100 protein-coding genes, 3 tRNA genes and 1 pseudogene (2 of these 104 cut by a window edge) are annotated in these 113672 nt (G+C 68.1%); 45 read left to right on the top strand and 59 right to left on the bottom strand.

Annotated elements, in window-relative coordinates:
* On the top strand, positions 1–7 hold the 3' end of the coding sequence (locus QZ749_RS06010; RefSeq protein ID WP_296944449.1) for an EF-hand domain-containing protein. The gene continues 632 nt to the left of window position 1, outside the view; 7 of the gene's 639 nt are visible here — the last part of the coding sequence; its start codon lies beyond the left edge, outside the window; it ends in the stop codon at positions 5–7.
* 29 nt (positions 8–36) lie between these two features.
* Here QZ749_RS06010 and QZ749_RS06005 read toward each other — a convergent pair whose 3' ends face one another.
* Together QZ749_RS06005 and QZ749_RS06000 are read right to left on the bottom strand one after the other, a co-directional pair.
* On the bottom strand, positions 37–654 hold the full coding sequence (locus QZ749_RS06005) for an LON peptidase substrate-binding domain-containing protein (RefSeq protein WP_296944446.1): 618 nt from the start codon (positions 652–654) through the stop codon (positions 37–39).
* An 88-nt stretch (positions 655–742) separates the two neighbouring features.
* A complete protein-coding gene (locus QZ749_RS06000) occupies positions 743–1255 on the bottom strand; it encodes a hypothetical protein (protein ID WP_296944444.1) in 513 nt (170 codons plus the stop codon).
* Between the two features lie 195 nt (positions 1256–1450).
* Between QZ749_RS06000 and QZ749_RS05995 the strand changes: the two genes are divergently transcribed.
* A complete protein-coding gene (locus QZ749_RS05995; RefSeq protein WP_296944441.1) occupies positions 1451–3745 on the top strand; it encodes a CHASE domain-containing protein in 2295 nt (764 codons plus the stop codon).
* A 115-nt stretch (positions 3746–3860) separates the two neighbouring features.
* Positions 3861–5186, top strand: coding sequence for a cytochrome P450 (locus tag QZ749_RS05990; RefSeq protein ID WP_296944439.1), 1326 nt, complete (start codon positions 3861–3863; stop codon positions 5184–5186).
* A gap of 23 nt (positions 5187–5209) precedes the next feature.
* Here QZ749_RS05990 and QZ749_RS05985 read toward each other — a convergent pair whose 3' ends face one another.
* On the bottom strand, positions 5210–5662 hold the full coding sequence (locus tag QZ749_RS05985) for a glycine zipper 2TM domain-containing protein (RefSeq protein ID WP_296944436.1): 453 nt from the start codon (positions 5660–5662) through the stop codon (positions 5210–5212).
* 190 nt (positions 5663–5852) lie between these two features.
* Between QZ749_RS05985 and QZ749_RS05980 the strand changes: the two genes are divergently transcribed.
* Positions 5853–6455, top strand: coding sequence for a DUF2325 domain-containing protein (locus tag QZ749_RS05980; protein ID WP_296944434.1), 603 nt, complete (start codon positions 5853–5855; stop codon positions 6453–6455).
* On the opposite strand, the gene QZ749_RS05975 is transcribed toward QZ749_RS05980, so the two are convergent.
* Positions 6427–6870, bottom strand: coding sequence for a hypothetical protein (locus tag QZ749_RS05975; protein WP_373896787.1), 444 nt, complete (start codon positions 6868–6870; stop codon positions 6427–6429). The genes QZ749_RS05980 and QZ749_RS05975 overlap by 29 nt on opposite strands.
* Before the next feature lie 138 nt (positions 6871–7008).
* Here QZ749_RS05975 and QZ749_RS05970 point away from each other — a divergent pair, with 138 nt between their 5' ends.
* Positions 7009–7590 carry a DJ-1/PfpI family protein gene (locus QZ749_RS05970; RefSeq protein WP_296944432.1) on the top strand — a complete coding sequence of 194 codons (582 nt, stop codon included), beginning with the start codon at positions 7009–7011 and terminating at the stop codon, positions 7588–7590.
* A 7-nt stretch (positions 7591–7597) separates the two neighbouring features.
* Here QZ749_RS05970 and QZ749_RS05965 read toward each other — a convergent pair whose 3' ends face one another.
* Positions 7598–9529, bottom strand: coding sequence for a S9 family peptidase (locus QZ749_RS05965; RefSeq protein WP_296944430.1), 1932 nt, complete (start codon positions 9527–9529; stop codon positions 7598–7600).
* 765 nt (positions 9530–10294) lie between these two features.
* On the opposite strand from QZ749_RS05965, the pseudogene QZ749_RS05960 reads away from it, so the two are divergent.
* The 3 genes and pseudogenes from QZ749_RS05960 (at position 10295) to QZ749_RS05950 (ending at position 11705) form a co-directional block, all read left to right on the top strand.
* A pseudogene (locus QZ749_RS05960) lies at positions 10295–10786 on the top strand (Hcp family type VI secretion system effector).
* 73 nt (positions 10787–10859) lie between these two features.
* Positions 10860–11297, top strand: a complete 438-nt coding sequence (locus QZ749_RS05955; protein WP_296944427.1) for a penicillin-insensitive murein endopeptidase — start codon at positions 10860–10862, stop codon at positions 11295–11297.
* A 3-nt stretch (positions 11298–11300) separates the two neighbouring features.
* Positions 11301–11705: a hypothetical protein gene (locus QZ749_RS05950; protein WP_296944425.1), complete on the top strand. Its 405-nt coding sequence runs from the start codon at positions 11301–11303 to the stop codon at positions 11703–11705.
* Positions 11706–11933: 228 nt separating this feature from the next.
* On the opposite strand, the gene QZ749_RS05945 is transcribed toward QZ749_RS05950, so the two are convergent.
* From QZ749_RS05945 to ybiB, 7 genes are all read right to left on the bottom strand, one after another.
* Positions 11934–12012 (bottom strand) — tRNA-Ile (locus QZ749_RS05945).
* Between the two features lie 112 nt (positions 12013–12124).
* Positions 12125–14386 carry an RNA polymerase sigma factor RpoD gene (gene rpoD / locus QZ749_RS05940; protein WP_373896786.1) on the bottom strand — a complete coding sequence of 754 codons (2262 nt, stop codon included), beginning with the start codon at positions 14384–14386 and terminating at the stop codon, positions 12125–12127.
* Positions 14387–14608: 222 nt separating this feature from the next.
* Positions 14609–16411, bottom strand: a complete 1803-nt coding sequence (gene dnaG, locus QZ749_RS05935) for a DNA primase (RefSeq protein ID WP_296944421.1) — start codon at positions 16409–16411, stop codon at positions 14609–14611.
* Positions 16412–16564: 153 nt separating this feature from the next.
* Positions 16565–17014 carry a GatB/YqeY domain-containing protein gene (locus QZ749_RS05930; protein ID WP_296944419.1) on the bottom strand — a complete coding sequence of 150 codons (450 nt, stop codon included), beginning with the start codon at positions 17012–17014 and terminating at the stop codon, positions 16565–16567.
* A 128-nt stretch (positions 17015–17142) separates the two neighbouring features.
* Entirely contained in the window at positions 17143–17355 is a 213-nt protein-coding gene (gene rpsU, locus QZ749_RS05925; protein ID WP_005665410.1) for a 30S ribosomal protein S21, read from the bottom strand.
* Between the two features lie 123 nt (positions 17356–17478).
* Positions 17479–18690 carry an NAD(P)/FAD-dependent oxidoreductase gene (locus QZ749_RS05920; RefSeq protein ID WP_296944402.1) on the bottom strand — a complete coding sequence of 404 codons (1212 nt, stop codon included), beginning with the start codon at positions 18688–18690 and terminating at the stop codon, positions 17479–17481.
* Positions 18691–18939: 249 nt separating this feature from the next.
* A complete protein-coding gene (gene ybiB, locus QZ749_RS05915; protein WP_296944400.1) occupies positions 18940–19944 on the bottom strand; it encodes a DNA-binding protein YbiB in 1005 nt (334 codons plus the stop codon).
* A gap of 115 nt (positions 19945–20059) precedes the next feature.
* Between ybiB and QZ749_RS05910 the strand changes: the two genes are divergently transcribed.
* From QZ749_RS05910 to QZ749_RS05890, 5 genes are all read left to right on the top strand, one after another.
* Positions 20060–21121, top strand: a complete 1062-nt coding sequence (locus QZ749_RS05910; RefSeq protein ID WP_296944398.1) for a 3-deoxy-7-phosphoheptulonate synthase — start codon at positions 20060–20062, stop codon at positions 21119–21121.
* 201 nt (positions 21122–21322) lie between these two features.
* Positions 21323–22360, top strand: a complete 1038-nt coding sequence (tsaD, locus tag QZ749_RS05905; RefSeq protein ID WP_296944395.1) for a tRNA (adenosine(37)-N6)-threonylcarbamoyltransferase complex transferase subunit TsaD — start codon at positions 21323–21325, stop codon at positions 22358–22360.
* Between the two features lie 136 nt (positions 22361–22496).
* Positions 22497–24593, top strand: a complete 2097-nt coding sequence (locus tag QZ749_RS05900) for a bifunctional 2',3'-cyclic-nucleotide 2'-phosphodiesterase/3'-nucleotidase (protein ID WP_296944392.1) — start codon at positions 22497–22499, stop codon at positions 24591–24593.
* A gap of 51 nt (positions 24594–24644) precedes the next feature.
* The gene (locus QZ749_RS05895) at positions 24645–25340 is read left to right on the top strand and encodes a tetratricopeptide repeat protein (protein ID WP_296944389.1); all 696 of its coding nucleotides are present in this window, start codon (positions 24645–24647) and stop codon (positions 25338–25340) included.
* 393 nt (positions 25341–25733) lie between these two features.
* Positions 25734–26579, top strand: a complete 846-nt coding sequence (locus QZ749_RS05890; RefSeq protein ID WP_296944387.1) for an endonuclease/exonuclease/phosphatase family protein — start codon at positions 25734–25736, stop codon at positions 26577–26579.
* A 19-nt stretch (positions 26580–26598) separates the two neighbouring features.
* Here the strand turns inward: QZ749_RS05890 and QZ749_RS05885 are convergent, their stop codons facing one another.
* From QZ749_RS05885 to ybaK, 3 genes are all read right to left on the bottom strand, one after another.
* Positions 26599–27267, bottom strand: coding sequence for a DsbA family oxidoreductase (locus QZ749_RS05885; RefSeq protein ID WP_373896785.1), 669 nt, complete (start codon positions 27265–27267; stop codon positions 26599–26601).
* A gap of 222 nt (positions 27268–27489) precedes the next feature.
* Positions 27490–28125, bottom strand: coding sequence for a glycerol-3-phosphate 1-O-acyltransferase PlsY (plsY, locus tag QZ749_RS05880; RefSeq protein ID WP_296944383.1), 636 nt, complete (start codon positions 28123–28125; stop codon positions 27490–27492).
* Between the two features lie 94 nt (positions 28126–28219).
* On the bottom strand, positions 28220–28711 hold the full coding sequence (ybaK, locus tag QZ749_RS05875) for a Cys-tRNA(Pro) deacylase (RefSeq protein ID WP_296944380.1): 492 nt from the start codon (positions 28709–28711) through the stop codon (positions 28220–28222).
* A gap of 38 nt (positions 28712–28749) precedes the next feature.
* Here ybaK and QZ749_RS05870 point away from each other — a divergent pair, with 38 nt between their 5' ends.
* From QZ749_RS05870 to QZ749_RS05860, 3 genes are all read left to right on the top strand, one after another.
* A complete protein-coding gene (locus QZ749_RS05870) occupies positions 28750–29733 on the top strand; it encodes an endonuclease/exonuclease/phosphatase family protein (RefSeq protein ID WP_296944377.1) in 984 nt (327 codons plus the stop codon).
* A gap of 259 nt (positions 29734–29992) precedes the next feature.
* Positions 29993–31192 (top strand): efflux RND transporter periplasmic adaptor subunit, encoded by a 1200-nt coding sequence (locus QZ749_RS05865; RefSeq protein WP_296944374.1) that lies wholly within the window; start codon positions 29993–29995, stop codon positions 31190–31192.
* Between the two features lie 4 nt (positions 31193–31196).
* Complete coding sequence (locus tag QZ749_RS05860; RefSeq protein WP_296944372.1) at positions 31197–34322, top strand: efflux RND transporter permease subunit; 3126 nt, start codon at positions 31197–31199, stop codon at positions 34320–34322.
* 64 nt (positions 34323–34386) lie between these two features.
* On the opposite strand, the gene QZ749_RS05855 is transcribed toward QZ749_RS05860, so the two are convergent.
* From QZ749_RS05855 to QZ749_RS05830, 6 genes are all read right to left on the bottom strand, one after another.
* A complete protein-coding gene (locus QZ749_RS05855) occupies positions 34387–34590 on the bottom strand; it encodes a hypothetical protein (protein ID WP_296944369.1) in 204 nt (67 codons plus the stop codon).
* 73 nt (positions 34591–34663) lie between these two features.
* The gene (gene xerD, locus QZ749_RS05850) at positions 34664–35569 is read right to left on the bottom strand and encodes a site-specific tyrosine recombinase XerD (protein ID WP_296944366.1); all 906 of its coding nucleotides are present in this window, start codon (positions 35567–35569) and stop codon (positions 34664–34666) included.
* Positions 35542–36072, bottom strand: a complete 531-nt coding sequence (locus tag QZ749_RS05845) for a methylated-DNA--[protein]-cysteine S-methyltransferase (RefSeq protein ID WP_296944363.1) — start codon at positions 36070–36072, stop codon at positions 35542–35544. Before QZ749_RS05845 ends, xerD begins: the two co-directional genes overlap by 28 nt.
* A 319-nt stretch (positions 36073–36391) precedes the next feature.
* Positions 36392–37672 carry a TRAP transporter large permease gene (locus QZ749_RS05840; protein ID WP_296944361.1) on the bottom strand — a complete coding sequence of 427 codons (1281 nt, stop codon included), beginning with the start codon at positions 37670–37672 and terminating at the stop codon, positions 36392–36394.
* Positions 37669–38235, bottom strand: coding sequence for a TRAP transporter small permease (locus QZ749_RS05835; RefSeq protein ID WP_296944358.1), 567 nt, complete (start codon positions 38233–38235; stop codon positions 37669–37671). The genes QZ749_RS05840 and QZ749_RS05835 overlap by 4 nt, the downstream gene beginning before the upstream one ends.
* A 72-nt stretch (positions 38236–38307) precedes the next feature.
* On the bottom strand, positions 38308–39312 hold the full coding sequence (locus QZ749_RS05830) for a TRAP transporter substrate-binding protein (RefSeq protein ID WP_296944355.1): 1005 nt from the start codon (positions 39310–39312) through the stop codon (positions 38308–38310).
* A gap of 122 nt (positions 39313–39434) precedes the next feature.
* Here QZ749_RS05830 and QZ749_RS05825 point away from each other — a divergent pair, with 122 nt between their 5' ends.
* The 3 genes from QZ749_RS05825 (at position 39435) to QZ749_RS05815 (ending at position 42710) form a co-directional block, all read left to right on the top strand.
* Positions 39435–41441, top strand: a complete 2007-nt coding sequence (locus QZ749_RS05825; protein WP_296944352.1) for an ATP-binding protein — start codon at positions 39435–39437, stop codon at positions 41439–41441.
* 73 nt (positions 41442–41514) lie between these two features.
* Positions 41515–42117, top strand: coding sequence for a response regulator transcription factor (locus QZ749_RS05820; protein WP_296944349.1), 603 nt, complete (start codon positions 41515–41517; stop codon positions 42115–42117).
* Positions 42118–42356: 239 nt separating this feature from the next.
* Positions 42357–42710 (top strand): DUF3052 family protein, encoded by a 354-nt coding sequence (locus tag QZ749_RS05815; RefSeq protein WP_296944346.1) that lies wholly within the window; start codon positions 42357–42359, stop codon positions 42708–42710.
* Positions 42711–42714: 4 nt separating this feature from the next.
* Here the strand turns inward: QZ749_RS05815 and queG are convergent, their stop codons facing one another.
* Positions 42715–43824, bottom strand: a complete 1110-nt coding sequence (queG, locus tag QZ749_RS05810) for a tRNA epoxyqueuosine(34) reductase QueG (RefSeq protein ID WP_373896784.1) — start codon at positions 43822–43824, stop codon at positions 42715–42717.
* 90 nt (positions 43825–43914) lie between these two features.
* Between queG and tsaE the strand changes: the two genes are divergently transcribed.
* The 3 genes from tsaE to QZ749_RS05795 all read left to right on the top strand — a co-directional run bounded on the left by tsaE (position 43915) and on the right by QZ749_RS05795 (position 46663).
* Entirely contained in the window at positions 43915–44400 is a 486-nt protein-coding gene (gene tsaE, locus QZ749_RS05805) for a tRNA (adenosine(37)-N6)-threonylcarbamoyltransferase complex ATPase subunit type 1 TsaE (protein WP_296944342.1), read from the top strand.
* Entirely contained in the window at positions 44364–45776 is a 1413-nt protein-coding gene (locus tag QZ749_RS05800) for an N-acetylmuramoyl-L-alanine amidase (protein WP_296944340.1), read from the top strand. Before tsaE ends, QZ749_RS05800 begins: the two co-directional genes overlap by 37 nt.
* Before the next feature lie 65 nt (positions 45777–45841).
* On the top strand, positions 45842–46663 hold the full coding sequence (locus tag QZ749_RS05795) for a D-hexose-6-phosphate mutarotase (RefSeq protein WP_296944338.1): 822 nt from the start codon (positions 45842–45844) through the stop codon (positions 46661–46663).
* Between the two features lie 133 nt (positions 46664–46796).
* Here the strand turns inward: QZ749_RS05795 and QZ749_RS05790 are convergent, their stop codons facing one another.
* The gene (locus QZ749_RS05790; protein ID WP_296944336.1) at positions 46797–47906 is read right to left on the bottom strand and encodes a carbonic anhydrase; all 1110 of its coding nucleotides are present in this window, start codon (positions 47904–47906) and stop codon (positions 46797–46799) included.
* Positions 47907–48071: 165 nt separating this feature from the next.
* Positions 48072–48716 (bottom strand): VTT domain-containing protein, encoded by a 645-nt coding sequence (locus QZ749_RS05785; protein ID WP_296944333.1) that lies wholly within the window; start codon positions 48714–48716, stop codon positions 48072–48074.
* Positions 48717–48874: 158 nt separating this feature from the next.
* Here QZ749_RS05785 and QZ749_RS05780 point away from each other — a divergent pair, with 158 nt between their 5' ends.
* The 5 genes from QZ749_RS05780 to QZ749_RS05760 all read left to right on the top strand — a co-directional run bounded on the left by QZ749_RS05780 (position 48875) and on the right by QZ749_RS05760 (position 53169).
* On the top strand, positions 48875–49801 hold the full coding sequence (locus tag QZ749_RS05780) for a peptidylprolyl isomerase (RefSeq protein ID WP_296944331.1): 927 nt from the start codon (positions 48875–48877) through the stop codon (positions 49799–49801).
* Positions 49802–49911: 110 nt separating this feature from the next.
* Positions 49912–51897 (top strand): DNA mismatch repair endonuclease MutL, encoded by a 1986-nt coding sequence (mutL, locus tag QZ749_RS05775; protein WP_296944329.1) that lies wholly within the window; start codon positions 49912–49914, stop codon positions 51895–51897.
* Between the two features lie 2 nt (positions 51898–51899).
* Positions 51900–52862, top strand: coding sequence for a tRNA (adenosine(37)-N6)-dimethylallyltransferase MiaA (miaA, locus tag QZ749_RS05770; protein ID WP_296944326.1), 963 nt, complete (start codon positions 51900–51902; stop codon positions 52860–52862).
* A gap of 66 nt (positions 52863–52928) precedes the next feature.
* Positions 52929–53005, top strand: a tRNA-Met gene (locus tag QZ749_RS05765).
* Positions 53006–53092: 87 nt separating this feature from the next.
* Positions 53093–53169 (top strand) — tRNA-Met (locus QZ749_RS05760).
* A gap of 47 nt (positions 53170–53216) precedes the next feature.
* On the opposite strand, the gene QZ749_RS05755 is transcribed toward QZ749_RS05760, so the two are convergent.
* The 3 genes from QZ749_RS05755 to QZ749_RS05745 all read right to left on the bottom strand — a co-directional run bounded on the left by QZ749_RS05755 (position 53217) and on the right by QZ749_RS05745 (position 55337).
* A complete protein-coding gene (locus tag QZ749_RS05755; RefSeq protein ID WP_296944323.1) occupies positions 53217–53654 on the bottom strand; it encodes a hypothetical protein in 438 nt (145 codons plus the stop codon).
* A 70-nt stretch (positions 53655–53724) separates the two neighbouring features.
* Entirely contained in the window at positions 53725–54042 is a 318-nt protein-coding gene (locus tag QZ749_RS05750; RefSeq protein WP_296944321.1) for a hypothetical protein, read from the bottom strand.
* Between the two features lie 11 nt (positions 54043–54053).
* Positions 54054–55337 carry a DUF445 domain-containing protein gene (locus tag QZ749_RS05745; protein ID WP_296944319.1) on the bottom strand — a complete coding sequence of 428 codons (1284 nt, stop codon included), beginning with the start codon at positions 55335–55337 and terminating at the stop codon, positions 54054–54056.
* A gap of 238 nt (positions 55338–55575) precedes the next feature.
* On the opposite strand from QZ749_RS05745, the gene ybaL reads away from it, so the two are divergent.
* Positions 55576–57279 carry a YbaL family putative K(+) efflux transporter gene (ybaL, locus tag QZ749_RS05740; RefSeq protein WP_296944317.1) on the top strand — a complete coding sequence of 568 codons (1704 nt, stop codon included), beginning with the start codon at positions 55576–55578 and terminating at the stop codon, positions 57277–57279.
* 197 nt (positions 57280–57476) lie between these two features.
* Here the strand turns inward: ybaL and QZ749_RS05735 are convergent, their stop codons facing one another.
* On the bottom strand, positions 57477–59438 hold the full coding sequence (locus QZ749_RS05735) for an AAA family ATPase (protein WP_296944315.1): 1962 nt from the start codon (positions 59436–59438) through the stop codon (positions 57477–57479).
* Positions 59439–60035: 597 nt separating this feature from the next.
* Here QZ749_RS05735 and QZ749_RS05730 point away from each other — a divergent pair.
* Positions 60036–60278 carry a hypothetical protein gene (locus QZ749_RS05730; RefSeq protein WP_296944312.1) on the top strand — a complete coding sequence of 81 codons (243 nt, stop codon included), beginning with the start codon at positions 60036–60038 and terminating at the stop codon, positions 60276–60278.
* A gap of 134 nt (positions 60279–60412) precedes the next feature.
* Here QZ749_RS05730 and QZ749_RS05725 read toward each other — a convergent pair whose 3' ends face one another.
* Entirely contained in the window at positions 60413–60979 is a 567-nt protein-coding gene (locus tag QZ749_RS05725; RefSeq protein WP_296944310.1) for a DUF1697 domain-containing protein, read from the bottom strand.
* A 190-nt stretch (positions 60980–61169) separates the two neighbouring features.
* Between QZ749_RS05725 and QZ749_RS05720 the strand changes: the two genes are divergently transcribed.
* Complete coding sequence (locus tag QZ749_RS05720; RefSeq protein ID WP_296944308.1) at positions 61170–61508, top strand: hypothetical protein; 339 nt, start codon at positions 61170–61172, stop codon at positions 61506–61508.
* Positions 61505–62347 carry an HDOD domain-containing protein gene (locus QZ749_RS05715; protein WP_296944306.1) on the top strand — a complete coding sequence of 281 codons (843 nt, stop codon included), beginning with the start codon at positions 61505–61507 and terminating at the stop codon, positions 62345–62347. The genes QZ749_RS05720 and QZ749_RS05715 overlap by 4 nt, the downstream gene beginning before the upstream one ends.
* Positions 62348–62461: 114 nt before the next feature.
* Here the strand turns inward: QZ749_RS05715 and QZ749_RS05710 are convergent, their stop codons facing one another.
* Positions 62462–62854, bottom strand: a complete 393-nt coding sequence (locus QZ749_RS05710) for a hypothetical protein (protein WP_296944303.1) — start codon at positions 62852–62854, stop codon at positions 62462–62464.
* Between the two features lie 696 nt (positions 62855–63550).
* Between QZ749_RS05710 and miaB the strand changes: the two genes are divergently transcribed.
* Genes miaB through ybeY form a run of 3 tightly spaced genes read left to right on the top strand, consistent with a single transcriptional unit; the run spans position 63551 to position 66481 of the window.
* On the top strand, positions 63551–64933 hold the full coding sequence (miaB, locus tag QZ749_RS05705; RefSeq protein WP_296944300.1) for a tRNA (N6-isopentenyl adenosine(37)-C2)-methylthiotransferase MiaB: 1383 nt from the start codon (positions 63551–63553) through the stop codon (positions 64931–64933).
* Positions 64930–66027: a PhoH family protein gene (locus QZ749_RS05700; protein WP_296944298.1), complete on the top strand. Its 1098-nt coding sequence runs from the start codon at positions 64930–64932 to the stop codon at positions 66025–66027. Before miaB ends, QZ749_RS05700 begins: the two co-directional genes overlap by 4 nt.
* Positions 66008–66481, top strand: a complete 474-nt coding sequence (ybeY, locus tag QZ749_RS05695) for an rRNA maturation RNase YbeY (RefSeq protein WP_296944295.1) — start codon at positions 66008–66010, stop codon at positions 66479–66481. The genes QZ749_RS05700 and ybeY overlap by 20 nt, the downstream gene beginning before the upstream one ends.
* A 51-nt stretch (positions 66482–66532) precedes the next feature.
* On the opposite strand, the gene QZ749_RS05690 is transcribed toward ybeY, so the two are convergent.
* Both QZ749_RS05690 and QZ749_RS05685 read right to left on the bottom strand, forming a co-directional pair.
* Positions 66533–68785 (bottom strand): xanthine dehydrogenase family protein molybdopterin-binding subunit, encoded by a 2253-nt coding sequence (locus tag QZ749_RS05690; RefSeq protein WP_296944292.1) that lies wholly within the window; start codon positions 68783–68785, stop codon positions 66533–66535.
* A gap of 11 nt (positions 68786–68796) precedes the next feature.
* Entirely contained in the window at positions 68797–69249 is a 453-nt protein-coding gene (locus QZ749_RS05685; protein WP_296944290.1) for a (2Fe-2S)-binding protein, read from the bottom strand.
* Between the two features lie 173 nt (positions 69250–69422).
* Here QZ749_RS05685 and QZ749_RS05680 point away from each other — a divergent pair, with 173 nt between their 5' ends.
* From QZ749_RS05680 to QZ749_RS05650, 7 genes are all read left to right on the top strand, one after another.
* Positions 69423–70304: an HlyC/CorC family transporter gene (locus QZ749_RS05680; RefSeq protein WP_296944567.1), complete on the top strand. Its 882-nt coding sequence runs from the start codon at positions 69423–69425 to the stop codon at positions 70302–70304.
* 52 nt (positions 70305–70356) lie between these two features.
* The gene (gene lnt, locus QZ749_RS05675) at positions 70357–71940 is read left to right on the top strand and encodes an apolipoprotein N-acyltransferase (RefSeq protein ID WP_307726652.1); all 1584 of its coding nucleotides are present in this window, start codon (positions 70357–70359) and stop codon (positions 71938–71940) included.
* 161 nt (positions 71941–72101) lie between these two features.
* Positions 72102–73040 (top strand): glycine--tRNA ligase subunit alpha, encoded by a 939-nt coding sequence (gene glyQ / locus QZ749_RS05670; RefSeq protein WP_296944288.1) that lies wholly within the window; start codon positions 72102–72104, stop codon positions 73038–73040.
* A 24-nt stretch (positions 73041–73064) separates the two neighbouring features.
* Positions 73065–75161 (top strand): glycine--tRNA ligase subunit beta, encoded by a 2097-nt coding sequence (gene glyS / locus QZ749_RS05665; protein ID WP_296944285.1) that lies wholly within the window; start codon positions 73065–73067, stop codon positions 75159–75161.
* 2 nt (positions 75162–75163) lie between these two features.
* Entirely contained in the window at positions 75164–75733 is a 570-nt protein-coding gene (gene gmhB / locus QZ749_RS05660) for a D-glycero-beta-D-manno-heptose 1,7-bisphosphate 7-phosphatase (protein WP_296944283.1), read from the top strand.
* Positions 75730–76512, top strand: coding sequence for a lysophospholipid acyltransferase family protein (locus tag QZ749_RS05655; protein WP_373896783.1), 783 nt, complete (start codon positions 75730–75732; stop codon positions 76510–76512). Before gmhB ends, QZ749_RS05655 begins: the two co-directional genes overlap by 4 nt.
* A gap of 44 nt (positions 76513–76556) precedes the next feature.
* Positions 76557–77471: a M48 family metallopeptidase gene (locus QZ749_RS05650; protein WP_296944281.1), complete on the top strand. Its 915-nt coding sequence runs from the start codon at positions 76557–76559 to the stop codon at positions 77469–77471.
* Positions 77472–77542: 71 nt separating this feature from the next.
* Here the strand turns inward: QZ749_RS05650 and QZ749_RS05645 are convergent, their stop codons facing one another.
* The 6 genes from QZ749_RS05645 to QZ749_RS05620 all read right to left on the bottom strand — a co-directional run bounded on the left by QZ749_RS05645 (position 77543) and on the right by QZ749_RS05620 (position 83568).
* On the bottom strand, positions 77543–78091 hold the full coding sequence (locus QZ749_RS05645) for a YcxB family protein (protein WP_296944279.1): 549 nt from the start codon (positions 78089–78091) through the stop codon (positions 77543–77545).
* Between the two features lie 48 nt (positions 78092–78139).
* Positions 78140–79402 (bottom strand): lipid IV(A) 3-deoxy-D-manno-octulosonic acid transferase, encoded by a 1263-nt coding sequence (gene waaA, locus QZ749_RS05640; RefSeq protein ID WP_296944556.1) that lies wholly within the window; start codon positions 79400–79402, stop codon positions 78140–78142.
* 13 nt (positions 79403–79415) lie between these two features.
* Positions 79416–80408, bottom strand: coding sequence for a lipopolysaccharide heptosyltransferase I (gene waaC / locus QZ749_RS05635; RefSeq protein WP_296944277.1), 993 nt, complete (start codon positions 80406–80408; stop codon positions 79416–79418).
* Between the two features lie 10 nt (positions 80409–80418).
* Positions 80419–81801, bottom strand: coding sequence for a phosphomannomutase/phosphoglucomutase (locus tag QZ749_RS05630; protein WP_296944275.1), 1383 nt, complete (start codon positions 81799–81801; stop codon positions 80419–80421).
* 265 nt (positions 81802–82066) lie between these two features.
* On the bottom strand, positions 82067–82390 hold the full coding sequence (locus tag QZ749_RS05625) for an H-NS histone family protein (protein WP_296944272.1): 324 nt from the start codon (positions 82388–82390) through the stop codon (positions 82067–82069).
* Positions 82391–82473: 83 nt separating this feature from the next.
* The gene (locus tag QZ749_RS05620; protein WP_296944553.1) at positions 82474–83568 is read right to left on the bottom strand and encodes a glycosyltransferase family 4 protein; all 1095 of its coding nucleotides are present in this window, start codon (positions 83566–83568) and stop codon (positions 82474–82476) included.
* 450 nt (positions 83569–84018) lie between these two features.
* On the opposite strand from QZ749_RS05620, the gene QZ749_RS05615 reads away from it, so the two are divergent.
* Complete coding sequence (locus QZ749_RS05615) at positions 84019–84864, top strand: symmetrical bis(5'-nucleosyl)-tetraphosphatase (RefSeq protein ID WP_296944269.1); 846 nt, start codon at positions 84019–84021, stop codon at positions 84862–84864.
* A 22-nt stretch (positions 84865–84886) separates the two neighbouring features.
* Here QZ749_RS05615 and QZ749_RS05610 read toward each other — a convergent pair whose 3' ends face one another.
* From QZ749_RS05610 to QZ749_RS05585, 6 genes are all read right to left on the bottom strand, one after another.
* Positions 84887–85621, bottom strand: coding sequence for a 1-acyl-sn-glycerol-3-phosphate acyltransferase (locus tag QZ749_RS05610; RefSeq protein ID WP_296944266.1), 735 nt, complete (start codon positions 85619–85621; stop codon positions 84887–84889).
* A 46-nt stretch (positions 85622–85667) separates the two neighbouring features.
* Positions 85668–86945, bottom strand: a complete 1278-nt coding sequence (locus QZ749_RS05605) for a dihydroorotase (protein ID WP_296944263.1) — start codon at positions 86943–86945, stop codon at positions 85668–85670.
* A 24-nt stretch (positions 86946–86969) separates the two neighbouring features.
* Entirely contained in the window at positions 86970–87935 is a 966-nt protein-coding gene (locus tag QZ749_RS05600) for an aspartate carbamoyltransferase catalytic subunit (RefSeq protein ID WP_296944261.1), read from the bottom strand.
* Entirely contained in the window at positions 87928–88449 is a 522-nt protein-coding gene (gene pyrR, locus QZ749_RS05595; protein WP_296944259.1) for a bifunctional pyr operon transcriptional regulator/uracil phosphoribosyltransferase PyrR, read from the bottom strand. The genes QZ749_RS05600 and pyrR overlap by 8 nt, the downstream gene beginning before the upstream one ends.
* Complete coding sequence (gene ruvX / locus QZ749_RS05590) at positions 88433–88828, bottom strand: Holliday junction resolvase RuvX (protein ID WP_296944257.1); 396 nt, start codon at positions 88826–88828, stop codon at positions 88433–88435. Before ruvX ends, pyrR begins: the two co-directional genes overlap by 17 nt.
* 132 nt (positions 88829–88960) lie before the next feature.
* Positions 88961–89614, bottom strand: coding sequence for a YqgE/AlgH family protein (locus QZ749_RS05585; protein ID WP_373896782.1), 654 nt, complete (start codon positions 89612–89614; stop codon positions 88961–88963).
* Between the two features lie 188 nt (positions 89615–89802).
* Here QZ749_RS05585 and QZ749_RS05580 point away from each other — a divergent pair, with 188 nt between their 5' ends.
* The gene (locus QZ749_RS05580) at positions 89803–91251 is read left to right on the top strand and encodes a deoxyribodipyrimidine photo-lyase (protein ID WP_296944254.1); all 1449 of its coding nucleotides are present in this window, start codon (positions 89803–89805) and stop codon (positions 91249–91251) included.
* 16 nt (positions 91252–91267) lie between these two features.
* On the opposite strand, the gene QZ749_RS05575 is transcribed toward QZ749_RS05580, so the two are convergent.
* The 6 genes from QZ749_RS05575 to QZ749_RS05550 all read right to left on the bottom strand — a co-directional run bounded on the left by QZ749_RS05575 (position 91268) and on the right by QZ749_RS05550 (position 100766).
* Positions 91268–96640, bottom strand: coding sequence for an Hpt domain-containing protein (locus QZ749_RS05575; protein ID WP_296944251.1), 5373 nt, complete (start codon positions 96638–96640; stop codon positions 91268–91270).
* Positions 96641–96692: 52 nt separating this feature from the next.
* Entirely contained in the window at positions 96693–99065 is a 2373-nt protein-coding gene (locus tag QZ749_RS05570) for a methyl-accepting chemotaxis protein (RefSeq protein ID WP_296944249.1), read from the bottom strand.
* Positions 99066–99093: 28 nt separating this feature from the next.
* Positions 99094–99672 (bottom strand): chemotaxis protein CheW, encoded by a 579-nt coding sequence (locus tag QZ749_RS05565; RefSeq protein ID WP_296944248.1) that lies wholly within the window; start codon positions 99670–99672, stop codon positions 99094–99096.
* A gap of 1 nt (position 99673) precedes the next feature.
* Entirely contained in the window at positions 99674–100042 is a 369-nt protein-coding gene (locus tag QZ749_RS05560; RefSeq protein ID WP_296944246.1) for a PleD family two-component system response regulator, read from the bottom strand.
* Between the two features lie 23 nt (positions 100043–100065).
* Positions 100066–100455 (bottom strand): PleD family two-component system response regulator, encoded by a 390-nt coding sequence (locus tag QZ749_RS05555; RefSeq protein WP_296944244.1) that lies wholly within the window; start codon positions 100453–100455, stop codon positions 100066–100068.
* 158 nt (positions 100456–100613) lie between these two features.
* A complete protein-coding gene (locus QZ749_RS05550) occupies positions 100614–100766 on the bottom strand; it encodes a rubredoxin (protein ID WP_029755924.1) in 153 nt (50 codons plus the stop codon).
* A gap of 148 nt (positions 100767–100914) precedes the next feature.
* On the opposite strand from QZ749_RS05550, the gene QZ749_RS05545 reads away from it, so the two are divergent.
* Both QZ749_RS05545 and hemL read left to right on the top strand, forming a co-directional pair.
* Positions 100915–101736 carry a bifunctional hydroxymethylpyrimidine kinase/phosphomethylpyrimidine kinase gene (locus QZ749_RS05545; protein WP_296944241.1) on the top strand — a complete coding sequence of 274 codons (822 nt, stop codon included), beginning with the start codon at positions 100915–100917 and terminating at the stop codon, positions 101734–101736.
* Positions 101737–101756: 20 nt separating this feature from the next.
* Positions 101757–103049, top strand: coding sequence for a glutamate-1-semialdehyde 2,1-aminomutase (hemL, locus tag QZ749_RS05540; protein ID WP_296944238.1), 1293 nt, complete (start codon positions 101757–101759; stop codon positions 103047–103049).
* Between the two features lie 79 nt (positions 103050–103128).
* Here the strand turns inward: hemL and QZ749_RS05535 are convergent, their stop codons facing one another.
* From QZ749_RS05535 to QZ749_RS05495, 9 genes are all read right to left on the bottom strand, one after another.
* Positions 103129–104385 (bottom strand): PepSY domain-containing protein, encoded by a 1257-nt coding sequence (locus tag QZ749_RS05535; protein ID WP_296944236.1) that lies wholly within the window; start codon positions 104383–104385, stop codon positions 103129–103131.
* A gap of 55 nt (positions 104386–104440) precedes the next feature.
* Positions 104441–106642 carry a TonB-dependent siderophore receptor gene (locus QZ749_RS05530; RefSeq protein ID WP_296944233.1) on the bottom strand — a complete coding sequence of 734 codons (2202 nt, stop codon included), beginning with the start codon at positions 106640–106642 and terminating at the stop codon, positions 104441–104443.
* A gap of 192 nt (positions 106643–106834) precedes the next feature.
* On the bottom strand, positions 106835–107800 hold the full coding sequence (gene corA, locus QZ749_RS05525; RefSeq protein WP_296944230.1) for a magnesium/cobalt transporter CorA: 966 nt from the start codon (positions 107798–107800) through the stop codon (positions 106835–106837).
* A 112-nt stretch (positions 107801–107912) separates the two neighbouring features.
* The gene (locus QZ749_RS05520; RefSeq protein WP_296944227.1) at positions 107913–108569 is read right to left on the bottom strand and encodes a hypothetical protein; all 657 of its coding nucleotides are present in this window, start codon (positions 108567–108569) and stop codon (positions 107913–107915) included.
* A 249-nt stretch (positions 108570–108818) separates the two neighbouring features.
* Positions 108819–109571, bottom strand: coding sequence for a monofunctional biosynthetic peptidoglycan transglycosylase (mtgA, locus tag QZ749_RS05515; protein WP_296944224.1), 753 nt, complete (start codon positions 109569–109571; stop codon positions 108819–108821).
* Between the two features lie 18 nt (positions 109572–109589).
* The gene (gene aroE / locus QZ749_RS05510; protein WP_296944222.1) at positions 109590–110420 is read right to left on the bottom strand and encodes a shikimate dehydrogenase; all 831 of its coding nucleotides are present in this window, start codon (positions 110418–110420) and stop codon (positions 109590–109592) included.
* Between the two features lie 66 nt (positions 110421–110486).
* Entirely contained in the window at positions 110487–111341 is an 855-nt protein-coding gene (locus QZ749_RS05505; protein WP_296944546.1) for a TonB family protein, read from the bottom strand.
* A gap of 241 nt (positions 111342–111582) precedes the next feature.
* Positions 111583–113661: a ribonuclease catalytic domain-containing protein gene (locus QZ749_RS05500; protein ID WP_296944219.1), complete on the bottom strand. Its 2079-nt coding sequence runs from the start codon at positions 113659–113661 to the stop codon at positions 111583–111585.
* Positions 113662–113665: 4 nt separating this feature from the next.
* A protein-coding gene (locus QZ749_RS05495; protein WP_296944216.1) for a chorismate lyase crosses the window boundary here: on the bottom strand, positions 113666–113672 show its 3' end. 587 nt of this gene lie beyond the right edge of the window; 7 of the gene's 594 nt are visible here — the last part of the coding sequence; the start codon falls outside the window, past its right edge; it ends in the stop codon at positions 113666–113668.

Genomic DNA, 113672 nt, shown 5'->3' with positions numbered 1-113672 from the left:
GGCGTAGGGTGCGCACCCCGTGCGCACCACACCACGTCACGAGGTAATCAAGCCGTGCTCGTCGAGCACGTCGTGCAGCAGTTCCAGCCGGATCATCGGATTGTCCAGCATGAGCATGTGCTGCTTCTGCTGGTTGGGCAGGGGCAGCAGTTCGCACCAGCGGTTCGACACCCAGCCGCAATCGTCCAGGCGGAACGGCGGCTGCACCGGCCAGCGGCCCTGCGGCACGTCGTGCAGCGAGGCCAGCACGCGGTCGAGCGCGTCGGCCGCGCCCTGCAGGTCGGACGGGATCCGGACCGCGTGGTCGTCCTCGACCAGCTTGGCCTCGGCCATCCACAGGCCGTCGGTGCGGCGCTCGCTGTCCATGACCCGGAAACGGGTGCCGCCGCGGCACACCACCTGCAGCAGGCCGGGCGTGGACGCGGTGGTGTCCGCCACCGTCGCCAGCGTGCCCGCGCCGGCGAACTGTTCCATTCCCTCCGGCGTGCGTACTTCCTGGCCATGGGTCAGCATCACCACGCCGAAAGGCTCGTCTTCCGTCAGGCAACGGCTGATCATGTCGAGGTAGCGGACCTCGAAGATCTGCAGCGGCAACACGCCGTCCGGGAACAGTACCGTGCTGAGCGGAAACAGGGGAATGGAGATGGTGGCCATGCGCGCATCATGACAGATTCGGCGCGCGGCGCGGAGCACGATTGCTGCTGCCGCATGCCGCAATGGCACGGCCCGTCGGGCGCCTGCGTCAGTCGTCCGGGCCGTGCACGGGCAGTTCGCGCAGCGCGTCGGCCAGCGCGTGCAGGCGCCAGCGCAGCCGGTCCCAGCCCGGATCGGGATGCGGCAGCACGCTGACCCGCACCGCATGGCCCGGCGCGATGTCGCAGGCAAACGCGAAGTCCCCGGCCTGCTCGAATGGCAGGCGCAGCGTGCGTCCCGGCAGCACCAGCACCTGGCCGAACACGTGCGCGGACAGGTCGCGGTTGCGCAGCAGGAGCACGTCGCGCACGCCCAGCGCCAGGCGCACGCGCGCCGGCACCGGCACCGCCACGCCGCGCGCCTTGAGGATGCCGGCGCCGCGCGGGAAGTCGAACACGCGCTCGCGGGTCGGATAGCGCAGCGGCCACAGCGCCGCCCACAGCAGCAGCGCCAGCAGGCCGGCGGCGAGCGTCCAGCGCACGCGGCGCAGCAGGCCGGCGGCGCCGGGCGCGGGGGCCGGGCGCGAGCGTGCATCGGCATCGGGAGCGGTGGATCGTGTCATCGGGAAGGTCGGCAAGGTCCGGCCGGGGGCCGGCGCGGGCGTGCGCCATTGTAGCGGGGACGGGCGGCCGCGTCGCGTGCCGGCTGGCGTGCGCCCATCCATTGCGCGCGCGGGTATGCTGTGCCGGACGGCGCACCGCCTTCCCTTCCACTTCGACGGCAACGGTCCCGGCCATGCCCTTGCCGCAACGAGCACATGCCCCGTTCCCACGACGCTCCCGACACCTCTCCCCTCTCCCGCTGGCGCGACTCGGCGTCGCTGCCGCTGCTGCTGGCCGCGCTCGTGTTCCTGGCCGCGCTGGCGGCGACCTATGCCTTCGCCACCAGCGTCGAGCGCACGGCGCGCGCCGAGATGCAGTCCACCTTCAACTACCGGGCGCGCGACCTGGCCGCCGCCGTCGGCCAGCGCATGGCCGTGTACGAGGAAATGCTGCAGGCCACGCGCGGCTACCTGCGCGGCGCGGTGACGGTCTCGCGCGCCGACTTCGCCGACTACTACGGCGTGCTGCGCCTGGACCAGCGCTTCCCCGGCATCGAGGCGCTCGGCATCGCCACCATCCTGGCGCCGGGCGCGCTGGATGCCCACGTCGCCGCCGTGCGCGCCGAAGGCTATCCGCAGTACGCGCTGCGGCCCGGCGGCGCGCGCCCCACGGTGACCGCGATCACCCACATCCAGCCCTTCGGTGGGCGCAACCTGCGCGCCTTCGGCTACGACATGTTCAGCGAGCCGGTGCGGCGCAAGGCCATGGAAGCGGCGCGCGACGGCGGACGCGCGGCCGCCACCGGCAAGGTCACGCTGGTGCAGGAAGGCGGCAGCCGGGCGCAGTCGGGCTTCCTGATCTACGTGCCGGTGTACCGCGCCGGCCTGCCGCGCGCGACCCTGCAGGAACGGCGCGCCGCGATCCTGGGCTGGGTGTTCGCGCCCTTCCGCATGGATGACCTGATGCGTGGCGTCGGCGGCGAGCACGCGGGCGACCTCGAGGTCGACATCTACGACGGGCTGGCGCCGGACGAGGACGCCCTGCTGTACCGTTCGCCGCGCCTGGACCGGGCCGGGCGCGAGCCGCTGTTCGCCATGCAGTCCGCGATCGACACCGCGGGCCGGCCGTGGACGCTGCGCATCCGTTCGGCGCCCGCGTTCGAGGACACGCTGGAGCGGCGCCCGGCGCTGGCGGTCGCCGCCACCGGCATCGGCCTGGGCCTGCTGCTGGCGCTGGTGGTGTGGCTGCTGGCCACCGAGCGCCGCCGCGCCCTGCAGCTGGCCGGCCGCATGACGCTGGCGCTGCGCGCATCGCACGACCGCACCGAGGCCGAACGCCAGCGCATCCGCCTGATCCTGCAGACCGCCTACGACGCCTTCGTCGGCATCGGTCCGGACGGCCGCATCACCGACTGGAACGCGCAGGCCTGCAAGCTGTTCGGCTGGCACGAGGAAGAAGCGCTCGGCCACGACGCCTGCGCCCTGCTGGCGCTGCCCGACCAGCAGGAGGAACGGCGCGCCTGCATCGCGCACTTCGCGCGCAGCGGCGCCTGCGCGATGCTGTCCGGCCCCACCGAGATCGACCTGCTGACGCGCCAGGGCCAGGCGATTCCGGTGGAGATCGCGATCACGCCGCTGCCCACCGAACACGGCTACGGCATCACGGCCTTCCTGCGCGACATCCGCCCGCGCCGCGAGACCGAGCAGCGCGAACGCCGGCGCCAGCAGCGCCTGGACGAGGCGCGCAGCGCGCTGGCGCGCTCGCAGAAACTGGAAGCGGTGGGCAAGCTCACCGGCGGCGTGGCGCACGACTTCAACAACATCCTGCACATCATCAGCGCCAATGCGCAGCTGATGCTGCGCGCCGACAGCGGCGACCGTGGCGCCCGCAAGCGCCTGCTGGGGATCATGGACGCCGTCGAGCGCGGCAAGAAACTGGCGGCGCAACTGCTAGCCTTCGCGCGGCGCCAGCCGCTGCACCCGAGCGTCGTCAACCTGGCCCAGCTCATCGAGCGCATGGACAGCCTGCTGCACCGCGCCGCCGGCGACGGCGTGCAGATCCGCTTCGACATGCCGCCGGACCTGTGGAACACGCTGGTCGACCCGAACCAGCTCGAGAACGTGCTGCTGAACCTCGTCATCAACGCGCGCGACGCCATGGAGGGCCAGGGCAGCGTCGCCATCGCGCTGGCCAACGTCGACGTCGGTCCGGACAGCGCGCTGGCGGATACCGGCGTGCAGCCCGGCGCCTACGTCAGCGTGGCCGTGAGCGACACCGGCAGCGGCATGCCGCCGGACGTGATGGAGCGCGCCTTCGAGCCCTTCTTCACCACCAAGCCCGAGGGCAAGGGCACCGGCCTGGGCCTGTCGATGGCGCACGGCTTCGTCAAGCAGAGCGGCGGCCATATCCGCCTGGCCAGCACCCAGGGAGAAGGCACCACGGTGACGATCTACCTGCCGCGCGCGCTGCAGGACACGCCGGATCCGGCTTTCACGCCCGTGCCTCATTGATGCCTCATCGAGGTCTCGTCGGGTACTTCGCCGCCCGCCCGTCCGGGCCGAAGCGTGCGCCGGCCACGCGCCGGGGCGGCGATGATAAGCGCCGACTGCATCGAGGAGGACGAATTTGCCGAGCACCGACGATCCCCACCGCCACGCCAACGCGCGCGCCACCCTGCCGCGCGCACGCGGCTTCGACAACACGCTGTCCCTGCTGGCCGAAGGCTACGGCTTCATGACGCGGCGCCACGCCGCCCTCGGTAGCGACGCCTTCTTCACGCGCCTGCTGCTGCGCCGCGCGCTGTGCGTGCGCGGGGAGGATGCGGCGCGCATGTTCTGGCAGCCGGGCCGCTTCACGCGCCGCCGCGCGCTGCCGCCGACCACGCTGAAGCTGCTGCAGGATGTCGGCAGCGTGGCCACGCTCGACGGCGACATGCACCGCCAGCGCAAGGCCATGTTCATGGGCCTGTTCGGGCCGCTGGAACGCCAGCGCCTGGTGGCGCTGGCCGAGGCGCAGTGGCGCGCGCGCTTTACGCACTGGCCGGACCGGATGAGCGTCAACGTGCACCGCGAGGCCGAGGAAGTGCTGTGCCGCGCCGTCTGCGAATGGATCGGCATCCCGCCGCTGGCCGACGCCGAGGCGAGCCGGCGCACGCGCGAACTGGCGGCCATGATCGCCGCCGCCGGCTCGGCCGGTCCGCGCGCCTGGCGCGCGCTGCTGGTGCGCAACCGCACCGAGCACTGGGCGCGCGCGCTGGTCGACGCCGTCCGGGCCGGTCGCATCCGGCCGCCCGCGCACAGCCCGCTGTGCGTGATCGCGGGACACCGCGATGCCGACGGCATGCTCCTCAACCGCCGCCATGCGGCCGTCGAGCTGCTCAACCTGCTGCGCCCGACGGTGGCGGTGGCGCGCTACATCGCCTTCGCCGTGCTGGCGCTGCACGCGCACCCGCAGGCACGCGCACGGATCGCCGCCGGCGACGACGCCTACACGGCCATGTTCACGCAGGAAGTGCGGCGCTACTACCCGTTCTTCCCCGCCGTCGCGGGACGCGCGCTGCACGACTTCGACTGGCGCGGCATGCGCATCGACAAGGGAACCTGGGTGCTGATGGACATCCACGGCACCAACCACGATCCGGCGCTGTGGGGCGATCCGCAGGTGTTCCGCCCGGAGCGCTTCGAACGGCGCGAGGGCAGCGGCTTCGACCTGGTGGCCCAGGGCGGCGGCGATCATTACGCGGGACATCGCTGTCCGGGAGAATCCGCCACCGTCGACCTGGTGGCGTCGACGCTGAAGCTGTTCGCGGGAGAGATCGCCTACGAGGTGCCGCCGCAGGACCTGTCGGTCAGCCTGCGGCGGATGCCGACCTTGCCGGCGAGCGGGATGGTGATCGAACGGGTGCGGGTGCGGCAGGGGTCAGCGCCAAGCGTTGCCTTCCGAGGACGCTGACCCCACTGCTCAGACGCGATGCATCAACCCTGATGGACCAGTCGCCCATCCATCACGCGCACGCGATCGCCGTTGCGGAAACGCGGGTTGCCGCGCTCGGTGAAGGTGCGGTAGCCGCCCTTGCTCATCCTGACGCGCACGTCGGTCACCACTTCGCCCTTCATATTGCGCTCGATGCGGTTGCCGCCGTAGGCGCCGCCGATGGCGCCGGCCGCGGTGGCCAGCGTGCGGCCGCTACCGCTGCCGATCTGGTTGCCCAGCAGGCCGCCGACCACGGCGCCGCCGACGGCACCGAGGCCGCTGCCGCGCTGCGCTTCGCGTTTATACGTGTTGGTCGAGACCACGGTGCCGCAGCTCTGGCATTGCGCATGGTGGCCCTGCGGCGCGGCCTGGCTGGCCAGCGGCAGCGCGCCGGTCATGGCGAAAGCGGCGACGAGGGCGGCGCGGGCGGCGATCCTGGTGGTGAAGTTCTTCATGATGTTCCCCTTCTTGTCTTGTGGTTCGTATGGCTCTAGAGTAAGCCGCGCACGATTGCCTGCAAAGGGCGAAAAGGTATCAGATGCAAGCGCTTGTAACGGGACGCGTCCGGCTCGCCACCCAGCCGATTGAAATGATAATCATTCTCATTTAAAATGACAGGCCTGCCACTGACCAGGAGGACGCGCCATGTTGGCCAACGCCCGGGATTTCGACCGACTGCTGCACGAGCATTGCGCCATGCTGCGCGAGCACGCGCGGGTACAGGCGCGCTGCACGGCGCTGCTGCAGGAACAGGCGCGCCGCATCGCCGCGCTGGATGCGCAAGTCGTGCGGCTGCGCGCCGCCGTGGTCGCGCGCGACAGCGCGCTGGCCTGGGAGCGCGAGGACCGCGCCGCGCTCGAACGGGACCTGCCCGGCCTGGCCCGGCGCGTGGACCTGGGCCGCCGCGTGGCGGCGCTGCAGGAGCGCGTGGCCGAACTCCAGCGCGAACGCCTGCGCGAACCCCTGCTCGAACCCCGGCGCGAGCGGCCGCCGCCTCCGGCCCCCGCGCCTGTCCCGGCGCAGCGCGACGACGCCCTCGAAGCGAGCCTGGGCGCCGCCGACCTGGTGATCTGCCAGACAGGGTGCCTCAGCCACGGCGACTACTGGCGCGTGCAAGACCATTGCAAGCGCACCGGCAAGGCCTGCGTGCTGGTGGCGCAGCCGCAAGCCGTGCGCATCGTGCGCATCCACGCCGCTGACGATGGCGCCGGCCGGGTCATCAGTCCGGCGCCGGCATGTCCACGATGAGCGCGGCGTCGAGGGCGCGCAGGCGCGGCTCGACGTAGTAGCCGCCCGCCTCCACGTAGGTCAGGGCGGCGCGGCCGCACACCGTGCACTGCTGCACGGCGCAGCGGTTGTAGGGAAAGTGGCGCAGCGCGATCGGCGCCTCCGGCGACCAGTAGTTCGTGCCGTGCGGGTGGTATTCGGCATAGGTCGGCTCCGCGTAGGGATCGGCCATCAGCGTGCCCACGGTGCGCATCTGCGCCTGCGGGAAGTCGGGCGGGATGCGCGCCCAGCCACGGTAGCCGTCGAGCGCGCAGGCGCAGGCCTGGCGCACGGCGCCCGATGCCGCGGCCAGGGTCTTCAGTTCGTCGAGGGAAATCAGGTGATCGGGCGCCATGTGCTTGCCGTGGGTAATGGAGATGTCCGATTCTGCAGGCACGGCGGCCGCCTGGCAACCGCTATCCAAGCGCGCACGCCGGTGCTATCTTGTCCGGGTCTTGCCGGCCTTGGCGGCGTCGCGCCGGGGCCGCGTTTCATCCGTGCTTTTCATGTCAGGGATCACCTCAAGGAGAACGAGATGGCAGCGAGGAAAATCCTGTTTTTGACGGGCGATTTTGCGGAAGACTACGAAACCATGGTGCCGTTCCAGGCACTGCAGATGGTGGGCCACACGGTGCACGCCGTCTGCCCCGGCAAAAAGAAAGGCGACAAGGTCAAGACGGCGATCCACGATTTCGAGGGCGACCAGACCTATACCGAAAAGCCCGGCCACCTGTTCGCCCTGAACGCCGACTTTGCCGAAGCGCGCGCGGACGACTACGACGCCCTGATGATCGCCGGCGGCCGTGCCCCGGAATACCTGCGGCTGGACAAGCAGGTGATCGACCTGGTGCGCGCCTTCGCCCGCGCGGACAAGCCGATCGCCGCCGTCTGCCATGGCGCCCAGGTGCTGGCGGCGGCGGACGTCATCCGCGGCAAGCGCGTGTCCGCCTACCCGGCCTGCGCGCCCGAGGTGCGCCTGGCCGGCGGGGACTATGCGGACATCGAGGTCGACCAGGCCGTCACGGACGGCAACCTGGTGACGGCGCCGGCCTGGCCGGCGCATCCGCAGTGGCTGGCGCAGTTCCTCGAGCGGCTGGGGACGCGGATCACCCTTTGATGCCCGGTCAGCGCGCCAGGTTCTTGTCGAGGAAGGCCTCCACCCGCGTCCAGAAATCGATGTGGGTGGCGTCGTTGCGCCAGCCGTGGCCCTCGTCCGGATAGATCACGTACTCGACGTCGGGGTTGTGCTCCCGCACCGCGTTGCCGAACCTGGTGGCATGCACCATCGGCACGCGCACGTCGAAGGCGCCGTGCGCCATCAGCAAGGGCCGCTTGATGCGCGCCGCCTGCGCCAGCGGCGACACTTCCTGGAAGCGGGCCGACTGGGTGTCGGGGTCGCCGATCATCTCCTTCATGGAGTAGCGGCGCGCGTCTTCCGAGGCGTCGCTCTGCACGGTGTCGAACAGCAGGCCGATGTCGGTGACGCCGGCCCACTCGATCCCGGCACGGAAGGTGTCCGGATTGCGCACGAGGCCCATCAGCGTGGCGTAGCCGCCGTAGCTGGCGCCCATGATGCCGATGCGCGCCGGATCGGCCAGGCCCTGCTTCACGGCCCAGTCGGCGGCATCGGTCAGGTCGTCCTGCATCGTCCTGCCCCACTGCTGCCAGCCGGCGCGGAAATGCGTCGTGCCGAACCCGGTGCTGCCGCGGAATTCCGGCTGCAGCACGACATACCCGCGCGACGCCAGGAACTGCGCCTCCCGGTCCCACTCCCACGACGCGCCGCGCACGTACGGACCGCCATGCACCAGCACCACGGCCGGCCGCGGCCCGGCGGCCTTCCCGGCCGGCACCGTCACGTACATCGGGATCTGCAAGCCGTCGCGCGCGGCGTAGCGGACGAAGTCGCGCTGTCCCATCCGCTTCGGATCGATGGCGGGATAGCTGCTGCCCAGGCCGATCAGCTTGCCGTTGGCCGGCGTGTACACGAAATACGCCGGCGGGCTGCGGTCGGACTGCGCCACCACCGTCACCGCCGGCGGATTGCGGCAATCGCGGCCGCACTGCACGCGGTTCACCGTGCCCGGCAACTGCGCGTCGACCTGTTCCTGGATGCCCTTCATGACCGGATCCAGCCAGACGGTGGACGAGGCATCGGACGTGAAATACACGCCCAGGATCTTCCTTGCGGCGTAATCCTGTTTCAGGCTGCCCGCGAAATCGAAACCGTCGATGTCGACGAAGGGTTCCGCGCCCAGCTTTTTCGCCTTCAGGTCATAGGCGAACAGGGCCATCCGATCCTTGTAGCCGGCGCGCACGTACAGCCTGTCCTGGCCATCGAACGCCATGGGCTGGAAATTGCCGTCCTTGTAGCAATCGCGGTTCGACATCTCTTCCCACGGCGCCCCCGGTCCGCTGCGGTAATGGACGATGCAGCGGCCCTTGCCGCCGCTGATGGCGATGCGCGCCTGGTCGGACGCATCGAATATCCAACCGTGCACGTTTTCCGGCGCGCCCTGCATCATGTCGGCCAGTTCGCGCGTGCGCGTATTCAGGCGGAACGGATGCACCGACTGCGGCGTCTTGTCGATGTTATTCCAGGTCATCTTGCCGACGATGATGTCGTCGGACCCGTCGTGCGTCACGTCCAGGAAGATGTAGTCCGCCGTCAGGGTCCGGTCCTTGATGTTCGAGCCGGTGCTCTGCTGCTTGTGGCCCCAGCTGCCCGCGATCAGGCGCACCAGGTTGGCGCCATCGCGGTCGACCGCGAACTGGTCGAAGTTGCCGATGAAATCGAGCTTGGGATTCTTCAGCGTGAAGGCAAGGCGCTCGTCGTTGATCCAGGAGACGTCGACGAGGCGCGCGGCCTCGTAGCGGGCGGCGATCGTCACCTTCTTCAGGTCGGCCGTATCGCGCACGGCCAGGACCTGCTGGCCATCGTCGGTGCGATTGAGGATCACGACGTAGCGCCCGCTGGGCGAAATCCGGACGAAACCGACGTCGGGGCTACGGAAGAAATCGCCGACCGCAGGCCGGTCGGCCGCAGCCGCGGTCACGCACGTCGCGAGACAGGAACAGGCAACCAGGACGCGGGACAGGTAATGCGAGAGGCTGGCCATGAGCATTATTGCTAGTCAATTTGGTAACTACATAGTTGCGTTAAATAAATTTTTTGTCAATGAATGATTGGGGCTCATGCCGTGATGCGGTCTTGTGTGGTGTGCAACGGACAAGCGATCCGGCAGGACTCAGCTCGCCTTGAGATTAATCAAGCTGGGCAAGATCAGCACAATGGAGCGAACATCAATCGTCGTTCTGCTACCCATCAAGACAAAAGCAGAGTCCGGTTCTTGCTCTTGGTGAAGGTCATCCTAGAAGTGTTGGTTACCTTAGCCGGTGGAAAATTTAATACCTGATTGGAAACGCTGCCGGCGAAAAGCGTATCGCAGGCTTTCAATGAACGCTCGTCCACCTACCGATTTGATCAAGAGGTCCACTTCGTCAACGCGAATATGAAACCAGAGAAGAACATCGCTTACGACTCGTGCGCGGCGACGGAGCGGTCATCGACGGGAAAACCGCAGCCAGCGACAGTCAGTCGCAGTCTTGCTGAAAGTGAAAGTCCTAGAAAAAACGGATCCGCGCGATGCCTTACCGTTCATCGTTCGGGACCATTTTTCAACCAAACCTTATACATTGAAGCCGCACAGGAGCGGTATCCCAACACTGTCCACACTGCACTTTAGCTTGCGCCTAGCCAACTTCAAGAGTGCCCTGTTGACGAAGAATGATGCCTTTCTATCGTTCATGAGGCGCAAGCTATGGCAATCGACGTATACCTGCAAATCGAGGGCATTAAAGGCGAGTCGCTCGATTCCGCGCATCAGGGCTGGATCGAGCTGACATCGGCACACTGGGGTGTGACGCAGCCGAAAAGTGCCACGGCGTCTACTGCTGGCGGACACACCGCAGAACGCTGTGAACACCGTTCCCTATCGCTGTCGAAGCTCACCGATCTGGCATCGCCGATCTTGATGCAATACTGCTCGATGGGGAAAACCATCCCGAAGGCCAAGTTGGACTTCATGCGGGCGGACGGCGACGGCAAACCAGTGAAGTATTACGAAGTCGAACTTGAAAACGTCATCATCGCCAACATCGAGTAGATGGTAAGCCAAGGCAGCATCTTGCACGACAATATCGGCCTGCGCTACTCGAAGGTGAAGTGGAAGTACACCCAGCAGAAGATCGGCGGCGGAATGGGTGGCAATACGATGGGCGGTTGGGATCTGGCTACCAATCGGGTCGCCTAAACGGGGGCGCAAGATGGCACACCAAACCGACGACGAGCGCCTTCGCCCTACTCAAGATTCCCGAGGATTCTTCATGCTCCCGCAGGGGCCGATGGATTCTGGATACTACGTGTATGGCCTACTGTACAAGAAGCCGGCGCACGGGGCATACCAGTACGCGCACCCCATCATGATGACTGCGGTTTTGCGTGTGGCGCTGGAGTGGCAGGCCATCGACAGACGCCGCATCGGCATCGGTGACATCAGCCTTGCCGGGGGCGTTCAGACTCCCGATCACGACTCGCACAAGAACGGCTTGCAGGTTGATGTCCGCCCGCTTCGCAAGGATGGACTTGAGGAGCCGGTGTGTTGGTGGGATCGGGAGTACGACAGAGAGGGCACCGCGAAGTTGATCGAGGTGTTCCGCACCTTCGCACCTGTAACCGGCGTGCTGTTCAACGACTCTGATATCCCGTTCGTGAAGAAAGCGAAGGGACACGACAACCATTTCCACGTGGAGCTGAGAGGGTAACCAATGCGCACACGAACTTTGCTGGTCTCGTTATCGACGGCAGCCGCAGTCACGCTACCTTTCGCTCATGCGGCTGATCCTTCTTCGGACCCGTCCGGGCTTTGGAAGTCGTTTCCAGCAATCTACAAAATCCATTCCGGCAGCATCGCGGATCGCACGCCTCCTACAGCCACGGACCGGGTGCTGACTGTCCTCATCGACGGTAAAGCGGCAAAAGACGTATTCGATTCGATAGGTCCGGATGTGCCTAAGATGTGCAGCGCGGAAGGAGGTGATCGGACGAGGGCAAAGAAGGGCGTCTACTGCACCTACGACGCGAAGTTGAACGACCCGAAGGACAGCCACTACCGCTGCTGGATCGGTGTCAATCTTCGCACCGGCGATACTGAGCAGACTGTGTCGTGCTAAAGCGCTCGGCGGCTACGTCCGGCACAAGTGCTGGCGCTGGCCGCCCACGCGCCCAAGAAATGCATTCCTACTGCTTACGCGTGCTCGCCCTGGCAGTTCCATGTCGGCTGCCCAACTGATCAACGAATCTCAACAGTAGCGCAGGAAAAGGCGTTACATTAGCCGTTACATCGACCCCTGGTACAACAAAGCCCAACCAAACTGGTTGGGCCAAGTCGTTGATTTTATTGGTAGGCCTCCCCGGAGTCGAACCGGGCACCAACGGATTATGAGTCCGCTGCTCTAACCAGGCATGAGCTAGAGGCCCGAAACTGGCACGTACTGCTGATGGGGGAAAAACAGGCGCCGACCGCTCGCCACCCAGGTCGAACGACCCGAAGTGGCGAGAGGATATTGGGTTAGCGCGAACCCGTCAAGCCTCAGCCGCCGCTTCCCTCCAGGAAGCTCTTCAGCTTGTCCGAACGCGACGGGTGGCGCAGCTTGCGCAGCGCCTTCGCTTCGATCTGGCGGATGCGCTCGCGGGTGACGTCGAACTGCTTGCCGACCTCTTCCAGCGTGTGGTCGGTCGACATCTCGATGCCGAAGCGCATGCGCAGGACCTTCGCTTCGCGCGGGGTCAGCGAGTCCAGCACATCCTTCACGACACCGCGCATCGAGGCGTGCAGCGCGGCGTCCGACGGGGCCAGCGTGTTGTTGTCCTCGATGAAGTCGCCCAGATGGGAATCGTCGTCGTCGCCGATCGGCGTTTCCATCGAGATCGGCTCTTTCGCGATCTTCATGATCTTCCGGATTTTGTCTTCCGGCATTTCCATCTTGATCGCGAGCGTCGCCGGATCCGGCTCGGCGCCCGTCTCCTGCAGGATCTGGCGCGAGATCCGGTTCATCTTGTTGATCGTTTCGATCATGTGGACCGGAATACGGATCGTGCGCGCCTGGTCCGCGATCGAACGGGTGATGGCCTGGCGGATCCACCACGTCGCATAGGTCGAGAACTTGTAGCCGCGGCGGTATTCGAACTTGTCCACCGCCTTCATCAGGCCGATATTGCCTTCCTGGATCAGGTCGAGGAATTGCAGGCCGCGATTCGTGTACTTCTTCGCGATCGAGATGACCAGACGCAAGTTTGCTTCCGTCATTTCGCGCTTGGCCTTGCGCGCCTTCATTTCACCGGCCGCCATCTGGCGGTTGATGTTGCGCAGGTCCGGCAGCGGCAGCACGACGCGCGCTTGCAGGTCGATCAGGCGTTGCTGCAGTTCCTTGATCGTCGGAATGTTGCGGCCGAGGATGGCGCTGTAGGCGTGGCCGGCGTTCACTTCGCCGTCGACCCAGCCGAGGTTCGTCTCGTTGCCCGGGAAGACCTTGATGAAGTGGGCGCGCGGCATGCCGCAGCGGTTCACGGCCACGTCCAGGATCTGCTTCTCGATGTGGCGCACTTCGTCGACCTGGCCGCGCAGCGTGTCGCACAGCTTTTCGACGACCTTCGCGGTGAAGCGGATGCCCAGCAGTTCGTTCGAGATGGCTTCCTGGGCCTTGATGTAGCCCTCGGAATTGTAGCCCTGCTTCTCGTAGGCCTTGCGCATCTTGTCGAACTGCTGTTCGATCGTGCGGAACTTGTCGAGGGCCGACTGCTTGAGCTGTTCGAGCTGCTCGGCGGAATAGCCGGCCGCGCCGGAACCCGCGCTCGCCTCTTCTTCCTCTTCCTCTTCTTCCTCTTCCCCGTCGTCTTCCTCGTCGTCGTCGCCGTCGGACGATGCCGCCGGGGCGACCGCGCTCGGCGACGTCGCTTCGTCCTCGTTCGGATCGACCATGCCGTCGACGATCTCGTCGATCTTGATCTCGTCCTTCTCGATGCGGCGGGCGGCGTCGATGATTTCGTCGATCGTCACCGGGCAGGCCGAGATCGCCTGGATCATGTCGCGCAGGCCGTCCTCGATGCGCTTGGCGATTTCGATCTCGCCTTCGCGGGTCAGCAGCTCGACCGAACCCATCTCGCGCATGTACATGCGCACCGGGTCGGTGGTGCGGCCGAAGTCGGAGTCGACGGTCGACAGCGCCGCCTCGGCCGCGGCCTCGGCTTCGTCGTCGCTCGTAACGTTCGGGACGTTATCGGACAGCAGCAGCGTTTCGGCATCGGGCGCATGCTCGTAGACGGCGATGCCCATGTCGTTGAACGTGCCGATGATGCCTTCGATCGCTTCCGGATCGACGATATTGTCCGGCAGATGGTCGTTGATCTCGGAATACGTCAGGAAGCCGCGCTCCTTGCCCGACTTGATCAGGGCCTTGAGCTTCTGGCGGCGGATCTCGAGCTCTTCTTCGCTCGCTTCCGTATCCGACGAGAATGCGTCTTTCAGCAGCGCTTTTTCCTTGGCTTTACGGTCCTTGGCCTTGGCTTTGTCGACCGCCTTCAGTTCGGCGCGCTCGACCGCGTTCAGTGCGGCGACTTCATCGTTTTCGGGGGTGAATTCCTTGGGCTTGCGGCCACGCCGCCCCGGTACCTTGACGGCCGGCAGCACGTAGCCCGACGTATCGATCGCGGCAAGGGCTTGCGCATCGGTCGTCTGGCTGACAGGCGCAACACCCGCAACGCGAGCTTCCGCCTTGTCTTGCGATTTGTCCGCCTTGGCGGACGTCCTGGTGGTTTTGGTAGCCACGTTGGTTTCGGGTATCTTGGTTGGCACAGGCGCTTTCGAAGTCACAACGACCACTTTACGATGGTTAAAGATAAAGTTTTGTTACCTTACATCACGCTGCAGGCACACTCTGTTGCCTCGCTAACTGAAAATCCCCACGGCCGATTTGAGACGAAAAACCGTTTCAAAGCTTGCAATAGTTAGCGTTTTATTATAGCACGCGCCCCTTGACTTTCCAGTTACAAACACCCATGGCGCGGCCGGGGCCACTCAGGTGAATTTTGCGGGGGATTCGTTGGCCGCCTCCCTCGCCAGAAGGTCTTGCTGGGCTTGGATTTCACGATAGCGGGCACTTACCTGATCTGAGGGCAGTCCGGAAGAAAACAACTGGTTTAGCTCCTGTTTTAACAAATCCATCTTGACTTGCCTCACAGCGCTTGCTAGCCAAACGCGATCCGAATCGATATCCGATTCGGGTTCCGAGGCGATTTCGGAGATGAGCCTGTCGTATTCCGTACTCGCTTCCTTCAACTGCTGGGACAACGCGGCGAACGTGCCGTTCGCTCCCAGGGCCTGGGCCGATGCGATCAGCTGGCGCAGGCGGTCGGCCTGTTCGGGACCGAAGTAATCGAAGGCGCGCAGGCCCGTCTCGTCGATGCCGGACGCCAGCGAAGGATGCGCGACGAGGATGCGCGACATCTGCAATTCCAGGCCTACCGGCTCCGGCCGGCCCTTGCGCGGCGGCGCCTTGCGGGCCACCGCGACCGGCTTTGACAATTCGAACAACGCTTCGATCTCGGCCGGCGTTGACTCGGTCAGGTTGGCCAGCCCGCGCACGATCTGCAGGCGCAGGCCGGACGGCGCCATCGCCTGCAGCAGCGGCTTGGCGTCGAACTGCACGTGGGCGCGGCCTTCCGGCGTGTCCAGGTCGTGCTCGCCCGTTACCGAGCGCAGCAGGAATTGCGACAGCGGCATCGCGTCGTTGATTTCCTGGGCGAACGCGTCGGCGCCGAATTCGCGCACATAGCTGTCCGGATCGTGCTCTTGCGGCAGGAACAGGAACTTGATGACCTTGTCGTCCGACATCTGCGGCAGGCAGGCGTCCAGCGCGCGGCGGGCGGCGCGGCGGCCGGCCTTGTCGCCGTCGAAGCTGAAGATCACGGTGTCGGTCTGGCGCAGCAGTTTTTGCACGTGGGTCGGCGTGCAGGCGGTGCCGAGCGTCGCCACCGCCTGCGGGAAGCCGAGCTGGGCCAGCGCGACGACGTCCATGTAGCCTTCCGTCACCAGCACGTAGCCGGCGTCGCGGATCGCCTGCCGCGCCTCGAACAGGCCATACAGCTCATTGCCCTTTTGAAACAGCGGCGTTTCCGGCGAGTTCAGGTATTTCGGTTCGCCGCCATCCATCACGCGGCCGCCGAAGCCGATCACCTGCCCTTTGGTGTTCCGGATCGGGAACATGATGCGCTCGCGGAAGCGGTCGTAGCGTTTCTTGTTGCCACCGTCCTCGTCGACCTTGTCGATCACCAGGCCGGACTCGACCAGCGCCAGCGCATCGTAGTCGCGGAACACCGAGCGCAGGTTGTCCCAGCCGCCGGGCGCATAGCCCAGGCCGAAACGGGCGGCCACTTCGCCGGTCAGGCCGCGTCCCTTCAGGTAGGCGATGGCGGCCGGGGCCTGGCGCAGCTGGCCGCGGTAGAAATCGCAGGCCTGGTTGAGCGCGTCGGTCATCGCCAGCGATTGCGCCTGCTGGGCGGCGCGCTGGGCCGGCGGGATCTTGTCGTCTTCGTTGGGCACGATCATGCCCACGCTTTGCGACAGGTCCTTGACCGCATCGACGAAGCCCATGCCCGAGTATTCGATCAGGAAGCCGATCGCGGTGCCATGGGCGCCGCAGCCAAAGCAGTGGTAGAACTGCTTGGTCGGGCTGACCGTGAAGCTGGGCGACTTTTCGTTGTGGAAGGGGCACAGCCCCATGTAGTTGGCGCCACCCTTCTTCAGCTGCACATAGCGGCCGACCACGTCGACGATGTCCACGCGGTTGAGCAGGTCGGTAATGAATGATTGCGGAATCACTTGGGATAACAGTGTTTTGTCTAGGGTCAGACTATACCGCAGGGCTCGTCACAAATTGATTTGCAACAAAGCAACAAGGCGCGACAGCCCCGATGCATGAAAAGCGGCGGCGGCCGTGGCAATGCTGCCGCGACCGCATGCCGCCGGCATGGCTCAGGCGCCGGTCAGCGCCTTCTTGACCAGGCCGGACACCGCGGTCATGTCGGCGCGGCCGGCCAGCTTGGCCTTCACGATGGCCATCACCTTGCCCATGTCCTGCGGACCGGTGGCGCCGGCCTCGGCCACGGCGGCCTTCACTGCGGCGGCGACTTCCTCGTCCGACAGGGCCGCCGGCATGTACACCGACAGCACGGCCAGCTCGGCCTTTTCGTTGTCGGCCAGGTCCTGGCGACCGCCCGCCTCGAACTGCGTGATCGAATCCTTGCGCTGCTTGATCATTTTTTCGACGATGGCGATGATGTGCGCGTCTTCCAGCGCGATGCGCTCGTTGACTTCCTTGTTCTTCATCTCGGACTGCAGCATGCGGATGGTGCCCAGGCGTTGCGTGTCCTTGGCGCGCATGGCGGTTTTCATATCGTCGGTGATGCGATCTTTGAGGCTCATGGATTCTCCATTGTTATTCGATGGGGCAAAAGGCAAAACCCGCTGCGGCAAACGACCGGAGCGGGCTTCGTCACATTCAGGGCCTTGCGCACCGGGATGTCGTCACCGGAGCAGGCGGCTGAATCAAATCAGTACAGTTTCTTCGGCAGCTGCTGGCTGCGGATGCGCTTGTAGTGACGCTTGACGGCGGCGGCCAGCTTGCGCTTGCGCTCTGCGGTCGGCTTCTCGTAGAACTCGCGAGCGCGCAGTTCGGTCAGCAGGCCGGTTTTTTCGATAGTGCGCTTGAAGCGACGCATAGCGACTTCGAACGGCTCGTTTTCTTTAAGGCGGATAGTGGTCATGTAAAAATGAAACCGTTGGATTTAGGGAAGAACGAAATTCTAACAGCTTTTCAAGAGCTGTGCGAGGTTTTTGTCAATGTGCCTGAATTACCACAAGGGCCTTACCACAAGGGCCGATCGCGCTCATTCGATCGCATTGCCGGCGGCCACGCCGGACGCCCAGGCCCACTGGAAATTGTAGCCGCCGAGCCAGCCGGTGACGTCCACCGTCTCCCCGATGAAGTACAGCCCGGGCACCTTGTTCGCCATCATGCTCTGCTGCGACAACTCCCTGGTATCGACGCCGCCCAGCGTGACTTCGGCCTTTTTATAGCCTTCGGAACCGGTCGGGACGATGGCCCAGCGGTTGATCGCGTCGCCCAGCCTGCGCAGCTTCGCGTCGGCCATGTCCGGCAGGCGCGCATCGGGCGCGAGGCCGTTCGCCGTCAACAACCCGTCGGCCAGGCGCGCCGGCAGCCACTGCGACAGGAGATTGCCCAGTTGCTTTTTCACGCTGGTCTTGGACGAGATCAATTCCTCGGCAACATCGATTTCGGGCAACAGGTTCAGCACGATGGGCGTGCCCGGCTGCCAGTAGCTGGAAATCTGCAGGATCGCCGGGCCGGACAGGCCGCGGTGCGTGAACAGCAAGTCTTCGCGGAAATAGCCGCGCCTGGCGTTGCGGCCCTTGCCGGAACCGGTCTCCACGTCGACCTCGAGCGCGATGCCGGCCAGCGGCACGAACGGCTGCCAGCTGGGGCCGTCGAAGGTCAGCGGCACCAGGCCCGGACGCGTCTCGATGGTCTTCAGGCCGAAGTGCTTCGCGATGCGGTAGCCGAGGTCGGTCGCGCCGATCTTCGGAATCGACAGGCCGCCGGTGGCGACCACGACGTTGGCGGCCAGGATGGGGTCGTGGTCGGTGTCGATGCGAAAGCCCTCGGCGCCCTTCTCCACGGCCGTCACCCTGCACGGCATGCGCCAGTGGACGCCGCCGGCATCGCACTCGTCCTTCAGCATGCGGATGATCTGCTCGGCCGAATCGTCGCAGAACAGCTGGCCGCGGTGCTTTTCGTGGTAGCCGATGCGGTGCTTCTTGACCAGCGCGAGGAAATCCTGGGCCGTGTAGCGCGACAGCGCGCTGCGGCAGAAGTGCGGATTCTCGGACAGGTAATGTTGCGGACCGGCATTGATGTTGGTGAAATTGCAGCGGCCGCCGCCGGAGATGCGGATCTTCTCGGCCAGCTTCGTCGCATGGTCGGCGAGCACGACCCGCTTGCCGCGGCGGGCCGCCACCGCGGCGCACATCATGCCGGCGGCGCCGGCGCCGATCACCGCGACATCATATTGTTTTGCCATTTCCGGGCCCACCTTCATCACGCACAAAAGGGGCGATTGTACGCGGGCGCCAGCGTTGGCGGTAGGGTGGGCGGCTCGGCCGTTACGGGTGGATGGTTCGCACCGTACATGCCGCCCACGCGGTGCTGGGCGGCGGATGGGTGGCCCAATCCGCGGGCGGCGCCATGGAAAGTCGAAGGCGCCGCCGCGTTACGGAACGACGGGCCGGATGGCGTATCGCCCCGTGGGCGGCGCACGGGATGCGCGCGTTCAGCCGGCGGCGGTCGAGCCGCCCACCCGCCGCAGGGCGCGCGCGACCTCGACGCAGCGGGCGACTTGCGCCGCGATCGGCGCCGGCACCGGCTGCTCGTCCCTCAAGGCCCGCGCGATCCACTCCGCCGTGGCGGCCGCATCGCGGCCCTCGGGCGCCGGCGCCAGTGCGTCCGTCGGCGCGTCGCGTTCCACCAATACCGTCTGCGTGCCCGCATGGAACCAGTCGATCTGCTGGGCGCGGTTGGCGTTGGCCACCGTCTCGCCCTCGGTGCCGCGCATCAGGAAGGCGTCGCCGCGCGCGTGCGGGGCCGCCGTGCCGAAGTAGGCGGTCAGCATCGACAGGTATTCCGGGTGCGTGTACGACACCAGCCGCAGGGCCGCGCATTCGAACGGCTGCAGCATCTTGACCAGCGTGTGCGTCGAGTTGCGCACGCCCAGGATGCGGCGCAGCGACAGCTGGTGCGCCAGCTCCGGCGCCAGCAGCTCGATCGGCATGAAGCAGGGCCTGCGCGCCGCGAAGGCGTCGAGCATGTCGGCCGTCGAGCCGGTGGCGCCGATGCCCAGCTCGGCGAAGATCTCGGCCGTCGTCACCCGGCCCGGGTCCTGGCGCACGCCGTGCACCAGCACGGGCACGCCTTCGCGCGCCAGCAGCAGGGCCAGCAGCGGCGTCAGGTTGGCCAGCTTGCGCGCGCCGTTGTAGCTGGGGATCAGGACCGGGGCGAATCCGCCCGGCGGCGCCGGCAGCGGCGCGAACGCCGTCTCGGCGGCGTCCATGAAGCCGGCGATCTCGTCGACCGACTCGCCCTTGATGCGCATGGCCAGCAGGATGCCGCCCAGCTCGAGGTCGGAGACGCGGCCGTCGAGCATGGCCTTGTACAGGTCGCGGGCGTCGTCGCGCGACATGCTGCGCGCGCCCTTCACGCCGCGCCCGATTTCCTTGATGAAGCGGGCGGCGGCAAACGGTTCGGTGGCGGGAGAGGTGGGAGCGGGCGTGGTATCCATGGCAACAGCATACCATCGGCGCGGCGCGCCCGGCATGCGGCATTTTTGGCCGCGGGGCTGCAATTGCGGCGAATTCCGGCTAGACTGGCCGATCCCTCGCAATGAATAGCATGCCATGTTGAACACGCCCGATATCGAAAATACCAACGTCACCTCGTTCGCCACCATGCCGTCGCCGGTCGCGCTGCACCAGAAGCTGCCGCTGACGGACCAGGCCTTCGCCACCGTGATGAAAGGCCGCGAGACGCTGCGCAACATCCTCGACCGCAAGGACAAGCGCCTGTTCGTCGTCGTCGGTCCCTGCTCCATCCACGACCCGGTCGCGGGCCTGGACTATGCGCGCCGCCTGAAGGCGCTGCAGGCCGAGGTGCTCGATACCATGGTGCTGGTGATGCGCGTGTATTTCGAGAAGCCGCGCACGACGACCGGCTGGAAGGGCTATATCAACGATCCGTTCATGGACGACTCGTTCCGCGTCGACGTCGGCATGGAGCGCGCGCGCCAGTTCCTGCTCGACGTGTGCGAGCTGGGCCTGCCGACCGCCACCGAAGCGCTCGACCCGATCTCGCCGCAGTACCTGGGCGACCTGATCGCCTGGACCGCGATCGGCGCGCGCACCACCGAATCGCAGACGCACCGCGAGATGTCCTCGGGCCTGTCGACGCCGGTCGGCTTCAAGAACGGCACCGACGGCGACGTCGCGATCGCCATCAACGCCGTGCTCTCGTCCTCCAGCCCGCACTCCTTCCTGGGCATCAACGGCGAAGGCTCGGTCTCGATCGTGCGCACCAGCGGCAACGCCTACGGCCACGTGGTGCTGCGCGGCGGCGGCGGCCGTCCGAACTACGATTCGGTGTCGGTGGCGATCGCCGAGCAGGCACTCAAGAAGGCCAAGCTGCCGGCCAACCTGGTGGTCGACTGCTCGCACGCCAACAGCTATAAAAAGCCGGAACTGCAACCGCTCGTGATGTCCGACGTGATCCAGCAGATCAAGCACGGCACCCAGTCGCTGGTGGGCGTGATGATCGAATCGAACATCGTCGGCGGCAACCAGTCGATTCCGGCCGACCTGTCGCAGCTGACCTACGGCTGCTCGGTGACGGACGGCTGCATCGGCTGGGAAGACACCGAGGCGATGCTGCGCAGCGCGCACCAGGAGCTGCTGCAGCGTCCTTGACGCCATCCACGTCGCCCCGGCGCGCGGCCGGGGTCCCATGTCGCGCGCATCCCGCCTGCGCCACCGACCCGGGTCCCGGCCAGCGCCGGGACGACGGTGTCACGGCCGGCGCGCCGGCGCTTTTTTGCCCGCCCTGCGTTAAAATGGCGGATTGCGCGCGCCATGCGCGCACCGTCCCATTGTCTTCTTCACATACTTCCCATGATTGTCCTCGGCGTCGAATCCTCCTGCGATGAAACCGGCCTGGCCCTCTACGACACCGAGCGCGGCCTGCTCTCCCATGCGCTGCACTCGCAGGTCGCGATGCACGAGGAATACGGCGGCGTGGTGCCGGAACTCGCCTCGCGCGACCACATCCGCCGCGCCCTCCCCCTGCTGGAACAGGTGCTGGCCAGGGCCGACCTGCCGATGGAGCGCATCGACGCCATCGCCTATACCCAGGGGCCGGGGCTGGCCGGCGCGCTGCTGGTCGGCTCGTCGGTCGCGTGCAGCCTGGCGCTGGCGCTCGACAAGCCCGTGCTGGGCGTGCACCACCTCGAAGGCCACCTGCTGTCGCCCCTGCTGGCCAGCGAGCGCCCGGAATTCCCGTTCATCGCCCTGCTGGTCTCGGGCGGGCACACGCAGCTGATGCGCGTGGACGGCGTGGGCCGCTACACGCTGCTGGGCGAAACGCTCGACGACGCCGCCGGCGAAGCCTTCGACAAGTCGGCCAAGCTGCTGGGCCTGGGCTATCCGGGCGGCCCGGCGATCTCGCGCCTGGCGGAATTCGGCGACCCGGAAGCCTACAAGCTGCCGCGCCCGATGCTGCACTCGAAGGACTTCAACTTCAGCTTCTCGGGCCTGAAGACGGCCGTGCTGACGGTGGCGAAGAACCAGGGCGGGGGCGACATCGCCAATGTCTGCGAGCAGGACAAGGCCAATATCGCGCGCGGCTTCGTCGATGCGATCGTCGACGTGCTGACGGCCAAGTGCGTGGCGGCCCTCAGGCACACGGGTCTGAAGCGCCTGGTGATCGCGGGCGGCGTGGGCGCCAACCGCCAGCTGCGCGCAGCGCTGGACGCGGCGGCGGCGAAAAAGAAGTTCAAGGTCTACTATCCGGAGCTGGAATTCTGCACCGACAACGGCGCGATGATCGCGTTCGCGGGCGCGCTGCGGCTGGAACGCAATCCGGACCTGGCGCAGCGCGACTACGCGTTCAACGTGCGGCCGCGCTGGCCGCTGGACGAGCTCGAGGCATAGGGGTCAGAGCCCGGTGTTGGTGTTCAGGGGCTCTGACCCCGGTTTTCGTGCGCGGCCCCAACCCTGTTCCTGTCATATCGTTGTCACGCCATCAAGATAAAGTCTGGCCCGTTTTCTTTCCGAACACGGGACCATCTTGAAACGCAATCACCTACTGCTCGCGGCCCTGGCCGCCGCCGGCCTGGCCGGCTGTGGCGATCCGTCGACGCCGGAAGGCTACATCCCCGAAGGCACCACCGTTACCCTCGCCCTGCTCGAGACCACCGACATCCACTCGAACGTCGTCGGCTACAACTACTACTCGCTGAGCGAGGACGCAACGCTCGGCCTGGACCGCGCCTCGACCCTGGTGCAGGGCGCGCGCGCCGAGAACCCGAACAACCTGCTGCTCGACGACGGCGACGTCATCCAGGGCACGCTGCTGGGCGACCTGCAGGCCGCGACCAATCCGGTCAAGTGCTCGGAAACGCTGGCCGTGCACAAGGCCATGAACGCGATGAAGTACGACGCGGGCGGCCTGGGCAACCACGAATTCAACTATGGCCTGCCGTTCCTGAGCCAGGTCACCAATACCGACTTCGGCATCCCGGGCGTGAGCAAGCCGGGCGGCACCTGCGGCGCTCCGGCGTTCCCGCTGGTGCTGTCGAACGTGACCGCCGTCGCCACCGGCAAGACACTGTACGAGCCGTACAAGATCCTGGCGCGCGACTTCACGGCAACCAAGCCGGACGGCGGATCGATGACGGTCAAGGTCAACATCGGCGTCATGAGCTTCGTGCCGCCGCAGATCCTCGACTGGGACCAGAAGAACCTGGCCGGCAAGGTCGCCGTCGGCGGCGCGGTCGAAGCGGCCAGGCAGTACGTGCCCGAGATGCGCACCAGGGGCGCGGACCTGGTGGTGGCGCTGTCGCACGGCGGCCTGGACGCGGGCACCTACAGCCCGAAGATGGAAAACCAGAGCTACCACCTGAGCACCACCGGCATCGACGCCCTGCTCGTCGGCCACTCGCACCTGATCTTCCCGAAGGGCAGGGAGACCGGCGCCGCCGCCCTGGATCCGTCCTTCGCCGCGCTCCCCGCCTCGGCCAAGGTCGACGCGATCAACGGTTTCGTGAACGGCGTGCCGACCGTGATGGCGCAGAGCTGGGGCCGGCGCCTGGGCATCATCAAGATGACCATGGCCTACACCAACGGCAAATGGGTCGTGCAGCCGGCCAGGACCACGGTCGAGTCGCGCGGCTACAAGTACAAGGACGGCAGCACCAGCGTGGCCGCCGACCCGGCCATCGCCGCCGCCGTGCAGGCCGAGCACCAGGCCACCATCGCCTACGCCAAGCAGCCGCTGGGCGTGTCGACCGACTTCGAGATGTCGTCCTACTTCTCGCTGGTGGGCGACGTCACGGCGATCCAGCTGGTCAACCAGGCCCAGCTCGACTACGTGAAGACCATGATCGCGACCAGCACCGACGCGACCCTGGCCAGTTACAAGAGCATCCCGGTGATCTCGTGCAGCGCGCCGTTCAAGGCCGGGCGCAACGGTCCGTCCGACTTTACCTACGTGGCACCAGGCGCGACACCGGCCTCGCCGGTCGGCCTGCAGGTGCGTAACCCGGGCGACATCTACCTGTACAGCAACAATAACCTGCAGGCGGTGAAGATCAAGGGTTCGGACCTGAAGGCCTGGCTCGAGACGGCCGCCAACCAGTTCGCCCGGATCGACCCCGCGAAGACGACCGAGCAGGACCTGGTCCCGTCCTACGGCACGATCTACAACTACGACGTGTTCTACGCCGAAAACAACGCCCTGCAGTACCAGATCGACGTGACCAAGCCGGTGGGCAGCCGCATCGTCAACCTCACGTACCAGGGCAAGCCGGTGGCCGCGACCGACGACTTCATCGTCGCGACCAACGACTACCGCGCCGGCGGCGGCGGCAACTTCCCGGGCATCGACGGCAGCAAGACCATCATCAAATCGCCGGACGCCAACCAGGCCGTCGTCAGCAATTACCTGCAGAAGATCGGTGCCTCGACCGGCAAGGTTTCGCTGGCCGGCAACGGCAGCGCACGCAGCTGGAGCTTCGTGAAGATCGCGACGGCCGGTCCGGTGATCCTGCGCTCGGCGCCGGGCCACCTGGCCCTGGCGAAGGCGAACGGCATCGCCGTCGTCACCGCCGAAGGCGCGCTGGACGCGAGCGGCTTCGCCAAGTACGCGATCGACCTGTCCAAGTAAGCTCCACGGGCGGGCGGCTTCGGCCGTCCGCCTGTTCCATCAGGAGACCCGATGCGCATTTCCCCGATGGCCACGGCGCTGGCGCTGGCGCTGCTGGCGGCCGGCTGTGGCCGTACTCCCTCTTCCGCCGAGATCGAGACCGTCTCGATGGAGGCGATCCAGCGCGGCGACGCCGGCGCGGAACGCCGGCTGGCGCTATGGGCCGGCGACGGCCTGCCGGTCGCCCAACGCGAACTGGCCCTGCTGTACAGCAAGCGCCGCGACGACGCCGGCGCGCGCGCGCTATTCGAACAAGCCGCGCGCAAGGGCGACGCCGAAGCCGCTTGGCAGCTCGGCGAACTGGAACGCGGCGGCGGCAAGGCTGCCCAATGGTATCGCCAGGCCGCCGAACAAGGCCATGCGCGCGCCGCGCTGATGCTGGGGCTGCTGCTCAAGAACGGCGAAGGCGTTGCCCAGGACAAGACGGGCGCCGCGCACTGGCTCGGCGTTGCCGCCGCCGCCGGCAATGCGCATGCGATGTTCCTGCTGTCGAACATCTATGCCCACGGCGAGGGCGTGCCGGCCGACGCGCGCCGCGCACGCGCGCTGCTCGAACGCGCCGCCGACCGCGAGTACCCGGCCGCGCTCCAGCAGCTGGCCATGATCAAGCAGATGGGCGACGCGCTGACGACGCGCGATCCGGAGGCGGCACAGGAACTGTTGAAGGAAGCCGAGGAACATCGACGCAGCAATGCCCGCAAGTTCTGAGGTCCTCGACCGGAAATACGTGTGATGGCAAGCGGAACCGCAGGCGCGACGCAGCGACGTGCCGGCGCCGGTAGCAGCAACGCAGGCCGTGCCGGACGACTCCCCGGCACCGGTCCCGGCGGATCGGAATGCCCGCTGGCCGGCATGGATTATTCGTAACGAGATGTAATTCTTTCGCTGGCCGTCCGGAGCAGGACAGCCGGCACGTGCGCGCTCCGGGGGCGGCGCCAGTGCGGCCGGCACCCCGGTTTTACAGGGCAACAGCGCCGCTGCAAGCGCGGGAATCGCCGTCGATCCCTGTTGAACTTGTTAGCATGACATCGATCCTACCGTGTGAGCGCCTGCCGCCAAAGGATGGCAAACTCTGGCAGTTGAGTCATACGGAGGTTCTACATGCGCGTGGTAAGCTGGAATATTCACTGGGGTTGTGGGAAGGACGGGCGCATCCGTATCCACGCGATCATCGATGTGCTGCGCAAGCTTAATCCCGACGTCATCTGCCTGCAGGAAGTGGCTGCCAATCACCCGGAACTGGAAGGCAGCGCCAGCGCGAGCCAGTTCAAGCAACTGGCCGGGGCCTTCGGCGGCTACCACATGATCGAGCAGGCCCCGAGCGAAATCTACCGCAACAACCTTCCCCGCCAGTTCGGCAACATCCTGCTGTCCAAGTACCGCATCACCCAGGCCCAGCGCCACGTGCTGCCCTGGCCCGTCGATACCGCGCACCCGGCCGGCATGCCGCGCGGGATGATCGAGACGGTGCTGGAGGCGCCGGGCGGCAAGCTGCGCGTGCTGACCACCCACCTCGAATACTATTCGCCCGTGCAGCGCGCCGCGCAGGTGCGGCGCATCCGCGAACTGCACCAGGAAGCCTGCACGCGCGCCGCCGTCTACCAGCCCGAGCCGGCGCTCGATCCGCCGTTCCAGCTGGGCTTCCGGCCCGGCAGCGCCATCTACTGCGGCGACTTCAACCTGCTGCCCGACTCCAGCGACTACCAGGACCTGCTGGCGCCGCCGCTGCCGGGCGCCTCGCGCCTGCTGGACGCCTGGGCGGTGCGCCACGGCGACATGGCGCGCGCGCCCACCGCCGGCCTGCACGGGTTCAAGTGGCCGGACAAGCCGGATTGCTACGATTATTTCTTCGTCACCGAAGACCTGGCGCCGCGCATCGCCGACATGAACGTGCAGTCGGAAACGTCGGCCTCGGACCACCAGCCGATCGTGCTCGACCTGGCCTGAGCGGCCAGGCCGCCCGGGGTCAGGCCGCCGGTTCCTCGTCCTGCTCGAGTTCCTCGTCCTGGCCGGCGATCTGGCGCAGCGCCTGCTCGAACACCTCGGGCGGCTGGCCGCCGGAGATCAGGTGGCGCTGGTTGATGACGATGGCCGGCACCGAACGGATGCCGGCGCGCTGCCAGTAGTACTCGAGCTGGCGCACCTCGTCGGCGTACGCATCCGATTCCAGTACCTGGCGCGCCGCGTCCACGTCCAGGCCGACCTCGCCGGCCAGGCGCAGCAGCACGTCGTGCGCGCTCGGGTTGTCTCCGTTGGTGAAATACGCTTCGAACAGCTTTTCCTTGAGCGCGCGCTGCCGGCCTTGCCCTTCGGCCCAGTGCAGCAGGCGGTGCGCATCGAAGGTGTTGTAGATGCGCCCGCGCTTGCCCATGTCGAAGGTGAAGCCGACGGCTTCGCCGCGCTGGCGGATCATCTCGCGCGACTGCTCCTGCTGGGCCGGCGTCGAACCGTATTTCTCGGTGATGTGTTCGAAAATGTCCTGGCCTTCCGCCTTCATGCCCGGATTCAGCTCGAAGGGCTGGAAATGCATCTCGACGGTCATCTCGCCGGCCAGCTTGTCGAGCGCCTTGTCGAGGGACTTGAGGCCGATCGCGCACCAGGGGCACGACACGTCGGACACGAAATCGATTCTCATCTGCTTGCTCACGAGTCACCACCTTTCTTTCTATCTCTTGAAACCGCTCGCCTGCGGCAGGATAGTGTAATAGTGACACATCGGACGCGAGCCGGCAGCGCGCCAGCCAAATCCGGCACCGCGGCGCCGGCAGGAACGACACGTGAGCTGCCCCGAAGACATTACCAAAAACCGGGCTCTGACCCCGGCTCTGACCCCGGTTTGGGGTGGCGCAAGTTGCTGTTATTTTTTCTTGACAGGGGTGGCGGTGGCGCCCTTGGCTTTGCTGCCGATGCGCGATTCCTTGCCGGCCATGAGGTTGCTGATGTTACTGCCGTGGCGGTACAGCAGCAGCAGGCTCATCGCGGCGACGGCGAACAGGATCTCGTCGGCGCCGAACAGCAGGCCGTAGTAGAACGGCGCGAACACGGCCGCGACCAGCGCCGCCAGCGAGGAGTAGCGGAAGGCGTAGGCGACGATCAGCCAGGTGGCCAGCGTCGCCAGGCCGAGCCAGACGTTCAGGCCGAGCAGCACGCCCAGCGCGGTGGCCACGCCCTTGCCGCCGACGAAGCGGAAGAAGACCGGCCACAGGTGGCCCAGGAACACGGCGATCGCCACCAGCGCGATGCCGCCGTCGCCCAGGCCGAAGCGCTGGTCGAAGTGCACCGCCAGCCACACCGCCAGCCAGCCCTTGGCGCAGTCGCCCGCCAGCGTCGCGATCGCGGCCTTCTTGCTGCCCGAGCGCAGCACGTTGGTCGCGCCCGGATTCTTCGAGCCATAGGTGCGCGGGTCGGACAGGCCGAAGGCGCGGCTCGCCACGACGGCGAAGGAAATCGAGCCGATCAGGTAGGCCGCGATGGTGAAGATGATTGTGTACATGGTTTCTTTCTTGTTTGTCCCGGAGGCGCGCGTGAATATACACCAGCGGCCATCCCGGCGATAGTCGCCGGCCGGCCCGCCGCCCGTCGCCCGTTCAGTCGGCCAGCGCGCAGTGCACCGGCCGCGCCTTCAGCACCGCGACCAGCGCCTGGGGATCGATCCCGACGAGGAAGCCGCGGCGCCCGCCATTGATATAGATCCTGTCGAGCTGCAGGATGCTTTCCTCCACGTACACCGGCATCGCCTTGCGGATGCCGAACGGGGAGGTGCCGCCGACCAGGTAGCCCGAATGGCGCTGGGCCACCTCCGGCTTGCACGGCTCGACCGACTTGCAGGGGATCGCGCGCGCCAGGTTCTTGGTCGATACCTTGCAGTCGCCATGCATCAGCACGATGAGCGGTTGCGCCTTCTCGTCCTGCATCACCAGGGTCTTGACCACGTCGTGCTCGGGCACGCCCAGCGCGCGCGACGAGACCGCCGTGCCGCCGTGTTCCTCGTAGTCGTAGGGGTGCTCCGAAAACGCCACGCCGTGCCTGCGCAGGAACTGTGTCGCGGGGGTTTCGGAGATATGCTCTTTCTTGGCCATGCGTGTTACGCTGAATGCTAATGGAGGAGTTGATTATTATGCAGCAAGAGATTCGCTTTGCCACCTTCAATGTGTGCAACCTCGCCCCGCCGGGGGTCAGGGTCTACGACAACCTGGACCCCAGCACGCCCGAGGAATACGAAGCGAAGATCGCCTGGATCGCGCACCAGGTCGACATGCTCGGCGCCGACGTGATCGGCTTCCAGGAAGTGTTTTCCCAGGCCGCGCTGGCCGAGGCGCTGTCGCGCACGCGGCGCTTCCGCGAGGCGGTGCACGTGGGCTTCGATCCCGACCCGGGCGCCGACAAGCTCACGCCCAGCGTGGCGCTGGTGTCGCGCCTGCCGCTGGCCGACGCGCCCCGGCCGCTGCCCTATTTCCCGTCCGGGATCGCCATGCCGCCCGGGAACCGCGATCCCGAGCGTTTCACGCGCGCCCCGCTGCATGCGCCGATCCAGCTCGCGCCCGGCCTGGTGGCCGACGTGCTGGTGGTGCACCTGAAGTCGCGCCGCCCCGACTACCGCGCCGCCGACACGGGCGACGACCCGCAGCTGTTCGCCCTGGCCTCGCTGCGCTCGCTGATCCGGCGCGGCACCGAGGCGGCGGCGCTGCGCGTGCTGTTGACCGAACTGGGCCGCAAGGAACGGCGCCCGCGCGTGGTGCTGGGCGACTTCAACGACGTCGCCGACGCCGTCACCACCGGCATCGTGCTGGGCGTCGGCGCGCCCAGCGGCGACCGCCTGTACGACGCCGTCCAGCTGCAGCGTCGCCAGGACCGCCTGCGCCACGTGGGCTTTTCCAACGTCCACGAAGGCCACCACACGACCATCGACCACATCCTGGTCTCCGGCGAATTCAACCCGGACCTGCCGGGGGCGCTGGGCGAGGTCGCGGAAGTGGTCTACCTGAACGACCACCTCGAACTGGCATTGCCGGAAGCGTCCGACCACGGGCAGGTGCTGGCGCGCCTGCGGCTGTTCGGGGCCGCAGACGGCACGACGGGCGGGCCGGCCGCCGACGCCTGACCCGCTCCTGCGCACGGCCGGCGCGGTCATCGCCGTGTCATCCCCGGCCGCTACCTTGGGCATGGCGCGCCGCGGCGCCCGCGCCCGACCCGCCGTTTTTACGTTTCAGCGTGCCGTTTGCGCCGCTCGTCGCATTCCGATGGCCGTTCGCCGTGGTGTTTTTTACCATGCCGTCATGCGCCTGGAGCTCCATCCTGCCCGCCAGTAAGGAGCACTTGCGCTTTCCCTCAAGCACCACCCGATTACGAAGAACAAGGCCATGAAAATCGAGTCCCTGCCCGTCACTCCCGCCGACGCCATTCCGGGCGCGCGCCGCCGCCCGGCCCGCATGGCCGCGTTCGGGCTGCTGGCCCTCGCCCTCGCCGGCGCCGGCGGCTACGCACTCACCCACAAGCAGGAGGAACCGGCGGCGCCGGCCGCCAGCGCGCCCAAGGACCCGGTGTTCGAGCTGTCGACGCGCGACGTGGCCACGGTCGCCGCGCGCCCGCTGGCGCTGACGCTGCCGCTGTCCGGCTCCCTGGTGCCGCTGGCCCAGGCCACCGTCAAGTCGAAGGTCTCGGGCGTGGTGCTGGCCACCAGCGTGCAGGAAGGCATGCAGGTCGAGGCCGGCCAGGTCATCGCGCGCCTGGACGACGCCGAGGCGCGCGCCCGCGTCGCCCAGCAGCGCGCCCAGCTGGCCGACGCCGATGCGCGCCTGGCCCTGGCCAGGAAGAACCAGGCCAACAGCGCCGCCCTGCTCAAGCAGAACTACATCGCCCAGAACGCCTACGACACCACGTCCAACGCCGTCGACCTGGCCCAGGCCGCGGTCGACGCGGCGCGCGCCCAGCTCGACCTGGCGCGCATCGCGCTGGCCGACACCACGATCCGCGCGCCGCTGTCCGGCGTGGTCAGCAAGCGCCATGCCCAGGCCGGCGAAAAGCTGGCGCCGGACAGCCCGGTGTTCTCGATCGTCGACCTGCGCCACCTGACGCTGGACGCCCAGGTGCCGGCTTCCGACATCCCGCGCATCAGGACGGGCCAGGAAGTGCGTTTCCGCGTCGACGGCTTCGGCGAGCGCGATTTCCTGGGCAAGGTGCTGCGCATCAACCCGGCCACCGAGGCCGGCTCGCGCGCGATGCTGGTCTACATCGGCGTCGACAACCCCGACGGCCTGCTGCGCGCCGGCATGTTCGCCAAGGGCACCGTGGTCACCGAGAAATCGGCCGCGCGCCCGCTGCTGCCGCTGGGCGCCGTGCGCAAGGAGAACGGCCGCGACGTGGTGTACCGCGTCGACGGCGGCACGGTCGCCGCGTTGCCCGTCAAGCTCGGCCTGCGCAACCCCGACGAAGGCATGGTCGAAGTGGTCGAGGGGCTCGACGCCGGCGCCGTGGTGCTGGCCGTGCCGCTGGACGGCATCAAGCCGGGCAGCCGCGTGAAGCTGCCCGCCGCGCCGTCCACCCCGGCCGTGAAGGGTTGATGCCATGTGGATGACCCGCGTCAGCATCAAGCACCCGGTATTCGCGACCATGGTCATGGTCGGCCTGATGGTGCTCGGCCTGTTCTCGTACCGCGGCCTCGGGGTCGAGAGCATGCCGAACATCGAGATCCCGGCCGTCTGGATCGACGTCCAGTACCCGGGCGCCTCGCCCGAGCAGGTCGAGAACGACGTCACCCGCCCGATCGAGGAAGTGGCGAACACCGTCGGCGGCATCAAGGCGATCCGCAGCAGTTCCTGGGAAAACCATGCCGGCATCGGCATCGAATTCCAGCTCACCACCGACATGGACCGCGCCGTGCAGGACCTGCGCGACAAGGTCGGCAGCCTGCGCGGCGGCTTCCCGCGCGAGGTCAAGGACCCGGTCATCTGGCGCCAGGAGGGCGAGAACGCCCAGCCGGTGCTGCTGGTGTCGCTGACCTCGCACGAGCGCAGCCTGCGCGACCTGTCGATGCTGACCGAGCAGGTCATCGTCAAGCGCCTGCAGGCCGTGGCCGGCGTCGGCCAGATCCGCATCAACGGCACCAAGGCGCGCCAGGTGCTGGTGGACATCCGTCCCGACCAGTTGCGCAGCCTGAACGTCGGCGTCGACGAGGTCGTGGCCGCGATCACCGCCACCAATGCCAATCTCCCGGCCGGCAACATCAGCCGCGGCGAGCGCGAGAACCTGGTGCGCATCGAGGGCAAGATGAAGCAGGCGCGCGACTTCGAGCGGATCATCGTGGCGCGCCGCGCCAGCGGCCCGGTGTACCTGAACCAGGTGGCCACCATCTCCGACGGCGAGGCCGAGGAGACCTCGATCTCGCGCGTCAACGGCGAGCGCGCCATCTCGCTCGAGATCGCGAAGATCCAGGACGCCAACACCGTCGAGGTGGGCGTGGGCGTCAAGAAGGCCATCGAGGCGATGAAGGGCTCGATCCCGAAGGACGTGCAATTCCGGATCCTCGACGACAAATCGAAGACCGTGCAGGGCCAGCTCGACAACGTCAAGCGCACCATCGTCGAAGGCGCCATCCTCACCATGGTGATCGTGTTCTTCTTCCTGCACTCGTGGCGCAGCACGGTCATCACCGGCCTGACGCTGCCGATCTCCGTGCTGGCCAGCTTCATCGCCATGAAGTACTTCGGCTTCACGCTGAACTTCCTGACCCTGATGGCGCTGTCGCTGTGCATCGGCCTGCTGATCGACGACGCCATCGTGGTGCGCGAGAACATCGTGCGCCACCTCGGCATGGGCAAGAACCACGTGCGCGCCGCCGAGGACGGCACCAACGAGATCGGCCTGGCCGTCATGGCCACCACCTTCGCCATCGTCGCCGTGTTCGTGCCGATCGCCTTCATGCAGGGCATCATCGGGCGCTTCTTCCTGCAGTTCGGGATCACCGTGGCGGTGGCCGTGCTGGTGTCGCTGTTCGTCAGCTTCACGCTCGACCCGATGCTGTCCTCGGTATGGCCCGACCCGGCCAAGGACCGCTTCAAGTACGCGCCCTGGCTGGGCCGCCTGATGACGCGCGTGGACGCCGGCATCGACCACGTGCACGACTGGTATGCGAAGGGCCTGGCGCTGTCGCTGGCCTGGCGCAAGACCACGCTGCTGGTGGCGGTCGCGCTGTTCGGCGCCAGCCTGCTGCTGGTGCCGAAGATCGGCGGCGAGTTCGTGCCGCAGACCGACGACGGCTTCATCCAGCTGCGCTTCAAGACGCCGGTGGGCTCCAGCCTGCAATACACCGACGCCAAGGTGCGCCAGGTCGAGGAAGCGCTGAAGGCCTTCCCGGAAATCCAGAGCATGCAGACCAACGTCGTCACCTGGGAAGGCCGCAACGCCTCCGAGATCAACCTCAAGCTGACCGACGTGCACCAGACCCACCGCCGCTCGCAGCAGGAACTGGAAACGCTGATCCGCGACCGCCTCGCGTCCATCGCCGGCATCCAGCTGAAGGTCGGCAACCGCCCGATCTTCATCGCGATCCTGGGCAGCGACGAGGCCAAGCTGGACGCGGTGGCGCACCGCCTAATGGACAAGATGCGCGCGATCCGCGGCGTGGCCGACATCGAGTACAGCCAGGAAGGCGCGAACCCGGCCACCATCGTCAAGATCAACCAGGAGATGGCCAACGACCTGGGCCTGAGCGTGCAGCAGATCGGCGCCGCGCTGCGTCCTTTCGTCGCCGGCGACCAGACCAACCGCTGGCTGGCGCCGGACGGCCAGAACTACGAGGTCAACGTGCAGCTGCCGAAGTCGGGCCGCGAGCGCGTGGCCGATCTCGCCGACCTGTCGGTGGCGTCCAGCCGCGTCGATGCGAGCGGCAACCCGATCATGGTGCCGCTGCGCCAGGTGGTCGAATTCGTGCCCTCGACCAGCCCGCAGGTCCTGAAGCGCCAGGCGCTGGAACGCCGCGTGGCCATCAACGCCGGCCTGAACGGCCGTCCGCTGGGCGACGTGATGGGCGACGTGCAGAAGGCGATGAAGGAGATCGAGCTGCCGGACGGCATCCGCTTCGACGTCGGCGGCGACGCCCAGCAGATGGGCGAGACCATGGCCGGCTTCGGCGTGGCGCTGGGCATCGCCGTGATCTTCATCTACCTGGTGCTGGCCTCGCAGTTCGGCAGCTTCCTGCAGCCGATCGCGATCATGGTGTCGCTGCCGCTGTCGCTGATCGGCGTGCTGGTGGCCCTGTTGATCACCAAGACGACGCTGAACATCTTCTCCGTCATCGGCATCGTGATGCTGATGGGCCTCGTGACCAAGAACGCGATCCTGCTGGTCGACTTCGCCAACCAGCGCCAGCGCGAGGGCAAGCCCCAGTTCGACGCGCTGATGGAAGCGGGCCAGGTGCGCCTGCGCCCGATCCTGATGACGACGCTGGCCATGATCTTCGGCATGCTGCCGATGGCGATCGGCATGGGCGAAGGCGGCGAGACGCAGGCGCCGATGGGCCGCGCCGTGATCGGCGGCGTGATCACCTCGACGCTGCTGACGCTGGTGGTGGTGCCGGTGGCCTACACCTACCTGGACAGCCTCGGCAAGCGGGCCGCGCGCTGGTTCAAGCGCGGGCACGAGGAAGCGGCGGGAGAAGGGGGAGACGAACCGGTGGTCGCGGCCAAAGGCTAGTTCGCGTCAACCCGTCGCCCCGGCGCGGGCCGGGCGACGGGGTCGGCGCCCGGCCTGCGCCCGCTCAGGCCGGATCGTGCTCCTGCCGCACCGCCTCCCCGCCCTGCTCCCCGCCCTGCTCCCCGCCATCTTCCTCGGGCGCCGCCTCGGGCTCCCCGTCCGGCCCCTTCAGCTTCGCCTCGGCCTTGCGCCTTGCCTTTTCCTCGGCTTTCTTTTTCTTCTCCAACTCGCGCTGCCGCTTCTCGTACTGGAAATTCGTCTTGGCCATGGTGTCCTCGTATGCGTAATTGGGAAAAATCCTACCCCCATTATGGACCAGCAATCGTCAGGAAACTTGAGAACTAGCCACGCGGGTGATGCTGGGCATGGAGATGCTTCAAACGCTCGCGGGCGACATGGGTGTAGATCTGGGTGGTGGATATGTCCGAATGCCCCAACAGCAACTGCACGACGCGCAAGTCGGCGCCATGGTTCAGCAAGTGGGTGGCGAAGGCGTGGCGCAGCGTGTGCGGCGACAGCGGCGCCGTGATGCCGGCCCGCGCCGCGTGCTTCTTGATCACGACCCAGAACATCTGGCGCGTCATCGGCCCGCCGCGGCCGGTGACGAACAGGGCGTCGTCCACCTGGCCGTTCAGGATGACGCCGCGCGCCTCCTGCATGTAGCGCGCCAGCCAGTGGCGCGCCTGCTCGCCGAACGGCACCAGGCGGGTCTTGCTGCCCTTGCCGGTGACGCGCAGCACGCCGTCGTTCAGGCCCAGTTCGACCAGCTTGAGGGCGACCAGTTCGGACACCCGCAGGCCGCTCGCATACATCAGTTCCAGCATCGCGCGTTCGCGCAGGCCCAGCGGCGTGGCCACGTCGGGCGCGGCCAGCAGCGCCTCGACCTGGGCTTCGCCCAGCGTGTGCACGAACCGCTGCGGCTGCCGCGCCGACGGCAGGTTCAGGCAGGGGTCGGCGGCGACGTGGCGCTCGCGCAGCGCCAGCTGGTAGAAGCGCTTGAGCACCGACAGGCGGCGGTTCGCCGTGCTGGGCCGGGTTTCCGCATGGCGCTCGGCGAAATAGGCGGCAATGTCCTGCGGCTCGACGTGGTACAGGCTGGCGCGCTCGGGGCGCTTGACCTCGAGCCAGCGCGAGAACAGGCGCAGGTCGCGCCGGTACGCGTCCAGCGAATTCTTCGCCAGCCCGTGTTCCAGCCAGAGCGCGTCGCAGAACGCGTCGATCAGCTGAAGATCGACTGCTGCTGCCATGGCATGTCGGTGGCCAGCGCACCCTCGTGGCGCAGCAGCCAGCGCTTGACCCCGAGGTGGAAGCCGTGTTCGTCGTCGTGGTTGGCGAAGCCGCCCAGGCCGCCGGCCGCCGTCACCCGGTGGCAGGGAATCACCAGCGGGAACCAGTTGGCACCGCAGGCCTGGCCGATGGCGCGCGGATGCGACTCCAGCAGCCTGGCCAGCTGACCGTAGGTGCGCACGCTGCCGCGCGGGATCGCCCCGATGGCATCCCAGACGCGGCGCTGGAACGCGCTGCCGAGCGCGGCCAGCGGCAGGTCGAAGCGGAAATCCGCGTCCGCGAAATAGCGCCCGAGCTGGGCGCAAGCCTGCTCGCACACCGCATCCTGCGGCGCCTTTTCGGCGTAGTGCGCCGGTAGATAGACCAGTTCGCGCAACGCCCCGTCCTCGCTGCGGATGCCCATGGCGCCGAACGGCGCGGCGACGATGGCGCCGAAGATCTCGCTGCCTTGTTGTGTGCTCATCGCCGCAGTGTAAGACCCGGCGCGCATGGCCGCAAGCCCCGGCCGGCGCGCGCGGGCGCCGGGCAAAAAAAAACGCACCGTGGAAGGTGCGCTTTCAATTTGGTCACGTTTCCGGCCACTCGGTCAATGCCGGCAGCATCTGTTAAACGTGTGTCTCCTCCAAAATTTTGTCCGGTAATGGATTACCGTTTTCTTCTTCCTCTCCCCAAAACTACATTCTGTCCGCTTCGAATGCACCGTCGTGGTACCAAAGGTGCTCCATCATAACGCATTCGAATAAGAAAAACGTAGTTTTTTATATACATTCACGAAATATATCTCAGCTATAAATGAGGCGAGGGAGCCATAAAGAGATCGCCGGAACGTAGGTTATTAACAACAGGAAACCAATCATCGTCAGCAGCCAGGGCATCACGGCGACCGTCAACTCCGAGATGCCCATCTTGGTGATGCCCGAGGCGACATACAGGTTCAGGCCCACCGGCGGATGGCACATGCCCACTTCCATGTTGACGACGATCAGGATACCGAAGTGGATCGGATCGATGCCGAGCTGCATCGCCACCGGGAACAGGATCGGGGCCATGATCAGGACGATCGACGACGGCTCCATCACATTGCCCGCCAACAGCAACAGGATATTGACGACCAGCAAGAAACCGATCGGTCCCAGCCCCTGCCCGGTCAGCCAGCTCGCCATCGTCTGCGGGACGTTCTCGCTGGTCATCAGGAAGGAGAACAGGACGGCGTTGGTGATGATGTACAGCAGCATCGCCGACATCGCGGCCGAATCCAGCAGCACCTTGCCGACCTGCTTCAGCTTCAGGTCCTTGTAGACCCAGACCGCGATGACGAAGGCGTACACGGCGGCCATGGCGGCGGCCTCGGTCGGCGTGAAGATGCCGCTGTAGATGCCGCCCATGACGATGACGATCAGGATCAGGCCCCAGGCGCTCTTGCGGAACGCGGTCCAGCGCTCGCCCCAGGTGGCGCGCGGCAGGCGCGGGTAGTTGTGCTTGCGCGCCAGCACCCAGGTCGTCAGGCCCAGCAGGAAGGCCAGCATCAGGCCCGGCACCACGCCCGCCATGAACAGCTGGCCGACCGAGGTGTTGGTCGTGACCGAGTACATCACCATCACGATCGACGGCGGGATCAGGATGCCGAGCGCGCCCGAGGTGGTGATGACGCCGGCGCCGAAGCGCTTCGGGAAGCCCTGCTTGACCATGGCCGGCAGGATGATCGAGCCGATCGCCACCACGGTGGCGGGGCTGGAACCCGAGACGGCGGCGAACAGCGCGCAGGCGAACACGCCGGCCAGCGCCAGGCCGCCGTGCCAGTGGCCCACCAGCGAGCTGGCGAAGTTGATCATGCGCCGCGCGACCCCGCCGTGGGTGAGGAAGTTACCGGCCAGGATGAAGAACGGGATCGCCATGATCTCGAACTTCTCGATGCCGGTGAATAGCTTCATCGCGACCGAGGAAATCGGCACGTCGGTCATGGTGAACAGGAACGTCAATACCGTCAGGCCCAGCGAGATCGAGATCGGCATCCCGGTCAGCATGAGCAGGATCAGCAGCACGAAGATGATGGCGGCGTTCATGCGGCACCCCGCGCTTCCTTGATCTCGTCTTCCAGCCCTTCCACGAAGGAATGGTCATGGCGCGGCAGCTCGCCGGTGCGCACGAAGTGCCAGGCCACCTGCAGGAAGCGGAAGCACATCAGGTAGGAACCGAGCGGCACGGCCAGGTAGACGATCCACATCGGCACTTCCAGGTCGGCCGAGGTCTGGTCGGTGCCGGCCATGTGCAGCACGAAGTTCGCGCCCAGCGTGCCGACGATGCCGGTGAACAGCGCGCCGGCCAGCAGGCCGAACACGATGAACTTGTCGCGCCAGCGGTCCGACAGGCGGTTGATCAGGACGTCGACGCCGACGTGGATGCCGGTGCGCACGCCGTAGGCGGCGCCGAACTTGGCCATCCAGACGAACATGTAGATGCACAGTTCCTGGGCCCAGCTGGTGTTGAGGGTGATGAGCCAGTCCTGCAGGGCCGGGATCGGCAGGCCGGACAGGTAGCGGTGTACCACCGCGATGAAGATGACGAAGGTGGCGCCGGCCATCAGGCTGGCGATGATCCACTCTTCCAGGCGATCGAGGATTTTCATGGGCGTAGGGGCGTGCGCCGGCGGGGCCGTGTCCGTGGGGACGCGGCCGCGCCGGCGTGCCGGCTGGTCGGGTTAGCGGATGGCGGCGGTGGTCTTGTTGATCGCGTCGATCAGGTCCTTGCCGATGCGGCCTTCCATCTGCTTCTGGACCGGCTGCAGCGCCTTGCGCCATTCGGCCTGCTGCTGCGGGGTCAGGGTGTAGATGGTGGTCTTGCCGGCCTTGCGGATCGCTTCCAGCGCCAGGTCGTTGTCGCGCTGGGCGATGGCCTTCTCGTAGGTGGTGGCGTCGCGCATGGCCTGCTCCAGCTGGCCGCGCACGTCGGCCGGCAGGCCGTCCCAGAACTTCTTGTTGACGATGACGGCATAGCCCAGGTAGCCGTGGTTCGACACGGTCACGTGCTTCTGCACCTCATGCATCTTCTGGGTGTACATGTTCGACGGCGGATTCTCGGTGCCGTCCACCACGCCGGTCTGCAGCGCCTGGTAGACCTCGGAGAACGCCAGCACCTGCGGGTTGGCGCCGAGGGCGCGCATCTGCGCGTCGAGCACCTTGGAGCTCTGGATGCGCATCTTGAGGCCGCGGAAGTCGGCCGGCACCTGCAGCGGCTTGTTGGCCGACATGACCTTGAAGCCGTTGTCCCAGTAGGCCAGGCCGGTGATGCCCTTCGACTCCAGCTTCTGCAGCAGGCCCTTGCCGATCGGGCCTTCGGTCACGGCGTACAGCGCGGCCTTGGTCGGGAAGATGTACGGCAGGTCGAACGCCTCGAATTCCTTCACGCCCAGCGGGCCGAACTTGGCCAGCGACGGCGCCAGCATCTGCACCGCGCCCAGCTGCAGGGCTTCCAGTTCTTCCTTGTCCTTGTACAGCTGGCTGTTCGGGTAGACTTCCACCTTCACCCGGCCCTTGGTCAGCTTTTCCGCCAGTTCCTTGAAGCGTTCGGCGGCCTGGCCCTTCGGGGTGTCGGTCGCCACGACGTGGCTGAACTTGATGACGATCGGGGCCTGGGCCCAGGCGCCGGCATGCATGCCCATGGTTGCGACGGTGGCGAACGCGAGCGCGATGGCCTTGAATTTCATGATTGTCTCCTCCGGTGGAATTAATTTATGTTGTATTGACAATAATCAAACGGTCTGCCGATGATTTCTATTGTGGATAACCACAATAGCCGGCACAACGATAAAAGTATCACGTTGCTCGCATGAAAAGTCCATTTTCGATTCCCCGTCCGATTCCCGAAGGCCCGTGGCGCTGGCTGGTGCCCGTGCTGCTGGTGCTGCTGTTCCTGCTTGTGCTGCTGTGGCTGCCCTGGCAGGCGCGCCAGATGGAAAGCAACGAGCGCCAGGAACAGCTGATCGCCGACACGCTGTGGGTCGAGCAGACGCTGCGCTTCGAACTGGCGCGCAGCGAGGAAGCGCTGGCCACGCTGGGCGCCGACCTGGCGCTGACGGCGCCGCCGCCGGACGTGCTGCAGACCCGGCTGGCGCAGATGCTCAAGACCGGCCACGAGGTGCTGCGCGTGGTCTGGCTCGACGCCGACGGCAGGGTGCGCGCGATGCGCGGCATGGACCTGCCCGCCGCCGGCCTCACGCAATCCTCGCGCGAGGCGGCGGCGATGTCGCGCACCACGCGCACGGGCCGCTACAGCGATCCCTACGGCGCCACCGGCCTGATGCACGGCCTGGTCGACTTCCACCTGCCGCTGTACCACGGCCGCACCTACGCCGGCAGCCTGGTGGCCACCTACAACCTGCAGGTGCTGCTCGACGAGAACGTGCCCTGGTGGTTCGCCCAGGACAATGCGCTGTCCCTGCTCGACCGCGACGACCGCGTGGTGGCGCGCCGCGCCGCCGGCGGCCCCGGGCGCGGCGTCTACACGCACAAGCGCGCGCTCGACCTGCCCGGCGCCTCGATCGTGCTGGCCACCGACAGCGTCAAGGGCGCGCCCCGGCTGCTGCCCAACCTGCTGGTGGGCTCCGTCATCGTCCTGGCCCTGGGCCTGGTGCTGTCGCTGGCCGCGCTGTGGCGCCACATCGCGCGCACCATCGCCGCCGAGAACGCGCTGCGCCAGCAGATGGCCTTCCGCACCGCGATGGAGAATTCGCTGCTGACCGGCCTGCGCGCGCGCGACCTCGAGGGCCGCGTCACCTACGTCAACCCGGCGTTCTGCCGCATGGTGGGGCTGCCGGCCGAGGAACTGATCGGCAAGAAGCCGCCGATGCCCTACTGGGCGCCGGAGGCGATGGCCGACTACGAATACCGTTTCAAGAAGGTGCTGGCCGGCGAGGCGGTGCCGCAGTTCGAGACCGTGTTCCAGCGCCCGGACGGCGAGCGCGTGCCGGTGCTGGTGTTCGAGGCGCCGCTGGTCGACAGCGCCGGCCGCCACACGGGCTGGATGAGCTCCATGCTCGACATCACCGACCGCAAGCGCGCCGAGGAGCTGGCGCGCCAGCAGCAGGAAAAGCTCGAGACCAGCGCGCGCCTGGCCACGATGGGCGAGATCTCGTCGATGCTGGCGCACGAGCTGAACCAGCCGCTGGCGGCGATCTCCAGCTACACGGCCGGCGCCCTGAACGTGCTGGCGCGCGCCGGCGACGCGAACGGCACCGGCGATGCGGCGCCCGACACCGGCATGCTGCGGCGCGCGCTGGAGCAGGCCAACACCCAGGCGCGCCGGGCCGGCCAGATCATCCGCAGCGTGCACGAATTCGTCAAGAAGCGCGAGCCGCGCCGCGAGCGCGTGTCGATCCCGCAGGTGATCGACGGCATCCGCGCGCTGGTCGAGCTGCAGGCGCGCCAGAGCTACGTCACGCTGCAGGTCGACGTGCCGGCGCCGCTGCCGCCGGTGCTGGCCGACCGCCTGCTGCTGGAGCAGGTGCTGCTGAACCTGACGCGCAACGGCATCGAAGCCATGCAGGGCATCGACCCGGAACGGCGCGTGCTGCGCATCTCGGCCGCCGCCGAGCAGGGCCGGGTGGCGGTCTCGGTGACCGACAACGGCCACGGCATCCCGCCCGAGGTGGCCGAGCGCCTGTTCTCGCCGTTCTTCTCGACCAAGGCCGAGGGCATGGGCATGGGCCTGTCGATCTGCCGCACGGCGATCGAATTCCACGGCGGGACGCTGACCCACGCCGACAATCCGGGCGGCGGCACCGTGTTCACCTTCACGCTGCAGGAAGCGCAGGCGCAACAGGCCGACGCCGCCTGACCCCGCCGGACTGCGCAAGGGCGGCGCGTGGGCTAAAATACGGCGCAAAAACAGGCATACCCAGGAGACCCGCATGCTGCACATCGTCGACGACGAAGACGTCATCCGCGACGCCCTCGAATGGCTGGCGCAGTCGCGCGGCCTGCAGGCGCGTGGCTATGCGGGGGGCCAGGCCTTCCTCGACGCCATCGGCGCGCCGGCGACGGATGCCGACGCGCCCGATCCGCACGGCGAATGCGTGCTGCTGGACGTGCGCATGCCCGGCATGAACGGCATCGCCGTGTTCGACCAGCTGGTGGCGCGCGGCCTGCTGGCGCGCCTGCCGGTGATCTTCCTGACCGGCCACGGCGACGTGCCGATGGCCGTCGACTCGCTCAAGCGCGGCGCCTTCGACTTCTTCGAAAAACCCTTCAACGACAACCAGCTGATGGACCGCGTCGACGAGGCCCTGGGCGCGTCGCGCCAGGCCGCCGCCGCCGGCGCCGTGCGCGCGCGCCTGGCCACGCTGTCGGCGCGCGAGCGCGAAGTGCTCGACCTGATTCTTGCTGGCAATATGAACAAGGTGGTCGCCGACAAGCTCGGCATCAGCATGCGCACCGTCGAAGTGCACCGGGCGCACATCTTCGACAAGATGCAGGTCAAGACCGCGGTCGAGCTGGCCGGGTTATTGAAGTAGGGTCGGCATGCGAGGCCGGGGCCTCGGATGAAACATGCCTACCGGGCGCTTGCGTCTCGTAACCTTCTGGTGGGCACGGGGTGCCCACCCTGCGCGGAAAGGTTCCCGCCAGGCCCCACCCGTGCCCTGCCTTTCCCCCATTCGCTTGTAGAATCGACCTGAGCCAGCCGTGATCGACCTGGCCACGTCGAACAATTCTTTAGGGAATCCAGATGAGCGAAAAAACGATTGCAGACAAGATGTTCCTGAGGACCGCGAAGTCGATGCTGATCCTGAACGGCAGCGTCCATCCCGGCATGGTGGCCCAGATGCCCGCGCCACTGACCGCCAATGCGCAGGACCGGAACGACGTCGTGCTGCTGTTTGCGATGAACCAGAAGGAACTCGAACAATATTTCCCGGTCGCCAAGGAGCGCATGGGCGACAAGGGCTCGCTGTGGGTCGCCTACCTGAAGCAGACGGCGTCCAAGGCCACCGACATCAACCGCGATTCGATCGCTGCCTACGCCAAGGACAACGGCATCACCACCGTGGCGATCATCTCGATCGACGGCGACTGGTCCGCCCTGCGCATGAAACGCATCGAGATCTGATCCCTCAGGCGGCGCCGTGGCGCGCCAGCGCCCAGGCCACGTGCTCGCGCACCAGCGCCGACGGGTGCCCGGCGCGGGCGCGCAGGGCCGCCACGATGGCCGCGTCGCCGCGCGCCCCGTCGGCGGCATTGCCCAGGCCCACCGCCAGGTTGCGCAGCCAGCGCTCGTGGCCGATGCGGCGGATCGGGCTGCCCTCCATGCGGCGGTCGAACTCCTGCTCTTCCCAGCCGAACAGGGCCACCAGGCTGGCCTCGCCCAGGCCGTTGCGCTCGTCGAAATCGGGCAGCAGGCCCGTCTGCGCGAACTTGTTCCACGGGCAGGCCAGCTGGCAGTCGTCGCAGCCGTAGATGCGGTTGCCGATCAGGGGCCGGAATGCCTCGGGAATGCTGCCCTTCAGCTCGATCGTCAGGTAGGAAATGCAGCGGCGCGCATCCAGGCGGCCGGGCGCCAGGATGGCGCCGGTCGGGCAGGCCGCGATGCACGACGTGCACTGGCCGCAGTGGGCGCCGGTGGGGGCGTCGACCGGCAGCGGCAGGTCGACCAGGATCTCGCCGATGAAGAAGGTGGAGCCGGCCTCGCGGCTGAGCAGCAGCGTGTGCTTGCCGCGCCAGCCCAGTCCCGCCTTCTCGGCCAGCGGCAATTCCATCACCGGCGCCGAATCCGTGAACACGCGGTAGCCGTAGTCGCCGATGGCGGCGCGCACGCGCTCGGCCAGCTGCTGCAGGCGGTTGCGCAAGACCTTGTGGTAGTCGCGGCCACGCGCGTACACGGAGACCACGGCCGCCTGCGGGTCGGCCTGGCGCAGGCGTTCGCGCGCGCGCCAGTCGGCGGGCGTGGCGCGCGGCAGGTAGTCCATGCGCGCGCTGATGACGCGCACCGTGCCGGGCACCAGTTCGGCCGGCCTGGCGCGCTTCATGCCGTGGCTTGCCATATAATCCATCTCGCCATGGTGGCCGGCATCCAGCCAGGCCTGCAGGCCCGCCTCGTGGCGCGCCAGGTCGATGTCGGCGATGCGCACGTCGGCGAAGCCCAGCTCCCGTCCCCAGGCCTTGATGGACTGGACGAGCTGGTCGAGGTCGGGTTGCGGGGTCGGGGAAGAGGACGGCACGGACATGGCATGGACACGAGAACATCGCGCGCCGGGCCGCAAGCCGGGCGCGCGCAACATGACATTCTATTCGAAGCAGCCCACCCCATGCAGCCCATGCAGCGATCGACCGCCTTTCTTCCCGACGAATCCGCCACGCAGGCGCTCGGCGCCGCCCTCGCGCGCGCCCTGCGGCCGGGCCTCGTCATCTACCTGCACGGCGACCTCGGCGCCGGCAAGACGGCACTCACGCGCGCCCTGCTGCACGCGGCCGGCCACGCCGGCGCCGTCAAGAGCCCGACCTACACCCTGTCCGAGCCGTACCGCATCGCGCTGGACGGGCGTGCCGTCACCCTGATCCACTACGACCTGTACCGCATGGCCAGCCCGGAGGAATTCCTCGACGCGGGCTTTCGCGAAGACTTCGACGGCAACAACATCTGCATCGTCGAATGGCCGGAAAAAGGCGAGCCGGTGTTGCCGCCACCCGACGTGCGAATCTTGCTGGAAGTCAGCGGTCACGGCCGTGAGGTAGAATTGCAGGCGTTGTCCGACTTGGGCCTGCTATGCCTCGAACGCCTGCACTACCCCCCGACTCCCTGATTCCCGGTTCGCCGCAACGCCGCACGGCGCTCAAGGCCGGCGGCACCTTGCTGCTGTCGGTGCTCGCGTCGGCGCTGCCGCTGCCGGCCGGCGCCGCCCAGATCATGGCCGTGCGCGTCTGGCCGGCCGACGAGTACACGCGCGTCACGCTGGAAAACGACGGCGAACTCAAGGCCACCCACTTCATGGTGCCGGACCCGCCGCGGCTGGTCGTCGACATCGACGGCCTGGCGCTGAACGACACGCTCAAGAGCCTGGTCGCCAAGGTCGAATCGAACGATCCCTACATCAAGCAGGTGCGCGTGGGCCAGAACCGGCCCGGCGTCGTGCGCCTCGTGTTCGACCTGAAGGAAACGGTCAGGCCGCAGGTGTTCACGCTGGCGCCGGTGGCCGGCTACCGCCACCGCCTGATCTTCGACCTGTATCCGCTGCATCCGGTCGATCCGCTGTCGGCCATGATCGCCAAGGAAAACTGGAGCGGCGCCGCGCCCGCCACGCCGGCCCCGCAGCCGCAGCCGGGCGAGAGCAGCGTCGGCCAGGCCGGCCCGGACGCGATCGCCAAGCTCGAGGCCGACGCCGCGCGCGCCGGCCCGACGCCGGCGCCGGCCCAGCCGACCACGCCGCAACCGGCCGCCCCCGCCAAGGCGGCGCCGGGCCAGAAGGTGATGCGCATGGTGACCATCGCGCTCGACCCCGGCCACGGCGGCGAGGACCCGGGCGCCAGCGGCGCCAGCGGCACGCGCGAGAAGGACATCGTGCTGGCGATCGCCAAGCGCCTGAAGGGCAAGCTCGAAGACCTGCCGAACATGCGCGTGATGCTGACCCGCGACGGCGACTTCTTCGTCCCGCTCGGCAAGCGGGTGGAAAAGGCGCGCAACGTGCAGGCCGACCTGTTCGTGTCGATCCACGCCGACGCCTTCGTGCAGCCCACCGCGCGCGGTTCCTCGGTGTTCGTGCTGTCGGAAAAGGGCGCCAGCTCGACGGCGGCGCGCTGGCTGGCGGACGACCAGAACAAGGCCGACCTGATCGGCGGCGTCAACCTGGGCAGCCACGACAAGCAACTCGCCAGCGTGCTGTTCGACCTGTCGACGACGGCGCAGATCAACGACAGCATGAAGCTGGGCAAGGCGGTGCTGTCCGAGATCGGCGGCATCAACCGCCTGCACAAGGGGTCGGTCGAGCAGGCCGGCTTCGCCGTGCTGAAGGCCCCGGACATCCCGTCGATCCTGGTCGAGACGGCCTTCATCTCGAATCCCGAGGAAGAGGCGAAGCTGAAGGACGACGCCTACCAGAACCAGCTGGCCGATGCCATCGTCAAGGGCATCAAGCGCTACTTCGCGTACAATCCGCCGCTGGCGAAGAGCCGCATGACCTGATTGCACCCGGCGATCCTCCGCAGGCAGCCCGCCGCGGCGCGCCGGGCTACTGAGGAGGATCCATCGTGAACGCAACGACCATCCAATTCGGGCAATTGCCCGCCCTGCAGCTGCGCGCGCCGGACGGCGCCGAAGCCACCATCACCCTGTACGGCGCCCACCTGGTGTCGTGGAAACCCGCCACCACCACCGGTGCGCCGGGACCGGAACGCCTGTTCCTGAGCAGCCTGTCGGCGCTGGACGGCAAGCGCGCCATCCGCGGCGGCGTGCCCGTGATCTTCCCGCAGTTCGCCGAGCGCGGCAGTGGCACGCGCCACGGCTTCGCGCGCACCGCCACCTGGCGCGTGCGCGATAGCGGCGAGCGCGACGGCGCCGCCTTCGCCGTCCTGGCCCTGGCGCCCGCCGACCTGGCGCCGGACGCGGCCGCAGCCTGGCCGCATCCGTTCGAACTGCAGCTGCGCGTGGCCGTCCAGGGCGCCTGCCTGTGGATGACCCTCGACGTGCGCAATACCGGCACGGCCGCGTTCCCGTTCGCCGCCGCGCTGCACACCTACCACCTGGTCGAGGACGTGGAAGCGGTGCGCATCGACGGCGTCCAGCGCGAGACGCTGGCGATCGTCGACAAGCTGGACCAGGTATTCGAGGGGGTCCCGGGCGCCATCGTCTTCGACAACGGCGCCGACCGCCTGCAGCTCGAGCAGGCGGGTTTTGCCGACGCGGTGGTGTGGAACCCGGGCGCGGCCGACGCGGCGGCGCTGGCCGACATGGAAGACGAGGAGTACCGGCGCTTCGTGTGCATCGAGCCGGCGCTGCTGGGGCCACAGGTGCTGGAACCGGGCGGCAGCTGGCGCGGGGAGTACAAGGTGGGGCCGGCGTCGGCGGTGTGACCGGACGCGCAGTCGCGAAGGCCGGGTGGACGCGTGGACGAGGAACCCGTCCACCCTACCCGTCCCGCTGCCCGTAGGGTGGACGGCCATGCCGTCCACGCGGTCAACGAACGACGCCGGCGTGGCGCCTGGCTCAGTTGGATTCCTTGATCATCCGCCCCGCCGTCGGCTGCACCGGCCGCGCATTGAGCGGATACAGGCGCGCGAACAGCGCCATCTGCGCCGGCGACGCCTGGCGCGGCTGCTTGAACACGATCCACAGCACGCCTTCGGTGCAGGGCGGCTCGGTCAGCGATCCCATGTAGGTGAAGTAGTCGCGCTTTTCCGGCAGCGCATCCATCGGGTTGATCACGACGGCCGGCGCCACCACCTCGTTCTTTTCCAGCGGCAGGTTGTCCCAGACGGTCTGCATCAGGCCATGCGCCTGGCCGCGCTCGAGCAGCACGGCGACGATCGCGATCTTGCCGTCGTAGCTCTTGTGCACCATGTGCATCACCATTTCCGTGCCCTTGCCGTTGATGCGCTCTTCCGACGGGCGGTGGAAGTGGAACTGTTCCAGTTCGTAGGTCTGGTTGCCGACGGTGATGAAGTTGCCGCCGCCGACCGTCACCTGGATCGTGTGGCCGTTATTGACCTCGTTGAACGAGGACGGGTGGTAGTCGAAGCCGATCTGTTCCAGGTTGACCTTGAGGCCGTCGCGCAGGTCGATCGGCGACTGGCGGTTGCCGGTCGCGCACTTGGCCCAGTTGTCGTTGATCTTCGACCAGTTGGCCGGGCCGAGCTCGCCCTCGTACGACCACTGGGTGCCGCGCTTGGGCGCCGCCGCCAGGGCCGCGGCCGCGGCGGCCGCCCTGGTGGCGGCCTCGTCTTCCTGCCTGCGCTTCGCGTCGGCGGCCTTCTTCGCGTGCGCGGCGGCGCTGGCGCGCGCCTGCTGGCGCTCGCGCAGTTCGGCCAGGCGCTTGGCGATCTTTTCCGACAGCTCGACCTCGGCGTCTTCCTCGCTCTTCGGGCCGGCCGGCGCGGCCGCGCCGGCGCCGGCCGCGGTCGCCGCGGCGGCAGCGGCGAGCGCGGCCTTGTTTGGCAGCAGGTCGGGCTTCTTGCCGGGAGCGGGCAGCGATGCCGAGGCAGGCTTGGAGACGGAGGCCGCCAGCCTGGCGGCTGCCGAAGAGGCGGGCTCGTTCGCGCTTGCGCTCACGGCGATGCTGCAGGCGAGCAGGACGATCGGGGCGATCAGGTTACGCATGGATTCGAATGGAAATGCTGTCTCCTGCTTTAACGGCGTTACCGCCAGTAAACTTGAGGGTGAGACCGCAATCTATGCGCGTGTGATATATCTTGAAAGACAGCCTGTAAACGCACAGCGCGCCGGCAAGGCGGCGCGCTGGGGGACCGACGATGCCGCGCAGGGTCAGCGGCTGATCATGCGGCGGCCGAACTTGTACAGGCCGCCGAGCGCCAGCGGCACGACGGCGGCGCCGACGCCGACCAGCACGATCGTCGTCAGGTGGTCGCGCACGAACGGCATATTGCCGAAGAAGTAGCCGCCGGTCACCAGGCTGACGACCCACAGCAGCGCGCCGGTCACGTTGTACATCTGGAAGCGGCCGTGCGTCATTTCCGAGATGCCGGCCACGAACGGCGCGAAGGTGCGCACCACCGGCACGAAGCGCGCCATGATGATGGTCTTGCCGCCGTGCTTCTCGAAGAAGTCGTGGGTGCGGCGCAGCGCATCCTTGTTCAGCCAGCGATAGTCGTGCGTGAACACGCGGTGGCCGATCGCCTTGCCGATGTAGTAATTCAGGGTATTGCCGGTGACGGCCGCGATCACCAGCAGCGCCGTCAGCAGCGGATAACTCATCTCGCCCGTGGCGCAGAAGGCGCCCGCGATGAACAGCAGCGTGTCGCCGGGGAAGAAGAACAGGACCACGAGGCCCGTCTCGCAGAACACGATCGCGAACAGCACGATGTAGACGTAGACCCCGTATTGGGCCAGCAGGTCGCCCAGGGTTTTATCGACATGGAGGATCATGTCGAAAAATTGCATCAGATCCATAGTTATCCCAAATGGTAGCCCAGCATGATACCACCGTCCCATCCCGAATCGACCGGGGCTGGCCGTCCGGCGAAAAATTCTTTCCGGGCTTAAGTTTCAAATAAGTTATTTTCCAGATTACAATCTGACGCATATCAACTACTCGCGGCGACCCCACCATGAAGGCAATCCGGACGATCCACCGCACCCTGCTGCTGGGTGCCTGCGTACTGCTGGCCGGTGGCGCCGGCGCGGCCGACAAGAAGGAGCTGCCGCCGCGACCGAGCGTGGCGGACATCCTCAAGACGTCGAAGCCGACCGACTGGCGCGCGTTGGATCCCGACAACACGCTGTACATGGAGATGCCCTGGGGCCGCGTGGTGATCGAGATGTCGCCGGTGTTCGCGCCGAACCACGTCAGGAACATCAAGGCGCTGGCACGCAGCGGCTACTACGACGGCCTGGCCATCGTGCGCGTGCAGGACAACTGGGTCGTGCAATGGGCCGACCCGAAGGACGAGACGCCGGACGCGCGCCCGGTGAAGGGCGCGCAGAAGACGCTGAAGGCCGAGTTCACCGTGCCGATGGCGAACGACAAGCACTTCACGCGCCTGTCCGACGTGGACGGCTACGCGCCCCAGGTCGGCCATTCGGACGGCTTCCCGGTCGGGCGCGACCCGAAGACGGGCGAGACCTGGCTGGCGCACTGCTACGGCATGGTGGCCGTGGCGCGCGACAACGACGCCGACAGCGGCGGCGGCACCGCGCTGTACGCCGTGCTGGGCCCGGCGCGCCACCTGGACCGCAACCTGACGGTGGTGGGCCGCGTGATCTCCGGCATGCCGCAACTGGCGGCGCTGCCGCGCGGCCCGATGCCGATGGGGTTCTACGACAAGCCGGGCATGAACGTACCGATCACCTCGGTCAAGGTCGCCGCCGACGTGCCGCTGGCCGAGCGCAGCAAGTTCGAGGTGATGCGCACCGAGAGCGCCGTCTACCAGGCGGTCCTGGACGCCCAGCGCAATCGCGGCGGCTCGTTCACCAAGTACTCCGCCGGCTACCTCGACCTGTGCGCCGCCCCGATCCCGGTCCGCGAACAACCCTGACATCCCTCAAACCGGGGTCAGAGCCGGGGTCAGAGCCGGGCTCTGACCCCGGTTTGGCGAAAATCAAACAGGCGTGTTGGGGGCGATGGGCATCAAGCTATAATGGCTTGATGAACGCCCCGGTTTCTACTCATCGCCCCATCCAGCAGCTTCCCGACCAGCTCATTTCACAGATCGCCGCCGGCGAAGTTGTCGAAAGGCCATCGGCTGTCGTCAAGGAGCTGCTCGAGAACGCGCTCGATGCGGGCGCCACCCAGGTCACGGTCCGGCTCGAGGAAGGCGGCGTCAAGCGCATCGCCATCACCGACAACGGCAAGGGCATCCCGCCCGAGGAATTGCCGCTGGCCCTGGCGCGCCATGCGACGTCGAAGATCGCTTCGCTGACCGACCTCGAGAACGTGAACACGCTCGGCTTCCGCGGCGAGGCGCTGGCCTCGATCGCTTCGGTGGCGGCCGTCACGATCACCTCGCGCACGCGCGACGCGGCCCATGCGTGGGAAATCGTCGGCTCGCACCTGGGCACCGTGTCGCCGTCCTCCGGCCCGCACGGCACCACGATCGACGTGCAGGACCTGTATTTCAATACCCCGGCGCGGCGCAAGTTCCTCAAGTCCGAGCAGACCGAGTACGGCCACTGCGCCGAAGTCGTGCGCCGCATCGCGCTGGCGCGGCCGGACGTGTCGTTCAGCCTGTCGCACAACGGCCGCACCATCGACCACTGGAACGTCAGCGAAGCGGCCAAGCGCAGCGCCCAGATCCTCGGCAACGACTTCGGCGAGGCGCGCCTGCACCTGGACGAAGCGGCCGGCCCGCTGCGCCTGCATGGCTACGTCGGCCTGCCGACCGCGTCGAAGGCGCGCGCCGACAGCCAGTATTTCTACGTCAACGGCCGCTTCGTGCGCGACAAGCTGCTGGTGCACGCCGTCAAGGCCGCCTACGAGGACGTGCTGCACGGCGACCGCTTCCCGTCCTACGTGCTGGCCCTGGAACTCGATCCGGCCATGGTCGACGTCAACGTGCACCCGTCGAAGATCGAGGTGCGCTTCCGCGACAGCCGCGCGGTGCACCAGTTCGTGTTCCACGCCGTCCAGCGCGCGCTGGCCCAGACCTCGGCCACGTCGCACGGCAATGCGCCGGCCCCGATCAGCGCGGCCGAGATCGCGCCGTCCAGCACCTCGCTCGACCGCCTGGGCGGCCTGTTCGGCGCGGGCGCCGGGCGCGGCGCCGGCGGCAGCGGCTTGGGCGGTGGCGGCGGCGGCGCGGCGCCGGCCTGGCGCCGCCCGCACGAGCAGGCCTCGTTCGGCGCGCAACTGGGTTCGCCCACGTTCTCGCCCTCCCCGTTCCCGCCCGGCAGCCGCTGGGATGCGCCGGCCGGCGGCGGCGTGCCGCAGCGCACCGGCGACTACGGCGCCCTGTTCGCCGCGCCCAAGGACGGCGATGCGCCGCGCGCCGCCCAGGACGTGGCGCTCGACGTCGCCACCGCGCCCGCGTCCGACGACGACTTCCCGCTCGGCTTCGCCCTGGCCCAGCTGCACGGCATCTACGTGCTGGCGCAGAACCGCAAGGGCCTGGTGCTGGTCGACATGCACGCGGCCCACGAGCGCATCCTGTACGAGAAGCTCAAGAACGCGCTCGACGCCCAGGCCGGGGGCGAGCGGATGCAGGTGCAGCAGATGCTGATCCCGGTGACCTTCTTCGCCGACGCCATCGAGGTCGGCACCGCGCAGGAGGAAAGCGAGACGCTGCAGGCGCTCGGCTTCGACATCGCCGCGGTGTCGCCGACGACGCTGGCCGTGCGCGCCGTGCCGACGCTGCTGAAGAACGCCGACGCCCAGACGCTGGCGCGCGACGTGCTGCGCGACGTGCGCGAATACGGCGGCTCGCGCGTGCTGGTCGAGCGCCGCAACGAACTGCTCGGCACCCTCGCCTGCCACACGGCGGTGCGCGCCAACCGCATCCTGTCGGTGCCCGAGATGAACGCCCTGCTGCGCCAGATGGAAGCGACCGAGCGCGCCGACCAGTGCAACCATGGCCGCCCGACCTGGGTGCAGCTGGAGATCGCCGCGCTCGACAAGCTGTTCCTGCGCGGGCAATGACGATGGCGGACACGAACCAGCCGATGGCCGTGGCCATCATGGGCCCGACCGCGTCCGGCAAGACCGCCGCCGCCCTGGCGATCGCGCGCGCGATCCCGTCGGAAATCATCTCGGTCGACTCGGCGCTCGTCTACCGCGGGATGGACATCGGCACGGCCAAGCCGACGGCCGAGGAACTGGCCAGCGTGCCGCACCACCTGATCGACATCATCGACCCGCTCGACGCCTATTCGGTCATGCAGTTCCGCGAGGACGCGATCCGCCTGGTGGGCGAGATCGCCGCGCGCGGCCGGCTGCCGCTGCTGGTCGGCGGCACGATGATGTACTTCAAGGGCCTGGTCGACGGGCTGGACGACCTGCCGACGGCCGACGCGGCCCTGCGCGCCCGCCTCGACGCCGAAGCGGCGCGCATCGGCTGGCCGGCCATGCACGACAAGCTGCGCGCGCTCGATCCGGCCACGGCCGCGCGCCTGGCGCCGAACGACGCCCAGCGCATCAACCGGGCGCTGGAAATCATCGAACTGTCCGGCCAGCCGATGTCGGCGCTGCTGGCGCGGCGCGCCAGGCCGGCACTGCCGTTCGCGCTGGCATCGTTCGCGCTGGAACCGTCGGACCGCGCCGTGCTGCACCAGCGCATCGCCCTGCGCTTCGACCAGATGCTGGGCCGCAGCGACGACGCGGGCATCGTGGCCGAGACCGCACGCCTGCGCGCGCGCGGCGACCTGTCGCCGGCCCTGCCGTCGATGCGCTGCGTGGGCTACCGCCAGGCCTGGGAATACCTGGACGGCACGATCGACCGCGCCGGCCTGCGCGAGACCGGCATCGTCGCCACGCGCCAGCTGGCCAAGCGCCAGTTGACCTGGCTGCGTTCGATGCCGGAACGGATCGTGATCGACTGCCTGGGTCCGGATCCGGCCGGCGCCGTGCTGGCCCGCGTGCAGTCGTTGCGCGCCGGACACGGGTAGACAGAAACACCCGGAAGGGGTAGCCTTGACACTTCCGGGGCCGGACGGCATAATGCACCCCGCTTTGGTGATATAGCTCAGCTGGTTAGAGCACAGCACTCATAATGCTGGGGTCGGTGGTTCAAGTCCACCTATCACCACCAGGATTCAGGCAGGATGGCCTGGCTTTTTCAAGCTGGGCCATTTTGTTTCGTCAGTATCGAAGTCCGCGGCAGCGATGCCGAGGCAACGGTGATATAGCTCAGCTGGTTAGAGCACAGCACTCATAATGCTGGGGTCGGTGGTTCAAGTCCACCTATCACCACCAGATTCGGAAAAGCCGTCGATTCGCAAGGGTCGACGGCTTTTTTCATGTCAGCGCGCCGCTTTCTGCAACCCCTCCGGCAACTGGTACACCGGGCAATAGCGGTACGTCGTGCGATCCCTGCCGATCACCTGCGTGAACGTCAGCGCATCCTGCACGATCACCTGCTGGCGCTGGCTGCGCCGCGGGGCCGGGCCGGCGCCCGCGTCGATGCAGCTCTGGTCCACCGTATAGGTGTTGCGCTTGTGCGAACGCACCGTCACCCTGCAGGCGCGGGTATGGGCAGTGGCGATGCCCTTGCCGTCGTACTGGCGGATGTCGGCATTGGCCGGCGCGCCGCAATCGACCTTGTCGTTGACGTAGATGCCGGGCTTGAGGCGGTACACGCCGCCCGGCTTGGGCGAGGTGTCGACGCTGGCGACGGCGGCGCTGGCGGCGCCGAGGGCGGCGGCCAGGATGGCGATGGTCGGGAAAAGTTGTTTCTTCAAAGCTGTTACCTCATGGTTATCATATAAGCAAGTGTATAACAGCTTGCGCGCCGGGCCCGTCCGTTACGATTCAGGGCGGATCGACGTCGGCATCCTCGTCCAGCGCGAACTCGCCGCGCTCGAACGCCTCCAGCACCGCCTGCGCCTGCTGCAGGTACGCGCGCGGCGCCAGGATGCGCACCCCGCCCAGCGCCGGCGCCAGCAGCAGGTCGGCCTGCATCAGCTGGTCGTCGGCCAGCACCGCCGGGATGCCGGACGCCACCATGCAGCCCTGCACCAGGCGCGCCTGCATGGGCACCAGGTAGCGCGCCACCTCGAACAGGTCGTTCCCCGGCCAGCCCTCCCGTTCCTGCGATCCGGCCAGCGTCGCGTCCATCGTCCTTTGCATGACCTCTCCTTTCAGCGCAACCATGCGGGCACGCTCGACAACAGGTACAGCACGATGCCGATCATCCCGCCGACGATGGTGCCGTTGATGCGGATGAACTGCAAGTCCTTGCCGATGTTCAGTTCGACCTGGTGCGACATCTCGCGGTCGTCCCAGTGCTTGACGGTGTCGGCGATGTGGCGGGTGAGGAAGCCGGCGAATTCGGGCGCGGCGCCGCGCGCCGCCAGTTCCAGGTTCTCGTTCAGCGAGGCGCGCAGCTGCGGGTCCTCGGCCAGCGTCCTGCCGACCCAGGCGCCGGTGGCCACCAGGCGGCGGTGCAGCGCCGAATCCTCCTTGTCCAGGTCGGCCTTGATCCAGCCCTTCAGGTCGCCCCACAGCGCGCCCAGGTAGCCGTTCAGCGTCTCGTCGCCGACCAGGTAGCGCTTGATCTCCTCGCCCTTGGCGGCGAACGCCGGATCGTCCTTCAGGCGCGCCACGAAGTCGTGGGTGAAGACGTCGAAGCGCTCGCGCAGCGGGTGGTCGGGATCCTTGGCCACGCGCAGCAGGATGCCGGCGGCCAGGCGCACCGCGATGTCGGCCCCCTTGCGGCCGATCAGTTCGGACGGCAGCATCTTTTCCATGAACGCGTACTCCTCGCGCAGCCAGTCGACGATGCCCTGCGCGATGACGGCCTGGATCTCCTCGTTGCCGAGCAGCTGCGCCAGCTGCTCGATGCCTTCGTCGAGGATCGCCTGGTGGCGCCGCTCGCGCGTGATGCTCTCGAGGATGGTGCCGGCGGCCTTCGACAGGTCGACGCTGCCCACCATGCCGTGCACGGCGCGGCGGATGAAGGTCTGCACGGCGCCGTCCTCGATGAAGTCGAGCGCCCAGGCGGCCGTGCGCACCAGGTAGTCGCCCAGCTGGCGCGTGTTCTCGGGCCGCACCAGCCAGTCGGCCACCTTCTGCGCCGGATCATGCTTCTGGATCAGGCGCACGATCGATTCCGTGTCGAGGAATTTCTCGTGCACGAAGGCGGCCAGGTTGTCGGCGATGCGCTCCTTGTTGGCCGGGATGATCTCGGTGTGGCGCGAGACGATCGGGATCGGGATGCGCCGGAACAGGGCCGCCACCGCGAACCAGTCAGCCAGCGCGCCGACCATCGCCGCCTCGGCGAAGGCCTTCAGCAGGCCGCTCCACCAGGTCGGCGGCAGGGCCAGCGCGAGCGCGAACAGGAGCGCCGCGCCCACGAAGAATCCCAGCGCCAGGCGCTTGGCGCCGCGCAATTCCGCTTCCTTGCCGCGCGTTAGCGCGTCCATGGCGTCACTCCGTCCATCGTTTCAGCTCATCCATTGCTCAAGCCTCCATCCTAGCCGAGCCGCGCCGGCCGCGGCGCGCGCCGTTGCGGCCAAACCGGTGCATCCGCACGCATTTCGCATCGATTTGCCTGCAAACCCATGTAATTTCCATTTTTTCACGCGATTCCCGTCCAACCCGGCCGATCGTCCCTTATACTGGATAAGTTTATCGACACAATTGCAAAGGGGACCACCACGGATGGAACACAACATCAGCCTGATCACCACCATCGCCGCCGCCCTCGGGCTCGGCCTGCTGCTCGGCATGCTCGCCGTGCGGCTGCGCCTGCCTGCGCTCGTCGGCTATCTCGCGGCCGGCGTCCTGATCGGACCGGCCACGCCCGGCTTCGTGGCCGACGTGCAGCTGGCGTCGCAGCTGGCCGAGATCGGCGTGATGCTGCTGATGTTCGGCGTCGGCCTGCACTTCTCGCTGGATGACCTGATGGAAGTGAAGGGGATCGCCCTGCCCGGCGCGATCCTGCAGATCGCCGTCGCCACCCTGCTGGGCATGGGCCTGGCGCACCTGTGGGGCTGGGGCATCGGCGCGGGACTGGTGTTCGGCCTGGCGCTGTCGGTGGCCAGCACGGTGGTGCTGCTGCGGGCGCTGGAGGACCGCGGCGAACTCGATTCCTTCAACGGCCGCATCGCGGTCGGCTGGCTGGTGGTCGAGGACCTCGTGACCGTGCTGGTGCTGGTGCTGCTGCCGGCGCTGTCGGGCGTACTGGGCGGCAAGAGCGAGGATGGCGGCGGTTCGCTGTGGTCGACGCTGGCCTGGACCCTGGTGCAGGTCGGCGCCTTCGTCGCCTTCATGCTGATCGTCGGGCGCAAGCTGTTCCCGTGGTTCCTGTGGCGCGTGGCCAAGACCGGCTCGCGCGAGCTGTTCACGCTGGCCGTGATCGCGGCCGCCGTCGGCATCGCCTTCGGTTCCTCGCACCTGTTCGGCGTCTCGTTCGCGCTGGGCGCCTTCTTCGCCGGCATGGTGCTGCGCGAATCGGAGCTGAGCCACCGCGCCGCCGAAGAGACGCTGCCGCTGCGCGACGCGTTCTCGGTGCTGTTCTTCGTTTCCGTGGGCATGCTGTTCGACCCGCGCGTGCTGGTCGAGAGCCCGCTGCAGGTGCTGGGCGTGCTGGCCATCATCCTGTTCGGCAAGTCGATCGCTGCCTTCGTGCTGGTGCTGGCGCTGCGCTATCCGCTGAACACGGCGATCACCGTCTCGGCCAGCCTGGCGCAGATCGGCGAATTCTCGTTCATCCTGGCGGCGCTGGGCATGTCGCTGGGGCTGCTGCCGGAAATGGGCCAGAACCTGATCCTGGCCGGCGCCATCATCTCGATCGCCGTCAACCCGCTGATGTTCAAGGCCGCCGGCCCGCTGCAGAACTGGCTGCGCGCGCGCTCGCCGCTGGCGCGCCAGCTGGAGCGCTCGACCGACCCGCTGGCCGAGCTGCCGATGTCGGTGGAGCACGACCGCCTGACCGGCCAGGTCGTGCTGGTCGGCTACGGCCGCGTGGGCCGCCGCATCGCCGACGAGCTGACGCGCGAGAAGGTGCACTTCGTGGTGGCCGAGCAGAACCGCGACCTGGTCGAGGAACTGCGCCGGCGCGACCAGCCGGCGGTGGCCGGCAACGCGGGCGAGCCGGCGGTGCTGATCCAGGCGCACATCGCGCGCGCCTCGATGCTGGTGATCGCCACGCCCGACACCTTCCACGTGCGCGCGATGGTGGAAACGGCCAAGGCGCTGAACCCGGCCATCCGCTGCGTGGTGCGCACCCACAACGAGGAAGAGGCGCGCCTGCTGCGCGAGGATACCGGCGGCACCGTCTTCATCGGCGAGCACGAGCTGGCCAAGAGCATGACGCGGCACGTGCTGGAAGCGCTGGAGAATGCGCCGCTGCCGGCGCACTGATCGACGATGCCTGCGCCGGATGCGCGCGTGGACCACGCAGGCGTCCACGCGACGTAGGGTGGGCGGGTTTCCCGCCCACGCGTTCGACCGCCGCCCGCATCCCGGCGCGCCAAAAAAAACGGCGGACATCGCTGTCCGCCGCATCAACTTGAAGCTATCCGCAGATCACGCCTCAAGAACCATCAACCAACCTGTCGTCAAGCCACGGCCTCCTCGGCGCACAGCTTGAGGTTCACGGCGCGCGGCGCATCCAGGCCGGCCCGCAGCGTTTCCTCGTGTTCGGCCAGCAGCGCGAACACGGCATCCTTCGACAACACGTACTGGTCCAGCAGCGTGTCCTTGAGCGCCACGATCACCTCGCGGTAGTCGCGGATCGCATCCAGCGTGTAGCTGTACAGCTCGTCCGACTTTTCCTCGACCTGGCGCAGCGTGTGCTCGCCGCTGGCGTCGTTCTGCAACTGGCTGTAGTCGATCTTGGCGCGCGAGTACATCGACAGGCGGCCCACCATCAGGTTCAGCATCTTGGTGATCTTCTCGATGTCGTTCTGGCTGCCCACCGAGATGCCGCGCGCGCCGTAGAACAGCTCTTCCGCCGCCACGCCGCCGTACAGGCCGATCACGTCGCGCTCCAGCTCTTCCAGCGTGCGCAGCGACATGTCGTCGCCCGACTGCAGCACATAGCCCAGCGCGCCGATCTTCGACACCGCCTCGGTGCTGATCTTGAGCAGGTGCGACTTTTCCTTCACCTGCGCCAGGCTCAGGCCTTCGCGCAGGAACGGATCGATCTGCATGAAGAAGTGGCCCAGCTCGTGCACGGCGATGCGCTCGCGCTGCTTCTGCTTGTCGGCCGTGGTGGCGCGGTCGGTCAGGCCGATCGTGGCGCGTTCATAGGCGCGGAACAGCAGGTCGGTGTTGATGATCGCCTTTTCCTGGATCGACAGCATCGACGCGCGCTCGACCACGGTTTCCAGCAGCGCCGGGCTGAGGTTCTGGGTGATCTCGGCGACCTGGTCCAGGTCGAGGTCGTCCCAGTCCACCAGGCCCTCTTTCTTGCGCGCCAGGAAACTGCGCAACAGCTCGCGCCGCTCGGTCTTGTTCGGCAGGCGGAAGTTGATCTTCACCGAGAAGCGGCGCAGCATCGCTTCGTCCATCTCGGTCGAGGCATCGTCGAAGTTCGAGGCGACGACCCAGATCACGCCCTGCCCCTTGTCGCTCTTGACGCCGTCCAGCAGGCCCAGCAGGGTGTTGGCCGTATCGTCTTCCCATTTCTTTTCGCTGCGGCCGCGCGGCATGAACAGGCTTTGCGCCTCGTCCAGGAAGATGATGCAGCGGCCCTTCGCGCTGGCCTTGCGGTACAGGGCGTTCAGCGCCTTGGAGCCGCCGCCGACGTAACCCGATTCCAGCGCCGAGCCGGACGCCTGGATCAGCGGGATGTCGAGGCGCTTGGCCAGGTAACCCACCAGCTTGGTCTTGCCGGTGCCGGCCGGACCGGTCAGCATGACGTTGAACGGCTTGTCGATATTGTGCTCCTGGTAGAGCTCGCGGTTGCGGATCATGTCTTCCAGGTGCAGCACTTCCTGCTTGATGTCTTCCATGCCGATCAGGTCGTCCAGGCTGCCTTTCAGCTTGTCCGGCGAAATCAGTTGCGCGCCCGCATTCATGCCCGGGATGCCGAACTTGATCGCGTACAGGATCACCAGCAGCACGGTGATGTCGAGCGCATGGCGCTTGAGGAAATTGATGACGTCGGTGCCGAAGCCCTCGCCCTCGTCCTGCAGCACGGCCTTGTGCGTGCTCAGGTAATCGTCCTTGGCGATCGAGTACGGGATCGCACTCTTCAGCAGCACTTCGCGCTCCAGCGACAGGTGCGAGGTGCTCGGCACCTTCACCACGTGCAGTTGCGGCGCATCCTTGAATTTATACACATAGCGCGGCGAGTCCGACAGCGGCCTGGCGACCAGCAGGTATTCCAGGCGGTCCTTGGCGGCCGCCAGCTGCGTGATCTCGGCGATGTTCTGCGAGTGCACCACCGGTGCCGGGTCCTGCGGGACGTCGGCCTTGTAGATGGCCCAGCCCGCCAGCATGCCCAGCACGATGGCGGCCAGGATACGGACATAGACATTCTTGAAGGCAATTTGAAGTCGAGCAAAATTGGGCATATCGGTACTCTGCAAAAGACGAAGGGTGTGATACGGCTGGCCTTTCGCAAGTCCGGCGGACGGGAAAGGCGGAACGGTGGGACCGCTCGGGGTCGGCAGACGTGTGCATCTGCTATTGTTTTGATGCCCTAAGGCAATAGGGATATGGAGACTATACCCGCAAAGAAAAGGAAGGTGTATACCGTGCGCCGAAAAAAATTCGGGGCACAACAAATATGATCAGATGATTATCGGATTTCATTGCCTACTTAATAAACTAGATAAATAGAGCGCAAGATTTGATGTCACTCATGGCTATTTTTTCATGCCACTCCGCATAATCCCTTATCTTTGTTTTATTTAAAAAAAATATTAATTTTTATAAACAGATGCGAGAGTGTAACCGTACGTAACGGGCGCAATGCACGGCGCATCTTTGTTATTCTGCATGACGACCTGGATGCGTCATTGCGTTTCCATGAGTAATTCGTTTCTTAAGCTCATTATCCAAACGTTAATAATGCAAATATGTAATTGCCGGGTCGATGCAATCCATCGTCGTCGGGTGTCGCCAGTTTTTTTGAAGGAATGACCGTGAAACGATATGCACTTGCCGCAATGCTCAGTCTGTTAGTCGGCGGCGCCGCCCAGGCCGCCGCCATCGATCTCGACACGTCCACCGCTGGCGTGCGCGCCTACCGCGTGGCCGACCTGTCGACGCTGCACCGCACCGAAGTGGTGGCGCCCCCGCCCTCCTCGATGTCCGAACTTCCCGAACCGGAAGTCTTCGCCATGATGCTGGTCGGCCTGATCCTGATCGGCTACCGGGCCAGCCGCGTCAGCAACGAGAAGTTCAAATAAGGAGTTTGACGTGCAGCAGCGGTTCGATACGAAGGAAACGGTATCTGCTTGACGCGGGGCCGTATCGGTCGAACCGGAAGTCAACGACGGCGCCTCTGGCGCCGTCGTCATATCAGAAGCCGGAAACGCCGGACTCAGCGCGGCGAGGCGCCGGCGGCGATGTCATTACACAGCGCATGCAGCTTGCTGAGCGTGGACCAGTTGCGCGACGTGGTGGCGTCGCCGAGCTGCTTGCCCAGGGCCTGCGCGGCCGCGCTGTCGAGGATGCCCTCGGGACACCATACATAGACAGCGCGCGCGCCCAGCGCCACCGCGCCCGGTTGCCAGTCCTGGCGGCATAGCGGCGCGACGGCCTCGCGCAACTGCTCGTTGGGCAGGATGAAGATGAGCAGGCGCGCATGGTCGGCCGCCACGTCCAGCAGCGGGTTGGCGGCGACGATGGCGGCCAGTTCCTCGCGGTCCAGCACCAGCACGCGCGCCGCCACGCCCAGCTTGAGCACGAGCGCTTCCTCGAGCTCCGCCGCCACCGCGTCGCGCGGCCGCGGCGGACCGCTGAACACGACGTTCCCGCTGTTGAGCACGCTGCGCACCTCGGTATAGCCGAGGTCGCCGACCAGCTTGCGCAGGTCGGCCATGGCGACACGCTTGGCGCGCCCGACGTTGACGCCCCTGAGCAGGGCAATGTAGCGTTTGCTGGTCATGGCCCCATGGTACCGTGCCCTCGGCGGACGGGGCATCTATTTACAAATCATTACCACGCCCGACGGCGGCGGCGCGAGACGGGAATCCAACGGATCGTGTGGTCCGGGCCGGGCCGGCGCCATGCCATGGTCGCCCTGCATGATATACCGATGGTAATATCAAGAGATGATTGAAGTGGAAAGGGAAAGCATGACTGCCGCCAACCAAGCGATTCCGCTGGCCGATGCCCTGCCGGGCATGGTCCTGTCCGACGTCCTGCGCGATGCGAAGGGCAACGTCCTCCTCGCCGAAGGCGTGGTGCTGACCGATACCATGCTGGCCTCGCTGGCGCGCCACGGTATCGCCGACCTGCCGATCGTGCAGGCCGGGGCGGCGCTGGCGCCGGTCGATCCGGCCGCCGTGCAGGCGCGCCTGGACCGGTTGTTCCGCAAGCAGGATGCCGGCGACGACAGCGACTGGGCCAGCGCCGCCCTGCGCCGCTACATCGAGGATTACCGCCTGCGCCGCGGCGCCGGAGCCGCGGCATGAGCCGCGTCACGCCTGACCGGCTGGCCGCCGGCGTGCAGGACCTGCCGTCGCTGCCGGCCGTCGTCATGGAACTGCTCGGCAGCATCGAGCAGGACGACGTGGACATCTCGGTGCTGGCCAAAAAGGTGTCGTACGACCAGGCCCTGACGGCCAAGACGCTGCGCCTGGCCAATTCCTCGTCCTACGGCCTGCAGGTCAAGGTGACCACGATCCAGCAGGCCATCACGTTCCTCGGTTTCCAGGCGACGCGCAACCTGATCACGGCCGCCGCGCTGACGGGATGCTTCCCGAACGGGCGCTGCCCCGGTTTCGACGACCGCGCCTTCTGGCGCCATTCGATCGCCACGGCCGCCTGCGCCCGTGCGCTGGCACGGCGCATGCGCTTCAACCAGGATTTCGCCTTCACGGCGGGATTACTGCACGACATCGGCCGGCTGGTGCTGGTGACCGCCTGCCCCGATGCCTATGCCGATGTGCTGGGCTGGCGCGCCCGCCATGGCGGCGAGTGGCGCGAGGCCGAGCGCGAGGTACTGGGCCTGGACCACGTCGATGCGGGCGTGGCGCTGGCCGAGCATTGGCATTTTTCCGACACGATGCGCCAGGCGATCGCGTTCCACCATGCGCCGGCCACCCCGGGCGCCGGCTTCCTGGCCGCGATCGTGCACGTGGCCGATGCGATCGTGCACGCGCTCGACATTGCCGGAGACGAGCACGACGTGGTGCCACGCGTCTCGGGCGTGGCATGGGATGCGATGCGATTGAGCGAGGAAGCCTACCTGCACCTGTTCCGCGAGACGGAGGCGCAGTTCGAGGAAATGTCGGCCGTCCTGATGGCGTGACGACGCGCCCCAGGAACGGCCTCGCGTGACGGCGGCACGGCGCATCCGCGTGGATGGCGCCTTGCCGCCGGGTCTGGCCGCAGGCATGACAGGACCGCTGTCATGCCCGCGGCATCAGTGCGCATAATTGCCCGGCGATTTGGTCGATGCGTCGTCGGACTGGGCTTGCGGCTGGGCCTGCTGTGCCTGCTGGGCGGCGGCTTCCTTGGCAGCCTTTTCTTCGGGCTTCGGACGGCCCTGGGCGTCGGACAGGCGGTACTTGGTACGGCGGTCGCCCATCAGGTCGCGCAGGTCGCGGATGCTCATGCCGGTCACTTCGTGCATGCGGATCAGCAGCGAGGCGCCGACCGGCAGGCGGTGGTGGCGGATCTTGCTGATGACCGGCGGCGCGACTTCCAGCATGCGCGACAGCGCGGCGTCGTTCTTCAGCTGCATCTTGCCCAGCAAGATGTCCAGCAGGTGATTGGGGTTGTAGCTTTCCTGTGATGACAGAGCATGATGTGCCATGATTTCCTCGTGAGTGGTTAAAATAGTTCTCTTACGAACTGTGTTAATGACTACGTTTCGTCTACATAAGTTCCCGGTTTCGTTTCCAGGCGGTTAAGCGGACTCGTCCACCCAAGCCGCCCGGCAACGCGCCGGACCGTGTGTGCTCCCTGGTCGGAACCCCGATCGCCCTGCCGCCGTCCGGGTGCAGTCCAACTACGCCCGGTACCGCATGCCGTGTCCGTCGAAGCTCCACTTCCCTGGCTCACTTGTTTTTCGAACAAATTATCAAACTCGTATGCTGGGTCCAACATCGACTTGGGCACAGAATTCATTGGTCGAAATCAAGCTATCGCTAGGAAAGCTTGTCACATAGTCATTTCAGCACATGGTGACAGATTGTGGCGCACGCAAGAGTTTTTTTGCGCTAAGTTTGCAATTGCCGAGCAGCAGGAAGCCTATGATTTACATAGGGAAATTAAAGTTAATGCCATTCGACAATGTTAAACATAACACCTAGAAATAGAAATTCAAGTAGACAGAATGTAACCAACCGTATCAAAAGTTAAGGTCCAGCAAACTGGCATTCCCCGAAGCAAAGAATCTGGGCCGTGCCACCGCCGTTCGCCGGCGCGCGCGCCGCTTTCAGGGCGCCGTGGCGATTTACGGTAAACTGGCCTTCCACCTGTCCACGCCTCAGCCCCCCTAAAGCTTTCCATGCAGAAAAAAGTATTCATCAAGACCTTCGGCTGCCAAATGAACGAGTACGACTCGGACAAGATGGCGGACGTGCTCGGTGCATCCGAAGGACTCGTGCGCACCGATACCCCGGACGACGCGGACGTCATCCTGTTCAACACCTGTTCGGTACGCGAAAAGGCCCAGGAAAAGGTGTTTTCCGACCTGGGCCGGCTGAAGGAACTCAAGCGCAACAAGCCCGGCCTGGTGATCGGCGTGGGCGGCTGCGTGGCCTCGCAGGAAGGCGCGGCGATCGTCAAGCGCGCCCCGCACGTCGACGTCGTGTTCGGCCCGCAGACGCTGCACCGCCTGCCGCAGATGATCGAGATGCGCCGCCATACCGGCGCGGCCCAGGTCGACATCAGCTTCCCCGAGATCGAGAAATTCGACCACCTGCCGCCCGCCAAGGTCGAGGGCCCGGTCGCCTACGTGTCGATCATGGAAGGCTGCAGCAAGTACTGCAGCTACTGCGTGGTGCCCTACACCCGCGGCGAGGAAGTGTCGCGCCGCTTCGAGGACGTGCTGACCGAGGTCGCCGGCCTCGCCGCCCAGGGCGTCAAGGAAATCATGCTGCTGGGGCAGAACGTGAACGCCTACCGCGGCGTCATGGAAAGCGGCGAGGGAACGCCGCAGTTCGCCGATTTCGCCCTGCTGCTCGAATACGTGGCCGAGATCCCCGGCATCGAGCGCCTGCGCTTCGTCACCAGCCACCCGAAGGAATTCACCCAGCGCCTGATCGACGCCTACGCGAAGATCCCGCAGCTGGTCAACCACCTGTACCTGCCGGTGCAGCACGGGTCCGACCGCATCCTGCAGGCCATGAAGCGCGGCTACACGGGCCTGGAATACAAGTCGATCATCCGCCGCATCAAGGCGGTGCGCCCCGACATCGCGATCTCGTCCGATTTCATCGTCGGCTTCCCGGGCGAGACCGACGCCGATTTCGAAGCGATGATGAAGCTGGTGGAAGACGTCGGCTTCGACAACAGCTTCAGCTTCATCTTCAGCAAGCGCCCGGGCACCCCGGCCGCGAACCTGCCCGACGACACCCCGCACGAGGTCAAGCTGGCGCGCCTGCAGCGCCTGCAGGCCCTGATCGACGCCAACACCCGCAAGACCAGCGCCGCGATGGTCGGCACGGTGCAGCGCGTCCTGGTCGAGGGCCCGTCCAAGAAGGGCGGTGGCGAACTGCAGGGACGCAGCGAGAACAACCGCGTCGTCAACTTCTTCCCCGCCGCCGGCGCCGATGCGAGCACCTCCCTGGTCGGCCAGCTGGTCGACGTGCGCATCACCGAAAGCCTCGATTACTCCCTGCGCGGCGACCTGGTCGTCCGCCTCGACACGATTGCCAAAGCCAGTTGAAAACGCCCACCCAGCCTTCGTATTTCATTCCCGAGCCGCTCGACAACACGCGGCTCGCCCACCTGTGCGGTCCGCTCGATGAAAACCTGCGCCAGATCTCGGCCGCGCTCGACGTGACCATCTTCCGGCGCGGCGAGAAGTTCATCGTCGGCGGCGCCAACGCGCCGCGCGCGGTCGAGCTGCTGGAACGCTTCTACGCCGTCGCCGACAAGGTCGTCCCGCTCGAGGAAGTCCAGCTGGCCCTCGTCGAGCAGCGTTCCGGCATCAAGCCCAAGGCGGCCGAGCCGCCCGCCGCCGGCAAGGCGCCGGGCGAGACGCTGAGCGAGGAGGAAGAACGCGCCGAGACGGGCGCGCAGGACGATCCCGCCAACCTGGTCAGCCCGGCGCTCAAGACGCGCCGTCCCGACCTGCGCGGCCGCACCCCGCACCAGATCCAGTACATGAAGGCGGTGCTGGAACACGACATCAGCTTCGGCATCGGCCCGGCCGGCACCGGCAAGACCTACCTGGCCGTGGCCTGCGCCGTCGACGCGCTGGAACGCGACGCCGTCAAGCGCATCGTGCTCACGCGCCCGGCGGTGGAAGCCGGCGAACGCCTGGGCTTCCTGCCCGGCGACTTCGCCCAGAAGGTCGACCCCTACCTGCGCCCGCTGTACGACGCGCTGTACGACCTGCTCGGCTTCGAGCGCACCCAGAAGCTGTTCGAGAAGGGCGCGATCGAGATCGCTCCGCTGGCCTTCATGCGCGGCCGCACGCTGAACCATGCCTTCGTGATCCTGGACGAGGCCCAGAACACGACGGTCGAGCAGATGAAGATGTTCCTGACCCGGATCGGCTTCGGCAGCAAGGCCGTGGTCACCGGCGATGTCACCCAGGTCGACCTGCACAAGACGCAGAAGAGCGGCCTGGTCGACGCGATGCAGGTGCTCAAGGACGTGCGCGGCATCGCCTTCACCCATTTCGCCAGCGCCGACGTGGTGCGCCACCCGATGGTGGCGCGCATCGTCGACGCCTACGAAAAATCCGCCGCGATCCAGCAGATCGGCGATCTTTCCACTCCAGCGAGCTCCCGCCATGCAAGAAAAAAACCATAGCCTCGACCTCGACGTCCAGTACGCCGACACCCGCCTCGAAGCCGAGATCACGCCCGCGATGATCGAGCGCTGGGTGCGCGCCGCCCTGCTCGGCCCGGCCGAGCTGGCGATCCGCTTCGTCGACGCCGCCGAAGGCCAGCTCCTCAACCGCGACTACCGCGGCAAGGACTACGCCACCAACGTGCTGACCTTCGCCTACAACGAAGGCGCGCAGATCGCGGACGACGAGCCCACCCAGGCCGACATCGTGCTGTGCACCGACGTCCTGCAGCGCGAGGCCGACGAGCAGAAGAAGACCGTCGAGGAACACACGGCGCACCTGGTGGTGCACGGCGTGCTGCACGCCCAGGGCTTCGACCACGAGACCGACGAGGAAGCCGAGGAGATGGAACAGCTCGAGCGCGACATCATGGAAGCGCTGGAGTATCCGGACCCGTACGCGCAAGACGAGTAACGCGCATCGATCCCTGGGCGCCGGCCCGCGCCGGCGCCCGACGTTCCCGATTCACGCCTTGCCCAGTTGCTCCCCGATCGGCAGCTTGCGCACCCGCCTGCCCGTCGCCGCGAACACCGCATTGGCCAGCGCCGGCGCGATCCCCGCCGTGCCCGGCTCGCCGATCCCGCCCGGCTCGTCGCGGCTGTCCACCAGCACCACTTCCACCGCCGGCGCCTCGCTCATGCGCATCACCCGGTAGTCGCCGAAGTTCGTCTGCCGCACCCGGCCCTTGTCCAGCGTGACCTCGCCCCACAGCGCCGCGCTGAGGCCGAACACGACGCCGCCCTCCACCTGGGCGGCGATGGTGTCCGGATTGATCTGCTGGCCGCAATCGACCGCGCACACCACGCGGTGCACGCGCACGTCGCCGTCCGGCCCCACCGACACTTCCGCCACCTGCGCCATGTAGGTGCCGAAGGCGAACTGGGTCGAGACGCCGCGCCCCACCTTGCGCCCGGCCACTGGCGCCAGCGGCTTGCCCCAGCCGGCCCGGCGCGCGGCCAGGTCGAGCACGGCCAGCGTGCGCGGCGACTTCTGCAGCAGCGAACGGCGGAACGCCACCGGGTCGGTCTTGCTCGCATAGGCCAGTTCGTCGATGAAGCTCTCCACCACGAACACGTTGTGGGTCGGCCCCACGCCGCGCCAGAACGCGGTGGCCAGGCCCGCCGGCTCGTGGCGCACGTATTCCACGCGCATCGCGGGCAGCGCGTACTGCAGGTCGGCCGCGCCCTCGACGGCGTCGGGGTCGACGCCGTCCTTGACCAGCGGCGGCGCGAAGCGCGCCATGATCGAGGAACCGGTGACGCGGTGGAACCAGGCCAGCGGCATGCCCTTGTCGTCCAGCCGCGCCGCGATGCGGTCCAGGTAGTACGGGCGGTACATGTCGTGCTGGATGTCTTCCTCGCGCGTCCAGACGATCTTCAGCGGGCCCTTGGCCAGCTTGGCGAACGCCACCGCCTGGATCACGTTGTCGACCTCGAGCCGGCGCCCGAAACCGCCGCCCAGGTAGAAATTGTGCACCTTGACCTTCTCCACCGCCAGGCCGGTCAGCCTGGCCGCGGCGCCCTGCGCCAGCGCCGGCACCTGCGTGCCCACCCACAGGTCGCAGCCGTCCGCGCGCAGGTCGACCGTGCAGTTCATCGGCTCCATCGTGGCGTGGGCCAGGAACGGCAGCTCGTAGACGGCGTCGATGCGGCGCCCGCCCTGGCCGTCCAGCACCTTGAGGGCGTCGCCCGTGTCCCGGGCGACGGCGCCCGTGCCCTGCGACGCCTTGTCCATGTCGGCCCGGATCGAGGCCGAGCTGACGTTGGCGTTGGCGCCGTCGTCGAAGCGCGGCGCGGCGGCGGCCAGGCCCTGCTTCGCGGTCCAGAAGTTGTCGGCGACGACGGCGACGGCGCCCTCGATGCGCAGCACCTGGCGCACGCCCTTCACGGCCATGGCCTTCTGCTCGTCCACGAAGGCCACCTTGCCGCCCATGACCGGCGAGGCGGCCACCGCCGCGATCCCCATGCCCGGCAGGCGCGCGTCGATGCCGAACAGCGCCGAGCCGTCCACCTTGGCGGGGCTGTCCAGGCGCTTGAGCGGCTTGCCCACCAGCGCGAAGTCGGCGGGATCCTTCAGCTTGACGGTGGCCGGGAACGGCAGCTTCGAGGCCGCGTCGACCACCTCGCCGAAGTGCATCGTGCGGTTCGAGCCGTCGTGGCGGATGGTGCCGGCCACCACCTTCAGCTCGCCCACCGGCACCTTCCACGCGTCGGCGGCGGCCTGCACCAGCACCGTGCGCACCTTGGCGCCGGCCTCGCGCAGCGGCTTGTAGGCCGCGCGCACGGAGGTCGAGCCGCCCGTCACCTGGCCGCCCAGCAGCGGATCGGCGTACAGCGTGTTGTCGGCCGGCGCCTGCTCCAGCTTCACCCTGGTCAGGTCGGCGCCCAGCTCCTCGGCCAGCAGCATCGGCATCGAGGTGAAGGTGCCCTGCCCCATCTCGACCTTGTGCACGATGAGGGTGACGATGCCTTCGCGGTCGATGCGCACGAAGGCGTCGTGCGCCAGGCCCGGCGGCCGGTTCGACATCGCCGTGGCGGCCTGGCCGACGGCGGTCTCGGACGGCGGCTCCTTGCGGTCGCTCTCCGGCGTCCTGCTGCAGCCGAACAGGGAAAAGCCGAACAGCAGCCCGCCGCCGGCCGCGGCGCCGCCCTTGAGCAGGCGCCGGCGCGCGTTCGAGGCCGGCGCGTCGGCGCCGGGTTCCTTGGTCGTCTGGTCCATCGCGTCCTCCCTCATTGTGCAGCAGCGATCTTGATCGCCTTGCGGATGCGTCCATAGGTGCCGCAGCGGCAGATATTGCCCGACATGGCATTGTCGATGTCGGCGTCGGACGGCCGCGGCGTCGCGCGCAGCAGCGCGGTGGCGGCCATGACCTGGCCGGACTGGCAGTAGCCGCACTGGACCACGTCGAGCTGGCGCCATGCCTGCTGTACCCTGGCGCCGACCGGGTCGGTGCCGATCGCCTCGATGGTCACGATCTTCTTGCCGGCCGCGGCCGACACGGGCGTCACGCAGGCGCGGATCGCCTGGCCGTCCAGGTGCACGGTGCAGGCGCCGCACAGGGCGACGCCACAGCCGAACTTGGTGCCGGTCAGGCCCATGGTGTCGCGCAGCGCCCACAGCAGGGGCATGTCGTCGGGGACGTCGAGGTCGGTGGTGGTGCCGTTGATGTTCAGTGCGGGCATGAATGCCTCCTTTCCTGGTCGAATCACCAATATAGGACGAAGATTGCGTGAGATGGCGCACACATCGTCGCGCCATCCCGGACGCGCGCCGCGCCAGGCGGGCTGCATAAAAAACAGGCACGGGCGGTTTTGGTGTATCCTATGCCGATCGCAACAACGGCTTCATGCCAACTATGCCCGAGCACCCTGCCGACGTCCGCACGGACGCCAAACCCCACCGGTCGCTGTTCGAACGGCTGACCGCGCTGATCTCTCCCGAGCCAGAAAACCGCGCCGAGCTGCTGGAAGTGCTGCACGACGCGCACGGACGCAACCTCATCGATGCCGATGCCCTCTCCATGATCGAGGGTGTGTTCCAGGTCTCCGACCTGTCGGTACGCGACATCATGGTCCCGCGCTCGCAGATGGACGTGATCGACATCTCCAAGCCCATCGAGGAATGGCTGCCGATCGTGCTGGAGACGGCCCACTCGCGCTTCCCCGCCATCGAGGGCGAACGCGACAAGGTCGTCGGCATCCTGCTGGCCAAGGACCTGCTGCGCTACTACGCCGAGGAATCCTTCGACATCCGCAAGATGCTGCGTCCGGCGATCTTCATTCCCGAATCCAAGCGTCTGAACGTGCTGCTGCGCGACTTCCGCGCCAACCACAACCACATGGCGATCGTCGTCGACGAGTACAGCGGCGTGGCCGGCCTGATCACGATCGAGGACGTGCTGGAACAGATCGTCGGCGACATCGAGGACGAATACGACTTCGACGAGGACGAGGACAACATCCTGTCGATCAAGGAAGGCCAGCTCGGCCCGCGCTGGCGCGTCAAGGCGCTGACCGAGATCGAGCAGTTCAACGAGGAACTGGGCGTCGACCTGCCGGACGACGACGCCGACACCATCGGCGGCCTGGTCGCCAGCCACCTGGGCCGCATGCCGCACAAGGGCGAGGTGTTCGACCTCGACAACCTGCGCTTCGAGGTGCTGCGCGCCGACGCGCGCCAGATCCACGTACTGCTGGTCGAGAAACTGCCGCCGTCCATCGACGAAGACCACGACTAAACTGCCAGCGCCCCCGACGGGGCGCTTTTCACATCACGCTCCAGGACCCCGCTTGATTTTCCGCCGCCGCACCCGTCCCGTCGCCGCCGCCCCCGATCCCGCCCTGCGCGGCACCCGCCCCGGCTATCCCGCGCTGCTGCTGGCCTGCCTGGCCGGCGCTTCCAGCCTGTTCTCGTTCGAACCGTTCGGCTGGTGGCCGCTGCAGTTCCCGGCCCTGGCCTGGCTGTTCTACCAGGTCGGCATGGGCAGCTCGGTGCGCCGCGCCGGCCTGCTCGGCTGGGCCTTCGGCTTCGGCTGGTCGGTGGCCGGCATGCACTGGCTGTACATCGCCCTCAACCGCTTCGGCCACCTGCCGGCCGTGCCGTCGGCTATCGCGATCGGCCTGCTGGGCCTGTACATGGGCCTGTTCGGCGCCTGCGCCGCGGCCGCCGCAGCGTGGCTGCGCAAGCGCTGGGCGCTGCCGGTGCCGGCCTTCCTGCTGCTGGTGTTCCCCACCTGCTGGGGCGTGTCGGAATGGATGCGCGGCTGGGTGTTCACCGGCTTTCCCTGGGCCGCGTCCGGCTATGCCCACAATGCGGCGCCGCTGGGCGGCTTCGCGCCGATCCTGGGCGTGTACGGCATCGGCGTGCTGGTGGCCGTGTGCGCCGCCTGCCTGGTGATGCTGACCCAGCGCCAGCGCATGCAGGCGCTGGCCGTGTTCGGCGTGCTGATGGTGGCCGGCAGCCTGCTGCGCCAGGTCGCGTGGACCAGGCCCGCCGGCCAGCCGATCACGGTGCGCCTGCTGCAGGGCGACATCCCGCAGGACCAGAAGTTCGACGCCGCCCACCTGCTCGACATCCTGGTGCGCTACCGCGACATGATGACGGCGGCCCCGGCCGACCTGACGGCGGCGCCCGAGACGGCGATCCCGATCGTGCCGCGCTACCTGCCGCCCGGCTACCTGGACATCTTCAAGGACTACGCGGCGCGCACCGGCACCACCTTCCTGTTCGGCATCCCGCTGGGCGACGGCGAGCGCGAATACGCCAACAGCGTGGCCGGCGTCGGCCCGGCCGGGCAGTCGTACCGCTTCGACAAGCACCACCTGGTGCCGTTCGGCGAATTCGTGCCGCCGGGCTTCCGCTGGTTCACCGAGATGATGCAGATCCCGCTGGGCGACATGACCCGCGGCGCCGCCGTGCAGGCCCCGTTCGCCGTCAAGGACCAGCTGGTGCTGCCGAACGTCTGCTACGAGGACGTGTTCGGCGAGGAGATCGCGCGCAACCTGCGCGAGGCGCCGCGCCCGGCCACGCTGCTGCTGAACGTGTCCAACCTCGCCTGGTACGGCGAATCGGTGGCGATCCCGCAGCACCTGCAGATCTCGCGCATGCGCGCGCTGGAGACCGGCCGCCCGATGCTGCGCGCGACGAACAACGGCGCCACCGCCGTCATCGACGCGCGCGGCGACGTCGTGCAGCAGATCCCGTTCTACCAGCGCGGCGTGCTGGCGGCGACCGTGCAGGGCATGGCGGGCGCTACGCCGTACATCCGCGTCGGCAACCTCGGCTTCCTGGGCCTGGGCCTGCTCGCCCTGCTCGGCGCCTGGTGGTCGGGACGCCGGCGCGGCAGCCGCCAGGCGGCGCAAAAATCGGCGTGAACCCTTCTCTTTCCCGGTATTACTTAGTAAAGTCTGCCAGGGAAACCCTATCGATGTGCCGGCCCGGCGAGATTCGTTTCGAACAGGCCGGCAAAACCCGCTAAAATTGGTGTTTTAGCAAACTCACCGTGTTCGCGCCCCGTGCGCGCGAAGCCAACAAGATGCTCACATTCCAACAAATCATCCTGACGCTGCAAACCTACTGGGACAAGCAGGGTTGCGCCCTGCTCCAGCCGTACGACATGGAAGTCGGCGCGGGCACCTTCCATACCGGCACCTTCCTGCGCGCGATCGGTCCCGAGCCCTGGCGCGCCGCCTACGTGCAGCCGTCGCGGCGTCCGAAGGATGGCCGCTACGGCGAGAACCCGAACCGCCTGCAGCACTACTACCAGTACCAGGTGGTCCTCAAGCCGGCGCCGGAAAACATCCTCGACCTGTACCTCGGTTCCCTCGAGGCGCTGGGCCTGGACCTGAAGAAGAACGACGTGCGCTTCGTCGAGGACGACTGGGAAAGCCCGACGCTGGGCGCCTGGGGCCTGGGCTGGGAAGTCTGGCTGAACGGCATGGAAGTCACCCAGTTCACCTACTTCCAGCAGGTCGGCGGCCTCGATTGCAAGCCGGTGCTGGGCGAGATCACCTACGGCATCGAGCGCCTGGCCATGTACCTGCAGGGCGTGGAAAACGTCTACGACCTGGTCTGGACCGAGTGGGAAGAGCATGGCGTGCGCAAGCGCCTTTCGTACGGCGACGTGTTCCACCAGAACGAGGTCGAGCAGTCGACCTACAACTTCGAACACTCGAACACGGAACTGCTGTTCCAGGCCTTCAACAACCACGAGAGCGAAGCCAAGCGCCTGATCGAACTGGCGCTGACGCTGCCGGCCTACGAGCAGATCATGAAGGCCTCGCACAGCTTCAACCTGCTGGACGCGCGCGGCGCCATCTCCGTCACCGAGCGCGCCGCCTACATCGGCCGCGTGCGCACGCTGTCGCGCCTGGTCGCCCAGGCCTACTACGACTCGCGCGAGAAGCTCGGCTTCCCGATGCTGCCGACCACCGCTGCCGCCGACGTCGACGCCGCCGCGGTCAAGGTCGCCTGAAGTCCAGAACAACATACAACAACCATGAATCAAACCTTACTCGTCGAACTGCAGACCGAAGAACTGCCGCCGAAAGCCCTGGTGAAACTGGGCGCCGCGTTCGCCAACGGCATCGCCAACGGCCTGAAGGCGCGCGACTTCCTCGAAGCCGACAGCGTCGTCACCACCCACGCCACGCCGCGCCGCCTGGCCGTGTCGATCACCAACGTGCGCGCCACCTCGCCGGACAAGTCGATCCGCGAAAAAGTGCTGCCGGTGAGCGTCGCGCTGGACAAGGACGGCAACCCGACCGCGCCGCTGGCCAAGAAGCTGGCCGCGCTGGGCTTTCCGGACCTGCAGGTAGGCGACCTCGAACGCGCACCGGACGGCAAGGCCGAGAGCTTCTTCCACACCTACACTGCGCCGGGCGCGCAACTGGCCGCCGGCCTGCAGCCGGTGCTGGAAGAGACCGTGGCCAAGCTGCCGATCCCGAAGGTGATGAGCTACCAGCGACCAAACGGCGCCACCGTGCAGTTCGTGCGTCCGGTGCACTCGCTGCTGGCGCTGCACGGCGATGCCGTCGTGCCGCTGACCCTGCTGGGCCTGGAGAGCGGGCGCGCCACGCTGGGCCACCGCTTCCTGTCGGACGGCCTGCCCTTCGACATCGCGCACGCCGACCGGTACGGCGCGCAGCTCGCAGAGGCCGGCAAGGTCGTCGCCGATCCCGAGGCACGCAAGGCATCGATCCGCGCCCAGCTGCTGGAAAAGGCCGGCGCCGACCAGGTGCTGATGCCGGAAGCGCTGCTGGACGAAGTGGCGGCGCTGGTCGAGTGGCCGGTCGTCTACGAATGCCGCTTCGAGGACGCCTTCCTGGCCGTGCCGCAGGAATGCCTGATCCTGACCATGCAGACCAACCAGAAGTACTTCGCCCTGACGGACAGCGCCGGCAAGCTGCGCTCGCGCTTCCTGATCGTGTCGAACATCGCGACCGACGACCCGTCCGCCATCGTCGGCGGCAACGAGCGCGTGGTGCGCCCGCGCCTGTCGGACGCGAAGTTCTTCTTCGAACAGGACAAGAAGAAATCGCTGGAATCGCGCCTGCCGCTGCTGGCCAACGTGGTCTACCACAACAAGCTGGGCACCCAGCTCGAACGCACCGCGCGCGTCACGCGCCTGGCCGGCGCCATCGCGCGCCGCCTGGGCTACGACGTGCTGCTGGCCGAGCGCGGCGCCCAGCTGGCCAAGGCCGACCTGCTGACCGACATGGTCGGCGAGTTCCCGGAACTGCAGGGCATCATGGGCACCTACTATGCCCGCAACGACGGCGAGCACGAGGAAGTGGCGCTGGCCGCCTCCGAGCACTACCAGCCGCGCTTCTCGGGCGACGCGCTGCCGTCGACGCACACCGGCCTGGTCGTGGCGCTGGCCGACAAGCTCGAAACCCTGGTCGGCATCTGGTCGATCGGCCTGCAGCCGACCGGCGAGAAGGATCCGTTCGCGCTGCGCCGCCACGCGCTGGGCGTGATGCGCATGCTGGTCGAGAAGCGCCTGCCGCTGGGCATCTCGGAACTGCTGCGCGACGCCGCCGCCACGTTCGACACCATGGCGACCTTCAAGGACCCGGGCGCCGAAGTCACCGCCTTCATGCTGGACCGCCTGCGCGGCCTGCTGCGCGACCGCGGCTTCGCCCCGAACGAGGTGGAAGCCGTGCTGGCCCAGGATCCGGACCGCGTCGACGACGTGGTGCAGCGCCTGGAAGCCGTGCAGGCCTTCGCCGCCCTGCCGGAAAGCGCCTCGCTGGCCGCCGCCAACAAGCGCATCTCGAACATCCTCAGGAAGAACGAGGACGCGCTGGCCCAGGCCGGCGCCGTGGACGCCGCGCTGCTTCAGGACGAGGCCGAGAAGACGCTGCATGCGAGCGTGCTGCGCGTGCAGCCGGAAGTCGACGCGGCCTTCACGCGCGGCGACTTCGCCGGCACCCTCAAGACGCTGGCCCAGCTGCGCGACGACGTCGACGCCTTCTTCAACGACGTGATGGTGATGGCGGAGGACGTCGCGCTGCGCAACAACCGCCTGGCCCTGCTGTCCATCCTGCACCGCATGATGAACCGCGTGGCCGACATCTCGAAACTGGCTGCCTGACGATGAAGCTGGTCATCCTCGACCGGGACGGGGTCATCAACCATGACTCCCCCGATTTCATCAAGTCGCCGGGCGAATGGATCCCGATCCCGGGATCGCTGGAGGCGATCGCGCGCCTGAACCAGGCGGGCTACCGCGTGGTCGTGGCGTCGAACCAGTCCGGCATCGCGCGCGAGCTGTTCGACATGAGCACGCTGAACGCGATCCACCAGAAGATGCACGCCCAGGCGCAGCTGGTGGGCGCCGACATCGACGCCATCTTCTTCTGCCCGCACGCGGCCATCGACAACTGCGACTGCAGGAAGCCGAAGGCCGGGATGTTCGAGGAGATCAGCAAGCGCTTCAAGCTGGGCCTGAAGGGCGTGCCGACGGTCGGCGATTCGCTGCGCGACCTGCAGGCCGGCTTCATCAGCGGGTGCGTGCCCTACCTGGTCCTGACCGGCAAGGGCCAGAAGACCTTCGAGACCGGCGGTCTGCCGCCGGGCACCCAGGTCTTCCCGGACCTCGCCGCCATGGTCAACGCCTTCCTCAGGAAGGATGCCCCTCCTCCCGTTCCCGCCGCCAGCGCATGACCACGACCACCGAAACCCTCGTCCCGGAGACCACCTCCTTGCGTAACACCTTCCTGTTCCTGCGTTCCCTGTTGTTCACGATCGTCATGGCCGTCGCCACCGTGGTGTGGGCCTGCGTCTGCTTCCTGGCGGCGCCGTTCCCGTACAACACGCGCTTCTGGGTGACCTCGCGCTGGAACGTCTTCGTCATCTGGTGCGCGCGCGTCATCTGCGGCATCCGCTACGAGGTCCGGGGCTACGAGAACCTGCCCGCGCAATCGGCGATCCTGCTGTCGAAGCACCAGTCGGCCTGGGAAACCATCTTCATGCTGCCGAACATGCGCCGCCCGCTGGTCTACGTCTTCAAGAAGGAAATCCTGTACATCCCCTTCTTCGGCTGGGGCATGGCGCTGCTGCGCATGATCCCGATCGACCGCAGCAAGGGCAAGCGCGCCTTTGCCCACGTGGTCCGGATCGGCAAGCGCCGCCTGGCGGACGGCCAGTCCATCATCATGTTCCCGGAAGGGACCCGCATCCCCGTGGGCCAGAAGGGACAGTACAAGAGCGGCGGTTCGCGCCTGGCCATCGAAACCGGTGCCAGCGTCGTGCCGATCGCGCATAATTCGGGGGAATGCTGGCCGAAGGGTTCGTTCATCAAGCGCCCCGGCCTGATCACCGTCTCCATCGGCAAGCCGATTTCGCCGGAAAACCACACTGCCGACAGCCTGATGCAAGAGGTCGAAAATTGGATAGAATCGGAAATGCGCGTCATTTCGCCCCACGCCTACAAAGGTACCTGAACGAACTGGGCGCGCAGACCAACGCACCATCCCTGCCGCCCGCCATGACCTCCCCCAAGCACGACGCGACGCAGCTCGAGCTGTTCGCGCAAGAACGCTTCGCCTCCCTGAAGCCGGCCGGCGCGCCGGCCGCGCCCTCCGCACCACCGGCGCCGCCGGCGCCGCTGTTCAAGGCGCCGCCCGCCCCGACCCGCACGCTGCCCGCGCCGCCGGTCGGTCCCAACGACGCGCCGCTGCGCGCCATCCAGCTCGGCTCGCACACGGTGCGCTATGCGCTGCGCCATTCCGCGCGCCGCTCCTACGGCTTCATGATCGACGACGACGGCCTGCGCGTCACGGCCCCGCGCCGCGCCAGCCAGGCCGACATCGACAGCGCGATCCGCGCCAAGCAGCGCTGGATCCTGACCAAGCTGTTCGAACGCAGCGAGCGCCGCGTGCAGCGCGAGGGCCGCGCCCCGGTCGAATGGGTGGACGGCGCCCGCCTGCCCTATCTCGGGCACGACCTGGTGCTGCGCCTGCAGCCGGCCGAGCGCAGCCACTGCATCCACGACGCCGAGGCACGCACGCTGGAAGTGGGCGTGACGCCCGGGCTGTCGGAATGGCAGGTGCGCGAGCGCGTCAAGCGCTGGTTCCAGGACGAAGCCAGGCGCCTGTTCGGCGAACGCCTGGACCTGTACGCGCCGCAGGTGGGCGTCAGCTACAACAGCTACGCCATCTCCTCGGCCGGCACGCGCTGGGGGTCGTGCACGGTGGCCGGCAACATCCGCCTGAACTGGCGCCTGGTGCACTACCCGCTGGCGCTGCTGGACTACGTGGTGGTGCACGAACTGGCGCACCTGCGCGAGATGAACCACAGCCCGCGTTTCTGGGCCGTGGTCGCGTCGGTGTTCCCGGATTACGACGGCGCCAAGGCAGCGCTCAAGAAGCGATCGGCGGAGATGCCGGTGCTGTTCCCGTAGGGGTCAGAGCCCGGTGTCGGGGCTCCGGCCCTGACCCCGGTGTTCCAACGCCGCGCCATTCCGAACGTCGGTCACGACGCGCGGAACTTCAGTTCGCCCGCCGCGCGCGCTTCGGCGATGCCGCGCATCGCGCTCACTTCTTCCTTGTTCAGGCAGCGGAACGGAATCGGCAACGTGCCGCGTTTCAGCACCATCATGAAGCCCTTCGAGTAGGTGCGGATGCGCTGCACGTCGTCCCAGCCGATCAGGCTCACGCCGGTATCGCTGGTGCGCACGATGCCGTGCTGGTCGATCTGGAATTCGTAGGTGCGGCGCCCGCGGCGCAGCAGCATGAAGTGGGTGGCGGCCGACAGCGTCGACTTCAGGCGCAGCCAGAGGCCCAGCGGCCAGCGGATGTGGCGCCGGCGGATCAGGTAGCCGCCGTGCTCCCACATGAAGCCGGTGTATTCGCCCAGCGTGTAGCGCACCCAGAAGTGCAGGCTGCAGAGGGCGGCGGGCGGATGCACGACCGGGATCGGCGCCGCCGGCATCGCGTCGGCGCCGAGGTCTTCCGGTTGTTCCAGCAGGGCGGCACCGCCGTCCACGTTGCCGCCCGCTCGCGCGCGATGTGACCACAGCATGCCCATCCCCTTTTTCGTGTCTTGAACTAAGGAGAATGGTAACAAAAGCTAGGCGATATACCGTTGCAAGAGTTCAACAGTGCGCGCCGTCGCACCACGATGGCGCGCGGCGAACGCCAGCGCGCGCGCGCCCATCGCCGCGCGCGCCTCGCCGTCCTCCAGCAGGCGCGCGGCCTCGCGCAGCAGGGCGCCGGCATCCGCCACGCGCAGGGCGCCGCCGGTGGCCACCGCCTCCTCGGTCGCATCGAGGAAGTTGAACGTGTGTTCGCCCACCAGCACCGGCTTGCCCAGCGCGCAGGCCTCGATCAGGTTTTGGCCGCCCAGCGGCAGCAGGCTGCCGCCGATGAAGGCGCAGTCGCAGGCCGCGTAGTAGGCGAACATCTCGCCCATCGAGTCGCCCAGCAGCACGTCGGTCTCCACCCGCGCCGGCAGGTGCGAACGGCGCGCCAGCGACAGGGAGCGCTCCTGCGCCATGCGCGCCACCTCGTCGAAGCGCTGCGGATGGCGCGGCACCAGCAGCAGCAGCATGCCCGGCGGGCGCCGCATGGCGGCGAAGGCGTCCAGGATCAACGCCTCCTCCCCTTCGCGGGTGGAGGCGCACAGCAGCACCGGACGGCCGCCGCAATGCGCGCGCAGCATGGCGCCCGTCTCCAGCGCCGCCGCCGGCGGCACCACGTCGAACTTGATGCTGCCGGTGACGTGCACGGCGGGCGCGCCCAGCGAGGCGATGCGCGCGGCGTCGGCCTCGGTCTGGGCCGCCACCAGCGGGATCGCGCGCGCCGCGTCCGTCATCAGGCCGCCCAGCCGGATCCCGCGGCGCAGCGAGCGCTCGGACAGGCGCGCGTTCACCAGCGCCACCGGCACGCCGTGCGCGGCGCAGCCGTGGATCAGGTTCGGCCACACCTCGGTCTCCATCAGGATGCAGATGCGCGGCGCGAAATGGCGCAGGAAGCGGCCCACCATGAAGCCGGTGTCGTAGGGCAGCCAGGATTGCACCACGCGCTCGCCGTGCCTGGCGAACAGCGCCTTGCCGGTGGCGCGCCCGGTCGGCGTCATGTGCGTGAGCAGGATCCGATGATCCGGATACGCGGCCAGCAGCGCCTCGACCAGGGGCTCGGCGGCGCGCGTCTCGCCCACCGACACCGCGTGTACCATGATGGCGGGCCGCGCCTGCGCCGCGCGCCGGCCGTAGCAGCCGAGGCGCTCGCCCAGGCGGGCACGGTAGCCCGGTTCGGCGCGGCCGCGCCACCACAGGCGTCCCAGCACCAGCGGCAGCGCCAGCCACCACATCAGCGAATACAGCAGCCGCATCACGTTCGTTCCATCATGTCTGTCCCAGCAGCCGGCGGGCGGCCGCGATCACCTCGGCGGCGGCCGGCGGCGCGCCGCAGTCGCCCAGGTTGACGATGCGCTCCGACCAGTTGCCCTCGGTCTTCCAGCGCGGCGAATCGACGTAGATCTCGACCGTCGGGGTGAGGAAGGCGGCGGCGATGTGGGTCAGGCCGGTGTCGACGCCGACCGCGAGCGCGGCGCCGCGCGCCAGCGCGACGGCCTGCATCAGCGGCAGTTGCGGCAGCACGGTCGCATTCGGCAGCGCCGCGGCCAGCTGCTGGGCCTCGTCCTTCTCGCGCGCCGAGCCCCAGGGCAGCAGCACCGGCAGCGGCGCCAGCGCCCGGCCCAGCGCGATCCAGTCGGCGGCCGGCCACTTCTTGGCGTCGCGCGCGGTCCCGTGGAAGAACACGGCATAGGGTTCGTCCGGCATCCAGGCCGGGCGCTGCGACCCGTCGTGCAAGGCCGGGGGCGCGGGCAGGCCGAAGTCCGGCGGCGTATCGAGCGCGTAGCCGAGCGCCGCCGCCACCACCTGGCGCCCGCGCGCCACCGCGTGGGTGCGCGGCGCGACCGGGATGCTGCGGGTGTGGAAGATGCGCGAGATGCCCTCGTAGCCCGAGTCCTCGGTGCCGTTGGCCAGGCCGACCTTCTGGCCGCCGGGGCGCACGCGCGCCGCGGCCATGACGATGCCGGTCTTGATCAGGCCCTGGGTGTCGAACACGTAGTCGTACTGTTCGGCGCGCAGGTCGCGGAAGAAGGCGCGCAGTTCGGCGCGCACGGCGGGGTTGCCCAGCCCCTTCTTCCAGCGCCGCAGGGCGAACGGGATCACCTTGCGCACGTGCGGGTTGAGGGCGACCAGGCCGACGTAGCCCTCTTCCACCACCCAGTCGACCCGGGCCTGCGGGTGGTGGCGCAGGATGTCGGCCACGATGGGCAGGTTGTGCAGGACGTCGCCCAGCGACGACACCCGCACCAGCAGGATCTTCAAGGCGCGGCTTTCAGAACGGCAGTCGGGCGTCCGGCTTGGCGGCCAGGATCACGCGGGCGAACTCGCCCTGGATGCGCGCCAGCGCTTCCGGGGTCTCGCCCTCGAAGCGCAGCACGACCACCGGCGTGGTGTTCGAGCCGCGCGCCAGGCCGAAGCCGTCCGGATACTCGACGCGCAGGCCGTCGATGTCGTTGACGCGCTCGGCCCCCGGGAAGGTGGCTTCCTTGCGCAGCTTCTCGATCAGCGCGAAGTTTTCGCCTTCCTGCAGGTGCAGGTGCAGTTCCGGGGTGCTCGAGGCGATCGGCAGGGAATTGAGCAGCGCCGACGGATCGGCCACGCGGGTCAATATCTCGAGCAATCGCGCGCCGGTGTACAGGCCGTCGTCGAAGCCGTACCAGCGGTCCTTCCAGAAGATGTGGCCGCTCATCTCGCCGCCCAGCGGGGCGCCGGTTTCCTTCAGCTTGGCCTTGACCAGCGAATGGCCGGTCTTCCACATCAGCGGACGGCCGCCGTGCTGCTCGATCCACGGGCCCAGGTGGCGCGTGCACTTGACGTCGTACAGGATCTCGGCGCCCGGATTGCGCGACAGGACGTCGGCGGCGAACAGCATCATCTGGCGGTCCGGGAAGATGATGTTGCCGTCCTTGGTCACGACGCCCAGGCGGTCGCCGTCGCCGTCGAAGGCCAGGCCGATCTCGGCGTCGCCGGTGCGCACGGCCTCGATCAGGTCCTGCAGGTTTTCCGGGTGGGCCGGGTCCGGGTGGTGGTTCGGGAACCGGCCGTCCACTTCGCAGAACAGCTCGGTGACGTCGCAGCCCATGGCGCGGAACAGGTCGCCCGCGAAGGCGCCGGCCACGCCGTTGCCGGCGTCGATGGCGATCTTGATCGGGCGCGCGATGCGGACGTCGCCGGCGATGCGCTCGATGTATTCGCGCTTGATGTCGTAGGTCGAATACGCGCCGGCGCTGGCCGCGGGCGCGAACTTGCCGTCTTCGATGAACTGGTACAGGCCCTGGATCGCGTCGCCGTAGATCGCCTCGCCGGCCAGCACCATCTTGAAGCCGTTGTAGTCCGGCGGATTATGGCTGCCGGTGACCATGATGCCCGAACGGGCGTCCAGCACGTTGGTGCCGAAATACACCATCGGCGTGGCGACCATGCCCAGGTCGACGACGTCCACGCCCGCTTCCTGCAGGCCGGCGGCCAGCGCCTGCGCCAGGCTCGGGCCGGACAGGCGGCCGTCGCGGCCGATCACGACCTTGCGTTCGCCCTTGGCCAGCGCGGCGACGCCGAAGGCCTGGCCGATCCTGCGTGCGATGCCGGCGTCGAGCGTCTTGTCGAGGATGCCGCGAATGTCATATGCCTTGAAAATCGTCTTCGAGAGAGGAACCATGGAATGTCTGCCTTGATGGCGCCGCTCCGGACGATCCGGAATGGCGTGGTGCCGTTGAAAAAGAAGCTATTGTAGCGGCAAGCGCAGGGGATGGGAATTTCGCACCGGAGCCGGTACATTCCACTGGCAGAAATCGGAAAAACGCCGGCCAGGACGACACAGCGCGAAACGCGGGCGCGCTTCGTTCACGACAGGCGGGAGCAGGATGCCACCCGCCGGAGCATTCCGCGCGCGGAATACTCCAGCCCAATGCGGCGGCAGCGGGTCAGACGCGCAGCTGGTCCAGCGATTTACCGCCTTCGACCCATTCCTTGACCCATTTCGGCTGGCGGCCACGGCCGGTCCATTGCTGCGACGCGTCGTCCGGATTGCGATAACGGACGGCGACCGAACCGGTACCGGCGGCGGCGGACTTGGCGCCACGGCCGGAATTCATCAGGTCCTTCAGCGGCACGCCGACGCTTTGCGCGATCGCCAGGATCTGTTCACGCGCCTTTTGCATGTCCTGTTGTTCACGTTTCTTCATTTCCTGCTTGATCTGGTCCTGCAGGTTGCGCAAATCGCCCAAGGACAAATTCGACAGATCCATATTGATTCCCTATAAGTTGTTTGAAAACGGATTTTATCCAAATCTCACCAATTGTCGCAATATACTACATCCAGAAAAATTCGTTAGTCTTTCTTGTGCCAAATCAGCCAGCGCGGCGACTTGAATCGGACAATACGCGCATACAGCCAGATGTAGCTGATCACGAACAATAAACAGAAGAAAATCAGCACTTCCGTATTCTGCCAGAACACGGTGGCGGGAATAACGGCGGTCAGGGAAAACAACCAGAGGTAGGGAGAAGTGCGCGCATTCCGTTTCATCAGCGCGCGCGCTTCCTTGCGCCCGACGGTCCATTGCACGATGCGACGAAAAATCAGGCTGTGCAGGTGAATACCATCGGGCACGGTAGGGGATTTGCCGCGCACGAACATGCGCCGGTACACGGAAAAGATCGTTTCGAAGGTTGGATAGATCAGCAGCAATGCGGCATACCAGGTCGATACCTGCGGATTGCGCATCACCAGCAGCAGCGCCAGCTCGCCCAGCATGAAGCCGATGAAATACGCGCCGCCGTCGCCCAGGAAGATCAGTCCGGCGGGATAGTTCCAGATCAGGAAACCGGCGGTGGCGCCTGCCACCGTCAGGGCCGAGACCAGCACGAACATGTCCTCGACCTGCCAGCCGACATAGGCCAGCGACAGCAGCATGCAGATCGTGACCACGCTGGACAGGCCATTGAAACCGTCGATGATATTCACCGCGTTCGCAATGCCGGCCACCGCCAGCACCGTCAGCGGCAATATCACCCAGAGCGAATCGATATTCCAGCTGAAGAAAGGCATGTCCAGGCGCGCGATCTTCGCGTCCAGCACCAGATAACCGAGCACCGCCGCCACCATCGTCAGCAGCAGGCGCCGCGAGGGCCTGACATTGCCGGTATAGTCCTCGACGATGCCGCCGACAAATGCGATCGCCGAGCATCCCAGCAGCGATCCCAGCCAATAACTCAGTTCGGGAACGCGCCATACCGAAATGACGGCCGTCAGCGTCACCGCCAGGAAAATCGGCAATCCGCCGATCCGCGCCACCGCGTGCAAATGCACCTTTTGCACGCCGGCGAAATTATTGTCGAGGGCGGGACCGTGCAATTTCGCGTGCTTGATGACCAGCAGGGTCAGCAATGCCGACGAGACGAAGCTCACGAGAAAAGAAAACATTTTATTATTCTTTAAATACAATAGCCGTACGGCCGATGGCGGCGGGGCCGTGCCGAGGCATGCCGGCAAAAAACCGCTGTCGTTTTTTGCCGTCGTCTGCGCTCCGTTTTGCGCTCCGTTTTGCGCTCCGTTTTGCGCTTCGGTGCGCGCTCCGTTTTGCGCTCGGTTTTGCGCTTCTTTTTGCGCTTCGGTACGCGCCTGGATTCGCGGTCCGGATTTCGCGTTTCGCGCTCCCGGCACCGCGGCCATTGTACCGGATCGCACCAAGCGCCCGAGACAACGCGCTTTACCTGTCTCACGATCGCGCCAATTGGCAAACCCGCATTGTCGCAGCGCAGGCGCGCGCCAGCGACGACATTTACATTCAGAAATGACCGACACGATGCCGACCGCTGCGTCCGGGGCCGCAATCATTTACCATCGGCAGAAATCACCGGAAACACACCAACGATGAAAACCTATGCCATTGGCGACCTGCAGGGTTGCGTCCACGAGGCCGACCTGCTGCTCGACCGTATCCATGCCGAGGCCGGCGCCGACGTGCGCGTCCTGTTCGTCGGCGACCTGATCAACCGCGGGCCCGCCTCGCTGGAAACGCTGCGGCGCATGAAGGCGCTCCATGCCGCGAGCGGCGGCCGCATCGATGCCCTGCTCGGCAACCACGACCTGCACCTGCTGGCCGTCGCGGCCGGCATCCGCAAGCCCGGCCGCGCCGACACGCTCGACGAGATCCTGGCCGCGCCCGACCGCGACGCGTTGCTCGCCTGGCTGCGCCACCGGCCGCTGGCGCTGGAGGCCGCCGGCCACCTGCTGGTGCACGCCGGCGTGCCGCCGCAATGGGATGCGGCGCAGGCCATCGCGTTGGCGGGCGAGGTCGAGGCGGTGCTGCGTGGCGCCGACTGGGCCGGCTTCCTGTCCCGGATGTACGGCAACGAGCCCGATCGCTGGGACGACGGCCTGCGCGGCGCCGCGCGCCTGCGCTGCATCGTCAATGCGCTCACGCGCATGCGCCTGTGCTGGCCGGACGGACGCATGGACTTCGAGCACAAGGAAAGCGCCACGGGGCCGGAAGGTTCGGGCCTGCTGCCCTGGTTCGACGTGCCGGGCCGGCGCACGCTCGGCACCACCGTGGTGTTCGGCCACTGGTCGGCGCTGGGCCTGCTGCTGCGGCCCGACGTGGTGGGCCTGGACAGCGGCTGCGTGTGGGGCGGCAAGCTGACCGCGATGTGCCTGGACGACCGCGCGCTGCTGCAGGTGGACTGTCCGGAGTACCGGCCGCACGCCGGCAAGGCGTGAGCGCGGTCCGCCGGGGCGGCGTTCAGCGCTTCAGGGCCGCCTCGATCGCGTCGTGCGCCGCCTGCGCCAGTGCGCGCCGGTGCGCCCCCTCCTCCGCCGGAATCGGCGCCAGGCTGGCCAGGCGCGCCACCACGGGCTCGCCGCCGAGGATGCGCAGGATGCTGTCGACGAAGGTCGTGTCGCCCGTGTAGTCGACCGCCGGATGCCAGCCGCCCTGCGCGTCGACGTAGGCCAGCGCATGCGGCTGCACGGCCACGCGGGCGTCGATCGCGGCCTCGAACAGGTTGGCGTGGAAGGGCAGCATTTGCCCCTGGCTGGCGGTCGTGCCCTCCGGGAAGAAGGCGACGCGCTGGCGCGCGCCGAGCGCGTCGACCAGGCCCTTGAAGATGTGGCGCAGCTCGCGCCGGTTGCCGCGCGCGATGAACACGGTGCCGGCCCGCTCCACCAGCCAGCCGAGCACCGGCCAGGCGCGGATCTCGGCCTTGGCCACGAAGCGGCAGGGGCGCACCGCATTGATCACGAAGATGTCGAGCCAGGAGACATGGTTGGCCACGACCAGCGCATGGTCGAGCGCGGGCGCGCCGTCGCGCAGTTCGACGCGCACGCGGCAGATGCGCAGCAGGCGCGCCGACCAGCGCCGCACCAGCGTCTCGCGCAGGGCCGCGCCGGCCCAGGGAAACACCAGCGCGCAGGTGGCCAGGCCCTGCAGCAGGTGGAAGACGAGGCGCGCCAGGCGCCACGCGAGCTGGATGGTCAAGGGACGGTCCGCAAGGGCGCCGCGCGGGGCGGCGCCCGTCACCACATCAACGCGCGTAGGCGACGTGGCCGGCGACGAGGGTCGCGCGCACCTGCCCGGTCAGCTCGTAGCCGAGGAAGGGCGTGTGCTTGCCCTGGCTGGCCAGGCTCGAGGCCTGCACGGTCCAGCGCGCGTCCGGGTCGAACAGCACCACGTCGGCGCTGGCGCCGACCGCCAGCGTGCCGGCCGGCAGGCCGGCCATGCGCGCCGGGTCGCAGGTGACCTTGGCCAGCGCGCGCGCCAGCGCATCGCCTTCCTGCTCGCCGGCCCAGCGCAGCATCAGCGACAGCAGCAGTTCCAGGCCGGTGGCGCCGGGCGAGGCCTCGGCGAACGGCAGCAGCTTCTCGTCGTCGTCGACCGGGGTGTGGTCGGAGCAGACCGCGTCGACGGTGCCGTCGAGGACGGCCGCGCGGATCGCGTCGCGGTCGCGCTGGCTGCGCAGCGGCGGCGTCAGGCGCGCGTTCGGGTCGAAGAAGCCGATGTCGGCGTCGGTCATGTGCAGGTGGTGCACGCCGACGTCGCAGGTGACCGGCAGGCCTTCCTTGCGCGCGGCGCGCACCAGCTCGAGCGCCGCGGCGGACGAGAGGCGGCACAGGTGCACGCGCGCGCCGCTGGCGCGCATCAGCTCGAAGATCGTGTGCAGGGCGATGGTCTCGGACATCACCGGCACGCCCGACAGGCCCAGGCGCGAGGCCAGCGGGCCGCTGTGGGCCACGCCGCCGCGGCCGATGTGCGGGTCCTGCGGCCGCAGCCAGACGGTGTAGCCGAAGGTCTTGGCGTACTGCATGGCGCGCAGCAGGACGGTGGTGTCCTCGATCGGCTCCTCGGCCTGCGCGAAGCCGATGCAGCCGGCCTCGGTCAGCTCGGCCATCTCGGTCAGCGCCTTGCCCTTCAGGCCCACGGTCAGCGCGCCCAGCGGATGCACGTGGGCCTGGTTCAGCAGGCGCGCGCGGTGCTTGAGCATTTCGACCAGGCCCGGCTCGTCGAGCGCGGGGTCGGTGTCTGGCGGGCATACCAGCGTGGTCACGCCGCCCTGCACCGCCGCCTGCATTTCCGATTCCAGCGTGGCCTTGTATTCGTAGCCCGGCTCGCGCAGGCGCGCGGACAGGTCGACCAGGCCCGGCGCGACGACCAGGCCGCTCGCGTCGATGGTGCGCGCGGCCGCGAAGCCCGCCGGCGCGCTGCCCACGGCGGCCACCTTGCCGTCGGCGATGAAGAGGTCTTGCACGGCGTCGATGCCGTTTGCCGGGTCGACCACGCGACCGTTCTTGATGTGGATGTTCATGCTTTCGGATTTCATGCGTGCGAATTAGGCGTGACTGCCGGCCAGGATGCTCATGACCGCCATGCGGACCGCGATGCCGAACGTCACCTGCGGCAGGATCACCGCCTGCTTGCCGTCGGCCACCTTGGAGTCGATCTCGACGCCGCGGTTGATCGGCCCCGGGTGCATCACGATGGCGTCGGGCCGGGCCAGCGCCAGGCGCTCCGGCGTCAGGCCGTAGCTCTTGAAGTATTCGCCGGCCGAGGGCAGCAGCGCGCCCGACATGCGCTCGTTCTGCAGGCGCAGCATGATGATCACGTCGACGTCCTTCAGGCCTTCTTCCATGTCGGTGAAGACGCGCACGCCCATCTGTTCCAGGCCGCCAGGCAGCAGCGTGTGCGGGCCGATCGCGCGCACCTCGGGCACGCCCAGCGTGGTCAGCGCGTGGATGTCCGAGCGCGCCACGCGGCTGTGCAGGATGTCGCCGACGATCGCCACGCGCAGGTTGGTGAAGTCCCGCTTGTAGTGGCGGATGGTGTACATGTCGAGCAGGCCCTGGGTCGGGTGCGCATGGCGGCCGTCGCCCGCGTTCACCACGTGCACGTGGTGCTGCTTCGATTCGTTCAGGTGCTTGGCGATCAGGTAGGGCGCGCCCGACTGCGAGTGGCGCACCACGAACATGTCGGCGTGCATGGCCGACAGGTTGTCGATCGTGTCCAGCAGCGACTCGCCCTTGGTGGTGGACGAGGCCGCGATGTTAAGGTTGATGACGTCGGCCGACAGGCGCTTCGAGGCGATCTCGAAGGTGGTGCGGGTGCGCGTCGAGTTCTCGAAGAACAGGTTGAACACGCTTTTCCCGCGCATCAAGGGCACCTTCTTGACCTCGCGGTCGGAGATGCCGACGAAGCTGGAGGCCGTGTCGAGGATGTGGTTGATGATGGACTTGGGCAGCCCCTCGATGGTCAGGAGGTGCTGCAACTCGCCGTTGCTGTTCAGTTGCGGGTTATGCATTGTCGTCTTCGATCGTGAGCGAGAGGTGGCCGTCGGCGCCGCGGTTCAGCGCGAGCGACTGGCCGGGCGCCAGGCTGGCGCGGGTACCGACGAAATCGGCGGCCACCGGCAGCTCGCGGCCGCCGCGGTCCGCCAGCGCCGCCAGCATGATGCGCTGCGGGCGGCCGTAGTCGAACAGCACGTTGATCGCCGCGCGCACGGTGCGTCCCGTGTACAGCACGTCGTCGACCAGCAGGATCGTGGCGCCGTCGACGTTGAACGGGATGTGGGTCGGCTTCACGTCCGGGTGCAGGCCCTTCTTCGCATAATCGTCGCGGTAGAACGAGACGTCGATGGAGCCGAGGCGCCCCTGCAGGCCGAGGTCGGCGGCGAGCCGCTCGGCGAGCCAGGCGCCGCCCGAGTGGATGCCGACGATGGCGGCATCGTTCGCGCCGGACAGGCCGGCGCGCACCTGTTCGAGCAGGGCGCCGTACAGCGCGGCCGCATCGAAGGCGTCGTTAGTTGGTGTTGGCATGGTCGTCAAAGTACTGTTGCAAAATGATGGCGGCGGCCTTGGCGTCGATGATCTCGCCGCGCTTGGCCTGGATGACGGCGGACGAGTAGCGCTCGTCGACGAGGTCGACCGGCAGGCCGAAGCGGCCGTGGAGCTGGTTGGCGAAACGGCGCGCGCGCAGCGTCATGTCGTGCTCGGCGCCGTCGGGGTGGCGCGGCTCGCCGACCACGAGGCGCGCCGGCGACCATTGCGCGATCAGCTCGCCGATGACCTGGAAACGGGTGGCGTTGTCCACTGCCTTGATCACGGACAGCGGCTGCGCCTGTCCCGTCAGGGTATTCCCCATGGCGATGCCGATGCGCTTGATGCCGAAGTCGAAGCCGAAAACAATATCAACCATTACGTCAGTGCGCGTGTCGGGCCGGGAAAAACCGTGGCGAGCGGCGAGAGTGCCGGTCGGGAAACGCAGCCGTAGCGGCGCATCGCAGGCCGGCAATGCAACGCGTCGCAGGTGTTCCGACGCGCCCCGACGTCACGCATGGCCGGCCTCGGAAGCGAGCATGAGGGGATCGATGCCGAGCAGCCTGATGGCCGCCGTGTAGCGTTCCTCGATCGGCAGGTCGAACAGCACGCGGGCGTCGGCGCCCACGGTCAGCCAGCCGTTGCGGGCGATTTCTTCCTCGAGCTGGCCCGGGCTCCAGCCGGCATAGCCGATCGACACCAGCATGCGCTGCGGGCCGGTGCCGCTGGCGACGGCTTCGAGCACGTCGATCGAGGTGGTGAAGGAGACGTCCGGCGTGACGCTCAGCGACGACGAATAGCGCCCGCCCGGCGAATGCAGCACGAAGCCGCGGTCGTCCTGGACGGGGCCGCCGAACATGATCGGCTCGTCGACGACGCTGGCGCGCAGGCCTTCGGCCACCTTCAGGTCGATGCGGTCGAACAGCACGTCCATGGTCATGTCGGTGGGCTTGTTGATGACGACGCCGAGCACGCCCTTGTCGTTGTGTTCGCAGATATAGACGACGGTGCCGCCGAAGACCGGATCGTTCATCGACGGCATTGCGATCAGGAAATGATTAGCCAGGTTCAGTTGCGGCTGAACGGCGCCGGACTGGCCCAGGGTGGCGATGTCCTGCGGCATCCCGGGCATCGGTAGAGATTTGCCGACCTTACTTTTCTTCATGCTCATACTCTCTGTTGGCTCACTCTCTGTCATTCCTGTAAAGCTTGGGCTTTTCGCTAGTTTACACCCATTTGCCCATGCGGCCATCGCAGCGGCGTTGTTGACTGGCAGCAAAGATACAACGCGAGGTAAAACAGAGGAATGGTAGACAGTAAAATTCTCGATTGCTTTGACTCTGCACACAGAAGATGACTCTGAGAAACTCCCTGGTCTGGTTCCGGCGCGACTTGCGCGTGGACGACCATGCCGCGCTGCATCACGCCCTGCTCTCCTCGCACCGGGTATTCGGCGCCTTCGTGTTCGATACGGACATCCTGGCCGGCCTGCCGTCCGACGACCGGCGCGTGCGCTTCATCCATGCCAGCCTGGTGGAGCTGGATGCGCGACTGCGCGCAATGGGAGGTTACCTCATCGTGCGGCATGGGCGCGCCGCGGACGACATTCCCCGGCTGGCCGCCGAACTCGATGCGGAGTCGGTCTTCGCCAACCACGACTACGAACCGCAGGCGGTGCGGCGCGACCGCGCCGTGCTGGACGCCCTGCGCCGCGCCGGGCGCAGCCTGCAGACGTTCAAGGACCAGGTCGTCTTCGAACGGGACGAGGTCCTGACGCAGGCCGGCGGCCCCTATGCCGTCTTTACGCCCTACAAGAACGCCTGGCTCAAGCGCCTGGCCGCCGAGCCGCAGGCGCTCGCGCCCTGGGACACGGCGCCGCATGCCGGCGCGCTGGCGCCGGCGCCGGCGGGCCATGCGCTGCCCACGCTGGCCGACCTCGGCTTCGCCGAACCGGCCGGGCCGCTGCCCGAGGCGGGCATGACGGGCGCCGCGCGCCTGCTCGATACCTTTGCCGCGCGCCTGGCGCGCTACGACCGCGAGCGCGACTTCCCGGCTCTGGACGCCACCTCGCGCCTGTCGCTGCACCTGCGCTTCGGCACGCTGTCCGTGCGCCGCCTCGTGCGCATGCTGCAGGCGCGCATCGCCGAAGGCAGCGGCGGCGCCGGCGCGCCGGTCTGGCTGTCCGAGCTGATCTGGCGCGAGTTCTACATGATGATCCTGGCGCGCCACCCGCGCGTCGTGGACGCCTGCTTCAAGCCGGCCTTCGATGCGCTGCGCTGGGACGAGGGTCCGGCGGCGGACGCCCTGTTCGCCGCCTGGTGCGAAGGCCGCACCGGCTATCCGCTGGTCGACGCCGCCATGCTGCAGCTGAACCGCACCGGCTTCATGCACAACCGCCTGCGCATGGTGACGGCGAGCTTCCTCACCAAGGACCTGGGGATCGACTGGCGCCGCGGCGCGGCCTATTTCGCGCGCCGCCTGGACGACTACGAGCTGTCCTCGAACAACGGCGGCTGGCAGTGGGCGGCATCCACCGGCTGCGACGCGCAGCCGTGGTTCCGCATCTTCAATCCAGTGACGCAGTCGCGCCGCTTCGATCCGGACGGCGCCTTCATCCGCACCTGGCTGCCGCAGTTGACCGGCCTGGCCGGCGCGGCGATCCATGCGCCGTGGCTGGCGCAGCCGGCGGCGCTGGAACGCGCCGGCGTGGTGCTGGGGAAGGATTATCCGCGCCCGGTGGTGGACCACGAACAGGCGCGGGAGAGGACGCTGGCGCGCTTCAGGGCATTGCGGCAGGACTGAACCGGCGCGCCGGCGCTCAGGCCAGCAGTGCCGCGATGGCCGCCAGCAGCGCCTCTTCCTGGAACGGCTTGCCGAAATACGCATCCACGCCCAGTCCCAGCGCATAGTTGCGGTGCTTGTCCGCGGTGCGCGAGGTGATCATGATGATCGGCAGCGTGCGCGTGGCGGCGTCGCCGCGCACGTGGCGCGCCAGGTCGAAGCCGTCCATGCGCGGCATCTCGATGTCGACCAGCATCAGGTCGGGACGCGCATCCTGCATCTGCTCGAGCGCGTCGACGCCGTCCTTGGCCAGCAGCACGCGGTAGCCTTCGCGCTCCAGCAGGCGCTGGGTCACCTTGCGCACCGTGAGCGAATCGTCCACGACCAGCACGGTGGCGATCCGCGGCGGCGCCGGATGGACGGCGGCGTCGGCGTCGGCGCCCGGCGCCCCCGGCCGGCGCACGTTCGCCCCCGGCAGCAGCACCGGATTCAGGATCAGCACGATCTCGCCCGAGCCGAGCACGGTGGCGCCGGCGACGCCGGGCATGCGCGCCAGCTGCGGGCCGATGTTCTTGACCACCGCCTCGCGGTTGCCCAGCACCTCGTCGACCTCGAGCGCGATGCGCGCGCCACCGTTACGCAGGATCATCACCGGCGACGAGCGCGGCCCGCCGGCGCCACCGGCGGCGCCCGGCTCGCGCAGCAGGTCCGGCAGGTAGTGCAGCGGCAGCGCCTCGCCCTGCACGTCGAACGTGCCGGCGGCGCGCGCGGCACGCAGGTCGGCGGCGCGCACCTGCAGCACCTGCTCCACCAGCACGGCCGGCAGCGCATGGGTGCGCGCGCCACTCGCCACCAGCACCACCTGCGTGACGGCCAGCGTCAGCGGCAGGTGGATGGTGAAGGCGGCGCCGCGGCCCGCCTCGCTGGCGACGTCGACGCGCCCGCCCAGCGCGCGCGCCTCCGAGCGCACCACGTCCATGCCGACGCCGCGGCCCGCCAGCTCGCTCAGCGTGGTCGCGGTCGACAGGCCCGGCTCGAACACCAGCTCGGCCGCGTCGCGGTCGGCGACGTCCTCGCCCTCGGCCAGCAGGCCGGCGGCGCGCGCGCTCGCGCGGATGCGCTCCAGGTCGAGGCCGGCGCCGTCGTCGGCGAAGCGGATCTCGACCTCGTTGCCCTGCTGGCTGACCTGCACCAGCAGTTCGCCGGTTTCCGGCTTGCCGGCGGCCGCGCGCGCCGCGCGCTCCTCGATGCCGTGCACGATGGCGTTGCGCAGCAGGTGCTCGAACGGCGCGGCCATGCGCTCCAACACGCTGCGGTCGATCTCGACGGCGCCGCCGCGGATGTCCAGGTTGACGCGCTTGTCGGTTTCCTTGGCGGTCTGGCGCGCGACCCGGAACAGGCGCTCCGACAGGCTGGCGAACGGCACCATCCGCACCCGCATCAGGTCGCGCTGCAGCTCGCGCGTCAGGCGCGACTGCGCGGCCAGCTCGGTATGCGCGCTGTCGACGGCGCGCACCATGCCATCCTGGAACGAGGCGACGTCGTCGACGCTCTCGGCCATCATGCGCGTGAGTTCCTGCAGGCGCGTGAAGCGGTCGAACTCGAGCGGGTCGAATTCGCGCTCGCCGGCGATCGACAGGCGCGAGGCGATCTGCGATTCGGCCTGCATCTCGACTTCGCGCAGCTGGCGGCGCAGGCGCGCCAGGTTGTCCGAGAAATCGGACAACGCCCCCTTGAGCGTGCCGACCTGGGTCTCGAGCCGCGAGCGCGCGATCGACACCTCGCCGGCCTGGTTGACCAGGCGGTCGAGGATGTCGGCGCGCACCCGCACCAGCGGCGCCGGCGCGGCCGGCGCCGGCGGCGTGGCCGGCAACCGCTGCGCCGCGGGCGCGGCGGCCGCCGGCGGCGCCGGCTGCTGCAGCTGCTCGAACAGCAGCTGCGCCTGGTCGTAGTTGGCCAGCAGCTCGTCGAAGGCGACCGGGCTGGTGGTCCCGGCATGCAGCATGTTCTCGACCTGGGTTTCCAGCGCATGCACGTGCTGGCCCAGGCGCATGGCGCCGGCCATGCGCGCGCTGCCCTTGACCGTGTGCAGCGCGCGCAGCAGGCCGTGGGCCACGCCGGCATCGGCCGGCTCCTGCTGCCACTGGCGCAGGCCGTTGCCGATCTGCGGCAGCAAATCGGCCGCTTCTTCCATGAAGACCGGCAGCAGGTCGGGGTCCAGCTCGTCGGCGAACACCGGTTCGGTGGCCAGCGCGGGCTCGCTTTCCGGCGCCGGCTCGGCTTCCGCTTCCGCTACAGGTACGGGTTCGGGCTCGGCCTGCGCCACGGGTTCCGGCGCCGGTTGCGCCTGCGCGGACGGCACGTCGCCGTCCGGCGCGTCGTCCGGCGCGGGCGCGGGCGCAGCGAGCGCGGGGGGCGGCGGCGCGTCGAAATAGGCGTCGAACAGGTCGTCGACCTCGCTCACGGCGGGATCCGGCACGCGCTCTTGCGCGGCGCGCGGCGCCAGCTCGGTGGCGACCGGCAGCGCCGCCAAGCTGCCCAGCGGCGGATCGGCCAGGATGCTCTCGTAGGCGGCGGCGAACAGGGCGTCGAGGCGCTGCGCCAGTTCCGGCTCGGCGCCGTCGAGCACGGCGTCGGCGTGGCGCCGCGCCAGCGCGTCGCGCAGCGCACCCAGGCGCGCCAGCAGTTCCGGCTGGGCCGGCGCCGGCTCGCCCAGCGCGAACACCTGCAGCATGATGCGCACGCGTTCGAGCGCCTCGTCGAGCAGCGCGAACTCGTCGTCCCGCAGCGGCGGCGCGGCCACCTCCAGCGCCGCTTCCAGCGCCACGGCGATCTCTTGCAGCGCGTGGAAGCCGACCGTGGCCGACGTCCCGCCCAGCGTGTGCGCCGCCGCCAGCGCCTGCGGCGTCGCCGCGCGTCCCGGCGCGGCGCGCCAGGCGGCGAAGTCCTCGCCCAGCACGCGCACCAGTTCCGCCGTCTCGTCGACGTAGATGCCGTACAGCGGCAGCGGAATCTCGAGCTCGCCGATGCGCTTGACCTTGTCCTCGCCCACCGGGAAAGGCACGATATTGTCCGGCGCCGCGGCCCGGACGGCTTCCGCTTCCGCTTCCGGCCCCGGTTCCGGCTCTGGCTCCGATTCCGGTTCCGGTTCCAACTGCGGCTGCGGCTGCGGCGCATGCGCCCCGCCCTCGCGCACCCGTTCGGCCGCCGCGACCAGTTCGGCGCCGTCGCGCCCGGACTGGCCGCCGCCGGCCAGTTCCTCCACCCAGGCCGCCAGCGCGGCATGGGCGTCGGCCAGCATGGCCAGCAGGTCCGGCGTGGCGGCGCGCGCCTCGGCCAGCCACAGGTTCATGGTCTTCTCGACCGCGGCGGCGGCCAGCGCGAAGCGTTCCAGGCCAACCATGCGGCTGCTGCCCTTGAGCGTATGGAAGGCGCGGCGCAGGCGCGTCAGCGTGTCCTGGTCGGCGGGGCGTTCGCCCGCCGCCGGCAGCAGGCCGCCCACCGTGCCGAGCACCTCGCGCGCCTCGTCGATGAAGATCTCCAGCAGTTCGGCCTCGACGGCGTCGCCCCCGGGCGCCGCGGCCGGTTCCGGTCCGGGTGCCGGCTGCGGCGGCTGCGCTGCGGCCGGCTGCGGCTCGGCCGGCAGCGCATCGTCCGACGGCGCGGGCGGCAACGCGGCCGCCGGCTGCGCCTCGGGCGGCCGCTCGCGGAACAGGCCCGCGTGCGCATCGAAGCCGAAGCGGCGGCGCGCGCCGTCGACGTTCTGCGCCAGCGCGTCGACGAAGAAGCCGAGCGCGCCGATGTTGTGCGCCACGTTCTCCAGCGTGGCCGCGCGCTCGTCGCCGGCCGTCGCGCCCGCGGCCAGGCCGGCCAGCGCGGCGCGCACGTGCGCGGCGGCGCGTCCGGCCTCGTCCTGGTCGAGGATGGCCAGCGCGCCCTGCAGCTGGTGCAGCAGCGGATCGGCCTGGTCCAGGGTCGCGGTGCGGGCCGGGTCGGCGTGGTATTCCTCGACCAGCTTCTCGACCTGGCGCAGGCCGGCGCGCAATTCTCCCGCCAGCACGGCCACGGTATGGCCCTGCAGTTCGTGCGCCAGCTCGCCCTGCCAGTGCGGCGCGTCCGGCGGCGCCTCGCCCTGGGCCAGCGCCAGCAGGCGCTGGCCGACCAGCTCCGCATGCTGGCCGAAGTCCTCGGGCAGCTGGCGCACCTGGTCCAGGCCGTGCTCGACGAACAGCATCGCCTCCGCCATCTCCAGGCTGAACTGCGGATTGCGCCCGCCCGCCATCGCGCGGTTGGCGGCCTCGCCCAGCTCGCGCAGCAGGTGCGCCAGCGCCGGCGCGCCCAGCTTTTCGCTGGCGCCGGCAAGCCTGGACAGCGCCGCGTCGAAGTCGCCGTCGGCCCGGTCGCCGTCGGCGCCGTCGGTGGCTATCCGGTCCCAGCCCTGCTTGGTCTCGACCAGCGCCGCGCGCGCATCCTGCAGCGCGCCGGGGTCGACGCGGCCGTAGCGGCGCTCCAGGTAGTCGGCCGGCACCTGGCCCTCGAGGCGCCAGGCGGCGCGCAGCAGGCGCGCGTCCGCGGTCGGCGTCGGCGCGGCGGCGACGAAGAACAGGGCGTCGCGCAGCAGCGCCTCGGGCAGCTCGGCATGGCCCTGGGCCAGCCGGCGCAGTTGCAGGTTGACCTGGCCGAACAGCTGCTTCAGGTAGATGTCGCCGGCCAGCTGCCCGTGCGCGGCCAGTTCGGCCACGGCCGGCAGCGCCAGCCAGGAGGCGTAGGCCACGGGGTCGGCCTGTCCCTGCGCGATCGGCGCCAGGGCCGCGTGCATCTCTTGCGCGTGGGCGCGCCTTGCCGTTTCGTCCTGGCTGCGCAGGAAGGGCAGCAGCGCCTTCTCGAAGCGCGCGCGGCTGGCGGCCAGGTCGGGCGCGGGGCCGGCCGGCGCCGGCGGCAGGACGGCGGTGTCGAGGTCGGGCGCCAGCAGCGCGCCCGGGTGCACGCGTTCCGCCTTCAGCAGTTCCTGCAGCGCGCGGTAGTACGGGAACAGGCGCAGCGGCTGCGGCGCGCTGCCGGCGACCAGCTCCGCCAGGTAGTCGACCAGCGCGCCGCAGGCGTCGGCGAGCGCCGCGAGGGCCGCGTCGTCGAGCGCCAGCGTGCCTTCCTTGAAGCCGTCGATGGCCCGTTCGGCCGCCTCGGCGAGCAGGCCGGCGCCGCCGACGTCGACCATCTGCAGCGCGCCGTGCGCCTGGTGCAGGTGCGACTTGGCATGCAGCAGCAGCGTCGGGCGGGCCTGCGGCGCGCGTCCGGCGGCGTCGCGCAGCGCCGCCAGGGAGCGGTCGAGGGCATCGCGGATTTCCCCGATCACCCAGGACAGGGGACCGGCGTCGAAGGACGGCGCTGGCGCCGGCGAGGTCTGGCTCATCGATTACCTTGGCGAATACTCAAGCGGGATCATGCGGGACATGCAGCCGGCGTCAGGCGGCAACGCGGAAGCGCGACACCGAGTTCTTCAGCTCCTGCGCCAGCGCCGCCAGCGCGCGGATCGATTGCGCGGTCTGCTGGGTGCCATCCTGCGTCTGCCCGGTGATCGCCAGGATCTGCTGCATATTATGCGCCACGCCGTTGGCGGACGTCGCCTGCAGGCCGGCCGCGATCGACATGCCCTGGATCAGCTCCGCCAGGCGGTTCGACACGCGCGAGATGTCGGCCAGCGCGGCGCCGGCCGCGTCGGACAGGCGCGCGCCCTCGACCACGCCCTGCGTCGATTTTTCCATCGCGGCGACGGCGTCGTGGGTGTCGGTCTGGATGGTGCGCACCAGCGCGCCGATCTGCTTGGCCGCCTCGCCCGAGCGTTCCGCCAGGCGCTGCACCTCTTCCGCCACCACCGAGAAGCCGCGCCCCGCCTCGCCGGCGGACGCCGCCTGGATCGCCGCGTTCAGCGCCAGCACGTTGGTCTGTTCGGTGATGTCGGAAATGAGTTCGGTGATCTCGCCGATCTCCTGCGAGGATTCGCCCAGGCGCTTGATGCGCTTGCTGGTTTCCTGGATCTGCTCGCGGATCTCGCCCATGCCCTTGATCGCGTTCTGCACGGCGGTCGCGCCCTGCTCTGCCGCGGCCACCGACTGGCGCGCCACCTCGGCCGACTCCTTGGCCGAGCCGGACACCTCGTTGATCTCGCCGGCCATGCGCAGCACGGTGGCCGACACGTCCTGGATCTCGCGCGACTGGCGCCCCGCCGCGGCCAGCAGGCCGGTGGCGACGTCCTGGGCCTGGCTCGACGCGCCGTCGACCTTGCCGGCGGTGTCGATCACGCGCACCACCAGGCCGCGCAGTTCCTCGACCGTGTAGTTGACCGAGTCGGCGATCGCGCCGGTGATGTCCTCGGACACGGTGGCGTTCACGGTCAGGTCGCCGTCCGCCACTTCCTGCAACTCGTTCATCAGGCGCAGGATGGCGGCCTGGTTCTGGTCGTTGGTGGCCTTGGCCTCTTCTTCCTTGGCCTGGGCCAGCTGGCGCATCGCTTCCGCTTCCTGGCGCCGGGCGTCGGCGCCGCGGGTGCGGTTGCGCGAATCCTGCAGCATCACGCGCGAGATGCAGCCGGCCGTCGCCAGGGTGAACACCGACGCCGCCACCAGCAGCCAGAACCACGGGCTGGCGCCCTCGCCGGCGCGCAGCGCGCCCTGCAGCGCGGTCAGCTGGCGGCGCAGGTCTTCGTTGTCGCGGAAGATCGCCTGCTCGGCGGCCTTGGCGGCGGTGAGGTCGGACAGGTGGCCGAGGAAGTCGGCGATCACGCGCTGGCACACGTCGAACTTCGACTGCACCTCGGTCAGCCGGGCACGCAGGTCCGGCTCGCGCAGCGGCGCCAGGCCGAGCTGCGCGCTGCCGTTCAGCAGGCCGTCGACGGTGGCGCGGAACGTGGTGGTGTCGCGTCCCATCTGGAATGCGGTCTCGGAGGTGATGCCGCCCGAGGTCAGGAATTCGTTGGCGCTGCGCGACAGGCGCTGGGTCAGCATCATCAGGCGGCCCAGCGCCGCCAGTTCGCGCGCGCCGCCGCCGCGCGCGGTGCGCTCGGTCAGGATCTCCTCGGTCAGCGCCAGCATCTCGGGCGACAGGATGTCGAGCTGCTTGAGGCTCTTGTCGAAGCCGACCAGCTCGCGCTTCATCTTGAGGATGCTGATCGCGGCCGCGTCCGACTGCGCCCACTTGCCGCGCACGCGCGCCAGCTGCTGCGCCAGGTCGCCCGAGGCGGCCGGGATGTCCTGGTCGCCGTAGCCGCCGCCCTTGGCCAGCAGGGACAGGTCGCGCCCCAGTTCGCGGCGGCTGTCCTCGAGCTGGACGAAGGCGTCGGGCACGCCCTGCATCGCGTTCGGCGCGGCCTTGCCGACGCGCTGCGAGTGCATCAGCGCCTCGCTGGCGATCTGCACCTGGCTGGCGGCGACGGCGCCGCTGCCGGCATTGCGCCACAGCGACAGGATGGTCAGCAGGATGCCGGCCACGCAGGCCAGCAGCAGGATGCGCAGCTGGCGCGGCAGCGACAGGTGGCCGATCAGCGGCAGGCGCAGGTCGTCGTCGGGCACGCCCGCGCTCGCCGGCGCCGCCGCGGCCGGCGAGCGCCGCAGCAGGCCGCCCAGGCGCAGCGCGGCGTCGCTGGCCGAGCCGGACGGCTTGTGGGACGCCGCGCCCGCCGCATGGGTGGCCACATGGGTGGCCGCGTGGGCCACCGCCGCGGCCGGCGCGCCGGCGCCGAACTGGGTGTCGGGGGACGCCAGCACGGTGCTGGCGCCTTCGGTGTCGCCGTCCTTGCCCTTGGCGAACAGGTTCATCGTCAGTTTGGATGCGAATCCCATTGCAGCTCCAGTGCAGTAACCGTTGTCGTCATGCGCCGTCCGCCAGCCCGACCTGCAGGAAGCGCTCTTCGCGCACCAGGGCGGACAGGGACAGCGGGGTCCAGGCCTTGCCGTCGGCGTCGCGCAGGCGCGCGCCGTCCGGCGTCATGTCGGCCGCGTGACGCAGGCCGACCACGCGCCCGGCCAGCAGCGCGCAGGGAAAACCGAGGGCGGGGGCGAACGTCACCAGGCGCGCCGCGCCGGTGGCGGGCACGGGCGCGGGCGCCGGCCCGGCGGCGTCCGCCAGGTAGCGCGCCAGGTCGATCACGCCGACCAGGGTGCCGCGGACGTTGGCCAGGCCGAGGTACCAGGACCGTGTCAGCGGCACCGGCGCCAGCGGCGGCAGCGGGACGATCTCGCCGGCCTCGAGCAGGTCGAGCAGGTAGTGCACGCCGCCGATCTCGAGGCCGAGCTGGTGCGCGTGCGCGCCGTTGCTGGTGCGCGCGGCCTGCATGCGCTCGAGCAGGCTTTCCTGGTAGGCGCGCAGGCGCTGCCGGCGCGCGGCCGCGCCTGCGCCGGGGGCCGGTGCGCCGGGAGCGGACACGTCGCCGAGGTCGCCGGCCGCCATGTCAGGCGTCGATCGTGGCGATGCTGGCCAGCAGCAGTTGCGGGTCGACCGGCTTGACGAGGTAATCCCTGGCGCCCTGGCGCATGCCCCAGATGCGGTCGGTTTCCTGGTTCTTGCTGCTGCAGATGATCACCGGCACCGAGGACAGTTCCGGGTCGCGCGAGATCGCGCGCGTGACCTGGAAGCCGTTCGCTCCCGGCATCACGACGTCCATCAGGATCAGCTCGGGGCGCTCGGCGCGGATCTTGGCCAGCGCTTCCTCGCCGTTGACGGCGGTGGTCACGGAAAAGCCGTTGCGCACCAGGATGTCGGTGAGGTAGTAGCGTTCGGTCGGGGAGTCGTCGACAATCAGGATCTTGTGTATGGCCACGGCGGGCTCCGCATCGTTGTTCTTCATTGCGCCGGCGCGGCGTGCGCGCGCACGGCGGCCAGCAGGCTGTCCTTGGTAAACGGCTTGGTCAGGTAGGCGCTCGAGCCGACCATCGCGCCGCGCGCACGGTCGAACAGCCCATCCTTGGACGACAGCATGACGACGGGGGTGGCATGGAACCGGGCGCTCTTCTTGATCAGCGCGCAGGTCTGGTAACCGTCCAGGCGCGGCATCAGGATGTCGCAGAACACCAGCGCCGGATGATGGTCGGCGATCTTGGCCAGCGCATCGAAGCCGTCCTCGGCCAGCACCACCTCGTGGCCGGCCTGGGTCAGGAAAATCTCGGCGGAACGACGGATGGTATTGCTGTCGTCGATCACCATGATCTTCAAGCCTGTCGGTTGCGTCGTCATATTCGTTTCACTTCAGCATGAAACCGCACGATAGCACAGGGGTTGCGGCTTGTGCGCGAAGTGTTGCAATGAGTCAACTTGACCGGGACGGTGCGGGAATGCGGGTCATTCCCGCGCGTGTTGACTGGAGATTACCGTCCGTTGATTGAATGTTACGTTCAGATGGCCGTCATTTCAAAATCGTCCTTGCGCGCGCCGCATTCCGGGCACGTCCAGTTCATCGGAACGTCGGCCCAGCGGGTGCCGGGGGCGATGCCGTCGTCCGGCGCGCCGGCGGCCTCGTCGTAGACCCAGCCGCAGATCAGGCACATCCAGGTCTGGTAGGGCTGCGTTTCATTGCTCACGTCATGATTCCTTATGGTGTGGGGGACGGGAACGGCGCGGGCGGCGCGATGCGCTGTAGGTCTTTCGCCGTTCCCTCTAGTAAAATGGGAGGTCAGGTATCTTAATCTACCCGCTGTGCAAAACCAACCGTCCCCTCTCATCCTCACCTTCGGACCGGCCGACCCGGTCGGCGCGCTGGGCATCCAGTCGGATGTGGCCGTCTTCGCCATGCACGGTTGCCACGCGCTGTCCGTGGTGACCGGCCTGCTGGTGGCCGATTCCGCGCGCGTCGACGACCTGCAACCGGTCGACCACGCCCTGGTGGTGCACCAGGCCCGCATGCTGCTCGAGGACATGCCGATCGCCGCGATCAAGGTCGGCGCCATGGCCAGCCTGGAACAGGTCGCCGCGATCGCCGAAATCGTTTCCGACTATGCCGACGTGCCGCTGGTGCTGGACCCGTTCACCAGCGCCCTGCCCGACTGGGGCGTGCGCGACGACGACCTGCTGACCCTGCTGCACCAGCTGCTGGTGCCGCAGGCCAGCGTGCTGATGCTGTCGCAGCCGGAGCTGGCCCGCTTCGCCGACTGCTGGCGCGACCCCGGCACCGATGCCGCGCTGCCGGCGGACGTGGCGGAGCTGGCGGCCCTCGGCTGCGGCCACGTGCTGGTGACGGGCGTGGGCGGCGGGGACGGCGCGCGCACCGACAACCTGTACGACCGCGACGGCCAGGTCGCCGGCCTGCCGTGGCGCCAGCACCTGCCCGGCCCCTTCGTCGGCGCCGGCACCACGCTGTCGGCCGCGCTGGCCGCCGGCATGGCGCGCAGCGCGACCGCGGCCGACGCCCTTGCCGCGGCCCGGGGCTACGTCGACGGCGCGCTGGCGAACGCCTGCCGCTTCGGCATGGGCCGCCTGATTCCCAACAAACTGTTCCGCGCCCCCGGCGGGGCCTGCTGAACCCAGAACCGAGCCAAGCCATGACCGAATCCACTTCGAAAAACGATATCCTGTTCGCCCGCGCCCAGCAGACCACGCCGGGCGGCGTGAATTCCCCGGTGCGCGCCTTCCGCTCGGTGGGCGGCACCCCGCGCTTCATCACGCGCGCCGAGGGTCCTTATTTCTGGGACGCCGACGGCAAGCGCTACATCGACTACATCGGCTCCTGGGGCCCGGCCATCGTCGGCCACGCCCATCCGCAGGTCATCAAGGCGGTGCAGGACGCCGCCGCGCGCGGCCTGTCGTTCGGCGCCCCGACCGAGGGCGAGATCGAGATCGCCGAGGAGCTGTGCCGCCTGGTGCCGTCGATCGAGCAAGTGCGCCTGGTGTCCTCGGGCACCGAGGCGACCATGAGCGCGCTGCGCCTGGCGCGCGGCGCCACCGGCCGCGACAAGATCGTCAAGTTCGAGGGCTGCTACCACGGCCACGCCGACTCGTTGCTGGTGAAGGCCGGCTCGGGCCTGCTGACGTTCGGCAACCCGACCTCGGCCGGCGTGCCGGAAGACTTCGTCAAGCACACGCTGGTCCTCGACTACAACAACGTCCCGCAGCTGGAAGACGCGTTCGCCTCGATGGGCGACACCATCGCCTGCGTGATCGTGGAAGCCGTGGCCGGCAACATGAACCTGATCCGCGCCACCCCGGAATTCCTGGGCCGCATGCGCGAGCTGTGCACCGAGCACGGCGCCGTGCTGATCTTCGACGAAGTGATGTCGGGTTTCCGCGTGGGCCTCGGCGGCGCCCAGGAACTGTACGGCATCCGGCCGGACCTGACGGCGCTGGGCAAGGTCATCGGCGGCGGCATGCCGGTGGCGGCCTTCGGCGGCCGCGCCGACCTGATGGAAAAGATGGCCCCGGTGGGCCCGGTCTACCAGGCCGGCACGCTGTCGGGCAATCCGGTGGCCGTCGCCGCCGGCATGACCACGCTCAAGCTGGTGCAGCAGCCGGGCTTCTACGCGCACCTGGCGGCGCAGACGCAGAAGCTGGTCGATGGCCTGGCGGCGGCGGCCAGCGAAGCGGGCGTGGCGTTCTGCGCCGACGCCGTGGGCGGCATGTTCGGCATGTATTTCTCGTCGACGATCCCGGCCAGCTACGGCCAGATGATGGCCGGCGACAAGGCGAAGTTCAACAGCTTCTTCCACGGCATGCTGGACGAGGGCGTGTACTTCGCGCCGGCCATGTTCGAGGCCGGCTTCGTGTCGGCGGCGCACGACGATGCCGTCATCGCGGAAACGGTGGCCGCGGCGCGCCGGGTGTTCGCGCGCCTGGCGTAAGGGCGCACCCCGCGGCGCGCGCCCGCTTGACCGCGCCTGCGGGCGCCCCCCGCAGGGCCGGCCCGCCGCGGCCGGCCCGTCAGACCCGCCGCATCATGGGCCGGCGCTGCAGCGCCGCGACCCGGCGCGAGGCGCGCTTGCGCCACCATAGGATCACCCCGGTCACGCTCAGCATGGCGACGACGATGCCCATGAGCGAAATCAGTATGCGCCCGGGCAGGCCGAGGATGCGCCCGGAATGCAGCGGGAACTGGGCCTGCACGAAGATGTCGGCCGCCGTGCCCTTCCAGGGCTGGCGCTGGCCCAGCAGGCGGCCGTCGGCGCCGTCGTAGTACAGCAGTGCGGGGCCGACGCCGCCGGCGCCGTGGTCGTTGCCCGGTTCGTACAGGCTGACCATGTAGATGCCGAACTCCTGCGCATAATAGATGCTGCCGACCGGCTCGCGCCAGCCGCGCCGCCGCGCCTCGGCGCCCGCCCGTTCGACCACCTCGGCGAACGGCACGCGCGGCGCGACATAGTGCTGCTTGTCGGCCATCGGGCGGGTGTCGAACGGCGTCGGCGTCACCTGCGACACCTTGCGCATCACCGGATAGAACACTTCGTTGTACAGGTTCAGCGAGAACGCGGTAAACGCGAGGATGAACAGCAGGATCCACGTCCACAGGCCGAAGGCGCGGTGCAGGTCGAAATTCAGCTTGCTCGGTCCGCCCCGCCAGCGCACCTGCCACGCCGGCTGCCAGCGCCGCCACCAGCCCTTGCGGGTCTCGAACTGGCCCGCCTGCCTGCGCCGCACCGGCAGCGTCAGGTAGAAGCCGACGACGCTGTCGACCATCCACACCAGCGCGATGCCGCCCATCAGCCACAGGCCCCAGCGGTCGATGCCCCATAGCTCGGGGATGTGCAGCGTGTAGTGCAGGCGGTAGAGGAAGGACACGAAGGTCTCGCGGCTGATCGGCCACACGGCGCCCCACGCGCGCTTGCCCAGTTCCGCGCCGCTGACCGGATCCACGAACACCTGGTTGAAGCCGGGCCTGGTCAGGTCGCCGGTGGCGGGGTCGAAGCGCGGCGACACGCCCAGCGCCAGCGACTCGCCGGGTTGCGGATGCAGCGGCACGTAGGACACGCGGATGTCCGGATAGCGCGCCTCGACCTCGCGCGCCAGGTCGAGCGAGGGCTGCGCGCGGCCCGTCGTGCGCGCTTCCATCAGGTGCGGGTTGAGCACGTCGTCGAGCTCGTGGTCCCACGAGATGACGGCGCCGGTGACGCCGCTGACGAACAGGAAGCCCGCGGTCAGCAGGCCGAGATAACGATGGACCACGGTCCAGAATGCGCGCATGGCGACCTCGCGTTCAGGTTGGGCGTTTCCGCGACAGCGGGAGCGACGGCATGGATCAGAAGCGGTAGCGCAGCGTCAGCGCCGCCCGGCGCGGCGCCGCGTACGTCAGCGCGCCGTAGGCCGCGAACATGCCGAAGTGCTTCTTGTCGAACGCGTTGTCGATGTTCAGCTGGGCCGACAGCTGCTTGTCGAACTCGTAGCGCGCCATCAGGTTGACGAGGCCGAACGCCTCCTGCTCGATCAGGCCGCTGGTGCCGCCCGGGGCGTTCGGGTCGACCGTGTAGGTGCGGCCTTCCCAGTTCACGCCGCCGCCCACCGTCAGCCGGCTCCAGGCGTCCGGCAGGCGGTAGGTGGTGAACACGCGCAACAGGCGGCGCGGGTAGACGCTGTTCAGGTCGACGCCGTCGGCATCCTTGGCGCGGAACTGGGTGTAGCCGGCGCTGGCGTTCCAGCCGCGCGCCAGTTCGCCGGTCAGCTCGAACTCGACGCCTTCGCTCCTGGCGCCGGACGCGGCGCGGTAGTACGCCTCGGGGATCAGGGGACCGGCGCCGTCGCGGTCGACCGTGCCGGCGGCCTGGGCCAGCTTGTCCTGCTCGATCCTGAAGACGGCGAACGCGCCGTGCAGGCGGCCGTCCAGGAATTCGCCCTTCACGCCCGCTTCGTAGTTCTTGCCGACGATCGGTTCCAGGATGTTGCCGGCCAGGTCCTTGTAGTTCTGCGGCTGGAAGATGTCGGTATAGCTCGCATAGGCCGAGAAGGTGCGGTCGATGTCCCAGATCAGGCCGGCGTACGGCGTCACTTCGCTGTCGTGCCTGATCGAATAGGCGGCGGTGTACAGGCCATGGCCGGTCTTCTCGTAGTCGGTGACGCGGGCGCCGACGATCAGCTTGAGCGGGTCCGCCAGCGCGAACCGCGCCACGCCGTACAGCGCTTCCTGCTTCGTCGTGCCTTCCTCGTAGAAGCTCAGCGGGCCCCAGGCCGGCGTCGGGTAGGCGGCGCCGTTCCAGTGGTTGAAATCGCCCACCGACGGATCCTGGCTGCCGTAGTCGGCGGCGCGGCTGTCCGACGTGAAGTCCTGCTTCATGTGCATGTAGCCGAACGCCGCTTCGTGGCGGCGGCCGAACAGGTCGAACGGGCCGCTGGCGTACAGGCCGACGTCTTCCTTCTTCGTGCGCGTCAGGTAGGAGCCCGAGAAGGCGTTCATCCCCAGGCCGGTCGCGCGGTCGGGCACGCCCGACAGGTACAGCAGGTAGGAATCGGACTTGCGGTCGCCGTGGCTGTAGTTGGCGCGCACCGTCCAGCCGTTGTCGAACGCGTGCTCGAGGTTCACGAAGCCGTTGTCGTAGGTGGTCGGCCACCGGCTCCAGGAGGCGGAGGTCGTCTTCGACACGTCCCAGTCGATCTTGCCGCCGTCGGTGTACCAGTACGGCAGGCCGCCCCACATCGGGCTGTCCTGCCGGTTTTCCTGGCGGCCGAAGCCGGCCGACAGCGTGGTGGCGCGGCCCAGGTCGGCGTCGACCGTCGCGTACAGGGTATTGCTTTCCTTCTTCGCCAGGTCGACCCAGGTATCGCCCCCGGTGTGCTCGCCGACCACGCGCAGGCGCACCGAGCCGGACGTGTTCAGCGGCGAGGACACGTCGCCCATCACGCGCCGCTCGTTCCAGCGGCCGATGCCCGCCTCCACCGTGGCGGCCAGGGTCTTGCTGGTGGCGCGCTTGCGCACCAGGTTGATCGCCGCCGACGGGTTGCCGGCGCCGGTCATCAGGCCGGTCGCGCCGCGCACGACGTCGACGCGGTCGTAGATCGCCAGGCTGCTCGCCACTTCGCCGCCGCTCCACTGCTGCTCCCAGGTGGTCGGGATGCCGTCGATCTGCAGGTTGTCGATGTCGAAGCCGCGCGCCGTGAAGCCGGCGCGGTTGGTCTCGTACTGGTTGACCGAGACGCCGGTGGCGTTGTTGACGACGTCGGTCACCGACATCATCAGCTGGTCGTCCATGCGCTGGCGCGTCACGATCGTCACCGACTGCGGCGTCTCGCGCAGCGTCAGGTCCAGCGGGACGGCGGTGCTGTCCTTGCCGGCCAGGTAGGCGCCCGCGCCGTCCTTCACGCCGCTCACCCTGACCTGCTGGACCGGCCCCGGCGCGTCCGGCGCCTCGTCCGGCCCCGCGGCCTGCGCCGCCAGCGGGGCGGCGAGGCTGACCAGGAGGGCAAGGCGGTCGAGATTGAGGCGCCGGCAGGCGTGCGCGTGCTTGTTCATCGATGTTCCAGTTCGTCGTGTGTGAATGAGGACACGCTGTTCCTGTATCATGCAGGCAGCGTATTGAAAACACGAATGATAACAATTCTCATTCACATGTCAACATGCTTGAACATTCTTGCCATGCGCGAACGTATCGAGGGAGAGCGGGCATGCAGCGGAAATGCATGCCCATGCGGGCGGGGCGTGACGTTACTTGAGCCAGCCGCGGTGGCGGAAATACAGGAATGGCGCGATGGCGCTGACGACCATCAGGGACAACGACCAGCCGTAGCCGAACTTCCAGTGCAGCTCCGGCAGGAATTCGAAGTTCATGCCGTAGATGCTGGCGATCAGCGTCGGCGGCAGGAAGGCGACCGACGCCACCGAGAAGATCTTGATGATCTTGTTCTGGTTGATGTTGATGAAGCCGACGGTGGCGTCCATCAGGAAGTTCACCTTATCGAACAGGAACGAGGTATGGCCGTCCAGCGACTCGATGTCGCGCAGGATCTGGCGCGCCTCCTCGAACTGTTCCGAGTTCAGCAGGCGGCCGCGCATCAGGAAGCTGACGGCGCGCCGGGTATCCATCATGTTGCGGCGGATGCGGCCGTTCAAGTCTTCCTCGTGGGCGATCGCATTCAGCGCGGCGGCCGCGTCCTGGTCGGTGAATTCCTTCTGCAGCACGCGCTGGCTGACCGCCTCCAGGCTTTCGTAGATGCCTTCCAGCGCATCGGCCGAGTACTCGGCGTCGGTGGCGTACAGGTCGAGCAGCACGTCCATGTAATCCTCGATCGAGCCGGGACGCGAGCGCGCGCGCAGGCGCACCAGGCGGAACACCGGCAAGTCGTCGACGTGGACCGAGAACAGGACTTTCTTGGACAGGATGAAGGCGACGGTGACGATGCGCGACGGCCCGTCCTCTTCCTCGCGCAGGAAATCGGTGCGCAGGTGCAGGTCGCCGTTCTCGCCCTCGTAATAGCGCGCGGAGGCTTCGATATCCGATACTTCGTCCTCGCCCGGTAGCACCACGTCGTACTTGGCCTTGACCCAGGCGCGTTCCTCGTCGGTGGGATCGTTCAGGTCGACCCAGACCGCCTCAACGTTCTCCAGGTCGGCGCGCGAGGCGATCGGCACCTGGTTCAGTCGGCCATTTTGTAGGACAAATACGTTGATCATGCGCTCTTTCTTGGGCCGGATTCGGAAACAGCGCAAGTGTACCCGTAAGGCCAGAGACCGGCCACCCCAAAACAACATTTCGCCCGGCAAACAAGGCGCCCCGGGCCGTGGCTCAGGCCGGCGGAAGGAGGTGGCGGAACGTCGGCTCGATGTTTCTGGCGTGCAGGAAACGCACGATGTCTTCCAGCGTCGCGTCCTTCAACAGCAGGTCCTCCGGGAGCGCCCCGGGCAGGCGGGGCGACGGGCGGGGCGATGGCGCCGGCGCCGCTGCGGGCGCGGGCGGCGGCGACGGCGCCTGCGTCGGCGCGGCAGGCTGCAAGCGGTCGAAGGCGGCGTGCCACTGCGCCGCATCGATGGACTGCAGGCCTTCCAGGAAACCGACCTGCCCGGCCGCTGGCGGCGCCATGTCGAGGCCGGACTCGTCGGCGAACGAGGCGCCCATGCCGGGATGGATGAACGCGGCCCACTTGCCGGTGGCGGGATCCAGGCAGGGCGGCAGCGCGACCGGCGCGCCGATCGCATCGACGGGCAGGGCCAGCGCCGGATGGGCCAGCGCCAGCAAGTCCACGAAGCGACGCGCCTCGGCCGCCGCGACCGGCTGTTCCAGCGACAGCCACAGCACATAACCACCGGCGCTGGCCACGCTGACGGCCGGCGCCGGCAGGCCGAGCTCGTCCTGCAGCGCATTGGCGAGCGCACACAGGCGCTCCCAGTGTCCCATGTCCGCCCCGGCCACCGGACGGAACGGCAGCGCGATGGCACGCACCATCCCATCCGCCCCTGCCAGATCGACAGCCACGCACCCCTCCCCCTGCGGCACCGCCCTGCCGGGCATCAAATACAACCTTGTTAATTCCGAAACCAATTTATCCATTTACGTTCTCTCAAACCGGGGTCAGAGCCGGGGTCAGAGCCCGGTTTTTGGAAATGTCCGGTGACCAAAGCTCCGACCGTTTTTTGTACTTTCAGGAAATTGCCAAAATTCGGGCTCTGACCCCGGCTCTGACCCCGGTTTGATTTAGGGCAGGTCGGCGGCGCGCATGCGGCGCAGGACGATGCCGGTGCGGCGGGTCAGGTAGCTGGTGTCGCGGTGGCGGTCGTAGTAGCGCGGGTTCGGCAGCATCACGGCCAGGCGCGCGGACTGGGTGGCGTTCAGGCTGGCGGCCGAGGTGCGGTAGTAGTGGCGCGCGGCGGCTTCGGCGCCGAACACGCCGCGGCCGAACTCCACCACGTTCAGGTAGATTTCCAGGATGCGCTGCTTGCTCATCACCATTTCCAGCATGTAGGCGATGACCAGTTCCTGGCCCTTGCGCAGGTAGTTGCGCGAGCCGGACAGGAACAGGTTCTTGGCCAGCTGCTGGGTGATGGTGGAACCGCCGCCGACCACCTTGTGGCGCTTGTTGTTGCGCTCGTAGGCCTTTTCCAGCGCATCCCAGTCGACGCCATCGTGATCGACGAAGTTGGCGTCCTCGGAAGCGATCACGGCGCGCTTGAGGTTGTTCGAGATGCGCTCGTACGGCACCCACACCTGTTCCAGCTTCGCATCCGGATTGGTCGCGCGCAGCGCCGACAGTTGCTGGCGCATCATGCTGGTCGACGAGGGATCGAACTGCGTCCACCAGCAGATCATCAGGAAGAAGTACAGCTGCACCAGCAGCACGGCCAGCAGCGGACCGAGGAATATCCATTTCAGCCAGCGCCGGCCCCCGGACTGCGCCTTCTTCGCTTTCTTCGGCCGGGCGGCCGTTCCGGCCTTGAGCGCATCGAGCATGGTGGTCTTCTTGTCGTCTTATAGGGTGGAGCGCATCCGTTCCAGGACCGCCGACGTCGCCGGCCGCACGCCGCGCCAGCCGAAGAAGGCTTCGGCGGCCTGTTCGACCAGCATGCCCAGGCCGTCGCGGGTCGCCGCGCCGTGGCGGGCGGCGAATGCCATGAACGGACTCGGCAATTTTCCGTACATCATATCCAATGCCAGCGTGCCTTGGCAAAACGCCGCGGCCGGCACCGGCGGCATGGCCGCGGACAGGCTCGCCGACGTCGCGTTGACGACCACGTCGAACGGCGCGCCGCTCCCCGCGATGTCCTCGAAGCCGCAGGCGACGACCTGGCCGGGCGCGGCGTGGCCGGCGAACTGCGCGGCCAGCGCGTCGGCCGTGGCGCGCGTGCGGTTGGCGATGACGATGGCGGCCGGTCCCTGCTGCAGGAACGGCAGCACGACGCCGCGCGCCGCGCCGCCCGCGCCCAGCAGCAGCACGCGCCGGCCCGCCAGCGCCACGCCGGCATTGCGCACGATGTCGGCCACCAGGCCCGCCCCGTCCGTGTTGTCGCCGACGATCTCGATGCCGTCGAAGCGCAGCGTGTTCACCGCCCCCGCCAGGCGCGCCCGCTCCTCCAGCCGGGTGGCGATGGCGGCGGCCTCCAGCTTGAACGGCACGGTGACGTTGGCGCCGCGGTAGCCCTGCGCCACCAGGGCGCGCACGGTATCGGCAAAGCCGTCGAGCGGCGCCAGCCGGCGTTCGTAGGCGATGTCCTGGCCGGTCTCGCGCGCAAAAGCGGCATGGATCTCGGGCGATTTGCTGTGGGCGATCGGGTTCCCGATCACGCAATATTTATCTGTCATGGCACCTCGAATACATCAAACCGGGGTCAGAGCCGGGGTCAGAGCCCGGTTTTGGGAAATTTTTTTTTACGCGCCATCGCCGCGCAGTTCCGCCTGCAGCTTTTCCTCGCGCGTGAAGCGGAAGCGGGTGATCACGATCCACAGGTCGTCCTTGTCCGAGGAACGCATGTTCGCCGGGAACTTGCCGAACGGCGCCGCGCGGCGCACGATGGCCAGCGCGGCGCGGTCCAGCGCCGGGTTGCCGGAGCTGCGCTCGATGCGCGGACCGCCCTCCTTCTCGTAGATGGCGCCGTCCTGGAAGATCGGGATGTAGACGATCAGCTCGCCGTACAGCTTGCGCCCGTCCTGCTGCGGGAAGTTCAGCGTGCCGGTTTCCTCGACCCGCTTCTGCATCGCCTTGTAGTACATGGCGTAGCCGGCCTCGCGCGTGCTGGGGCTGATGAAGGTCTTGCGCGGGCGCTTGTTCTCGTCCGAAATGCGCTGGGTGATCTCGGCCGTCATGCGCGCGATCGCGTGGGTGCTGTCGACGTCGTCGGCGCCGTTGCGGGTCGGGTCCGGCTTGGCGCGCTCGGCCACCGGCGCGGCGTTCAAGCGCGACGCCCGGGTCTGCGTCAGGATGTTCTTCTGCTGCTGCTCCAGCTCGGCGATGCGGCGCTGCAGGCCCTTGATGCTGTCGCCGTCCTCGACCTTGCGCAGGTCCGGCAGCGGCGACTGGGCGCGCCCGGACTCGGCGTTGCCGCCGCCGTCCAGGTTGGCCTGGGCCAGCGCCTCGGCCTTCAGGGGCGCGCGCTGGTGCTTGGCGTTGACGAGGATGACTTCCAGTCCCGGATCGGCCGGCTGCAGCCGGAACGCGTCCGGCGCCGCGAAGCGGACCGCCAGCAGGCAGGCATGCGCCAGCACCGAACAGGCGATGGCGATCATCAGGGGACGGTTGTGGCGAAGGGTGTTCACGCGCTGCGGGGTGGGACGGTTGGTGTCATGGAACTCCCCATTCTACCGTGCGGCGCGGCGTCTTTGCGAGGATCGGAGGAAAGTATCGGTCTTGCAAGCAACAGGGGATTGTCGCCGTTTCAAGACCGGTTGACCGGGTGGCAATGCGTGGGCATGGGCCGGCGCTCGGCACGCCTGGCGGGCACGGGGGCCCACCAGACGACGCCATGGCTCAAGCGGCAGTATGCGGATCCGCCGGCTCCGCCGCCACGTCGGTCTGCGTCTCCGGGTCGACCACGGTGACGCTGCCCTCCGCTTCCGCGCCCTCGGCGGCCGCGGCTTCGCCGGTGTCGGCGCCCGCCTCCTCGGCCTCGTCCTCGTCCAGGCCCAGCTCCGCGCCTTCCGGCGCCGCCGCGGCCACCTCGAGCAGGCGCGCCTCCAGCGTCAGGTCGACCTCGTCCCAGCGCACGATGTCCAGGCGCACCTGGGCGCCGCGCGCGGCCTGCGGCATGCCCGGCAGGCGGATCACCAGCGGGATCTCGACCAGGCGCAGCACCTCGTCCTTCAGCACCACGGCGTCGACCTGGCGCGCGTGTTCCTGGCCCAGCCAGCGCAGGCACCAGTAACGTTCCATGTTCTGCTGGAAGTCGTTGTAGGCGCCGTAGGCGGCGTCGAACGCCGAGACGATCGAGAACAGCGTCGCGTCGCGGTGCTTGAACGGCGCCACCAGCGGGGCCGTCACGCCATGGCTGGCGCAGGCCAGGATCTGCCACTGGTTGACCAGGTCGGTGTAGCGGCGCAGCGGCGAGGTGCTCCAGGCGTACTGGTCGACGCCCAGGCCCTGGTGCGGCGCCGCGTGCGTGACCATGCGCACCTGCATCTTGGCGGCCCAGCCGCCGGCGCCCGGCCCCTGCGAGCGGTAGATGCCCGGCACGCCGCAGTCGTGCAGCAGCTTGCCCCAGGTGCTGTTGGCGAAGATCATCAGCTCGGCCACGATCTTGTCCAGCGGCGCGCCGCGCTTGCGGCGCAGGATGGTGACGACGTCGTCCTCGACGTAGAAATTGAAGTCGACCCGGTTGGCCTGCTCGGGCTTCAGGCCGAAGGCTTCGCGCTTCTGCATGCGGCCCGCTTCCAGCTTGAGCGCCCACTGCCACAGCAGGCCCATCGCTTCCTTGTGCGGATAGTCGCCGGCCCCGCTGGCCAGGGTGTCCTCGTTGACCAGCTCGTCGAGGTCGTTGTGGCGCAGGTTGTCCTGGATCGGCACGCGCTCGGCGCGCGTCTCGGTCGACAGCACCGACCAGTCGTTGGGATCGAGCGTCGCGTACAGCGACAGCGCCGGGCAATCCTTGCCCTCGGCCAGCGTGAACGCGTCGACGACCTCGTCCGGCAGCATCGTGATCTTGTCGCCCGGCATGTAGACGGTCGACATGCGCGCGCGCGCGATCTTGTCGATGGCGTCGTCCGGGCGGATGCCCAGGCCCGGCGCGGCGATGTGGATGCCCACGCGCACGGTGCCGTCGTCCAGCCGCTCGACCGAGAAGGCATCGTCGATCTCGGTGGTGGTCACGTCGTCGATCGAGAACGCGGCCACGCTGGCCAGCGGCAGGTCGGCCGGCGCCGCCGGCACCGCGACCGGCGCGAAGCCGGCGCCGCGCGGGAAGTGCTCGAACAGGAAGCGCGCCATGTGCAGTTCCTTGGCCGAGGCGATGCCGCCGGTGGTCAGCATCAGGCGCTGCGCCGTGGTCTGCAGCTCGCTGGCCGCGGTGTCCAGCGCCTTGAACTCGATGCTGTTCTTGTCGGGCTTGAACAGCAACTGCTGCACCAGCGGCTGCAGCGCGGCCGGCAGCCGGCCCGCCTTGAGTTCCTCGACGTAGGATGCCTGCACGATGGCCTGCTGCTTCTTCTTTTCGATGCCGGCCAGCGCCGCGCGCAGCGACTGCTCGGGCGCCGCCTTGTAGCGGCCGCGCCCCTTTTTATAGAAGTAGATCGGGGCATTGTGCAGCGCCAGCACCAGGCCGGCCGCCTCGAACGGCAGCGGCGCGTGGCCGAAGTACTCGGCGCCCAGCTCGGCGAAGCCGAATTCTTCCTCGCCCGCGACTTCCCACAGGAACTCCAGGTCGACCTCGAGCGCGACGCCCTTGGCCTGCTCCAGCAGCGTGGCCGGGTCAGGCTTGTCGAACTGCAGCATCACGTCGCGCGCCTTGACCTTGGTGCGCTTCCCGCTGGGCATCTCGACCTGGTAGGCCTCGCCGGCCTGCGACAACACGGTGCCGACCTTGAAGTCGCCGGATTCTTCGAAAAATACGTTCATGATGTTATTTC

The organism is uncultured Massilia sp. (assembly GCF_913773735.1).
Classification (GTDB): Bacteria; Pseudomonadota; Gammaproteobacteria; order Burkholderiales; family Burkholderiaceae_D; genus Telluria.
This window is presented reverse-complemented; position numbering and strand designations above follow the sequence as displayed.

What these genes read in the sequence shown, in the direction of transcription:
- QZ749_RS05800 (WP_296944340.1), top strand. Translation starts at nt 44,364, where the DNA reads ATGCCTCGAACGCCTGCACTACCCCCCGACTCCCTGATTCCCGGTTCG.
- waaA (WP_296944556.1), bottom strand. Translation starts at nt 79,402, where the DNA reads ATGCGGCTGCTGTATTCGCTGATGTGGTGGCTGGCGCTGCCGCTGGTG.
- plsY (WP_296944383.1), bottom strand. Translation starts at nt 28,125, where the DNA reads ATGTACACAATCATCTTCACCATCGCGGCCTACCTGATCGGCTCGATT.
- QZ749_RS05605 (WP_296944263.1), bottom strand. Translation starts at nt 86,945, where the DNA reads ATGAACATCCACATCAAGAACGGTCGCGTGGTCGACCCGGCAAACGGC.
- QZ749_RS05790 (WP_296944336.1), bottom strand. Translation starts at nt 47,906, where the DNA reads ATGCGTAACCTGATCGCCCCGATCGTCCTGCTCGCCTGCAGCATCGCC.
- QZ749_RS05865 (WP_296944374.1), top strand. Translation starts at nt 29,993, where the DNA reads ATGAAAATCGAGTCCCTGCCCGTCACTCCCGCCGACGCCATTCCGGGC.
- QZ749_RS05570 (WP_296944249.1), bottom strand. Translation starts at nt 99,065, where the DNA reads ATGGGATTCGCATCCAAACTGACGATGAACCTGTTCGCCAAGGGCAAG.
- mutL (WP_296944329.1), top strand. Translation starts at nt 49,912, where the DNA reads ATGAACGCCCCGGTTTCTACTCATCGCCCCATCCAGCAGCTTCCCGAC.
- QZ749_RS05530 (WP_296944233.1), bottom strand. Translation starts at nt 106,642, where the DNA reads ATGAACAAGCACGCGCACGCCTGCCGGCGCCTCAATCTCGACCGCCTT.
- QZ749_RS05820 (WP_296944349.1), top strand. Translation starts at nt 41,515, where the DNA reads ATGCTGCACATCGTCGACGACGAAGACGTCATCCGCGACGCCCTCGAA.
- QZ749_RS05710 (WP_296944303.1), bottom strand. Translation starts at nt 62,854, where the DNA reads ATGGCACATCATGCTCTGTCATCACAGGAAAGCTACAACCCCAATCAC.
- QZ749_RS05750 (WP_296944321.1), bottom strand. Translation starts at nt 54,042, where the DNA reads ATGCAAAGGACGATGGACGCGACGCTGGCCGGATCGCAGGAACGGGAG.
- QZ749_RS05645 (WP_296944279.1), bottom strand. Translation starts at nt 78,091, where the DNA reads ATGCTGTGGTCACATCGCGCGCGAGCGGGCGGCAACGTGGACGGCGGT.
- QZ749_RS05845 (WP_296944363.1), bottom strand. Translation starts at nt 36,072, where the DNA reads ATGAGCACACAACAAGGCAGCGAGATCTTCGGCGCCATCGTCGCCGCG.
- QZ749_RS05780 (WP_296944331.1), top strand. Translation starts at nt 48,875, where the DNA reads ATGAAGGCAATCCGGACGATCCACCGCACCCTGCTGCTGGGTGCCTGC.
- QZ749_RS05830 (WP_296944355.1), bottom strand. Translation starts at nt 39,312, where the DNA reads ATGAAATTCAAGGCCATCGCGCTCGCGTTCGCCACCGTCGCAACCATG.
- QZ749_RS05950 (WP_296944425.1), top strand. Translation starts at nt 11,301, where the DNA reads ATGCGCACACGAACTTTGCTGGTCTCGTTATCGACGGCAGCCGCAGTC.
- QZ749_RS05890 (WP_296944387.1), top strand. Translation starts at nt 25,734, where the DNA reads ATGCGCGTGGTAAGCTGGAATATTCACTGGGGTTGTGGGAAGGACGGG.
- QZ749_RS05500 (WP_296944219.1), bottom strand. Translation starts at nt 113,661, where the DNA reads ATGAACGTATTTTTCGAAGAATCCGGCGACTTCAAGGTCGGCACCGTG.
- QZ749_RS05835 (WP_296944358.1), bottom strand. Translation starts at nt 38,235, where the DNA reads ATGAAAATCCTCGATCGCCTGGAAGAGTGGATCATCGCCAGCCTGATG.
- QZ749_RS05580 (WP_296944254.1), top strand. Translation starts at nt 89,803, where the DNA reads ATGACTCTGAGAAACTCCCTGGTCTGGTTCCGGCGCGACTTGCGCGTG.
- QZ749_RS05785 (WP_296944333.1), bottom strand. Translation starts at nt 48,716, where the DNA reads ATGGATCTGATGCAATTTTTCGACATGATCCTCCATGTCGATAAAACC.
- glyQ (WP_296944288.1), top strand. Translation starts at nt 72,102, where the DNA reads ATGCTCACATTCCAACAAATCATCCTGACGCTGCAAACCTACTGGGAC.
- QZ749_RS05650 (WP_296944281.1), top strand. Translation starts at nt 76,557, where the DNA reads ATGACCTCCCCCAAGCACGACGCGACGCAGCTCGAGCTGTTCGCGCAA.
- miaA (WP_296944326.1), top strand. Translation starts at nt 51,900, where the DNA reads ATGGCGGACACGAACCAGCCGATGGCCGTGGCCATCATGGGCCCGACC.
- QZ749_RS05815 (WP_296944346.1), top strand. Translation starts at nt 42,357, where the DNA reads ATGTTCCTGAGGACCGCGAAGTCGATGCTGATCCTGAACGGCAGCGTC.
- QZ749_RS06005 (WP_296944446.1), bottom strand. Translation starts at nt 654, where the DNA reads ATGGCCACCATCTCCATTCCCCTGTTTCCGCTCAGCACGGTACTGTTC.
- QZ749_RS05885 (WP_373896785.1), bottom strand. Translation starts at nt 27,267, where the DNA reads ATGAGAATCGATTTCGTGTCCGACGTGTCGTGCCCCTGGTGCGCGATC.
- QZ749_RS05620 (WP_296944553.1), bottom strand. Translation starts at nt 83,568, where the DNA reads ATGTTTTCTTTTCTCGTGAGCTTCGTCTCGTCGGCATTGCTGACCCTG.
- tsaD (WP_296944395.1), top strand. Translation starts at nt 21,323, where the DNA reads ATGATTGTCCTCGGCGTCGAATCCTCCTGCGATGAAACCGGCCTGGCC.
- ybaK (WP_296944380.1), bottom strand. Translation starts at nt 28,711, where the DNA reads ATGGCCAAGAAAGAGCATATCTCCGAAACCCCCGCGACACAGTTCCTG.
- gmhB (WP_296944283.1), top strand. Translation starts at nt 75,164, where the DNA reads ATGAAGCTGGTCATCCTCGACCGGGACGGGGTCATCAACCATGACTCC.
- QZ749_RS05720 (WP_296944308.1), top strand. Translation starts at nt 61,170, where the DNA reads ATGACTGCCGCCAACCAAGCGATTCCGCTGGCCGATGCCCTGCCGGGC.
- xerD (WP_296944366.1), bottom strand. Translation starts at nt 35,569, where the DNA reads ATGGCAGCAGCAGTCGATCTTCAGCTGATCGACGCGTTCTGCGACGCG.
- QZ749_RS05625 (WP_296944272.1), bottom strand. Translation starts at nt 82,390, where the DNA reads ATGGATCTGTCGAATTTGTCCTTGGGCGATTTGCGCAACCTGCAGGAC.
- QZ749_RS05520 (WP_296944227.1), bottom strand. Translation starts at nt 108,569, where the DNA reads ATGGTGCGTGCCATCGCGCTGCCGTTCCGTCCGGTGGCCGGGGCGGAC.
- ybaL (WP_296944317.1), top strand. Translation starts at nt 55,576, where the DNA reads ATGGAACACAACATCAGCCTGATCACCACCATCGCCGCCGCCCTCGGG.
- pyrR (WP_296944259.1), bottom strand. Translation starts at nt 88,449, where the DNA reads ATGCCAACACCAACTAACGACGCCTTCGATGCGGCCGCGCTGTACGGC.
- QZ749_RS05980 (WP_296944434.1), top strand. Translation starts at nt 5,853, where the DNA reads ATGTTGGCCAACGCCCGGGATTTCGACCGACTGCTGCACGAGCATTGC.
- QZ749_RS05685 (WP_296944290.1), bottom strand. Translation starts at nt 69,249, where the DNA reads ATGCCCGCACTGAACATCAACGGCACCACCACCGACCTCGACGTCCCC.
- QZ749_RS05730 (WP_296944312.1), top strand. Translation starts at nt 60,036, where the DNA reads ATGCTCAGTCTGTTAGTCGGCGGCGCCGCCCAGGCCGCCGCCATCGAT.
- QZ749_RS05655 (WP_373896783.1), top strand. Translation starts at nt 75,730, where the DNA reads ATGACCACGACCACCGAAACCCTCGTCCCGGAGACCACCTCCTTGCGT.
- QZ749_RS05555 (WP_296944244.1), bottom strand. Translation starts at nt 100,455, where the DNA reads ATGACGACGCAACCGACAGGCTTGAAGATCATGGTGATCGACGACAGC.
- QZ749_RS05505 (WP_296944546.1), bottom strand. Translation starts at nt 111,341, where the DNA reads ATGATCGCCATCGCCTGTTCGGTGCTGGCGCATGCCTGCCTGCTGGCG.
- QZ749_RS05910 (WP_296944398.1), top strand. Translation starts at nt 20,060, where the DNA reads ATGTTGAACACGCCCGATATCGAAAATACCAACGTCACCTCGTTCGCC.
- ybeY (WP_296944295.1), top strand. Translation starts at nt 66,008, where the DNA reads ATGCAAGAAAAAAACCATAGCCTCGACCTCGACGTCCAGTACGCCGAC.
- QZ749_RS05855 (WP_296944369.1), bottom strand. Translation starts at nt 34,590, where the DNA reads ATGGCCAAGACGAATTTCCAGTACGAGAAGCGGCAGCGCGAGTTGGAG.
- QZ749_RS05600 (WP_296944261.1), bottom strand. Translation starts at nt 87,935, where the DNA reads ATGCATAACCCGCAACTGAACAGCAACGGCGAGTTGCAGCACCTCCTG.
- rpsU (WP_005665410.1), bottom strand. Translation starts at nt 17,355, where the DNA reads ATGACCACTATCCGCCTTAAAGAAAACGAGCCGTTCGAAGTCGCTATG.
- QZ749_RS05735 (WP_296944315.1), bottom strand. Translation starts at nt 59,438, where the DNA reads ATGCCCAATTTTGCTCGACTTCAAATTGCCTTCAAGAATGTCTATGTC.
- tsaE (WP_296944342.1), top strand. Translation starts at nt 43,915, where the DNA reads ATGCAGCGATCGACCGCCTTTCTTCCCGACGAATCCGCCACGCAGGCG.
- QZ749_RS05615 (WP_296944269.1), top strand. Translation starts at nt 84,019, where the DNA reads ATGAAAACCTATGCCATTGGCGACCTGCAGGGTTGCGTCCACGAGGCC.
- queG (WP_373896784.1), bottom strand. Translation starts at nt 43,824, where the DNA reads ATGTCCGTGCCGTCCTCTTCCCCGACCCCGCAACCCGACCTCGACCAG.
- QZ749_RS05550 (WP_029755924.1), bottom strand. Translation starts at nt 100,766, where the DNA reads ATGTGCCTGATCTGCGGCTGGGTCTACGACGAGGCCGCCGGCGCGCCG.
- QZ749_RS05630 (WP_296944275.1), bottom strand. Translation starts at nt 81,801, where the DNA reads ATGGTTCCTCTCTCGAAGACGATTTTCAAGGCATATGACATTCGCGGC.
- glyS (WP_296944285.1), top strand. Translation starts at nt 73,065, where the DNA reads ATGAATCAAACCTTACTCGTCGAACTGCAGACCGAAGAACTGCCGCCG.
- QZ749_RS05895 (WP_296944389.1), top strand. Translation starts at nt 24,645, where the DNA reads ATGCGCATTTCCCCGATGGCCACGGCGCTGGCGCTGGCGCTGCTGGCG.
- QZ749_RS05860 (WP_296944372.1), top strand. Translation starts at nt 31,197, where the DNA reads ATGTGGATGACCCGCGTCAGCATCAAGCACCCGGTATTCGCGACCATG.
- QZ749_RS05715 (WP_296944306.1), top strand. Translation starts at nt 61,505, where the DNA reads ATGAGCCGCGTCACGCCTGACCGGCTGGCCGCCGGCGTGCAGGACCTG.
- ybiB (WP_296944400.1), bottom strand. Translation starts at nt 19,944, where the DNA reads ATGGATACCACGCCCGCTCCCACCTCTCCCGCCACCGAACCGTTTGCC.
- QZ749_RS05920 (WP_296944402.1), bottom strand. Translation starts at nt 18,690, where the DNA reads ATGGCAAAACAATATGATGTCGCGGTGATCGGCGCCGGCGCCGCCGGC.
- QZ749_RS05995 (WP_296944441.1), top strand. Translation starts at nt 1,451, where the DNA reads ATGCCCCGTTCCCACGACGCTCCCGACACCTCTCCCCTCTCCCGCTGG.
- QZ749_RS05870 (WP_296944377.1), top strand. Translation starts at nt 28,750, where the DNA reads ATGCAGCAAGAGATTCGCTTTGCCACCTTCAATGTGTGCAACCTCGCC.
- mtgA (WP_296944224.1), bottom strand. Translation starts at nt 109,571, where the DNA reads ATGCTCGATGCGCTCAAGGCCGGAACGGCCGCCCGGCCGAAGAAAGCG.
- QZ749_RS05725 (WP_296944310.1), bottom strand. Translation starts at nt 60,979, where the DNA reads ATGACCAGCAAACGCTACATTGCCCTGCTCAGGGGCGTCAACGTCGGG.
- QZ749_RS05535 (WP_296944236.1), bottom strand. Translation starts at nt 104,385, where the DNA reads ATGCGCGCATTCTGGACCGTGGTCCATCGTTATCTCGGCCTGCTGACC.
- miaB (WP_296944300.1), top strand. Translation starts at nt 63,551, where the DNA reads ATGCAGAAAAAAGTATTCATCAAGACCTTCGGCTGCCAAATGAACGAG.
- ruvX (WP_296944257.1), bottom strand. Translation starts at nt 88,828, where the DNA reads ATGGTTGATATTGTTTTCGGCTTCGACTTCGGCATCAAGCGCATCGGC.
- QZ749_RS06000 (WP_296944444.1), bottom strand. Translation starts at nt 1,255, where the DNA reads ATGACACGATCCACCGCTCCCGATGCCGATGCACGCTCGCGCCCGGCC.
- QZ749_RS05840 (WP_296944361.1), bottom strand. Translation starts at nt 37,672, where the DNA reads ATGAACGCCGCCATCATCTTCGTGCTGCTGATCCTGCTCATGCTGACC.
- QZ749_RS05985 (WP_296944436.1), bottom strand. Translation starts at nt 5,662, where the DNA reads ATGAAGAACTTCACCACCAGGATCGCCGCCCGCGCCGCCCTCGTCGCC.
- QZ749_RS05585 (WP_373896782.1), bottom strand. Translation starts at nt 89,614, where the DNA reads ATGAAGAAAAGTAAGGTCGGCAAATCTCTACCGATGCCCGGGATGCCG.
- QZ749_RS05565 (WP_296944248.1), bottom strand. Translation starts at nt 99,672, where the DNA reads ATGGCGGCCGGCGACCTCGGCGACGTGTCCGCTCCCGGCGCACCGGCC.
- corA (WP_296944230.1), bottom strand. Translation starts at nt 107,800, where the DNA reads ATGATCAACGTATTTGTCCTACAAAATGGCCGACTGAACCAGGTGCCG.
- QZ749_RS05970 (WP_296944432.1), top strand. Translation starts at nt 7,009, where the DNA reads ATGGCAGCGAGGAAAATCCTGTTTTTGACGGGCGATTTTGCGGAAGAC.
- QZ749_RS05825 (WP_296944352.1), top strand. Translation starts at nt 39,435, where the DNA reads ATGAAAAGTCCATTTTCGATTCCCCGTCCGATTCCCGAAGGCCCGTGG.
- QZ749_RS05955 (WP_296944427.1), top strand. Translation starts at nt 10,860, where the DNA reads ATGCTCCCGCAGGGGCCGATGGATTCTGGATACTACGTGTATGGCCTA.
- hemL (WP_296944238.1), top strand. Translation starts at nt 101,757, where the DNA reads ATGACCGAATCCACTTCGAAAAACGATATCCTGTTCGCCCGCGCCCAG.
- QZ749_RS05745 (WP_296944319.1), bottom strand. Translation starts at nt 55,337, where the DNA reads ATGGACGCGCTAACGCGCGGCAAGGAAGCGGAATTGCGCGGCGCCAAG.
- QZ749_RS05575 (WP_296944251.1), bottom strand. Translation starts at nt 96,640, where the DNA reads ATGAGCCAGACCTCGCCGGCGCCAGCGCCGTCCTTCGACGCCGGTCCC.
- QZ749_RS05690 (WP_296944292.1), bottom strand. Translation starts at nt 68,785, where the DNA reads ATGGACCAGACGACCAAGGAACCCGGCGCCGACGCGCCGGCCTCGAAC.
- QZ749_RS05930 (WP_296944419.1), bottom strand. Translation starts at nt 17,014, where the DNA reads ATGAGCCTCAAAGATCGCATCACCGACGATATGAAAACCGCCATGCGC.
- QZ749_RS05680 (WP_296944567.1), top strand. Translation starts at nt 69,423, where the DNA reads ATGCCCGAGCACCCTGCCGACGTCCGCACGGACGCCAAACCCCACCGG.
- aroE (WP_296944222.1), bottom strand. Translation starts at nt 110,420, where the DNA reads ATGACAGATAAATATTGCGTGATCGGGAACCCGATCGCCCACAGCAAA.